Genomic DNA, 113,831 nt, shown 5'->3' on the forward strand with positions numbered 1-113,831 from the left:
GGCGGACCGGGTCAGAAAAGACAACGCCGGCATCGGTTGCCGGCGTTGGCGCATTCTACCGCAACGACCGGGCAGCGTCAGTGGTCGTGCTTGCTGCCGCCGCGGCAGGTCGGCGAGTCGGGCGCGGCGCCCTGCCCGGCCCATTCCTCGGGGGTGTAGGTGTGCAGCGCGAGGGCGTGGAACTGGCCCATCAGCTCGCCGAGGGTGGCGTAGACCTTCTGGTGCCGCTTGACCGAATTCAGCCCGGCGAACACCGGGCTGACGATCACGGCCTTGTAGTGCGTTTCCTGGCCGCGGCTGTGCATGTGGCTCTCGTCCAGCACCTGCAGGTGCTGCGGTTCGAGGCCGGCTGCCAGGGCGGACTGGATACGTTCCTGCATGCTCATGTCGCTGTTTCCGTCACTTCTTCGCCGGGGCCTTCACGCCCAGTTCCTTGTCCATGTCGGCCAGCAGCTTGTTCACCGGGTCGACCGCGGTCTGCAGCTTGGCCTGGGTCAGCTGGGCGGACTGCGCGGTCAGGCGCGGCATCTTCTGCAGCACTTTCTGGCCCAGGGGCGAGGCGTAGAAGTCGTTCAGCTGCTTGAGCTCGGACTCGGTGAAGTTGTCCGAATAGAGCTTGACCAGCTCCGGCTTGATCTTCTCCCAGCCCACCGCGCGGTCCAGCTCGGCGTTGGCCTTGGCCTGGTAGCGGTCGAGCACCGCCTTCTTGCTGTCCGGCGCCTTCGCCTGGGCGAAGTGCTGGGCGAACATCTGCTGCACCTGGGCGTAGACCGGCACCGTGAGCTTGTCGGCGTGGACCTGCTTGAGGAATTTCTCGGCCTCGGCGGACGAATCGGCCAGGGCCATGGAGCTGAAACCAACGAGGAGTGCAGCGGTGCAAATCTTGCGAAGGGCGGTCATGGGCAGTCCTTGAGTCTGTCTGGTGTGTCCCTTGGGACCCGCCATTCTGCGCCTAAGTTCTGAAAGCCCTCAAGCGGGAGCCGAGCAACGGCGTTTATGCCAGCCCAGTGGCAGAAATGACTGAAAGTTGCTGCCTACCCTTGTTCTGCCAGCGGCGAATCGGCATGCTGGGTCAGATTGTCACATGGATGTGCTCGATGACCTCCCAGGCCCGCCTCACGCTGCCTCCTGCCCTACCGATGTTGTGCGATGCGCGAGGCCACCTGGACCCGGGCGCCATCGGCTGGTCGTCGCGGCCGCTGCTGGATTGCGCCCTGCCCGGCCAGCGCGGCCGGCGCAAGCGCTGGAACCACTGGTGCCTGATCAGCCCGGGCTGGATGCTCTCGCTGACCATCGCCGACCTCGACTACCTCGGCTACGGCGCCCTCTACTTCCTCGACCTGAACACCGGCAAGGCCTATTCCCGCACCCAGATCAGCCCGCTGGGCCTGTGCTGCGAGCTGCCCGACCACCCCAACCAGAGCCACGCCTTCCGCCACGAACGCCTCAACCTGGGCTTCGACGACCAGGGCGCGCGCCTGCGCATCCATGCCGACGCCGGCGACCTAGGCGGCCTGCCGCTGTCCCTGGCGCTGGACGTGCAGCGCCCGGCGCACCTGGACTCGGTCAACCTGGTGGTGCCCATGGGCGGCAACCACTTCCACGCCTGCAGCCGGCAGATGGGCCTGCCCTTCACCGGCGCCCTGCAACTGGGCGAGGAAACCTACCAGGCCCAGGCCGGGCAGAGCTTCGCCGCGCTGGACTTCGGCCGTGGCGTGTGGCCCTTCCGCAGCTTCTGGACGCGCGCCGCCTTCGCCGCGCCCGGCGGCATCGCCGGCAACTTCGGCTCGGGCTGGACCGACCGCAGCGAACACAAGGAAAACGCCCTGTGGTTCGGCGGCGAGCTGCAGCGCCTGCGCGGCGAGGTGGACATCCGCCAGGCGCCCAACGACCCGCTCGCCCCCTGGCGCCTGAGCACCGCCGACCAGCGCGTGGACCTCGCCTTCACCCCGCTCAAGCTGCACGAGGCCTCGCCGCGCCTGGGCCTGCTCTACGCCCACACCAGCCAGTGGTTCGGCCACTACGACGGCTTCCTGCGCAGCGCCGCCGGCGAGCAGGTGCCGGTCAAGCGCGCCCTGGGCTGGATAGGCGCCACCCACGCCCGCTGGTAGGCCCGCCGACAAGCCATAGGCGCCATTGACGCAGCGCGGAACCCGAAAGCCGGCACAAGGCCTAAACTCCCTCAGATCATTCCGGGAGGACGCCTTCATGAAACGGACCGAAACCGACAGCCTGGGCCCCATCGAGGTCGACGAGCAGGCCTACTGGGGCGCGCAGACGCAGCGCTCGCTGGAGAACTTCGCCATCGGCGGGCAGCGCATGCCGCTGGCCGTGGTCTACGGCCTGACGCTGGTCAAGAAGGCCGCCGCGCGCATCAACGTGCGCCTGGGCGAGCTACCGGCGGAGATCGGCCAGCTGATCGAGCAGGCCGCCGACGAAATCCTCGCCGGCCAGCACGACGACCAGTTCCCCCTGGTGGTCTGGCAGACCGGCAGCGGCACCCAGAGCAACATGAACGTCAACGAGGTGATCGCCGGCCGCGCCAACGAGCTGGCCGGCAACGCCCGCGGCGGCAAGGCGCCGGTGCACCCCAACGACCACGTCAACCGCGCGCAGAGTTCCAACGACAGCTTCCCCACCGCCATGCACCTGGCCGCCGCCCGGGCCGTGCACCAGGAGCTGCTGCCGGCCATCGCCGAGCTGGTCGGCGGCATAGCCGCGCAGTCGGCGCGCCACGCCGACCTGGTGAAGACCGGGCGCACCCACCTGATGGACGCCACGCCCATCACCTTCGGCCAGGAACTGTCGGCCTTCGTCGCCCAGCTCGACTACGCCGAGCGCGCCATCCGCGCCGCGCTGCCGGCGGTCTACGAGCTGGCCCAGGGCGGCACCGCGGTGGGCACCGGGCTGAACGCCCCGGCGGGCTTCGCCGAGGACATCGCCGCCGAGCTGGCCGGCCTCACCGGCCTGCCCTTCGTCTCGGCGCCGAACAAGTTCGCCGCCCTCGCCGGCCACGAGCCGCTGGTGACGCTCTCCGGCGCCCTGAAGACCCTCGCCGTGGCGCTGATGAAGATCGCCAACGACCTGCGCCTGCTCGGCTCCGGCCCGCGCGCCGGCATCGCCGAGGTGCGCCTGCCGGCCAACGAGCCGGGCAGCTCGATCATGCCCGGCAAGGTCAACCCGACGCAGTGCGAGGCGCTGTCGATGCTGGCCTGCCAGGTCATGGGCAACGACGCCGCCCTGACCTTCGCCGCAAGCCAGGGCCACCTGCAGTTGAACGTGTTCAAGCCGGTGATCATCCACAACCTGCTGGAGTCCATCCGCCTGCTGGCCGACGGTTGCCGCAACTTCAACAGCCACTGCATCGCCGGCCTGCAGCCGGACGCCGAGCGCATGGCCGAGCACCTGGAGCGCGGCCTGATGCTGGTCACCGCGCTGAACACCCACATCGGCTACGACAAGGCCGCGGAGATCGCCAAGAAGGCCTACAAGGAAGGCACCTCGCTGCGCGAGGCGGCGCTGGAGCTGGGCTACCTGACCGATGCGCAGTTCGACGAATGGGTCCGCCCGCAGGACATGCTGGAGGCCGGGCAGCATGGTTGAATCCGGCAAATCCGGCGCCACGCCCCTGGAGGGCGACGGCAAGCGCATCCTGGTGATCCTCGGCACGCCCAAGGCTGACGGCTTCTGCCACGCCCTGGCCGACGCCTACCAGCACGGCGCGCGCAGCCGGGACCACGTGGTGCGCCCCCTGAAACTCGGCGAACTGCGCTTCGACCCGGTGCTGCGCGGCGGCTACGAACGCAGCCAGGACCTGGAGCCGGACCTGCTCGAAGCCCAACGCCAGGTGCACTGGGCGCAGCACCTGGCGTTCGTCTACCCGATCTGGTGGGGCGGCCTGCCGGCGCTGCTGCAGGGCTTCTTCGACCGGGTGTTCCTGCCCGGCTTCGCCTTCCGCTACCGCACCCCGCAGGACCGCGAGTGGGAACCGCTGCTGGGCGGGCGCAGCGCCGACCTGCTGGTGACCCACGACCAGACGCACTGGCGCTACCGCCTGCGCCAGGGCGCCCCGGCGCACCGCCAGATGGTGCGCTGCATCCTCGGCCCGTGCGGCATCGCCACGCGCCACCTGGAAGAGTTCAGCCCCATGCGCGGCGCCAGCGAGGAACAGCGCCAGGCCTGGCTCAAGCGCGCCGACCAGTTGGGCACGCAGGTGTGAGCACCGGGCGGGCCGACGGCCCGCCCAGCATCCCATCTCCGGGAGCCGGGGCTTTTCCAGACGTTCCCTAAAGCCCCCTCCCGCCCTCCTCGCCTAGCATCCCGGCCCTTGCCGCCATTCCGGCGGCGCATTGCCTGTCTAGGGAGGAAACATGTTCCGCAAACTGGGAGCCGAACTCGTCGGCACGTTCTGGCTGGTCTTCGGCGGCTGCGGCAGCGCCGTGCTGGCCGCGCAATTCGGCAATGTCGGCATCGGCCTGCTCGGCGTGTCGCTGGCCTTCGGCCTGACCGTGGTGACCATGGCCTACGCCGTGGGGCCGATCTCCGGCGGCCACTTCAACCCGGCGGTGAGCCTGGGGCTGTGCGTCGGCGGACGCTTCCCCGCCCAGCACTTGCTGCCCTACGTGCTGGCCCAGGTGGCCGGCGGCCTGCTGGCCGGCGCCGCGCTCTACTGCATCGCCAGCGGCGCCGCCGGCTTCGACCCGCTGAAAGGCTTCGCCGCCAACGGCTACGCCGAGCACTCGCCGGGCGGCTACAGCCTGCAGGCAGTGCTGCTGTGCGAAGTGCTGATGAGCGCGGTCTTCCTGTTCATCATCATGGGCGCCACCGACCGCGACGCCCCCGCCGGCTTCGCGCCGCTGGCCATCGGCTTGGCCCTGGCGCTGATCCACCTGGTCAGCATCCCGGTCAGCAACACCTCGGTGAACCCGGCGCGCAGCCTGGGCGTAGCGCCCTTCACCGATCCCTGGGCGCTGCAGCAGCTGTGGGCATTCTGGGTCGCGCCGCTGGCCGGCGGGGTGCTCGGCGCCCTGGCCTGGCGGGTGATTCGCGGGCGTTGAGTGATTCGCGGATGGGGTCCGCTCGTTCAGGGGAATGACGTCGGCGCGCGGGCTTTCCCCTCACCCCAGCCCTCTCCCGGAGGGAGAGGGAGCTAGTCCGTGCCGAGAGGAGGCCTGGTTTCAGCCGGCAATCCCTGTGCCAGCCGGCTAACGCCGAAACACCAACGCACTCCGAACGGTCCCCTCTCCCGGAGGGAGAGGGTTAGGGTGAGGGGGCCTGCTCGCTCGATTCCGTTCCCCCACACGCTCCATGAAGCCATGCACTTGTAGAAGCGGGCCCTGCCCGCGATTCGCGCGCAGGGCGCGCTCCTACAGGGAATGACATCGGCGCTCGGGCTTTCCCCTCACCCCAGCCCTCTCCCGGAGGGAGAGGGGGCTGGCCCGTGCCGAGAGAAGGCCTGGCTTCAGCCGGCAATCCCTGTGCCAGCCGGCTAACGCCGAAGCACCAACGCACTCCGAACGGTCCCCTCTCCCTCCGGGAGAGGGTTAGGGTGAGGGGGCCGCAGGCCTGCTCGCTCGATTCCGTTCCCCCACACGCTCCATGAAGCCATGCACTTGTAGAAGCGGGCCCTGCCCGCGATTCGCGCGCAGGGCGCGCTCCTACAGGGAATGACATCGGCGCTCGGGCTTTCCCCTCACCCCAGCCCTCTCCCGGAGGGAGAGGGGGCTGGCCCGTGCCGAGAGAAGGCCTGGCTTCAGCCGGCAATCCCTGTGCCAGCCGGCTAACGCCGAAACACCCGCGCACGCCGAACGGTCCCCTCTCCCTTCAGGGAGAGGAGGGTGCCCTGATCCACGGCCCCGCCGATCGCCCTTCCCGCATTCACGATAACGTCCCCGCACCGGCTTCATCCGCGCCTATCATTCGCGAAATTAAAGGGATGGCTCAGGACGACAGTGCCGCCCTCGCCCGCCGCGCCCGGTAGCTGCGCAGCAGCGAAGGCGCCAGCGCGGTCAGCGCCGAACCGCACACCACCAGTAGCGCCCCCAGGTAGGCCAGGCCGTCGAGGCTTTCCGGCTGCAGGTGCCCGGGCCACAGGCTGGCCGCCACGGCCACGCTGGCGATGGTCACCAGGGGCGTCAGCGCCAGGGTCGCGCTGACCCGCGAGGCTTCCCAGTGGGCCAGGGCCTCGGCGAAGGCGCCGTAGGCCACCAGGGTGTTCAGGCAGCAGGCCAGCAGCAGCCAGGCCTGCACGCCATCGAGCAGCAGCGCCTGCTGCGGATGCGCCCAGGGGCTGAGCAGCAGCGCGCAGCCCAGGTAGATCACCATCATCACCTGCAGCGAGTTCCACTGCGTGAGCAACTGCTTCTGCGCCAGGCCGTAGAAGGTCCAGACGAAGGCCGCCAGCAGGACGATGAGCACGCCCAGGGTGTAATCGCCCAGCGAGCCGAACAGCTCCCCGAGACGCTGGTTGAAGAACAGCGCGAAGCCGCCCAGCAGCACCAGCAGGCCCAGCCCCTGGCCGAGGCTGAAGCTCTCCTTGAAGACGAACAGGCTGCCGAGCAGCAGCAGGATGGGCGCGATCTGGATCACCAGTTGGGTGGTGCCCGGGGTGAGCATGCGCAGGCCGACCAGGTAGAACACGTAGTTGCCGGTCAGCCCCAGCACCGCCAGCAGCACCAGGCCGCCGCCGCGCCGGCCCAGCGGGCGGAAGCGCGGCAGCTGGCCGCGCAGCGCCAGCCAGACGAACAGCACGCCACCGGCCACCACCAGGCGGTACCAGGTGACGGTGACCGGGTCCATCACCTTCAGGACTTCCTTCAGCTTGATCGGCAGGATGCCCCAGAGCACGGCGGTGACCAGGGAGAGGAACAGGCCGAATTGCCAGCGGCCGGAGGAAACGTGCATGGAGGACAGCCCTTCGCGTGTGCGGTCAGCCATGCTAAGCCAGCGCCGGTGGCGCTCGACAGGAACAGTTCGGCGATACAACTGTACCGGTCCGGCGGCACACCCGGGCGCAGGCGCTCGGAAGCGCTACTGGCGACCTGCGAAAATCCTCTTCCCAGCTGTACCTGTCGCATTCCCGGCGCAGCGTCCTAGACTGCCCGTTCCCCATAGGAGAACCTCCATGCCGCTCAGCCTGCCCGCCCTCGAAGCCGCTGCCGCCATCGTCCACCGCAGCCTGCCGCCCACCCCGCAGATCCGCTGGCCCCTGCTGGTGGAAGCCCTGGGCTGCGAAACCTGGGTCAAGCACGAGAACCACTCGCCGGTGGGCGCCTTCAAGCTGCGCGGCGGGCTGGTCTACTTCCACCACCTGGCGGCCCAGGCGCCCTGCCCGGCCGGGGTGATCAGCGCCACCCGCGGCAACCACGGCCAGTCCATCGCCTTCGCCGCGGCGCGCCTGGGCATGCCGGCGACCATAGTCGTGCCCCACGGCAACAGCCGTGAGAAGAACGCCGCCATGCGCGCCCTGGGCGCCAACCTGATCGAGCACGGCGAAGACTTCCAGGCCTCCCGCGAATACGCCACCGCACTGGCCGAGCGCGACGGCCTGCACCTGATTCCCTCCTTCCACCCCTGGCTGGTGGCCGGCGTGGCCAGCTACAGCCTGGAGCTGCTGCGCGCCCTGCCCGGCCTGGACGTGTGCTACGTGCCGGTGGGCATGGGCTCGGGCATCTGCGGGATGATCGCCGCGCGCGACGCCCTGGGCCTGAAGACGCGTATCGTCGGCGTGGTCTCCAGCCATGCGCCGGCCTATGCGCTGTCCTTCGCCGCCGGCGAGCCGGTGTTCCATGCCACCAGCACGCAACTGGCCGACGGCATGGCCTGCACCACCCCGGAGCCGAATGCGGTGGCGATGATCCGCGCCGGCGCCGACCATTTCGTCCAGGTCAGCGATGCGGAAATCGGCGCGGCCATGCGCCTGCTGTTCACCGCCACCCACAACGTCGCCGAGGGCGCCGGCGCCGCGGCGCTGGCCGCCGCCCTGCAGGAGCGCGAGGCGCTGCGCGGGCTGAAGGTGGGCCTGGTGCTCAGCGGCGGCAACGTCGACCGCGAGGTCTACGCCCGCGAGCTGTCCGTCGGCTGACCGTCCCAGTGCGCGCCCGGCCCCTGCTCCGCCAGCCTGTCGCCGGGGTTGCGCAGCGGGCAGGTCTCCAGCGACAGGCAGCCGCAGCCGATGCAGCCGTTGAGCTGGTCGCGCAGCAGCACCAGCTTGGCGATGCGCTCGTCCAGATCGTCACGCCAGCGCGCCGACAGCCGCGCCCAGTCGGCGGCCATGGGCGAGCGCCCGCTGGGCAGGCTGGCCAGGGCCTCGGCGATCTCGTTCAGCGGGATGCCGACACGCTGCGCGACTTTGACCACCGCCACCCGGCGCAGCACGTCGCGCGGGTAACGGCGCTGGTTGCCGGCATTGCGGGTGCTGTGGATCAGCCCCTTGGCCTCGTAGAAATGCAGCGCGGACACGGCCACGCCGGCGCGCCTGGCGAGTTCGCCGACGCTCAGTTCATGGGGTACGTGCAGGGCCTGGTGTTTTTTCGGCATGGCGGGCTTGACCTCAAGTTAAGTTGAGGTTTTACCCTCGCCAGCGTCTGCCTTCAAGCCCAGGAGCCCACCCATGATCATTCCCAGCGCCTACTGCAGCACCGACGCCGACCAGCCCGAGACCCCGACGCATTTCGCCCTGCTGATCGACATCGAGGTGGCGCCGGCGCAACAGCCCGACATCGCCGAGCGCCTGGGCCGCTACCTGGAACAACTGCGCGAACTGTTCCACCAGGCCCCGGGCTACCTGGGCGCGGAACTGCGCGCCAGCGAAGACGGCCGCCACCTGCTCGGCTGCGTGCACTGGCGCAGCCGCGAGGACTGGGAAACCACCTGGGACTGCGGCGCCACGCGCAGCGAACTGTTCAGCGACAGCCTGCTGCGGCTGGGGGCCAGGAGCATTCATTTCGACAGTTTCCTGGTGGCGGAGCGGTTGGCCTGAGGGCCGTCGTCGAGGTGCTCTTCGTAGGATGGGTTGAGCCTTGGCGAAACCCATGCGGTCGTGGCGATGGGTATCGCTTCGCTCAACACCATCCTACGCTGGAATTTCCGCGGCCCATGGTCGCGAATCGCGCGCAGGGCGCGCTCCTACAGGTGGGAGCGGAGGTGGACTCCGTCCGCGATCCGGCCGCCAGGCTGGCTTCTCTCTACAGGCTCATGTGCAGCAGCGGGAACAGCCGGCCTTGTTCGTCAGTCTCGGTGCGGCCGTTCCTCGTCATCGATGACAAGAGCTCTACATCATGACTGAGACTTGAGAGGGGAATTCCTTCATCCATTGAGGAAGCGGCCGATATTTCTCCACGCTCCTTGGTTGTTCTGATGCGTGGCTCGCAAAGAATTGGAGCCACGTCATGTTCGCCCCAGCCAACCAAACGCAGTTCAGCCTGAATATCGACGGCCTCGACAGCGACCTGCAGGTGCTCGAATTCCATGGCCGCGAAGCCCTGAACCAGCCCTACCGCTTCGACATCGAGCTGGTCAGCGAACGTCCCGACCTGGACCTGGAAAGCCTGCTGCACAAGGGCGCCTACCTGGACCTGGGGCAGGGCCACGGCATCCATGGCCAGTTGCACCGGGTGGCCCAGGGCGAATCCGGCAAGCGCCTGACCCGCTACCAGGTGAGCCTGGTGCCGCGCCTGGCCTACCTCGCGCATCGGCATAACCAGCGCATTTTCCAGCAGCTGACGGTGCCGCAGATCATCGCCCGGGTGCTGGAGGAGCACGGCATCCTCGCCGACGCCTACCGCTTCCAGCTCGGCCCCACCGTCTACCCGCCGCGCGACTACTGCACCCAGTACGACGAGAGCGACCTGCACTTCGTCCAGCGCCTGTGCGAAGAGGAAGGTCTCCACTACCACTTCGAGCACAGCCCCGACGGGCACCTGCTGGTGTTCGGCGACGACCAGACGGCCTTCCCCAAGCTGGCGCCGGTGGCCTACCAGCAGGACTCCGGCCTGGTCGCCGACCTACCGGTGATCAAGCGCTTCGGCCAGCGTCTGGATACCCGTACCGCCCGCGTCAGCCGCCGCGACTACGACTTCGAGAAGCCCAGGCTGCAACTGGAAAGCACGGCGCGCAGCGACAGTCGCCCGGACCTCGAGGACTACGATTACCCCGGTCGCTTCACCGACCGCGAGCGCGGCAAGCTGCTGAGCCAGCGCAGCCTGGAAAGGCACCGCGCCGACTACCGCCAGGCCGAAGGCCGCAGCGACCAGCCGAGCCTGCGCAGCGGCCATTTCCTGCCCCTGCGCGAGCACCCGCGCGGCGAGTGGAACGACCTCTGGCTGCTCACCGAAGTGCGGCACGAAGGCAAGCAGCCGCAGGTGCTGGAAGAGTCGGTCACCAGCGACGCCCGCGACGGCAAGGACGACTTCCAGCAGGGCTACCGCAACCGCTTCCTCGCCACGCCCTGGGACGTGCCCTACCGCCCGCCGCTGGCGCATCCCAAGCCGCGCGTGCTGGGCAGCCAGACCGCCGTGGTAACGGGGCCCAAGGGCGAGGAAATCCACTGCGACCGCTACGGCAGGGTCAAGGTGCAGTTCCACTGGGACCGCGAGGGCCAGGCCGACGACAAGACCAGCTGCTGGCTGCGCGTGGCCTCCAGCTGGGCCGGCAAGCAGTACGGCGCCATCGCCATCCCGCGCATCGGCATGGAAGTGCTGGTGACCTTCCTCGAGGGCGACCCGGACCAGCCGCTGATCAGCGGCTGCCTGTACCACGCCGAGCACCTGCCGGCCTACGAGCTGCCGGCGAACAAGACCCGCAGCCTGTTCAAGACGCTCTCCAGCCCCGGCGGCGGTGGCTACAACGAACTGCGCATCGAGGACCGCAAGGGCCAGGAACAGATCTACCTGCATGCCCAGCGCGACTGGGACGAGAACATCGAGCACGACCAGAAGATCCGCGTCGGCCACGAACGCCACGACACGGTGGAGGCCAACGCCTACAGCGAGTTCAAAGCCGAGGAACACCGCACCACCCATGGCGACCGCAAGGTCGAGGTGCGCGCCGACGACCACCTGACGGTGGGCAACGACCAGCACCTGAAGCTCGGCAGTGGCCAGTTCATCGAGGCCGGCAACGAAATCCACTACTACGCCGGCGAGAAGGTGACGATCGACGCGGGCCAGGAACTGACGCTCAAGGCCGGCGGCAGCTTCGTCAAGCTCGACCCCGGCGGCGTCACCCTCAGCGGTGCCGACGTCAAGCTCAACAGTGGCGGCAGCCCCGGTGTCGGCACGGCGGCCGCTCCCCTGCTGCCCGGGCCGTTGCAACAGGCGGACCAGGACAAGCCCGGAGCCTTGCTGATCGCCGCGCAGCGCCAGGCCCTGCTGCGCAAGTTGCCGGTGTGCGCCATCTGCGCCCAGGCAGCGGGAGCGCAAGCATGAACGCCGAGGTTCGCTACCTGCCGCCGCTGCCAGCCGGCTTGCCATGGGCCGAAGGGGCCAGCTTGCTGCTGGATGGCGCCAGCCTCGCAGAGCTCCCCCAATGGCTGCGGCAATGGAGCGGGACTGCGACCTTCCAGCCCCTCTACGCCCAGACGCGATGGGACGAGCTGGTCGATATCTCCCCCTGCCTCGTCCAACTGAACGGGCCGGACGATGCATTGCTCGACGCCTTTCTGGCTCAGGGCCAGGGGGATTGGGGCTACCTGCTGTTCGGCCAGGCCCCCTGGCATGAACGGCTCGCCCATCTGCGCTGGCTGCTCAACGCACGCCATCCCCGGGGCGAGGAAATGCTCCTGCGCCTGGCCGATCCGGCGGTAGCCAATGCGCTGCTGGGGCGGGCCGTGGCCAATGGCGATACCTGCCTGTTCGGCCCATTCGAAAGCATCCTCGCCTTCGATGGCGAAACCCGCTCCTGGCTATGTCACCGTCGCCCCGCGGGGCCTGTGCCGGCTCGACAGGACGGCCCGTATCGACTTGACGACGAAGAACTGGAACGCCTGGGCGAAGTGCGCTGGCAGCGTGTCGTGGAACAACTGGATGCGCACCTGCGGCAGGCCTTCCCGCACTACGCCGCGGACTGCGACAGGTCGGCGCGCCGCGCCCATTTGCGCGGATTGGCCGAGCAGGCCCACGCCAGAGGCCTATGCAGCGAAATCGACATTGCCCGCTACGCCAATCTCTTCGGTCTGCTGGGCGAGCAAGCGCTGCAGGACTACCCGGAGATAGCCGCACTGCTCGACACGACATCCAGCCAAACGCCATCCCGGCGCCTGGAGGCTGCCGCGGACCTCGCTTACGCCATAGCCCTGCAAGCAAGGAGCGCTTCATGATCAGCAACCCCAACCGCCTGCACGGCATGAGCCATGACGACGCCCGCAACCCGATCGCCAGTTGCCCGGCGCGCCAGAACGAGCTGTACGTCGTCCCGGCGCGCTACGCCCTGGCCGAGCACCCCGCCCGCCACGCCAGCCTGCAACCGGCCGTGCGCGCCAGCAGCCACCCCATGGCCCTGCGCCGCCTGCGCGGTGGCTTCCTCTACCTCTGGCATGCGCAGGGGCCGCTGCAACGCTATGCCGTGGCCGCCGACGGGTTGCTGCAGTCACAACCGCTGACGGCCGACGAGAGCGTCCTGCTGCGCGGCAGCCAGGCCGGCTTCGCCCTGGACAAGCGCCACGATGCCTGGCTCCTGTACAGCGAAATCCCCCTCGGCGCAGATGCCTGCGCCCAACTGGCGGAGGCCGGCATCCGCCAGCGGCGCATGCGCCACGTCGCCCTGGGCGAGGTCGCCCTGCGCCTGCAGGCACCGCACTGCCCTCCGCTCGACGCAAGTGAAACGCTGCTGGCCGAACTGATGCCGGAGGTTCGTGAACGTGTTCTGGCCAAGGAGCATGCGCAGAACCACGAGGCGGACAAACGACGGACCCGGGAACTGGCCGAGCGGATGAACGCTGCCCCCACCCAGGAGAACGTGCGCGCCTATATCCACGCCATGGAGTGGTACAACGCCGGCTCGCAAGCCGCCATGCGCCACCCCCAGGCCGAGCAGGAGGACGCGCCGGGCGCCTGGAGCGCCCAGGTGTGGGAAGTGCCCGCCACCTCGGCGTGGCTGGACAGCGCACGCAGCGAGGCCGGGGAACTGCATGCGGTGCTCGCCGTACTCGACGACGACCTGGGCGTGCTGCGCGACCTCAACCACGAGCAGGAACAGCTGGAAGCCCGCCACGAAGCCTGGATGGCCGACAACAACCTGCGCCAGAACGTCGGCGGCTTCATCCGCAGCCTGGTCCGCGAGGACGGTGGCGAGTTGGCCAGCCTGCTCAATTACCGTTACCGCGAACACGATATCCAGCTCACCCCCGAACAGGGCGAGCAGTTGCTCGCCGCCCAGGCGCCCCTCAAGGCCCTGCTGGACGAAGAGACCCAGGTCAACGTCCACGAACGCCAGCGCATCGGTCACGCCGCCGCCGACGAGCGCATCGCGGATATCGCCCACCGTCGCGAACACCGCCTGGCGCCGCTGCGCGCCTTCATCCCCGCCGAACTGCAGCAGCAGGTACAGGACATCGTACGCGACTACCGCCAGGACAAGGCCAGCCAGCTCGCCGGTGGCCGGGCCAGCGCCAAGGTCGCCGAATACATCGACCTGGAACGCATGGACCGCTGGCTGGACGAGCAGGCCCCGGCGCATTTCCGCCAGGTCGAGGCCCGCCATGCCAGCCTCTATGCCGACCGCCAGGCCTTCCTGCCGCGCCACGACCTGGGCAGTTGGTTCGTCGAGCACGACAATCCGCAGCACCAGTGCTGGCTGGACGAACTGGCCGACGCCTGCCTCAGCGCCCAGTGCCATCGCCGCCAGGGCGTCGAGCAGTTCAGCGACTTCCTGCGCGCCAAGGACGGCGGCGTCTTCCGCTTGCTGTTCCTGGGCTGGAGCCCATCGCTGGAAGCGGCGGTGAACAACACCGCGCGCCTGGGCGAGCTGCAGGCGGCGCTCGCCCAGGACAACCTGAGCGCCACCCACGAGGCCCTGACCCACCTGCTCGGCGCCGCGACCGTGCAGGCGCTGCAGCGCCTGGCCAGCGACGTCGACGGCTACTGGAGCCTCACCGTGGCCCGCCTGGGCGCCGTGCTGCTGGCGCTGCAGCAGAAGGGCACCCTGCCGGGGCAATGGCTGGGCACCCTGCTGGTCACCCGCCTGGGCGCCGGCGCCCCGCTGGTCCGCACCCTGAACAACGGCGTGGCCACCTGGCGCCTGCTCGGCCAGCAGGCGCAACAGCTCGGCCAGTGGGTCAACAACACCGCCCAGGCCATCGGCCAGGGCCGCGCCGCCGGCATCCTGCAAAGCCCCGCGGTACAGAACAGCGGCGGCTTGCTGCCGCTGGCGGCGCTGCTGGTCAACGCGCTCAATGCCGAGAGCTACCTGGCGCAGGCCCATGCCCTGGAGCGGATGGATACCCAGCGCCGGGCCGAGACCATTTCGGCCACGCTCTATGCGGGAGCAGCATTGGTGGCGGTGGTGCAGAATTGGGTGATTGTTGGCTGGGGAGTACAGGAGTTCAACTTGCGGGGCGCTATTGCGCCAGCTCTGACGCTGTTTGGCGGATTTGTAGGGGGACTGTCATTCACTGCTGCTCTCGCAGAGTTCATAGCCATGCAGGAGCAATTCGAAACCGCTCAAAGCAAAATTGATCCTTGGATGGAAATCCGTCGTTTGGCAGTAACAGGCCAGATCGCCGCTTTTGGCACCCAGGCTGCCCTAGGCCTGGGATTGACCAGCATGCGCCTGCTCAACCGGATCGATACCCCAACAGCCATCCGCCGCTTCCGCCTGGGCATGGGGCCGATCAATCTGTTGCTGCTCGCATTGGGCGGAGTCTACCTTTTTGCATGGTGGCGGCAATCCACACCGCTGCAGCAGTACCTGGCCAACTGTTGCTGGTCCAAGGCTCGCGCCGGTAATACCGATCCCATTCCCGCCGAGCAGCAGCAACGGGAGTTCGACCAGTTGCTGACATTGCTCTACCAACCGCGCGTCAGCGTCGATAGCAAGCCCCAGCGAGTGCCCGGCTCCCTGGGCGACACCGTCAGCCTGGAAGCCATCCAGCGCCTGACCATCGACTTGCCGGGTGCCGAGCCGTCCAGTGTCGAACTGGAGTTGGGCCTGATCGGCAGTCCCGTACCCGACCACTTCCGCATGTTCCGCAGCAACGACCAGCCCAACCTGGATATCGGCGATCTCTGGCTGGAGCGCAGCCAATGCACCTGGATACCAGCGGACCAAGGCCAGGGCCTGCGCCTGAGCGGCACCTTCCGCCAGGCCCAGATGCGCCTCTCGCTGCGCCTGCGCTACCACAGCCCGCTGGCGGATCTGGCTGGCATCACGACCATTGGAGGAGAACAGGGCCTGGCCTATGTCCTGACGGCGGAAAATGCACCTGTCACATTGCGTCCCGGCGAGCCCACCCCGGAACTGGACCGTGCGCAAACCTACCGCCTGACTGGCGAGAACTACCTGCATCCCAAGGAAACTCGATGACACTTCCCCCCGCCGGCAGCCAGAAGAAGGGCCTGTTCTCCCGCGAGGACTACCTGGCGCCACCGGCCATTCCCACCGGCCAGCCTCCAAGGGATGTGCTTAATACCATCTGGCGTAAGAACGAGGTGTTTCTTGATATCGGCCAGTACAGCATTGGCTCGTTCGTGATGATGGCCTGGCCGATGTTCTTACTCTTTCTCTGGGGGGCACTGGCATTTAGAGAAACACTGCCTGCTTTCTCCCTCGGCATGACGATTGGTGGCTTGATTATCGTTGGGGTTCCCTCGTCTTTCGTGCTTTATAGCTTGACGCAACCTGTCCCTCCACCTACCCGCTTTAACCGCCAACGCCGCGAAGTCTGTGTACCGCAGAAAGACGGCAGCTACTGGATAGTGCCCTGGGAAACCGTGGTGGCGCAGGCCATTGCCATGGACTCGGTGGGGCGCCATGGCAAGACGACTCAAGGCATGCTGGTGGTGGGCTTCAAGAACCCGGACCCGAATGCGAAGGAAGGCGAACGGGACTGCAGCATGGGGTTCAGTTGTGGTGGTGGTACTACGGCGATGCGCCTTTGGGAATGCATGCGCAGTTATATGGAAGTCGGGCCGGAAGCTGTCCCCGACAACCTTTGGCGCCTGAACAGGAAGAAAGGAATCCTGGCCAGCTATATCGATGATGTTATCGAGGCGGGGAAAACCAAGGGCTGGCTGCGAGCGTTGCTATGGGAAGGTTTCTGCGGGTTGATTGTGTTCAACACCTTGCTGATCGACCTGATCGAGCGAAAGAAACTCTCACCCCCTCCCGACCTGACCGATCCCAATATCGTCGAATGGTCTAAACCCCTGCCACCCGAACAATGGGCCAAGCGCTCCCCCGAGTGGGACGAAGCCATTCGCCAACGTGAGGCAGAACTGGCACGAGAGGCTGCGACATGACGCCTCCCCCCGCCGGCAGCCAGAAGAAGGGCCTGTTCTCCCGCGAAGACTACCTGGCGCCACCGGCCATTCCCACTGGGCAGCCTCCAAAAGATGTGCTCAATACCATCTGGCGCAAGAACGAAGTTTTTCTCGATATCGGTCAGTACAGCATTGGCTCGTTTGTGATGATTCTATGGCCACTAGTACTGATATCCGTCTTATATCTCTATTTCTCCTGGACAGAGGGTGCAATAGATTATTTTTGGGGCTCGGCACTATTAATCTTCTTGGTAGTGGGAGTTCCCCTATTGATGCTGCTCTACAGCCTAACTAAGCCGGTCCCACCGCCCGCCCGCTTCAACCGCCAACGCCGCGAAGTCTGTGTATCGCAGAAAGACGGTAGCTACTGGATAGTGCCTTGGGAAACCGTAGTGGCGCAGGCCATTGCCATGGACTCGGTGGGGCGCCATGGCAAGACCACCCAAGGCATGCTGGTGGTGGGCTTCAAGAACCCGGACCCGAATGCGAAGGAAGGCGAACGGGATTGCAGTATGGGGTTCAGTTGTGGTGGCGGTACTACGGCGATGTGTCTGTGGGAGTGCATTCGCAGTTATATGGAGATCGGTCCCGAGGCGGTGCCTAAATGCCATTTCGAAGGAGAGAAAACCGGTAGAAGTCTACTGGGTTGGTTCTTGAGCATCATGGGCGATGCCATTCGTTCCCTATTGAAGGGAAACGTCAAGTCCGCGCTCAAGGATGTTTTCTTCACCTTCTTTCTAGGTGCTCCGCTAGGTTTTTATCTACAAGAGCGAAAGCTGATCCCCCCTCCCGACCTGACCGACCCCGCCATAGTCGAATGGTCCAAACCCCTGCCATCCGAACAATGGGCCAAACGCTCCCCTGAGTGGGACGAAGCCATTCGACAACGTGAGGCGGAGTTGGCAGGGAAGGCTGCGACGTGACCTTGCCCCCCGCCGGCAGCCAGAAGAAGGGCCTGTTCTCCCGCGAGGACTACCTGGCGCCACCGGCCATTCCCTCCGGGCAGCCTCCAAAAGATGTGCTCAATACCATCTGGCGCAAGAACGAGGTGTTTCTCGATATCGGCCAGTACAGCATTGGTTCGTTTGTGATGATAGTTTGGCCTTTAATATTGTTATTTTTCCTGATCAACGACATGCCATCTCTGGATGAGTCACAGGAAATACAAGTGCTCTATTGGTTTGGTTTCTTCTGCTTTGTTGCTTTCCCTATTCTCATATTGCTTTATGCATTGATTCAATCACCTCCTCCTCCCACCCGCTTCAACCGCCAACGCCGCGAAGTCTGTGTGCCGCAGAAAGATGGTAGCTACTGGATAGTGCCCTGGGAGACCGTAGTGGCGCAGGCCATTGCCATGGACTCGGTGGGGCGCCATGGCAAGACCACCCAAGGCATGCTGGTGGTGGGTTTCAAGAACCCGGACCCGAATGCGAAGGAAGGCGAACGGGACTGCAGCATGGGGTTCAGTTGTGGTGGCGGTACTACGGCGATGCGCCTTTGGGAATGCATGCGCAGTTATATGGAAGTCGGGCCGGAAGCTGTCTCCGACAACCTTTGGCGCCTGAACAGGAAGAAAGGAATCCTGGCCAGCTATATCGATGATGTTATCGAAGCGGGGAAAACCAAGGGCTGGCTACGGGCGTTGCTATGGGAAGGCTTCTGCGGGTTGATTGTGTTCAACACCTTGCTGATCGACCTGATCGAGCGAAAGAAACTCTCACCCCCTCCTGACCTGACTGATCCCAATATCGTCGAATGGTCCAAGCCTCTACCACCCGAACAATGGGCCAAGCGTTCCCCTGAGTGGGACGAAGCCATTCGCCACCGTGAGGTGGAGCTGGCGGGAGAGGCTGCGACCTGATCTTGTCGCTTACCTCCGATGGTTCCGCACGAAGACATCCTCCCCCATCGCTGCGATCTGCCCGTCGATCAGCGCTTCGAACGGGCGCAGCAGCGCGTCGAAGGACTGCGGTGCATCCAGCGCGTTCAACGCATGCACCACCGCCTCGATGGTCGACAGCGCGCCCTCGGCCGGTGCCTTGCGCAGGCGGTAGCGCGAGGTCAGGCCTTCGGGCAGCACCACCCGCGGCAGGGCCGCCAGGTTGGGGTTGAGGTGCAGCAGCTTGCGCGCCTTGCGCCAGGTGCCGTCGGGCACCACCAGCAGGCGTGGCCGGGAGGCCGGGCGGGCGGCCAGTTCGGCGAGGGGGATGGCGTTTTCGCCGGGGAACAGCAGCCAGGCGTCCTCACCGCTCAGGTCGAGGTCGCGGAAGTCCTCGCCCACCCGCAGTTCGGCCTTGGCCAGGCCGAGGGCCGCCAGGCGCGCGGTGTTCAGGGCGTGGCCGGTTTCGCTGGGGTGTTGCAGCAGGAGCACGCGGGTACGGTTGTCCAGGCGCGGGATCAGCACGCACAGGCAATGGCCGGCCGGGCGCAGGCAGCGTTCGCAGCGGGCGCGGCTCATGGCTTGCCCGGCTGCGTGCGCAGCAGGTCGCGGAAGTTCTGGATCAGCGGCTCGCGGGAGCGGCCGCGGCGCAGGATCAGCGAGAACGGCGCCTGGTAACCGAAGGTGGCCGGCGACAGCGCGCGCAGCCTGCCCTGCTCCACCCAGGAATGCGCGTAGTGCTCGGGCAGGTAGCCGATGTAGCCGCCGGAGAGGATCAGGATCAGCTGCGCCTCCATGCTTTCCACCGTCGCCGCGCTGTGCTTGAAGCCGTGGCGCGCCAGTTCCGCCTGGCTCCAGTAGCCGCGGCCGACCATGCGCTGCTGGGTGATCAGCTCGGCGGGGATGCGCCGGCCGTCGAACAGCGGGTGGCGGTCGCTGCAGTACAGCCAGTGCTGCTCGCGGTACAGCGGCTGGTAGACCAGGCCGTTCATGCGGCTGAAGAAGGAGCCGATGGCCAGGTCCAGGCGGTTGTCCAGCACCGCCAGTTGCAGTTCGTAGGGGCTCTGTACCTGCAGGTGCAGGTGCACCGCCGGGTGCAGGCTGCTGAACGAGCCGATGACGTCGGCCAGCGGCAGCGCCGGGTCGCTCACCGTGGAGTCGAGCACGCCGAGGTTGAGGGTGCCTCGCAGTTCGCCCTTCAAGGTCGCCGCGTAGCGCTCGAAGCCTTCCAGTTCGCCGAGGATGCGCAGGGTTTCCTGGTGGAACAGCTCGCCCTTGCTGGTCAGGCCGAAGCCGCCGCGGCCGCGGTGGCAGAGCACGATGCCCAACTGGTTCTCCAGCTGGCTCATGTAGGTGCTGATGGCCGAGGTCGACAGGTTCAGCTCCTGCTGCGCCGAGGCGAAGCCCTGGTTGCGCACCACGCAGGCGAAAATCCGCAGAAGCTTGACGTCGGGCAGGGCGCTGGCGCTCATGAAGGGCTCCGCAATTCGGGGTGAAGGGGCTCTAGTTCAGCCCTCCCTGGACTGGCAATCGGCCAGACCGTCCGTCGCCGCCCGGCCTGCAAGGCACATACGGCGGGCCCGGCGCCGCGGGGGCTGCGACAGGGCAACGCAGTCTAGCCGTGGAAATAAGTTTAGAAAACTCTGAACTGATTATTTGTAGCCAGCGATTCTTCCCACTACCGGGCATGACCAGAATCCGGCCTCAGTATCAACAAGCCTGTTTCCACGAAAACAGCGAATCCCGTGAGGCCTACCCATGGACAAGAAACTCCACCAGCCCCTGGGCGGAAACGAAATGCCGCGCTTCGGCGGCATCGCCACCATGATGCGCCTGCCGCATATCCAGGCCCCCGAACAGCTCGACGAGCTCGATGCCGCCTTCGTCGGCGTGCCCCTGGACATCGGCACCTCGCTGCGCTCCGGCACCCGTTTCGGGCCGCGCGAGATCCGCGCCGAGTCGGTGATGATCCGTCCGTACAACATGGCCACCGGCGCCGCCCCGTTCGACTCGCTGAACATCGCCGACATCGGTGACGTGGCGATCAACACCTTCAACCTGCTGGAAGCCGTGCGCATCATCGAGGAGGCCTACGACAAGATCCTCGACCACGGCATCGTCCCGCTGACCCTCGGCGGCGACCACACCATCACCCTGCCGATCCTGCGCGCCATCCACAAGAAGCACGGCAAGGTCGGCCTGGTGCACATCGACGCCCACGCCGACGTCAACGACCACATGTTCGGCGAGAAGATCGCCCACGGCACCACCTTCCGCCGCGCCGTGGAAGAAGGCCTGCTGGATTGCGACCGGGTGGTGCAGATCGGCCTGCGCGCCCAGGGCTACACCGCCGAGGACTTCAACTGGAGCCGTAAGCAGGGCTTCCGCGTGGTCCAGGCCGAGGAGTGCTGGCACCAGTCGCTGGCGCCGCTGATGGCCGAAGTGCGCGAGAAGGTCGGCGGCGGCCCGGTGTACCTGTCGTTCGACATCGATGGCATCGACCCGGCCTGGGCGCCCGGCACCGGCACCCCGGAAATCGGCGGCCTGACCACCATCCAGGCGATGGAGATCGTGCGCGGCTGCCAGGGCCTGGACATCATCGGCTGCGACCTGGTCGAGGTCTCCCCGCCCTACGACACCACCGGCAACACCTCGTTGCTCGGCGCCAACCTGCTGTACGAAATGCTCTGCATCCTCCCGGGCGTACAGCGCCGCTGAGTGACCCCAAATGCATAACGACGCCTGCGTAGCACAGGTGCTGGAGGCTGCCCGCGCGCTCGTGGCAGCCTTCGCGCGCACCGACACCGAGGCCTACTTCGCGGCCTTCAGCGAAGACGCCAGCTTCATCTTCCACAACTGGCCGCAGCCGCTGCGCACCCGCGCGGCCTACCGCGAGGTGTGGGAGAGCTGGTTGCGCGACGACGGCTTCGAGGTCCTCGACTGCCAGTCCAGCAATACCTTCGTCAGCCTGCAGGGCGAGGACGTGGCGATCTTCAGCCACGACGTCGCCACGCGGCTGCGCATCCAGGGAACGGAGAGCCTGAACCACGAACGGGAGACCATCGTCTTCCGCCGTGAACAACAACAAGGCCGCTGGCTGGCCGTCCACGAGCACCTGTCGCCTGCGCCATGAGGCGGGACTTTCCCGGGAGGAAGTCATGGATAACAAGAACAACCAACATGCAATCACCACCATCGAGACATTCGGCGTCGAGCAGATTCCGGACGCCGAGCGCAACGCCACGCCCACCGACCTGTTCCGCATGATCTTCGGCGGCGCCAACACCTTCGCCACCGCCGTGCTGGGCAGCTTCCCGGTGCTCTTCGGGCTGTCGTTCCAGGCCGGCGCCTGGGCCATCGTCCTCGGCGTGCTGGTCGGCGCGCTGATCCTCGCGCCCATGGGCCTGTTCGGCCCGATCAACGGCACCAACAACGCGGTCTCCTCCGGCGCGCACTTCGGCGTGCATGGGCGGATCGTCGGCTCCTTCCTGTCGCTGCTGACCGCCATCGCCTTCTTCTCGCTGTCGGTGTGGAGCTCGGGCGACGCCCTGGTCGGCGGCGCCAAGCGCCTGTTCGGCCTGCCGGAAACCGACCTCACCCTGGGCCTGGCCTACGGCCTGTTCGCGGTGCTGGTGCTGGTGGTGTGCATCTATGGCTTCCGCTTCATGCTGCTGGTCAACAAGATCGCCGTGTGGGCCGCCAGCCTGCTGTTCCTGCTGGGCGTGTTCGCCTTCGCCGGCCCCTTCGACGCCGGCTACGCCGGCAGCGTGCAGCTGGGCGGCGCGGGCTTCTGGGCCGCCTTCATCGGCGCCACCCTGCTGGCCATGAGCAACCCGGTGTCGTTCGGCGCCTTCCTCGGCGACTGGGCCCGCTACATCCCGCGCGAGACCTCGAAGCCGCGCATCATGCTGGCGGTGCTGCTGTCGCAGCTGGCTACGCTGATCCCGTTCTTCTTCGGCCTGGCCACCGCCACCATCGTCGCCGTGAAAGCGCCGGACTACATCGCCGCGAACAACTACGTCGGCGGCCTGCTGGCCATCTCGCCGAGCTGGTTCTTCCTGCCGGTATGCCTGATCGCCACCATCGGCGGCATGTCCACCGGCACCACCTCGCTGTACGGCACCGGCCTGGACATGTCCAGCGTGTTCCCGCGCCTGCTCAACCGCGTGCAGGCCACCCTGTTCATCGGCCTGCTGTCGATCGCCTTCATCTTCATCGGCCGCTTCGCCGCCAACCTGGTGCAGAGCGTGTCTACCTTCGCCGTGCTGATCATCACCTGCACCAGCCCCTGGATGGTGATCATGATCCTCGGCCTGATCGTGCGCCGCGGCTTCTACCACGCCGACGACCTGCAGGTGTTCACCCGTGGCCAGCAAGGCGGCGCCTACTGGTTCCACCACGGCTGGAACTGGCGCGGCATGGGCGCCTGGATTCCCAGCGCGCTGGCCGGCCTGTGCTTCGTCAACCTGCCGGGGCAGTTCGTCGGCCCGCTGGGCGAGCTGGCCGGCGGCATCGACATCAGCCTGCCGGTGACCCTGGGCCTGGCCGCCCTGCTCTACCTGACGCTGCTGCGCACCTTCCCGGAATCCGCCGGGGTGTACGGCCCGCAAGGCCCGCGCTGGGTCGGCAGCCACGACCGCCCGGTGCTCGGCATCAACGAGCCGGCGGCCTGACCCCGCGACACCCATAGTACCCGTGAGACGCCGACGGGCCGGTCGCCACCGGTCCGCCGGCCTACCGCCCGCCAGCCGCGGGCGGCAACAATGACAATTCGAGTGTGAGGAGCCGATCATGGCCTTGGATATAATCGTCGTTCTGATCTATGCCGCCGGCATGCTGGTACTGGGCTGGTACGGCATGCGCCGGGCGAAGACCCACGAGGACTTCCTGGTAGCGGGACGCAACCTGGGCCCGTCGTTCTACATGGGCACCATGGCCGCCACCGTGCTCGGCGGCGCCTCCACCGTCGGCACCGTGCGCCTGGGCTACGTCCACGGCATCTCCGGCTTCTGGCTGTGCGCCGCGCTGGGCGCCGGCATCATCGCGCTGAACCTGTTCCTGGCCAAGCCGCTGCTGAAGCTGCGCATCTTCACCGTCACCCAGGTCCTGGAGCGCCGCTACAACCCCATGGCGCGCCAGGCCAGCGCGGTGATCATGTTCGCCTACGCGCTGATGATCGGCACCGTCTCCACCCTGGCCATCGGCACCGTGATGCAGGTGCTGTTCGGCCTGCCGTTCTGGGTCTCGATCCTGCTCGGCGGTGGCGTGGTGGTGGTCTACTCGACCATCGGCGGCATGTGGTCGCTGACCCTCACCGACATCGTCCAGTTCATCATCAAGACCGTCGGCCTGATGTTCCTGCTGCTGCCGATCTGCCTGTACCGCGTGGGCGGCTGGGACGAGCTGGTGGCCAAGCTGCCGGCCAGCGCCTTCAGCTTCCACGCCATCGGCTACGACACCATCATCACCTACTTCCTGATCTACTTCTTCGGCATCCTCATCGGCCAGGACATCTGGCAGCGCGTGTTCACCGCGCGCAGCGAGGGCGTGGCCAGGTACGCCGGCACCGCCGCCGGCGTGTACTGCGTGATCTACGGCCTGGTCGGCGCGCTGATCGGCATGTGCGCCAAGGTCCTGCTGCCCGACCTGGACAACGTCAACAACGCCTTCGCCGCCATCGTCCAGGCCTCGCTGCCGGACGGTATCCGCGGCCTGGTGATCGCCGCCGCCCTGGCCGCGATGATGTCCACCGCCAGCGCCGGCCTGCTGGCCGCCTCCACCACCCTGACCGAGGACCTGCTGCCGAAGCTGCGCGGCGGCAAGACTTCCAGCCTGGGCATCAACCGCCTGTTCACCGCCCTCACCGGCGTCGTGGTGCTGGCCATCGCCCTGGTGGTGAACGACGTGATCAGCGCCCTGACCCTGGCCTACAACCTGCTGGTGGGCGGCATGCTGATCCCGCTGATCGGCGCCATCTACTGGAAGCGCGCCACCACCGCCGGCGCCATCACCAGCATGACCCTGGGCTTCGTCACCGCCCTGGCGTTCATGCTCAAGGATGGCTTCGACGCCAACACGCCGATCTACTACAGCCTGGCCGTCGGCCTGGTCAGCTTCGTCGTGGTCAGCCTGCTGTCGCGCCGCCCGCAGGCGGCCGCCAGCGTCGCCTGACGCGCACGCAGCGATGAACAAGGGCGCGGCGAGTCGATCTCCGCGCCCTCTTCGTTTGAGAATCCCCTCACCCACGAACAGAGAAGGAACTGCCATGACCACCTGCGGCGAATTCCTCGTCAAGCAACTCGAAGCCTGGGGCGTGGACACCGTCTTCGGCATCCCCGGCGTGCACACCGTCGAGCTCTACCGCGGCCTGCCAGGCAGCGCCATCCGCCACGTCACCCCGCGCCACGAGCAAGGCGCCGGCTTCATGGCCGACGGCTACGCGCGCGTCACCGGCAAGCCGGGCGTGTGCTTCATCATCACCGGCCCGGGCATGACCAACATCCTCACCGCCATGGGCCAGGCCTACGCCGACTCCATCCCGATGCTGGTGATCAGCAGCGTCAACGAGCGCTCGCGCCTGGCCCACGGCAACGGCTACCTGCACGAGCTGCCCGACCAGCGCGCCATGACCGCCGGGGTGAGCGCCTTCAGCCACACCCTGATGAGCGTCGAGGAGCTGCCGGCGGTGCTGGCCCGCGCCTTCGCCGTGTTCGACAGCGAGCGCCCGCGCCCGGTGCACATCGAGCTGCCGCTGGACATCATCACCGCCCCCGCCGAGCACATGCAGGTGCGCCCGCGCGTGCAACTGGCGCGCCCGGCCCCGGCGCGCTCGCCGCTGCACGAAGCGGCGGCCAAGCTGGCCAAGGCGCAGAAGCCGCTGCTGCTGCTCGGCGGCGGTTGCGTGGCCGCCCAGGCCGAAGCCCGCGCCCTGGCCACCGCGCTGGACGCCCCCACCGCGCTGACCGTCAACGCCAAGGGCCTGCTGCAGCCGGAGCACCCGCTGCTGGTCGGCAGCAACCAGTCGCTGGTGCCGGTGCGTGAACTGGCGCTGGAGGCCGACGTGGTCCTGGCCATCGGCACCGAGCTGGGCGAGACCGACTACGACGTGGTGTTCGACGGCAACTTCCGCATCGGCGGCGAGCTGATCCGCATCGACATCGACCCGCAGCAGCTGATGCGCAACCAGGTCCCGGGCATCGCCATCCAGGCCGACGCCCGCACCGCCATGCGCGCCCTGCTGGAACTGCTGCCGGCCCGCCAGGCCAGCGCCGACAGCCCCGGGGCCCAGCGCGCGGCCAAGGTGCGCGCGCAGCTGGCCGAGGACTTCAGCGGCTGGGCGCACTACCGCACGCTGTTCGGCAAGATTCTCGAAGCGCTGCCGGACGCCCGCTTCGTCGGCGACTCCACCCAGACCGTGTACAGCGGCAACCACCTGGTGGAACTGGACGGCGGCCGCCGCTGGTTCAACTCCGCCAGCGGCTACGGCACCCTCGGCTACGGCCTGCCGGCGGCCATCGGCGCCAAGCTCGGCGAACCGGGCCGCCCGGTGATCAGCCTGATGGGCGACGGCGGCCTGCAGTTCACCCTGCCGGAGCTGGCCAGCGCCGTGGAGGCCAGGGTGGGCATCATCGTGCTGCTGTGGAACAACCACGGCTACGGCGAGATCAAGCGCTACATGGAGCGCCGCGACATCACTCCGCTGGGTGTGGATATCTACACGCCGGACTTCCTCGCCATCGCCCGCGGCTTCGGCTGCGAAGCGGAGCGGGCGCGGGATTACGAGCACCTGCAGGCGTTGCTGCGTAACGCGCCGAGCGATCGGCCGTTGATCGTGGAAGTAATGGAGGCGGCGCCGTTCGCGCCTTGAGGCGATGGAGTGAGGTGCGGCAGCCCTCTCCCTTCAGGGAGAGGGAAAGGCCTCCCACCCGGCACCGCCCTCACAGGCATGCCACCCTGTAGGAGCGGGCCCTGCCCGCGAAATCGCGCGCAGGGCGCGCTCCTACACAAAACACAAAGACACCAGGCCCCACCATGAAAATCGTCACCCGCGACCGCTGGTTCGAAGTCCGCCACTGCTACGACGGCGTCAGCCTGATCCACGAGCCCTGGGTGCGGCCCTTCTACCGCTGCAACATGTGGCACATCCAGGGCCGCGAGCGCGACCTGCTGGTGGACAGCGGCTCCGGCCTGGTCAGCCTGCGCGAGCAGTTGCCCTGGCTCACCGAGCGGCCGCTGCTGGCGGTGGCCAGCCATACCCACTTCGACCACATCGCCGGCCACCACGAATTCCCCGAGCGCCTGTGCCACCCGGCCGAGGCCGACATCCTCGCCAGCCCCGACGGCGAGCGCACCCTGGCCACGGCCTTCGTCGGCGACGAGATGTTCGAAGCGCACCCGGACTGCCCGCTGTGCTACGCCGAGTACCGGGTGAAGGCCGCGCCGGCCACGCGCACCATCGACGAAGGCGACATGCTCGACCTGGGCGACCGCGTGCTGGAGGTGCTGCATACCCCCGGCCATTCACCGGGCGGCATCAGCCTGTGGGAAGCACGGACGCAGACGCTGTTCTCCGGCGACATCGTCTACGACGGCCCGCTGATCGAGGATGCCTACCACTCCAACCTGGACGACTACGCGCGCAGCCTGGAGCGTCTGCGCCAGCTACCAGTGCGCACCGTGCACGGCGGGCACTTCCCGAGCTTTTCCGGGGAACGCCTGCGGCAGATCATCGACGAGTGGTTCGCGGCCCACGGCTGAAATACCGCGGCCCAACGCAATCTGCCCGCATGAGCGGGCAGAAGGTGTGTCCAGCAGATGCTTCAGGAGTCAGCGTCGGCGTTGCTGTGCGTAGCGCCGTTGCTCATCGCTTGGAATGGGAATGGGTTGCAGGCGCGGAGGCTCGATGAGGCCGAGCGTGACACCCAGTTTCCATGCCAGGGTTTGCAGCCAGAGTTTCATGGGATGCCTCCTTTGCGGCGGAAGGGTCGGGCGGCCCGCTTCCGGGCCGCCCTAAGAGTAGAGTAGCCCGGCGTCCCACTCTCCGCCCGTGCCACTCACTCCTTGCAACAAAGACTACGCGTCGGCCGGCCGCGATCCGCTGACCTGGATCAAGTTCAGGCACGCTTGCCACGCAATGCCCGGCGCACCCACGCCTCGCAACTGACCAGGGAAATCCCCGCCAGCACCAGCGCCGCCCCGGCGATGAAGTTCCAGGCCAGCGGCTCGTGCAACAGCAGCACGCCGAAGGCGATGCCGAACAGCGGCGTCATGAAGGAGAACACCGCCAGGTTCGACGCCAGGTAGCGGCGCAGCAGCCAGAACCAGGCGAAATAGCTGAAGAAGGACACCACCACGCCCTGGAACAGCACGCTGCCCACGCCCAGCGCGGTGAAGCGCACGTTGCCGAACTCGCCCAGGGCCAGGGCGATGAAGGGCAGCAGCAGCGCGGCGGCGAACAGCTGGTAGAACAGCGTCAGGCTGGTCGGCGCCTCCGACAGCCGCGTACTGCGCACCACCACCGTGGTGGCGCCCCAGGAGGCCCCGGCGAGCACGCCGAAGAAATCCCCCAGCAGCATGCGGCTGTCCATGTGCCGCAGGTCGAAACCGCCGCCGAAGCACAGGGCGATGCCGCCGAAGCACACCGCGATGCCCAGCCACTGCAGCGGCCGCAGGCGCTCGCTGGGCAGCAGGAAGTGCAGGCCCAGGGCGGAGAAGATCGGCGCCGTGTAGATGAACACCGCCATGTGCGAGGCGCTGGTGTACACCAGGCCCTGGGCGATGAACAGGAACTCCATGGCGAACAGCAGCCCGGCCAGCGCGCCGCCGGCCAGGGTGCCGCCCGCGGCCTTCCAGTCGCCGCGCCAGAGCACCAGCAGGCCCACCAGCGTGGCGGCCAGCAGGTTGCGGGCGAAGGCCTGCATGATCGGCGCTATGTCGCCGGCGGCGAGCTTCACCGCCACCTGCTGCACGCCCCAGATCAGGCACAGCAGCAGCATCGCTTGCAGGGCGAAGGCGTCGGCGCCTTTGCGCGGGGGTAGCGGCGTCATATGCACCTCCGCAGTCCGGGCGAAGGAAGGGAGCAACGGCAGCAAGGCAGTTTCATGGCAAGGCTCGGCAGTGAGCGGGCACCAAGACGAGGAAACGGCGGTACCCCAAGGGTATACCGCCGATTATTCCAGTTAAGCGACGAACGGCACCAGCGCAAATCCGACACCGCCGGCCGCCAGGGCGTCAACTTACTGCCCGGTCTTGACCTTGCTCCAGGTGCGGGTGCGGATGCGCTCCAGCTTCGGCGGCAGCATCTCCACCGAGTACAGCTTGGCCTGCACCTCGGCCGGCGGGTAGACGTTGGGGTTGTCGCGCAGGTCGGCGGAAATCAGCTTGTCCGCCGCCTGGTTGGGGTTGGCGTAGGCCACGTAGTCGGAGATCGGCGCCACCACCTCCGGGCGCAGCAGGTAGTTGAGGAAGGCGTGGGCCTGCTCGACGTTCTGCGCGTCCCTGGGGATGGTCAGCACATCGAACCAGGCCGCGGTGCCCTCCTTGGGAATGCGGTATTCGATGTGGATGCCGTTGTTCGCCTCCTTGGCGCGGTTGGCCGCCTGCATGGCACCGCCGGACCAGGCCATGGCCACGCAGACGTCACCATTGGCGAGGTCGGTGACGAACTTCGAGGAGCTGAAGTAGGTGATGTACGGGCGCAGGCTGCTCAGCAGCGCCTCGGCCTTGGCATAGTCCGCGGGGTCGTGGCTGTTGGGCGACAGCCCCAGGTAATGCAGGGCCTCGGGGATCACCTCGGTAGGCGAGTCGAGGAAGGCCACGCCGCACTGCTTGAGCTTGGCGAGGTTCTCCGGCTTGAAGATCAGGTCCCAGGAATCCACCGGCGCGTCGGCGCCGAGGATGGCCTTCACCTTGTCGACGTTGTAGGCGACGCCGTTGGTGCCCCACATGTACGGCATGGCGTACTGGTTGCCCGGGTCCTTGCTCTCCAGCACCTTGAGCAGCGCCGGGTTGAGGTTCTTCCAGTTCGGCAGCTTGCTCTTGTCCAGCTTCTGGAACACGCCGGCCTTGAGGTAGTTGGGCAGGAAGCTGTCGCTGGGCACCACCAGGTCGTAGCCCGAATGCCCGGAGAGCAGCTTGGCCTCCAGCACCTCGTTGCTGTCGTAGACGTCGTACTTGGGCGCGATGCCGCTGTCCTTCTGGAAGCCCTTGAGGGTGTCCGGGCCGATGTAGTCGAACCAGTTGTAGATGCGCACCACCGGCTCGGCGCTGGCGATGCCGGCGGCGGCCAGCAGCGCGGCGCCGAGCAGGCCGCGGATGATCTTGTTGTTCTCGCGCATGAGTCGCTCCTCGAAACGGCGCGCCCTTAGAGCCTGTTTACGATCTCGCGAGCTAGAGCAGAACAAGGCGCAACGACCAACGGGAGTAACAGCCGAAGGCTGGCCCGAAGGGCGAGCGCAGCGAGTCAAAACAGGCGAGGGAGCGGAGTTTAGGCCGCTAAATGAGCATCGCTCGCCTGTTTTTAACGCAGTTATGCCGACGCGCAGCAGATCGTAGACAGGCTCTTAGCGGGCGGCGCCCTCGTAACCTTGCAGGACGTTGACTGCGTTGACGCCGATGGCCTCGACCGCGTAGCCGCCTTCCATGATGAACAGCGTCGGCAGGCCGAGGGCGGCAATGCGTTCGCCCATGCGCAGGTAGTCCGGGGAGTCCAGCTTGAACTGGGAAATGGGGTCGTCCTTGTAGGTGTCCACGCCCAGGGACACCACCACCGCGTCCGGCGCGTAGGCGGCGATCTTCCGGCAGGCGTCCTCCAGGGCGGCGGACCAGCCGTCCCAGCCGGTGCCGTGGGCCAGCGGGTAGTTGTGGTTGAAGCCCTCGCCCGCCCCTTCGCCGCGCTCGTCGGCATGGCCGAGGAAGTACGGGTACTCCACCAGCGGGTCGCCGTGGATCGAGGCGAAGAGTACGTCGCCACGGTCGTAGAACAGCTCCTGGGTGCCGTTGCCGTGGTGGTAGTCGACGTCGAGGATGGCCACGCGCTTGGCGCCCTGGTCGAGGAAGGCCTGGGCGACGACGGAGGCGTTGTTGATGAAGCAGTAGCCGCCCATGAAGTCGCTGCCGGCGTGATGGCCCGGCGGGCGGCACAGGCCGAAGGCGGTGCGCGCGCCCTGGCGCATGTGGTCCTGGGCGGTCAGCGCGACCTGGGCCGAGCTGTACACGGCCTGCCAGGTACCGGCAGTGATCGGCGCCTCGGTGTCGAAGCTGTAGTGACCCAGCTCGCCCATCAGGGCGGTGGGGATGGGGCCGTCGCGGCGCAGGCGGCGGCCCGGGAAGGTGGTGGAGACCAGGTCGCCGCTGTGGCCCTCGGCGGCCCAGCGGGCCCAGGCGCCCTTGAGGAAGGCGACGTACTTCGGATCGTGCACGCGGTGGATGGCATCCAGGCCGAAATCCTTCGGCGCGATGATCTCGCCGAGCTGCTGCGACTTCACCCGGGCCAACACGGTGTCGGCGCGGCTGGGCATTTCGAAGCAGGGCTGGAGCTTGCCATCGACCAGTTCGGACTGGCCGAAATGCAGGCGGTGATCGTCGCTGTAGACGGTCAGCATGAGTAAAACCTCTCGGCTTTGTTGTTCTTGGTGGGGGGATTCTGCCCATTCGGGCGGCCTCGGCTGAACGGTGGCGGCGGCCAAAAGGGGATAGATATGGCCAACATTTATGGCCCTTTACTACAGCGAACCTGCGTATCCCCGCCGGCTCGCTATGCTCTGGGGAATGGCTGCCGGCCCCATCGGTCGAACGGCATGCACCTGGCGAGGGAAGGAAGAAGAGATGTCGGGGGACCGCAAGATTCTGCTCCGTTGCCTATTGATCCTGAACCTGTTCTGCGCCGGCTGGGCCCTGGCCGCGCCGGCCCCGGGCCTGCCCGCCGACGAGCTGCCGACGCTGGCCGACGACGCCGGCCTGCCGACCCTGACCGAGCGCCTGGAAAGCATCCGCCAGGGCGTCTCCGAGCAGGTCGGCGACGACGAGCTGGCGCGCCTGCGCCTGGCCACCCTGGAGGTGCAGAGGATGGCGGGTGAGCGCGGCGACGAGCTGCAGGCCCGCCTCGACCGCCTGTCCGACCAGCTCAACGTGCTCGGCCCGCCGGTCGCGGGCGAGGCCGCCGCCCTGGCACTGCAGCGCACCGAGCTGAACCAGCAGAAGGCCGAACTGCAGGCCCAGGCCACCCAGGCGGCGCAGATCCTGCGTTCGGCCCAGGACCTGGCCGCGCAGATCGTCAACCTGCGCCGCAGCCTGTTCAACTCGCAGATCGCCACCCGCTCCGCGCCGCCCTTCAGCCCCGTCTTCTGGTCCACCCTGACGCGCCCCACCGACGACGACCTGGCGCGCCTGCACAACCTGGGCGACAAGCTCACCGCCGCCCTGGACGACACCTGGCATAACGCGCGCCTGCCGCTGCTGGTCTGCCTGGCCGCCGCCGCGCTGCTGTGGATACCGGGCCGGCGCCTGCTGGAAAAGTTCGCCGGCTACCTGGCCAGCCACTTCATCCCCGAGGGCCGCCTGCGCCGCAGCAGCCTGGCCCTGGCCATCGCCCTGGCCAGCGTGGTCACCTTCGGCGGCGCCGCCGCGCTGGTCCACCAGGGCCTGGACTGGAACGAGGGCCTCGACAACGGCCTGGCCAGCCTGGCCGGGCAGATGGTCACCCTGGCGGTGTTCAGCGCCTTCATCACCGGCCTGGGCCGCGCCCTGCTGATGGTCAGCCGGCCCTCCTGGCGCCTGCTGCCGATCCCGGACACTGCCGCCAGGGCGGTGGCCCACTTCCCCGGGCTGCTGGCGCTAGTGGCCATGCTGCTCGGCGCCCAGGACCGCATCAACAGCGCCATCGGCGCCAGCCTGGCGCTGACCGTAGCGGTCAACGGCCTCACCGCGCTGCTGATCGCCGTGCTCTTCGGCATCGCCCTGCTGCGCCTGCGCCGCAGCGACGAGGAGGACGAGGAACACCCGCGCCCGGCGCTGGCCGGGGTGATCCACCTCATCGCCCTGCTGGTGGTGCTGCTGATCGTCCTGGCGCTGCTCAGCGGCTACCTGTCGCTGGCCTTCTACCTGGCCACCAAGCTGCTGTGGATCAGCGCCGTGGCGGCGACCGGCTACCTGATCACGGCCTTCTTCGGCGACCTCTGCGACACCCTGCTGTCACCGCGCCAGGCCAGCGGCAAGACCCTTGCCCGCGCCCTCGGCCTGTCGTCGCAGCACCAGGCCCAGGCCGCCACCCTGCTGTCCGGGGTGGGCCGCACCCTGCTGGTGCTGATGACGCTGATGGTGATGCTCTCGCCCACCGCCAGCACCCCCGACGAACTGCTCGCCGGCGTCGAGCGCCTGGCCCAGGGCGGCCAGGCCCTGGGCAACCTGAACATCGTCCCGCAGGACATCCTGCTGGCCCTGCTCACCCTGCTCGGCGGGCTGTTCGCCCTGCGCCTGCTCAAGCGCTGGCTGGCCGAGCGGCTGCTGCCGGAAACCAGCATGGACGCCGGCATGCGCGCCTCGCTGGTGACCCTGGTCGGCTACCTCGGCTTCGTCCTGCTCGGCCTGCTGACACTCTCGGCCCTGCGCATCAACCTGACCAGCCTGACCTGGGTGGTCAGCGCCCTGTCGGTGGGCATTGGCTTCGGCCTGCAGGCCATCGTGCAGAACTTCATCAGCGGCCTGATCCTGCTCACCGAGCGCCCGGTGAAGGTCGGCGACTGGGTCAGCCTCGGCGGGGTGGAGGGCGACATCCGCCGGATCAACGTGCGCGCCACGGAAATCCAGCAGTCGGACAACTCCACGGTGATAGTGCCCAACTCGCAACTGATCACCCAGAACGTGCGCAACGTGACCATGGGCGGCGCGCTGGGCAGCGTAGGCATCAGCCTCACGCTGCCGCTGGACACCGACGTGCACAAGGTCCGCGAACTGCTGCTGGCGGCCTACGCCGAACACCCGGCCATCCTGGAAACCCCCAGGCCCTCGGTGAGCTTCACCCAGCTCACCGACCAGGGCCTGACGCTGGCGGCCAGCGGCAGCGTCAGCAGCCCGCGGGGGGTCTCCGGCGCCCGGAGCGATCTGCTGTTCACCATCTTCGGCAGGTTGCGCGAGGAAGGCATCAGCCTGGTGGCGCCAAGGAGTTTGCGGTTGGTGGGGGGTGATGGGCGGTTGGTGGAGGATTCTGCTTCGGGTGAAAAGCCAAAGCCTGAGAGCCCCTCTCCCCAGCCCTCTCCCTGAAGGGAGAGGGGGCTTGTCCGTGCCGGCAGACAGGAATGGTTTCAACCTGAACCTTCATTTCCGGCTGACGCCGAAATATCCACACTCACCGAACGGTCCCCTCTCCCTTCAGGGAGAGGGTTAGGGAGAGGGAACGGACTCAAACGACGCGGCGGAATCTCCGACGAACATCCGTTCGCGAGCAAGCTCGCTCCTACGAAAAGCCAGAGAACCCTCTCCCCAGCCCTCGGCTGCGCGCCCCGCCCTGAAGGGAGAGGGGGCCGTTCGGTGTGAAGCGAAGCGATGGCGCTCGCCAGCAACACCTGGCTATCAGGATGACGCGGGACATATAGCCGCTCAGAACCAGTCCCCTCTCCCTTCAGGGAGAGGGTTAGGGAGAGGGAACGGACTCAAACGACGTAGCGGAATCTCCGGCGAACATCCGTTCGCGAGCAAGCTCGCTCCTACGAAAAGCCAGAGAACCCTCTCCCCAGCCCTCGGCTGCGCGCCCCGCCCTGAAGGGAGAGGGGGCTTGTCCGTGCCGGCGGCTAGGACAGAGTCATCCTGCAACTCCGCTGTCTCAGGCGTGCATCGAGGTGCCGCTTCACTCCGAACGGTCCCCTCTCCCTTCAGGGAGAGGGTTAGGGAGAGGGAACGGACTCAAACGACGCCGCGGAATCTCCGGCAAACATCCGTTCGCGAGCAAGCTCGCTCCTACGAAAAGCCAGAGCGCCCTCAGCCCTTCCTCGCCAACACCGCCGCTGCCCCCTGCGCCTTGCGCGAGTACCAGAACACCCGGCTCACCCCGCGCGTCACGGCCACATAGGCCAATCGCAAACTCTCATCCTGCATCGCCTGGTCATAGCTGTTGCGGAAGAACCCGCTGTGCGCATACAGCACGTTGCGCAACGGATGGCGCTCCGGCGGCGCGCAGTCGTCGATGATGATCGCCACCTCCGCCTGCAGGCCCTTGGCGCGGTGGATGCTCATGGCCTTCACCGGCAGCTTGGCGTCGAGTTGCGCCTGGATCTGCTGCAGCGGCTCGTTGCGCCGGCTCAGCAGCATCACTGCGGTGCTCTCGCGGCTGCCGCGCTGGGCCACGTGTTCGCACTGGGCGCGGATGTCGGCCACCAGCCTGGGCAGGTCGCGGGCCAGGTCGAAGCGGGTTTCCACGCGCACGCCGTGGTCGCCCGGCTGCATCGGCTTGAAGGCGCGGCAGGTCTTGGCCTGCTTGAAGTTCACCTCGGCCAGCACCGACTCGGCATCGCGGATCACCGGCTCGATGCTGCGGTAGTTGGTCTCCAGCAGCAGCACCGTGCTCTGGCGGCTGCGGCCCTTGCTGGGGAAGTGCTTGTCGAAGTCCATGAACAGCTCCGGCGAGCTGCCGCGCCAGCCGTAGATCGACTGCCAGTCGTCGCCGATGGCCATCAGGCTCGGCGCCTTGCCGCTGCGCGCCAGGAAACGGTGCAGGGCCTGCAGCCAGAGGACGATCTGCGGCGAGATGTCCTGGAACTCGTCGATCAGCAGGTGCGTCATCGGCTCGGCCGCTTCCAGCTTCGCCTCGCCCTCGGCAAAGCGCTTGGTGAGCTGCTGGAAGGCGGCGTTGAAGGTGGTCAGGCGCTGGCGCTTGAGCAGGGCCAGGAAGAAGCTCCAGTAGATGGCCAGGGCCTCGAGGAAGATCTTCTCGCGGGTCGAGCAATCCAGCTCGGCCACCTTCAGGTCCTGGGGGCGCAGGCCGAGGCTTTCCATGAAACCGGCCTGGGTGTGGAAGACTTCCACCAGCGGCGCCTCGACGAACTCGCCGGGCAGGCGGAACGGCTGGACCGGCGCCGGGCCCGGCACTTCCTCCGGCTTCTCCAGGCCCAGCAGGCGGTGCACCTTGGCGCGGAAGGCGCCGTTGACCGCGTAGCACTCCTCGTAGGCCTCCAGCAGCAGGCGCTGCTGCGCCGGGCGCAGGCGGCCGCCGGTGAGGGGGTTGTCCGGCTCGTCGGGGTTGCGCTCCTCCAGTTGCTCGAACCAGCGCTGCTTGCCCAGCAGCTCGCGGGCCTGCACGCCCATGGCCGAGTGGAAGGTGCGCACGCATTCGCGGGCGCGGGCCATGTCGAAGGGGTACTGCCAGAAGGCGAGCACGCGCACCAGCTGTTCGCGCAGCTGCGCGCAGGAGGCGTTGGTGAAGGAGATCACCGTGACCTTGTCGGCCTCGATCCCCAGGTGGCAGAGCATGAACACCAGGCGCAGCACCAGGGTGGTGGATTTGCCCGAGCCTGCGCCGGCGAAGATGCGCGCCAGCGGCTGGCGGCAGAGGATCATCGCCCACTGCTCGTCCGACGGCGGGCTGACCACGCCGGCGCTGACCGCCTGGCGCACCCGCTCGCGCATCGCCTCGACCTGTTCCGGGCGCACCGCCAGGGCGCGCGCCGGGTAGATGCCGGCGGGGCCTTCCGCCGCAGGCTTCGCCGAAGCTTTCTCGCCCGCCTCGGCCTTGGGTTTGCGCGGCGCGCGGGGCTTGGCCGCGGCGCCGTCCTGCTTCCGCGCCGTGGCGCGCGGCTTCTTCGCCGTTGGCGCCTGGGCGGCCTCGTTCTGCTCGCGCAGGTAGGCGGTGGTGCGCGGGAAATACCGCGCCAGGGATTCGGACAACAGCAGTTTGTAGCGCCTTACGGCAGACAGCATCGGAAGGCTCCGGCCCTGGAGGATGTCGCTGAATGATAAGGGGTTTCAGTGACGATCCGACAGCGCCGGGCGCCTTGCGTTCGCCTCAGGCGCCGGTCCAGCGGCGCAACAGCACGCTGGCGTTGACGCCGCCGAAGCCGAAGCCGTTGGACAGCGCGTATTCCGTCTGCAGCGCGCGCGGCGCGCCACGCACCAGGTCGATGCCGGCGGCGGCTTCGTCCGGCTCGTCGAGGTTGAGGGTCGCCGGGGCCAACTGGTCGCGCAGGGCCAGCAGGGTGAAGATCGCCTCCAGCCCGCCGGCCGCGCCCAGCAGGTGGCCGGTGGCGGACTTGGTGGCGCTCACCGCCACCGAGCCGGTGTCGCCGAACACCGCGCGGATGGCCGCCAGCTCGCCCTTGTCGCCCACCGGCGTGGAGGTGGCGTGGGCGTTCAGGTGGCCGATCGACGCCGGGTCGATGCCGGCCTGGGCGATGGCCAGCTGCATGGCCCGGCGCGCGCCGCTGCCGTCTTCCGGGCCGGCGGTCAGGTGGTAGGCGTCGGCGCTGGTGCCGTAGCCGACCACTTCGGCCAGGGGCTGCGCGCCGCGGGCCAGGGCGTGCTCCAGCGACTCGATCACCAGCAGCCCGGCGCCCTCGCCCATGACGAAGCCGTCGCGCTGGCGGTCGAAGGGCCGCGAGGCCTGCTGCGGCCGGTCGTTGAAGCCGCTGGACAGTGCCCGCGCCGCGGCGAAGCCGCCCAGGGCAACGCGGTCGATGGAAGCCTCGGCGCCGCCGCACAGGGCGATGTCCGCCTCGCCGGCGCGGATCATCCGCGCGGCATCTCCGATGGCCTGGACGCTGGCGGCGCAGGCGGTCACCGGCGCGCCGATCGGCCCCTTGAAGCCATGGCGGATGGACACGTGGCCGGCCGCCAGGTTGACCAGGAACGACGGGATGGTGAACGGCGACAGGCGCCGCGGCCCGCGCCCGTCCGTGGTGCGCACGGCGTCGGCGATGGCGCTGAAGCCGCCGATGCCCGAGCCGATCACCGTGGCCGTGCGTGTCTGCCCGCGCTCGTCCCGTGGCGCCCAGCCGGCCTGGGCCAGGGCCTCCTCGGCGGCGGCCAGGGCGAAGAGGATGAAGCGGTGCATCTTTTTCTGCTCCTTGGCCGGCGCGGCGCGCTCGGCATCGAAGCCGGCCTCGGCGTCCACGGCGATGTCCGGCACCGGGCCGCCCACCTCGCAGGGCAGGTCGCGGACGAATTCGTCGGCCAGCCGGACGATGCCGGAGCGCCCCTGCAGCAGGCGCTGCCAGGCCTTCTCGGTGCCACATCCGAGGGGGCTGACCACCCCGGTCCCGGTTACCACGATGCGTTGTACGGCCATGATTTCACCTGCATGGGGATGGCTTTGCCATCATTGAATTACGACCAACATATAACATCCCGGGCGAGCCGACCATCCGTCGTCGCGCCCGGCGCGGCGGGGCGCGATCGACCACCCTTGCCCGGGTCCCGTATCCCTACAGAGGAGATCAGCCATGCGACTGGAAGGTTCCTGCCATTGCGGCGCCGTGACCTTCAGCCTGGAGAGCGCCCACCCCTATCCCTACCAGCGCTGCTACTGCTCGATCTGCCGCAAGACCCAGGGTGGCGGGGGCTACGCCATCAACCTCGGCGGCGACGCCGCCAGCCTCAAGGTGCGCGGGCGCAAGCACCTGCGCGTCTATCACGCCAAGCTGCGCGAGCCCGGCCAGCGCACCCGCACCAGCACCGCCGAGCGCAACTTCTGCGGCGAATGCGGCAGCGCCCTGTGGCTGTTCAGCCCGGAATGGCCGGAACTCATCCACCCCTTCGCCTCGGCCATCGACACCCCATTGCCGGTGCCGCCGGAACACACCCACCTGCTGCTGGACTCCAAGGCCCCCTGGGTGGAGGTGGAAAAGCACCCGCGCGACCTGTACTTCGACGGCTACCCGGAGGAGTCCATCGCCGACTGGCACCGGCGCCTGGGGCTGGAGCGCTAGGCCTGCAGGCGGAACACCGCGAAGGCCGGCTCGGCGCTGGTCCAGTGCTCGCGCACCAGCCAGCCGCCGCGCTCGGCCAGCGCGCGAAAGTCGTCGATGGCGTACTTGTAGGAGTTCTCCGTGTGCAGGCGCTCGCCGGCGCGGAACAGGTACTCCATGCCGGCTATGCGCACGCGCTGCTCGACGCGGCTGACCAGGTGCATCTCGATGCGGCTGTGCTCGGGATTCCAGAAGGCCAGGTGGTCGAAGCGGTCGAGCTGGAAATCGGCGTCCAGCTCACGGTTGATGCGCTGCAGCAGGTTGAGGTTGAAGCGCGCGGTCACGCCCTCGGCATCGTTGTAGGCGGCCTCCAGCACTTTCACGTCCTTGCGCAGGTCCACCCCGACGATGAAGCTCGCCCCCGGCCCCAGCAGTTCGTGGGCGCCCTGGAGGAAGGCCAGGGCCTGCTCCGGGGCGAAGTTGCCGATGGTGGAGCCGGGGAAGAAGCCCAGCCGCGGGCCGTCGGCCAGCGCCGGGGGCAGCACCTCCAGGCGGGTGAAGTCGGCGCACAGGGGCTCGACGCACAGCGCCGGGTAGTCGCGCTGCAGGCGCGCGGCGGCCTTGTCCAGGGCCGCCGGGCTGATGTCGATGGGCACGTAGCGGCGGATCTGCGGCGCCGCGTCCAGCAGCAGGCAGGTCTTCTCGCTGGCGCCGCTGCCAAACTCCACCAGGGTGCAGTCGGCCGGGATGCGCTCGGCGAGGGCCGGGGCGATGCGCTTGAGCAACGCGGTCTCGCTGCGCGTGGGGTAGTACTCGCGGGTGCGGCAGATGGCCTCGAACAGCTCGGAACCGGCGGCATCGTAGAAGTACTTGGGCGATAGTTGCCGCGGCTGCAGCGAGAAGCCCGCCTCCAGGTCCTCGGCCAGCTCGCGGGCGCGCGGGTCCAGCGCGGCCTGTTCGGGCAGGTCGCGGGCCAGGCGCAGGCCGGCGAACATCCAACGCTTCTCGGGGTGGAAGAAGTTGCGGTAGCTGGGCCGCGAATGCCCGGCCGGGGTGATGCAGGCACCGCCGCGCAGGACCATCTGGCTGACCATGAACTTGCCGTTGTACTCGCCCACCGCCCCGGCGCCGGGGCGGAAGCCGGGATACGCCGCATAGGCGCTCTGCGTCCACTGCCAGGCGGCGTCGTAGAGCTGGCGCAGGCGGCCGTCGCGGGCGGCCACTTCCCATTCCATCTCGGTGGGCAGGCGCGCGCCGGCCCAGTTGGCGTAGGCGCTGGCCTCGTAGTAGCTGACGTGCAGCACCGGCGCGTCCACGTCCAGCGGGCGCAGGCCGGCCAGGCCGAACTCGTGCCAGCCGTCGTCCTGCCGTCGCCAGTACAGCGGCGCTTCCCAGCCCTCCTCCTGCACTTTGGCCCAGCCGTCGGACAACCAGAACTCCGCGCGCCGGTAACCGCCATCCTCGATGAACGCCAGCCACTGGCCGTTGCTCACCAGCGACTCGGCGATCTCGAAGGGCGCCAGGAAGCAGCGGTGCGCCGGCGCCTCGTTGTCGAAGGCGAAACCCTGGCCGTCATGGCCAATGCCCAGCAGCCCGCCCTGGATCGCCAGGAAGCGCTGCGGCCCGCAGGCCGGGGGCGCATGTCCCTCGCCATAGGCCGGCGCCAGCGGCGACAGGCTGAACAGGTGGAGGATGTCCATCAGCAGCAGTTCCTGGTGCTGCTCCTCGTGGGCCAGGCCCAGGCGCACCAGGGCTTCCAGCTCGGCGTCGGGTTCCCCGTCCAGCAGCGCCTGCATGTGCTCGTCGACGTGCAGCCGGTAGTCGAGCACCCGGTGCAGCGGCGGCCGCGTCAGCATCCCCCGCTGCGGCCGCGGCTGACGAGCGCCCAGGGCCTCGTAGTAGGAATTGAACAGGTAGCCGAAGCTGGCGTCGAACTCGGCGTAGCCGGCCAGCCGCGGCTTGAGCAGGAAGGTCTCGAAGAACCAGGTAGTGTGGGCGATGTGCCACTTGGCCGGGCTGGCGTCGGGCATCGACTGGGCGACCGCGTCCTCGGCGCCGAGGGGGGCGATCAGTTCCTCGCTGTGCCGCCGCGCCTGGCGGTAGGCATCGAGCAGGGATGGGGCCTTGCTGGACATGGGGTGGTCCCCTTTTCCGTGGGCGGGTTCGGAACGCGGGCGGTCATTCGTTCTCGGGGCTGACCTTCTCCGGGTGGAAGGCGCCGCTGCGGCGCACTCATCGGGTTCGAGCCGCGGCCCTGGACAAAGGTTGCAACGAATTGTCGCCGGGGCCGCACCTTTTCAGGGTAGAAGCGCTCGCCGCGCCGGCCGGGAAAAACCGATGGGCGTGCCCGCTTGCCCCACCCCGCCCGGCTGGCCGATAGTCGCGCTTCGACAAGGAGGCAGCATGTTCAGCAGAAGACAGATCAACCGCGCCATGCTCCTGGCGCCCCTGGCCGGCCTGCTCGCCGGCACCGCGCGGGCGGACGGGCAATCCACGCTGGAGCGCCTGCAGCAACTGGAACGCGACAGCGGCGGGCGCCTGGGCGTGGCCGTGCTCGACACCGGCGACGGCCGCCGCTTCGGCCTGCGCGAGGACGAGCGCTTCCCGCTGTGCAGCACCTTCAAGCTGCTGCTCGCCGCCTGCGTCCTGGCCCGCGTGGACCGCGGCGAGGAGCAGTTGGCGCGGCGCATCGTCTACGGCCAGGCGGACTTGGTGGAATATTCGCCGGTCAGCGAGCGCCACGTCGGCCAGCCGGGCATGAGCGTCGCCGAACTCTGCGAGGCGGCGATCACCCTGAGCGACAACGGCGCCGCCAACCTGTTGCTGACCAGCCTGGGCGGCCCCACCGGGCTGACCGACTGGCTGCGCAGCACCGGCGACGACGTCAGCCGCCTGGACCGCAACGAGCCCACCCTCAACCAGGCCCTCCCGGGCGACCCGCGCGACACCAGCACCCCGCGGGCGATGGTCGCCACCCTGCAGCGCCTGCTGCTGGGCGACGTCCTGCAACCCGCCTCGCGCGACCAGTTGAACGCCTGGCTGGCGGCCAACAAGACCGGCGACAAACGCATCCGCGCCGGCCTGCCAACGGGTTGGAAAGTCGGCGACAAGACCGGCACCGGCGAACGCGGCACCAGCAACGACGTGGCCATCCTCCGGCCGCCGGGCCGCGCGCCGATCCTGGTGGCGGCCTACCTCACCGGCAGCCCGGCTCCGGCGGAAAAGCGCGATGCGCTGCTGGCGGAGGTTGGACGGCTGGCGGCGGGGTTGGTGTCGGACCCGGGCTGATATCGCGCTTGAATGGCCGGCGCTATCATTGCCGGCCATTCGTCAGGAGGAAATGAACATGTCCCAGGGAAGGATCCGCGCGGTAGCCCTCTGCGTCTTTCACCACCAGGGGCGAATCCTGGTCAATCAGGCCTACGATCCGGTGAAGGAACAGCATTACTACCGCCCGCTGGGCGGCGGCATCGAGTTCGGCGAAAGCAGCGTCCAGGCCGTGGCGCGGGAGATTCGCGAGGAACTGGGCCTGGAAGTGCTCGAACCGCGCCTGCTGGGCGCACTGGAAAACATCTTCACCTACGCCGGCAGGCCGGGCCACGAGATCGTCATGGTCTACGACGGCCGCTTCGCTGATGCCGAAACCTACCTGCGCACCGAACTGCCGGGCAACGAAAGCGACGGCCAGCCCTTCACCGCCGTCTGGCGCGGCATCGCCGACTTCGATGAAGGCACGCCGCTGTATCCCAATGGACTGGGGGAACTATTGCGCGCCCAGGGACTGTTCGGCGCCTGACAGCCTCGTCAAGCGCGCGTCTGGAACATCCGCTCGTCATACATGAAGTCGTAACTGTCCTCGACCCGCACCCGGCTCATCGCCGGGTGCCGCGGGTTGAGCAGGAGGTTCCACTCCAGCGGCAGTACCGCCGAGGGCACTATCAGGCCGAGCTGTTCGCCGGCCCGCAGCCAGCGGGTGCCGTAGTCCATGCTCGGGCGGTCCGCCGGCAGGCTGTTCCAGCCCTCGGGCAGGTCCCGGGGATCGGGCTTGAGGTAGAGGTCGTCGCCTTCCGGGAGCCGGAAGGCGGTGATCTTCATCGGGAAGGTCGGCCGGCCGCTGGCGTGCACGAAGGTTTCCAGGCAGCAGATGGCCGGCGTCAGGCCCAGGTAGACGACCGGTACGTCACGATGATTCCAGCGCCCGCCGAGGATGGCCGCGCCCTGGCCGCTCAGGTCGCCGGCCCGGGCCGCCTTGGCGACGCGCCAGGCCCGCATCAGGCGGCCCCGCCCCACTCCAGCGCGTGCAGCACGCGGCGTACCTGGTTGGCGCCTATCTCGGTGTCGCAGAGGCTCAGCGGCGTCTGGCCGCCAAGGGCCTGGTTGGCGCGCGCCAGCCACTGGGCCGCGGCGTCCTTGTCCTCGAACACCTGCTCTGCCAGCACGGCCACCGAGGCCAGGCGGTCGAGGCGCTCCGAGGTGACCAGGTCCAGCGCCTGGTCGGCCTTCTTCTTGCGCTCGTAGGTGGACAGGGAGATGTTGAACAGCTCGACGAAGCCGGGGCCGCTGATGCGGAAGGTATCGCGCACCGATTCGACCCAGCGCCAGCTCAAGCCGTGGCGGATGTGCTGCAGCCGCTGGGCCTCGGTGAGGCTGGCATGGTCGTGCACCAGATGCCAGAACACCGGGGACGGCGAGTCGCTGCGACGACGATCTTCCGTCTTGATGGCCAACATGCGCCCCTCAAATGATGAAAAATAAAACGTCAAATGAAGGCTACTCTCTTCTGGCGGTTTTGCCCAGCCAGAATGTCGGGAGCAGGTGGGCGCACAGCACGATGAATAAAATATTGCACACCCATCTTGAACAGAAGACTTCCTGCCTGGGCCTCATCACAAGAAAATAACGAATTCCTGCGCCATCGACTCATTGCTTGAGTCTATCGATTTGCCAATCCTCCTAAGTTCAGGCAATATAGTGTTCATTATGTTGAACATAACGATTCAAACCCTCTTCACTTCCCGCCTGGTCTCCCGCGAGCGCCACTGGACCGGCGATCTCTAGCGCCCTCCCTCGAAGTCACGTCTTTGGTGACGATGTACCCGAGCCTATCGCTCGCCCTGCGTCACCTCCCCCGTTCCGACTTTCCGCCTGGCCGCACGTGCAAACGTGGGGGTAGCGGCTTGCCCAAGGGAGGGCTCGCTCATGCGTTCCTGGATCTATCTGTTCGCCGCCATCGGTTTCGAAGTGGTCGGCACCACTTCGATGAAACTCACCACCACCCTGGCCCCGTTCTATGGCCACCTGCTGATGTACGCCATGGTCGGCCTGTCGTACTACTTCCTGTCGCTGGCCATCAAGCGCGTGCCGGTGGGCGTGGCCTACGCCCTCTGGGAGGGCATCGGCATCGTCCTCATCACCCTGGTCAGCGTCGCCTGGCTGGGCGAGAACCTGGCCCCGGAGAAGGTCCTGGGCCTGGCCGTGATGATCGCCGGCATCCTGCTGGTGAAGTCCGGCACCCGCAGCAAGCGCGAGCCGTCCGCAGAGGAGGCCGTCGCATGCTGAGCCTCGATTGGGTTCCGTTCGCCTGGCTGGGCCTGGCGATCGTGCTGGAAGTGATCGCCAACCTGCTGCTGAAGTATTCCGACGGCTTCCGCAGGCGCGCCCTGGGCGTCACCTCTATCCTCTGCGTGCTGGGCGCCTTCTCGGCCCTGGCGCAGGCGGTGAAGGACATAGAACTGTCGGTGGCCTATGCGGTGTGGGGCGGCTTCGGCATCCTCGCCACCGTGGCCATGGGCTGGGCCCTGTTCGGCCAGCGCCTGGTGTGGCGTGGCTGGCTCGGGTTGGGCTTGCTGGTGGCGGGGATGGCGCTGCTGAAGCTGGCCTGAGGAAACGAAAACGGGGCGCCGCATTGGCGCCCCGTTTTCGTTTGGGAGTGACGGATACCTGTGGGAGCGGGCCCTGCCCGCGATTTCGCGCGCAGGGCGCGCTCCTACAAGGGCACGGCGTATGGGCGACCTGTAGCGGATCTCATCCGCGAATCGCGCCGGGATGGCCGGCTATCGCGGACAAAGTCCGCGGTTGAACTACGTGCCTCACGGAAACCTGTAGGAGCAGGCCCTGCCTGCGAAATCGCGCGCAGGGCGCGCTCCTACAGGGGCACGGCGTATGGGCAACCTGTAGCGGATCTCATCCGCGAATCGCGCCGATATGTCCGGCTATCGCGGACAAGGTCCGCTCCTACGCCGCCCCACCCGCGCCATTCCCCTGTAGGAGCGCGCCCTGCGCGCGAAATCGCGGGCAGGGCCCGCTCTACACGGGAGGCATGGTATTTCACCGTAGGATGGGTTGAGCGAAGCGATACCCATCACCGTGGCAGCATGGGTTTCGCAAGCTCAACCCATCCTACGAAGAGCACCTCGGCGCGACCCGCAAGACAGGTTGACGCCGAACCACCCAGCCGTGCCGGGCGGTCACGGCTCAGGCCGGCAGCCTCTCCAGGCGCCGGCGGATCACGTCCACCAGCAGGTCCGGCTGGAACTTGGAGAGGAAGTCGTCGCAGCCCACCTTGCGCACCATGGCATCGTTGAAGCTGCCCGACAGCGAGGTGTGCAGCACCACGTAGAGCCCGGCCAGGCGCGGGTCGTTGCGGATCTCGGTGGTCAGGCGGTAGCCGTCCATCTCCGGCATCTCGGCGTCGGTGAAGACCATCAGCAGCTTCTCGTCCATGTCCTCGCCGGCGTTGGCCCAGGCCTGCAGCTGGCGCAGCGCGCGCAGGCCGTCGGTGGCCACGTGCAGCTTCAGGCCGAGCTGGCCGAGGGTGTCGCGCAGTTGGTTAACGGCGACGCTGGAGTCGTCCACCACCAGCACCTCGCGGCCGCTGGTCTGCGCCAGCAGGTCGTCGTCCAGGCGCTCGGCGGAGACGCGGGTGTTCATCGGCACGATCTCGGCCAGCACCTTCTCCACGTCGATGATTTCCACCAGGCGCTCGTCGATGCGGGTGATGGCGGTCAGGTAGTGCTGGCGCCCGGCCCCGCCGGGCGGCGGCTGCACCGCCTCCCAGTTGAGGTTGAGGATGCGCTCCACGCCACCGACCAGGAAGGCCTGCACCGAGCGGTTGTACTCGGTGACGATGATGGTGCTGCGCTCCTCGGGGCGCAGCGGGCGCATGCCGATGGCATGGGACAGGTCGATCACCGGCAGGGTCTGGCCGCGCAGGTTGATCACCCCGCAGATCATCGGGTGGCGCTGCGGGATCAGCGTCAGGCGCGGCAGTTGCAGCACCTCCTGGACCTTGAACACGTTGATCGCGAACTGCTGCCGGCCGGCCAGGCGGAACACCAGGATTTCCAGGCGGTTCTGCCCCACCAGTCGGGTGCGTTGATCGACGCTGTCGAGAATGCCGGCCATGGGGGCTCCTGAAATCGGGATGAATAGCGTGTCGCTGTATCGGCCAGAATTCCGGCGACGAAATACTGGCGCAACGCCATCATGCCTCAGAAGCCCGTTCCGGGCCAGCCCCGGTGATCAGCCGCCGAGCAGCGGCGAATCCGCCGGCAAATGCAGGCGCAGCGCTGCCGGACGCACCTCGAAACGCGCCCGGCTGGCCTGAAGGGGCTCGCCATCGAGATTGATCGCCAGGCCCTCACCCGCCTCCAGTTCGAGCCACGGCAGGCGCGCGCGGACGAACAGCTCCTGCAGCCCGCCACCGCTGCCGAGCAGGCTGCCCAGGGCGGACAGCATGTCGCCCGGCGCCGGCAATATGCTGACGTCGAGCAGGCCGTCGTCGGCCAGCGCCTGGGCGCACAGCGGATGCCCGCCGCCGGCCTGGCGGCCGTTGCCGATGCCCAGGGCGAGGAATTCGCCCTGCCAGTCGAAGCCCGGGCCGCGGAAGTGGCCTTCGGCCGAGTGCACCTCGGAGAAGCGGCTGATCCCGGTCAGCAGGTAGGCCGCGCTGCCCAGGGCTTTCTTCAGGTCTTCGGAGGTGTTGGCCGTGACCGTGGAACCGAAGCCGCCTGTGGCCATGTTGAGGAAGATGCGCCCCTCCACCTCGCCCAGGTCGATGGGCCGCGCCGCCTCCTCCAGCAGGCCCAGCGCCGCGGCCTGCTCCAGCGGGATGCCGGCGGCGCGGGCGAAGTCGTTGGCCGTGCCCAGCGGCAGCAGCGCCAGGCTGGCCTCGGCATCGGCCCGGTACAGCGCCTCGGCCACGGCCCGCGCGGTGCCGTCGCCGCCGCCGGCGACCAGCGTCGGGTAGCCGGCCGCCAGGGCCTCGCCGACCAGGCGCTCGGCATCGCCCTCCTCCCAGGTGACGCGCACGTCCAGCCGCCAGCCGGCCTCGCGGCGCGCCAGCACCGCCGCGCGCACCTCGTCGTTGGCCGCCTGCTTGCCGTGCAGGATGAGCATCGCTTCGGGTTTCGCCATGGTCCCTCTCCCCTCCTTGAAGTCCATTCACTATGGACCATCGAACCGGGGCGCGAAGTTCAGGCCGGGTAGCCGGTGATCTCGCGGATGCTCCGGTACAGCGGCTTCAGTTGCCGGTACATGCGCTGGTAGACCTCGCGGTACAGCCGCTCGTAGGTGCGCTGCGCCTGCGGGCGCGGCTGGAACACCTCACCGACGCGGGTCATGGCGGCGATGGCGGCGGCGAAGTCCGGGAACAGCCCCAGCCCCACCGCGCAGTCGATGGCCGCGCCCAGGCCGGAGGCCTCGTAGACATGCGGGCGCTCCGCCGGCAGGCCGAAGATGTCGGCGGTCAGTTGCATGGCCGCGTCGCTCTGGGAGCCGCCGCCGGCCACGCGCAGGCGCTCGATGCGGGTGCCGGAGCGCTTCTCGATGCGCTCCTTGCCCTGGCGCAGCGCATAGGCCAGGCCTTCGAGGATGGCGCGGTAGATGTGCGCGCGGGTATGCACGTCACCGAAACCGATGATCGCACCCTTGGCTTCCAGGCCGGGTTCGCGGATGCCCGGCGTCCAGTAGGGCTGCAGCATCAGGCCCATGGAGCCGGGGGGCACCTGCTCGACCAGTTCGTCGAACAGCTTCTCCGGCTCCACGCCCAGCTCGGCGGCGCGCTGCATCTCGCGCAGGCCGAACTCGCGCTTGAACCAGCTGACCATCCAGAAGCCGCGGTAGATCATGACTTCGGTGTTGAAATGGTCGGGAATCGCCGCCGGGTACGGCGGGATCAGCGGGATGGTTTCCAGGTAGCGCGCACGGGTGGTGTTGATGGTCGCGGTGGTGCCGTAGGACAGGCAGGCCACGCTGGGTTCGATGGCCCCGGCGCCGAGCACCTCGCAGGCCTTGTCGGCGCCGGCGGCGATCAGCGGCAGGCCCTCGGGGATGCCGGTGTGGCGGCTGGCCTCGGCGCTGATCGTGCCGAGCCTGGCGCCGGGCTTGAACAGCTCCGGCAATTGTTCCTGGCGCACCTTCACCGCCTGCCATTTCCAGTCCCGCGGGGCGGCCCACTTCAGGCGTTTGTAGTCGAACGGCAGGTAGGCCACGCTGCACGCCAGGGAATCGACGAAGCGCCCGCACAGGCGATGGGTGAGGAAGCCGGACAACAGCAGCACCTTGTGCGTGGCCGCGTGCAACTCCGGCTGCTGCTGAGCGACCCAGTTGACCTCGGCCTGGCTGCGGAAGTAATCCACCGCGCCCTCGGCGCCGGCCAGCTTGAACAGCCAGCCCCAGGGCCCCTTGATGCGGCCCTCGACCTCGGCGCGGCGCTGGTCCAGCCAGAGGATCGCCGGACGCAGCGGCTTGCCCTGCCCATCGACGTGGATCACGGTGCCACGCTGGGTGGTCAGCGACACGCCGCGGATCAGGCTGCGGTCGATGCCGCTCTGCGCCCAGAGCAACTGGCAGGCCTCGCCGAGCTTGGCCCAGTAATACTCCGGGTCCTGCTCGGCCCAGCCGGGCTGGCTGGAATAGTAGGCCTCCAGCTCGACCTTGCCCTTGCCCACCAGGTTGCCGGCGAGGTCGAAGAGCAGCGCGCGCACGCTCTGGGTGCCGTTGTCGATGGCCAGCAGGTAGCTCTGTTCGCTCAAGGTGCGATCCTTCTCGTCAGGGGATCTTGCCGGTGATGGGTATCGCCGCGCCGATGGCACGGGCTCCACGTAGGATGGGTTGAGCCTGCGATACCCATCACGCTTCACCCGGCAAGCTATAACAGCGCCGCCAAAGCTCCAGATAGGCGCGCTCTTCTTCATGCCAGCGCTCGTCGTCCCAGCCCAGGCGCGCCTGGCACAGCGCGCGGATGGCCGGCAGTTCGCCGGCGCCGCCGTTCTCCAGCAGCAGGCCCAGGCGCGTGCGGCGCAGCAGCAGGTCGTCCAGGTGCAGCACCAGCTCGCCTTCGGCGGCCCAGGCCAGTTCGGCCCACAGGCAGTCGCTGTCGCCCACCCGCCCGTTGCCGACTTCCGCCAGCAACCTCGCCAGTTGCGGCAGGTTGCGGCCGTGGCGGCCGGCCAGGCGCCGCCGCTGCTGCGGGCCCAGGCCGGGCAGGTCGACCTCGGGCACTGCGGCAAAAATTGCTGAGCCGCTATCCTCCAGCGTCTTGCCGAGCATGGGCGCGCAGGCCTGCAGCACTTCCAGGGCCAGCAGGCGGAAGGTGGTCAGCTTGCCGCCGGCCAGGGTCACGCAGCCGGGCTCCTGCCACAGGGCGTGCTCGCGCTTCTCGTCCGAGGGTTTCTTCCGCGCCGCGCCGCTGCTGACCACCGGGCGCACGCCGGCCCAGGTCGAACGGATGTCGGCCCGGCCGATGCACGCGGCGGGGAACTGCTGCGCGCAGGCGGCCAGCAGGTAGTCGACTTCCTCCTCGCTGATGCGGGCATCGCTGTCCAGGCCGTCGCCATGGTCCAGGTCGGTGGTGCCGACCACGCTGGCGCCCTCCCAGGGGAAGACGAACACCGGGCGCCGGTCCGCCGCGTGCATGAAGCTGAAGGCGTGGGCCACCGGCAGGCGCCAGGCCGGCAGCAGCAGGTGGCTGCCGCGCAGGGGGCGGATGTGCTCGTCGCCTTCCCTGCGGCGCAGGTCGTCGGCCCAGGCGCCGGCGGCCAGGGCCACCGCGCCGGCGCGCAAGACGAAGCGCTCGCCGCTCTCCCGGTCCTCGGCCAGCAGGCCGCTCACCCGGCCGCCTTCCCGTCTCAGTTCCAGCACGCGCAGGCCGTTGAGCGCCTCGCCGCCGTCGGCGCGGGCCTCGTCCAGCACGCGCATGACCAGGCGGGCGTCGTCCACCACCGCATCGGCGAAGCGCGTGCCGCCCAGCAGGCCGTCCTCCTTCAGCCCCGGCGCCAGGTAGCGCAGTTGCTGCAGCGGGTAATAGAGGTGGTTGCGCTTGCCGGCCAGGGCGTCGTACACGGCCAGCAGGCCGCCGAACACCTTCGGCCCGGGGAAGCCGCCGCGGTAGTGCGGCATGATGAAGCTCAACGGCTCCACCAGCCCCGACGCCTCGCCGAGCAGGCGCTGGCGCTCGCGCACCGAGTCGCGGGTCAGGCCGAACTGGCCCTTGGCGATGTAGCGCAGGCCGCCGTGGACCATCTTCGAGGAACGGCTGGAGGTGCCCCAGGCGAAGTCGCGCTGCTCCAGCAGCAGGCAGCGCCAGCCGCGCCGCGCGGCCTCACGGAGGATGCCGGCGCCGGTGATGCCGCCGCCGACCACGATCAGGTCCCAGTCGCGCCCGGCCAGTTCGGCCAGCGCCTGCCGACGCCAGGCGGCGTTCCACATGGCGTCAGTCCTGCAGCAGGGTGCCGGGGTTGAGCCGGCCCGCGGGGTCGAAATGGCCGGCCAGGGCGCGCAGGGTGGCCATGCCCAGTTCGCCCTTCTCCAGCGCCAGGTAGGGCGCGTGGTCGCGGCCCACGCCGTGCTGGTGGCTGATGGTGCCGCGGTTCTCTACGATCGTCCGGCTGGCGGCCTGCTTGAGCCGGCGCCAGCGCTCATGGGTGGCGGCATAGCTGGACGCCGGGCGGAACACGTAGGTGGTGTAGATGCTGGAGCCTTCGCCATAGACGTGGGACAGGTGGCTGAACACGTGCACCCGCTCGCCCTCCGCCGCCAGGCCGTCGCGCAGGCTGGCCTCGATGCGCTGCATCAGGTTGTCGACGTTGCTCCAGTCGGTGGCGGTCTCCAGGGTGTCCACCACGTAGCCGGCCTGCCAGAGCGTCTCGCGCAGGTAGGGCGAGCGGAAGCGGCTGGCTTCCCACTTGTGCCCCAGCAGGGTGCCGGTGAACACCCCGCCGAAGCCCTTCAGCAGGCGCCGCGCGAGCTTCAGCGAAGCGGCGTTCTGCGCGCGGCTGCCGGTGACGCCGAAGGTCAGCATGCACTTGCCCTCGCCCGCCCCGCGCCATTTCAGGTAGCGCTCCAGCCAGGCGATCTGCCCGGGATGGCCGGCCAGGGTCAGCTGGGTGCGGGTTTCCACCGCGTTGGACAGGCGCAGCATGGACAGCTGCACCCGCGCCTGGGCCAGGCTGCGGATGGCCGCCAGGCCCTGCTCCCAGGACGGCAGGAAGACCACGTAGAAGCGCTCCTGCTCGGCCAGTCGCGAGACGCGCACCTTGACCGAGGAGATGACGCCGAAGCGGCCCTCCGAGCCCAGCACCAGCTCGCGCAGGTCGGGGCCGGCGGAGGATGCCGGGAAGGTGGGGATTTCCAGCGGCCCGGCGAAGGTCTCCAGGGTGCCGCCGGCGAACAGCTGCTCGATGCGCCCGTAGCGCAGCGACTGCTGGCCGCTGGAGCGGCTGGCCACCCAGCCGCCGAGGGTCGACAGCTCCCAGGACTGCGGGAAGTGGCCGAGGGTGTAGCCACGGGCGCGCAATTGGCTTTCCACCTGCGGGCCGTTGGCGCCGGGGCCGAAGGTGGCCACCAGGCTTTCCTCGTCCAGCTCCAGCAGGCGGTTCATGTGCGCCAGGGAAACGGTCAACACCGGCTTGTCGGAGGCCGGCGGGTTGATGTGCCCGGCCACCGAGGTGCCGCCGCCGTAGGGGATCAGCAGGCAATCGGTGCGTTCGGCATAGCGCAGCAGTTCGCGGATCTGCTCGGCGCTCTGCGGGTAGGCCACGCCGTCGGGGAAGCGGCCGAACTCGCCCTCGCGCATGGCCAGCCAGTCCGGCAGGCTCTGGCCGCGGGCGTGCAACAGGCGGTCCATGGGTTCGCGCAGCAGCAGCGGGTGCTCGGCCAGGCGCGAGGCCGGCACCTTGGCCAGCACGGCGTCGAGGCTGGCATCGGGCAGCACGAGGCCGGGGCCGATCTGCTCGGCGAGAAAGGTCCGGCCCGAGCCGGGCAGTTCCATCGAAGTGCTTTCCTCACCCCAGCCATTCCAGCGTCGCATGCCTGCCGTGCTCCTGTTCCGGTCGCTCGCAATGGCTGCCTATACTAGTCGGCCACCCGGGCCTGTCACTGTCGGATCGGGCCAGCGCCAGTCGCCAATAGAGCCACCAGAACAAGAGCGCACCATGCACGCCCTCGGCTATACCTCCGTACCCGCCCTGCTCAAGTACCTGCGCCAGGCCGAGCACCTCGGCCTGGACGTCGACGCCGCCCTGCGGGCCGCCGACCTCACCCGCGCGCAGCTGGCCGACAACAGCCAGCGCCTGCCCAGCGAAGCCCACGAACGCCTGCTCGGCTATTTCTGCGAGCACGCCAATGATCCGCTGTTCGGCCTGCACGCCGCGCGTTTCGTGCAGCCGGGCTCCTGGAGCGTGCTCGGCTACATCACCATGAACTGCGCCACCCTGGGCGAGGCGATGAACCGCATCATCCCCTACGAGAAGCTGGTGGGGGACATGGGCGTGAGCCGCGTCGAACCGGGCGACGGCCACGTGCGCCTGGTCTGGAACTGCCGCCACCAGGCCGCCGACATCCGCCGCCACATGGTGGAGAACGTGCTGGCCTCCTGGCTGCTCTACGCGCGCTGGATCGCCGATTTCGAGGGCTCGCCCGAGGAAGTCTGGTTCGAGCACCCGCAGCCGGCCGGCACCGAGCTGGCCGAGTACGAGCGGCTGTTCGGCTGCCCGGTGCGCTTCGAGAAACCCTGCAGCGCCCTGTTGGTGCCGCTGCCCCTGCTGGCTTTTCCGCTACGCCAGGCCGACGCCAACCTGCTGCGCACCCTGGAAGAACACGCCCTGGCCATGATGGCCGAACTGGACGACGACGAACCGCTGCCGCTACGGGTGAAGAACGCCCTGCGCCTGCTGATGAAGGACGGCCTGCCGCGCAAGGAACGCGTCGCCGAGCGCTTCGACATGACCGTGCGCACCCTGCAGCGCCACCTGCAGCAGGCCGGCACCAGCTACCAGCAGATCCTCGACACGCTGCGCCAGGAGCTGGCCGAGCACTACCTGCTGCACAGCGACCTGCAGATCCAGGACATCGCTCAGTACCTGGGTTTCACCGAATCGCGCTCCTTCCACCGCAGCTTCAAGGGCTGGACCGGGGAGACGCCGGGGGAATACCGCCAGCGCCATCGGCCGGCGGCGGGGTGAGTAGATTCGCGGGCAAATGCCGGGAGGCACGGCATGCCCCCTGTAGGAGCAACTGTCTTGCCGGCCGCGCCGGGGTGCTCTTCGTAGGATGGGTCGAGCTTGCGAAACCCATGCGGTGGCGGTGATGGGTATCGCTTCGCTCAACCCATCCTACGGGGCCTTGTGTTTACCGGAGGTGTAGCGGGCCCTGCCCGCGATTCGCGCGCAGGGCGCGCTCCTACATGGAATGGTGCGGGTGGGGCGGCGTAGGAGCGGATCTTATCCGCGAATCGCGCCGGGGGTTCCGGCTATCGCGGACAAGGTCCGCTCCTACATTACCGGCGAGCACGGCGCAGCCGGCAAGACAGTTGCACCTACAACAGCACTTCGCTCAGGGGAATGAAGGGCACCATCTCGCCCTCTTCCAGCGTCCGCCCTTCGCGCACTTCCACTAGGCCGTCGGCCCAGGCGGCGCTGCGCAGCACGCCGGAGCTCTGGTTCGGGTAGATCAGCGCACGGCCGTTCTCCAGGCGCGCGCGCAGGTATTCGCGGCGGTTGCCGGCGTGCTTCCAGGCGAAGCCGGCGGGCACCTCGAAGCGCAGCGGCGTCACCGCGTCCACGCCCAGGCGGCGCAGCAGGTAGGGACGCGCCAGCAGGGCGAAGGTGACCAGGGTGGAGGCCGGGTTGCCCGGCAGGCCGATCACCGGCGTCCCCTGGTAGTGGCCCACGGTCAGCGGCTTGCCCGGCTTGATCGCCAGCTTCCACAGCGCCAGTTCGCCGGCCTCGCGCAGGGCCGCGCCGAGGAAATCGGCCTCGCCCACGGAGACGCCGCCGGTGGTCAGGATCAGATCGGCGCCGCCCAGCGAGCAGAGCACTTCGCGGGTCTTCGCCAGGTCGTCGGGGAGGATGCCGGCATCCCGCACCTCGCAGCCGGAACGCAGCAGCCAGGCCTTCAGCACGGCGCGGTTGCTGTTATAGATCTGCCCGGTGCGCAGCGGCTGGTCCGGCTCCACCAGCTCGTCGCCGGTGGACAGCAGCGCCACCCGCGGCTTGCGCCGCACGTTCAGCACGGCCTGGCCGAGCGAGGCGGCCAGGCCAAGCTCGATGGCGCCCAGGCGCGTGCCGGCCGGCAGCACCTGGTCGCCCTGGCGGGTCTCCTGGCCCTGCGGGCGGATGTGCTGGCCGAAGCGCAGCGCTTCGCGGAAGCGCACGCGGCCGTCCGCCAGCACCTCGACGTTTTCCTGCATCTCCACGCAATCCGCGCCATGGGGCACCGGCGCGCCGGTGAAGATGCGTGCGCAGGTGCCGGGTTGCAGCGGCTCGGGGGCGATGCCGGCGAAAATCTTCTGGCTCACCAGCAGCGGCTCGCCCTGCCAGTCGGCCAGGCGCAGCGCGTAGCCGTCCATGGCGCTGTTGTCCCAGGGCGGCAGGTCCAGGCCGGCCAGCAACGGCGCGGCCAGCACGCGGCCCTCGGCCTCGCTCAGGGGGACCTGTTCGACTTCCGAAATCGGCGCCTGCGCCGCCAGCGCCATCAGCCGCGCCAGGGCCTCCTCGACCGGCAGCAGGCCGGGCTTGTCGCAGCCGCTCATCCGCGGCTCTCGCAGGGCGCGGCCTGCTTCAGGTGCGGCACGAAGTTGCACGGGCGGTGGCGGGCGTCCAGTTGCTCGGCGAGGATGCCGTCCCAGGCGGTGCGGCAGGCGTTGGTGGAACCCGGCAGGCAGCACACCAGGGTGCCGTTGGCCAGCCCGGCCAGGGCGCGGGACTGCACGGTGGAGGTGCCGATGTCGGCCACCGAGATCTGCCGGAACAGCTCGCCGAAGCCGTCCACCAGCTTGTCCAGCAGGCAGGTGACCGCCTCCGGGGTGCTGTCGCGGCCGGTGAAGCCGGTGCCGCCGGTGACCAGCACCACCTGCACCTGCTCCTCGGCGATCCAGGCGGCGACCTGGGCGCGGATGCGATAGAGGTCGTCCTTCAGCAGCACCCGCGCGGCCAGGTTGTGCCCGGCGGCGGTGAGGCGGTCGACGAACAGCTGGCCGGAGGTGTCGGTCTCCAGCGTGCGGGTGTCGCTGACGGTGAGCACGGCGATGTTCAGCGGCACGAATTCGGGCGTGGCCAAATGGCTCATGGACGGTGTCCTTGCTTGAGAGACGGGGATGCCGGTGTTATATCACAGGCCCGTTCCGGAGACCTCGCCATGCCTGACGCCACCCTGCCGCCCTGTTCCGTCCTGCTGCTCGCCGGGGGGCGCGGCCAACGCATGGGGGGACGCGACAAGGGCCTGCTGGAATGGCGCGGGCGGCCCTTGATCAGCTACCTGCACGAACGCGTGCGCCCGCTGAGCGACGACCTGATCATCTCCTGCAACCGCAACGCCGACATCTACCGGGCCTACGCCGACCAACTGGTGCACGACGACACCCCGGACTACCCCGGCCCGCTCGCCGGCATCCGCGCCGGCCTGCAGGCCGCCCGCCACCCCTGGCTGCTGGTGCTGCCCTGCGACGCCCCGCTGTTCGACGAAGAGCTCATCGAACGCCTGCGCCAGGCCGCCGCGGCGCAACCACAGGCGCCGCACATGCTGCACGACGGCGACCATTGGGAACCGCTGTTCTGCATCCTGCCCAAGGCCCTGGCGCCGCAGCTGGAAGCCGCCTGGCAACGCGGCGAGCGCAGCCCGCGCCAGGTCCTGCTGCCCCTGGGCGCGCGTCCCGTGGCCTGCGCAAAGGGGGACCCCCGCCTGGCCAACCTGAACTCCCCCGAACTGCTGAACGGCCCGGGCTAGACAGCCGATACACTGTCTTTCGAGAATTTACCGGGAACTTTGCCACTACTCTCCCAGTCGGAAACTCCGAACAAACTTCGATTCGTACAGGAGATATACGAATGATCAATCGCGCGCTCCCAGCTTTCCTGCTCGTCCTGGGCCTTGGCGCACTCGCTGGCTGCTCCAGCCCCAGCGTCATCACCCTGAACGACGGCCGCGAGATCCAGTCCGTCGACACGCCCAAGTACGACGACGACACCGGTTTCTATGAATTCGAACAACTGGACGGCAAACGCGTACGCGTGAACAAGGACCAGGTGCGTACCGTCAAGGATCTCTGATCCCCGACCGCCAGCACCCGGGCGCCCCGCCGGACTCAGAGTCCCGCGGGGCGTCGGCTTTTTCGGGGGGCGGAAAATATTTCTGAAAAAATTTTCGCTAACCCCTTGTGCATCAAAAGTTTTTCGGTAGAATGCGCGCCATCAAACGGAGCGTAGCGCAGCTTGGTAGCGCGTCTCGTTCGGGACGAGAAGGTCGCTGGTTCGAATCCAGTCGCTCCGACCAAATCCCGAAAAACCCGCCTTAACCGGCGGGTTTTTTATTGCCTGCGATTTTTCCCGGCAGGCATTTCCCCACCCGCGAATCACGCACTGGGCGCGCGCCTACATGCTGTCCGGGAGAGCGTAGGAGCGGATTTATCCGCGATTCCGCCGGCAAGGCCGGCGTTCATGCCATCGCGGACAGAGTCCGCTCCTACACGTGCCTGGCTTCAGGCCTGCCCCGAACGGCGCATCGCCACCTGCGCCAGCGCCGCCCAATCCCGTTCGCCGTCGCCCTGGGCCACCGCCTCCAGCAGGTTGTCGCGCAGCACGCTGGCGAACGGCAGCGGCACGTGGCGGCTCTGCCCTGCCGCCAGGGCCAGGCCCACGTCCTTCAGGCCGAGCACCAGGCGGAACGCCGCCGGCTCGTAGCGCTGCTCGGCGATCAGCGCGCCGTAGTTGCGGTACACCGGCGCGTTGAACAGGGTGCTGCCCATGATCTCCAGCAACTGCGCGGGCACCACCCCGAAGCCCTTGGCCAGGGCCGAGGCCTCGCCCATGGCTTCGATGGCGCTGGCGATCATGAAGTTGCCGGCGATCTTCACCGCCGCCGCACTCAGGGGATCGTCGCCCAGCGGCCAGGTCTTCTGCCCCATCAGGTCCAGCAGCGGCTGCACTTCGGCGATGGCCTCGGCGGGCCCGGCGGCGAGGATGTTGAGCTTGCCGGCCGCGGCCACGTCGGTGCGGCCGAACACCGGCGCGGCGATGAAGGCGACGTCGCGCTGGCGATGGCGCTCGGCCAGCTCGCCCACCAGGGCCACCGACAGCGTGGCCATGCTCAGGTGGATCAGCCCCGGCCGCGCCGAGTCCAGGGCGCCGCTGTCGAGGAGCACCGCGCGGGTCGCAGTGTCGTCGGCGAGCATGGAAATCACCACGTCGGCATCGAAGGCCGCGAGCGGATCGGCCGCAGCCAGGCCGCCCAGGGCCAGCAATGGCTCCAGCGCCGCCGGCGAACGGTTCCACAGGTGCACCTGGTGGCCGCCGCGGATGAGGTTCGCGGCCATGCCGGCGCCCATGCCGCCAAGGCCGAGGAATCCGATTTTCATAGTGCTGTCTCCAACGAAAGGGTACGACAGCGCAAGACTGACACAGGGCAGCGCCAGGCGCAGAAACGTCGGAGGAAAAATCAGCAGCGCAAGAAAGCAGCTACCTGTTCGGCGTCGAACGGCCAGTTCAGCTCCGCCCCCGTGTCGCAACGACGCAGCACCGGGATGCTGAGGCCGTAGCGCTCGACCCAGTCCTCGCGGTCGGCGATGTCGACCAGTTCCACCAGCAGGCCGTGCTCGACGAAAGGCATCAGCACCGCCTCCGCCACCTCGCACAGGTGGCAGCCCAGGGTTCCGAACAGTTGGCATTCAGGGCCCATCGTCTCCTCCCCCGTCAATGGCCGGCCTGGCGCAGCAAGGTTTCCGCCACCTCGCGCGCTTCCAGGGCCTGGTCGGCCGGACCGTGCATGTGCGCCATGACCAGCACCCCTTCCAGCAAATATTGCAGCTGCCGCGCCAGCTTGCCCGGTTCGTGCACGCCGAGGTCCTCCAGTTGGCGACGGAAGAACGCTTCGACGAAGCCCTTGTGCTCGGCGGCCTGGCGGTGGATCGGGTGGCCGCGGTCATGGAACTCGGCGGCCGCGTGGATGAAGGCGCAACCGCTGAAGCCGTCCTCGTGCAGGTAGCCGTGCAGGTTATCGAAGACCGCCAGGATGGCCTCGCGCGGCGTCCGCCGCGGCGCATCGCCGAAACGCCGCAAGGTGCGCGCATGGCGTTCCTCCAGGGCGGCCATGATCAGCTCGTCCTTGGACTTGAAGTGCTTGTACAGGGTCATCTTGGCCACCCCGGACTCGGCCAGGATGCGGTCGATGCCCGTGGCGTGGTAGCCCTCGCGGTAGAACAGCTCGAGGGCGGTATTGAGCAACTGCTCGCGCTTGCTGGAAGCCTTGCTGGACGTCATGGGCACCTCCTGGGCGGTCATTATGCGCGAGGCGTCGGCGCTCTTGAACCGGCGGGCACGGGATGGCCGTATTTCGAGCTTGAACTATACAGACTTGTCTGTCTAATATTTGCCGGAGCCGTTCCCGACAACAACACCCAGCAGGAACACCGCCATGAAACTGCACGACATCCCGCTCTCCGGAAATGCCTACAAGGTCCGCCTGTTCCTCAGCCTGATCGGCCAGAACGCCGAGCTGGTCAACGTCGACCTGCGCAGCGGCGTGCACAAGCGCCCCGCCTTCCTCGCCATCAACCCGCGCGGCCAGGTGCCGGCCCTGGAGGACGGCGATTTCGGCCTGGGCGACTCCCAGGCCATCCTGGTCTACCTGGCGCGCCGCTATGCCGAGCCCTCCTGGTACCCGCTGGACGCCGAGCCCCAGGGGCGCATCGCCCATTGGCTGAGCTTCGCCGCCAACGAGATCCAGCACGGGCCGGCGCAGGCGCGGGTCATCCAACTGTTCAAGCGCCCCGGCGACCTCGGCGCAGCCCAGGCCAAGGCGCGCCAGGCCCTGGAACTGCTCGACGGGGAACTGTCGCGGCAGCCCTGGCTGGCCCGTACGGCCGGGCCGAGCATCGCCGACATCGCGGTCTACCCCTACGTCGCCCTGGCCCCCGAAGGCGGCCTGGACACCGCCGTCTACCCCCACGTGCAGGCCTGGCAGGAAAGCATCCGCGCCCTCCCCGGCTACCTCCCCCTGCCCACGCTCTGAGCCGTCGAAAAGGATGCCGACCATGCGCCTCGCCAGATGCTTCCTCGCCCTGCTGCTGGGGTTGGCCAGCCTGCCCGGCCACGCCGACGGACTGCGCTTCGCCCTGGTGCGCACCTCCGGGCTCACCACCCTCGACGCCCTGACCCTCGCCGACGGCGACTGGACGCGAAAGGTGCGCGTCAACCACACAGCGCTGCTCATCCAGCACCACGCGGCCACGCTGCTGTTCGACACCGGCCTGGGCAGCCAGGCGCAGGCGCAGTTCGCCCGGGACATGCCCTGGTGGGACAAGCCGCTGTTCCGTTTCGGCGAGGTGCATCCGGTGCGCGAGCAACTGGCCGGCAGCGGCATCCGCATCGACCGCATCTACCTGTCCCATGCCCACTGGGACCATGCCTCGGCGCTGGTGGACTTCCCCGAGGTGCCGGTATGGGCGCCCTATGCGGAGATCGACTATGCCCACATCGCCACGCCGCCGGCGGTGTTCCCCAGCCAGTTCAGCGCGGCGACGCCCTGGCGGCCCTACGTGTTCTCGCCCACGCCCTTCCTGGCCTTCGACGAGAGCCTGGACCTGTTCGGCGACGGCAGCCTGGTGCTGGTGCCCATGCCCGGCCACACGCCCGGCTCGGTCGGCCTGTTCCTGACGCTGGAGGATGGCCGCCGCTTCTTCTTCAGCGGCGACACCAGTTGGCGCCTGGAAGGCTTCAGCGGTCCGCGGCAGAAGTTCTGGGTCAGCAGCCGCCTGGTGGACCGCGACCGCAGGCAGACCCTGGCGCAGTTGGCGAAGGTCCACGAAATGCTCCTGGCACACCCGGAAATCACCGTGGTCCCGGCCCACGACGCGCAGGTACAGGACCGCCTCGGCTACTACCCGCACTGGGTGCAATGAAAGGCCCTCCTTTGGTGCAGAGCGCAGGGGGTAGGCCAATTCCAGGCAAATCAGCGGGATAACTCGGAGAACAGCGACTAAGGTCTAAGAGTCGGAAAAAGCCTGTAATGATTTAGTAGGCAGGCTGTAACAGATCGACATGCCGGCGTAGTCCAGGCATCACCGAACTGCTCAAAGCGCTCGAGGAGACAATAACAATGAGCAAGACTCCGATCGCCCGCGCCGTGGCCATGGCCACGCTGGGTTCCACCTGCATCATCCCCGCCCTGGCTCACGCCGACTTCATCTCGGACAGCAAGGCCAGCGTCGAACTGCGCAACTTCTACTTCAACCGCGATTTCCGCACCTCCACTCCGGCCCAGCAGAGCAAGGCCGAAGAGTGGGCGCAGGGCTTCATCCTGCGTTACGAGTCCGGCTACACCGAGGGCACCATTGGCGTGGGGGTAGACGCCATCGGCATGCTCGGCCTGAAGCTGGATTCCAGCGCGGACCGCACCGGCACCGGCCTGCTGCCCAAGACCGCCAGCGGCGACGCCGCCGACGACTACAGCAAGCTGGGCATGACCGCCAAGCTGCGCTACGAGAAGAACACCCTGAAGGTCGGCACCCTGATCCCGAAACTGCCGGTCATCATGCCCAACGACAGCCGCCTGCTGCCGCAGGTGTTCCTGGGTGGCGCCTTCAACTCTACCCAGCTCGACGGCCTGACCTTCGACGCCGGCCGCCTGAACCAAACCAACCTGCGTGACTCCTCCGACTACCAGGAGATGACCATCACCGGCGGCGGCAAGAAGAACATCAGCTTCCGCACCGGCACCACCACCAACGAATTCGACTTCGCCGGCGGCACCTACGCCTGGACCAAGAACTTCAGCACCGGTTACCACTACGGCCAGTTGGAGGACTTCTACAAGCAGCACTTCCTGACCGCGACCTACGTCCTGCCGATCACCGAGGGCCAGTCGCTGAAGACCGACCTGCGCTGGGCCAAGTCCAACGACGACGGCACCAGCAACGTCGACAACAAGGCGCTCAACGCCATGTTCACCTACAGCCTGGGCTACCACGCCTTCGGCCTCGGCTACCAGAAGATGAGCGGCGACACCGGCTTCGCCTACATCAACGGCACCGATCCCTACCTGGTGAACTTCGTACAGATCAACGACTTCGCCAACAAGGACGAGAAGTCCTGGCAGGCCCGCTACGACTACAACTTCGCCGGCATCGGCATCCCCGGCCTGACCTTCATGACCCGCTACGTCAAGGGCGACAACATCGACCTGATGACCACCAGCGGTGAAGGCAAGGAATGGGAACGCGATACCGACATCGCCTACGTGTTCCAGGACGGTGCGCTCAAGGGCTTCGGCGTGAAATGGCGTAACGCGACCACTCGCAGCAACTTCAGCCGGAACTCTGCTGCCGGCAATGCCGCGGACGAGAACCGTCTGATCCTCAGCTATACCATGCCACTCTGGTAGCGGACTGCCGGCGGGGGCCATGCGTAGTGGCCTTCCGGCCTGGTGCCAGTGGCCTTGGTGGTAATTTGGGCCACTCATGAAAATGCCGTTTCTCTCCCTGGGGGAAACGGCATTTTCATGTGGGCTATACGAGTTTTCTCTGTGGCGCCCAACTCATCCCCGCCATTCCCGCGAACGCGGGACGCGGCTCCATCGCGAACAGCGCTTGCGCTGGCCCGAAGGGGAATAACCCAGAGACTTCCTGCTTGGGTGTGACGCGCCGCTCCGAGTGCGCTGATGTCTCTCGTTTCGCCCCCTCGGGCGAGTCCCTTTTGTCAGTCGGTGGAAGGCCACCCCCGCAAAAAGGAACCAAAAAGGCTTGCCCCGCCATACGGGCCCGACACAGTCGGGCTACCCTCACGAATTCCCCCGCAACGGAGGCCCGCCCCGAGGGTACGTCCCTGTAGCCCGCGGGGCTCTCGCGACATCCATGTCGCATGACCTCCTGAGCGCGGGTTTCGCTCGGCCTTCTGAAGGGGCGTTTCGGAGTGCGCGGAGGTTTCTCTGGAAGTCCAAAAGCAAGAGCGAATGCGCATTTGTTTTTTCGTAGGAGCGAGCTTGCTCGCGAACTGGCTGGTGGCATCTGCGCGCCGGTTCAACTCCGCCCCTCTCCCTAACCCTCGGCTGCGCGCCCCGCCCTGAAGGGAGAGGGAACCGTTGGGCAGGGCTTGATGTTATGGCGTTAGCCGGCAGCCTCGGTGATGTCCGGCTGGAGCCAATTCTTTTCTCGGCACGGACTGCCCCCTCTCCCGCTTGCGGGAGAGGGTTGGGGAGAGGGCGCTCTTGAACCCCGACACCTGCACCAAGGCGCGCCTCAACGGATGGGTTGAGCTTGCGATACCCATCGGGCCAGGGTGATGGGTATCGCTTCGCTCAACCCATCCTACGCGGCTACGTTGAGCACGGTCGCAGGAGCGCATTCACCAGCCACTCCGGATGCCCCAGATGGCACGGACAGCATTCAATCGTGATTGATCGCTCCGATCTTGTGGATCGACAGGTCGGCGCCGTAGTACTCCTCCTCCTGGCTCAGACGAATACCCACCACCGCCTTGATCCCGCCATAGACCAACAGCCCACCGACGAAGGCGATGACCACGCCCAGCAGAGTGCCCAACACCTGGCTGACCAGGCTCACCCCTCCCAAACCGCCCAGCGCCTGCTGACCGAAGATGCCACAGGCAATACCGCCCCAGGCGCCGCACAGGCCGTGCAGCGGCCACACGCCGAGCACGTCGTCGAGCTTCCAGCGCGTCTGCGCCGCAGTGAACACCCAGACGAACAGCGCGCCGGCCACAAGGCCAGTGGCCAGGGCGCCCACCGGGTGCATCAGATCGGAACCGGCGCACACTGCTACCAGCCCGGCCAGCGGGCCGTTGTGCAGGAAGCCGGGGTCGTTGCGCCCCACCAGCAACGAGGCAATGGTGCCGCCGACCATGGCCAGCAACGAGTTCACCGCCACCAGGCCGCTGGCGTGGTCCAGGGTCTGCGCGCTCATCACGTTGAAGCCGAACCAGCCGACCACCAGGATCCAGGCGCCCAGGGCCAGGAACGGGATGTTCGAGGGCGCGAAGGCCACCAGCCGGCCCTCGCGATAGCGGCCGTTGCGCGGGCCCAGCAGCAGCACCGCGGCCAGCGCCAGCCAGCCGCCGAAGGCATGCACCACGACGGAGCCGGCGAAGTCATGGAAAGGCGCGCTGAACTTCAGCGCCAGCCAGGCCTGCAGGCCATGGTTGCCGTTCCACGCCATGCCCTCGAAAAAGGGGTAGACGAAGGCCACGATCAGCGCCGTGGCGCACAGCTGCGGGGCGAATCTGGCGCGCTCGGCGATGCCCCCGGAAATGATCGCGGGGATGGCGGCGGCGAAGGTCAGCAGGAAGAAGAACTTGACCAGCGCGTAGCCGTTCTCCGCGCTCAGCTCGCTGGCCGGCTTGAGGAAATCCACGCCGTAGGCGATCCAGTAGCCGATGAAGAAATACGCCAGGCTGGACACGGCGAAGTCCGAAAGAATCTTCGACAGCGCGTTGACCTGGTTCTTCAGGCGCACCGTGCCGACCTCGAGGAAGGCGAAGCCGGCATGCATGGCCAGCACCATCACGGCGCCCAGCAGGATGAACAGGGTATTGGAACCGTGGATCAGGGTTTCCACGGCACTGTTGAGGTTTTCCATGAATCAGGCAGCCCCGGCTCAGACCGAAAAAGCACCAAAACAGCTCATCGCCCCGGCGCTCCGCACCAGCATGAAGCGCAGGCGCACCGATAAGGTCCATCCCACTGCTCCACACAGCACACGAGGATGCGCGGGGGCACCTCTGTTTTTTTGATTTTTCTTTTGTCTTTCATATGGTTAATGGACTTTCCGGCGGTCTTCGGACGTCCCTGAACGCCCCTCTCTGGGGCACTCGCACCGGATGACGCACCATGGCGTTGCAAGCGGCATACCATGCGTGAAACGGGCGAAGCGGCGCGGACTGGTCTTCAATGAACGGGCCTGGGCCCTGCTCTGCATCGCCGCTTCGCCGGCGATTTATGGGAAACTTCCCAACGCCACGGGGCTCAGAAACCAGTGAACCCCTCGCAAACACAAGGAGCCTCACAATGCCCCGCAAGAGCACCGCGAATACCACCAAGGACGAACTGCTGGCCGAGTTCCAGGCCCTGGTGGCCGATACCGAGAAACTCCTGCAGACCTCCGCGGAACTGGCCGGCGAGGAAGCCGACGCCCTGCGCGAGCAGCTGCGCTCCGGCCTTGGCCGGGCCCGCGAACGCATCGATGCGGCGCAGAGCGCCGTGCGCGACCAGGGCCGCGCCGCGGTGGACGCCACCGAGGACTACGTCGGCGAACACCCCTGGCAGGCCGTGGGCGTGGCTGCCGGCGTCGGCTTCCTGCTCGGCCTGCTGGTCGGACGGCGCTGACCGATGAGCGACGCCACGGACGCCCCGCAACACCATGGCCCTTCCGTGCGGCGCTTCGGCGCCGCACTGCTGGGCCTGCTGCATGGCCATGTCGAACTCTTCGGCCTGGAACTGCAGGAACAGAAGAGCCGTACCCTGGCGCTGCTGCTGTTCGCCGGGCTGGCGTTGCTGTTCGCCCTGCTGCTGATACTGGGCCTGTCGCTGCTGGTGCTGGTGCTGTTCTGGGACAGCGACCGGCTAGCCGCGGTGCTCGGCCTGTGCGCCTTCTATGCACTGGGCGGCGGGCTGTGCGCCTGGCGCCTGTACCAGTTGGTGGATGACGACAGCTCGCCGTTCAGCGCCACCCTGGAAGAACTGGCCCGCGACCGGGAGCAACTGCTGCCATGAGTGAACTGCCGCAACTCTCCCCCCGCCCCTCGCGGCGGGAACTGCGCAAGGCGGTGCTGCGCCTGCGCCTGGAAGTCCAGCGCCAGCAACTGCGCCAGGAAAGCGAGAAGCTCCTGCAGCCGCTGCGCCAGGCCCGCGACCTGGGCCAGGGCGTGCGCCAGCAGTTTAGCGGCGGCGCCTCCCTGTGGGCCGCCGGCGGCGCAGCAGCCGCGGCCGCCCTGATGCTGCGTCGCAAACGCGGCCTGGTGCGTCTGCTGCGCCTGGCCGTGGTACTGGCGCCCCTGCTGCTCAAGCTGCGCCAGACGGCGGGCAAACCGGCGAAACCGACTGCGGACCAGGGCGGCTGAGCGCCCTGGCTGCATTCTTGCTAGGAGGCAATCCCGGGCCGGCGGCAACGCCTTCCTTTTCCTCCCACTAAGGATGTGTCCCTTGATCGACGGGCAACCGATCGCCTGCTTCCAGCCCTTCATCGATACCGCCACCGGCCTCATCGCCGGGGTCGAAGCCCTCGGCCGCATGCGCCAGGCCGACGGCCAGTTGCTCTCGGTGGGCCCGCTGTTCGTCGATCCGAAGATTCCCCCGGCCACCTTGCGCCGCCTCGACCGGCAGATCCGCGACGACGCCCTGGCGCGCCTGCCGGAAGCGCCGGCGGACTGGTTCCTCAGCCTGAACATCTCGCCGCGCTGGATCAGCCGGCTGCGCCCCAACCAGCCGCTGCCCAGCCTCAAGCAACTGCAACAGCACGGCGTCGACCCGCACCGGGTGGTCTTCGAGATCACCGAGCTGGGCGGCGGCAACCAGCGCCTGCCCGAGGTGGTGGCGCGCTACCGCGAGGCCGGCGCGCGCATCGCCATCGACGATTTCGGCGCCGGTTACTCCCAGCTCGACCGCGTGCTGGCGCTGCAACCGGACATCCTCAAGCTGGACATGCGCCTGTTCCAGCAGGCCGCCCGCGGCGGCCCCAGCGGCGAGGTGGTCAAGGCGCTGGCGCAGATGGCCGAGAAGACCGGCTGCTGGATCATCGCCGAAGGCGTGGAGACCGAGGCGGAACTGGACTTCGCCCTGGAATGCGGCGCGCGCTTCGTCCAGGGCTACCTGTTCGCCCGCCCGGCGCTGGACTTCCCCGCCAGCGACGCCTATCTCGACGCCTTCGGCCAGTGGCGCGACCGCTACGTGCAGCGCAAGCTGAGCGAACGCGCCCGACTGGTGCAACTGCGCCAGCAACTGGCCGAGCTGGTCGCCAACCTGCGCCCCTGGGCCGAGGGCGGCGCGCGCCTGGCCAGCCTGCCCACGCCCGACGGCTTCCCGCGCCTGCTGCGCGTCTACCAGTGCGACCGCCACGGCACGCAGATCTCGCCCAACCTGGAATGGAACGGCCTGTTCTGGAAGGAAGACCGGCGCTACGTCGGCCACAACTGGTCCTGGCGCCCCTACTTCTACCAACTGCTCGCCGAGGGCTGGGAAGAGCGCCGGCTGACGCTGTCCAACACCTACCGCGACGCCACCTCCAACCAGTACTGCATGACCGCCGGGCAGTTCATCGACCAGGGCCGCCGCCTGCTGCTGATCGACATCGACGCCGAAGGCCTGTAGGCCGCGATTGAGATTGCCGCGGGCAAGGGGTAGCGTTGGCTGCACCACGAGCAATCGGACGAGCGAATGGACTGGCATACCCTGCTCCCCCGCGAGCGCCTCGGCAAACCCGTGCACAGCAGCGCGGAACTCGGCCGCAGCGCTTTCCACAAGGACCACGACCGCATCATCTTCTCCGGCGCCTTCCGCCGCCTGGGGCGCAAGACCCAGGTCCACCCGGTGTCGAGCAACGATCACATCCACACGCGCCTGACCCACTCCCTGGAGGTCGGCTGCGTCGGCCGTTCGCTGGGCATGCGCGTCGGCGAGATGCTGCGCGGCGAACTGCCGGAATGGTGCGACCCCAGCGACCTCGGGGTGATCGTGCAGTCGGCCTGCCTGGCCCACGACATCGGCAACCCGCCCTTCGGCCATTCCGGCGAGGACGCCATCCGCCACTGGTTCCAACAGGCCGCCGCGCGGGGCTGGCTGGACGCCATGGACGCCGACGAGCGCGCCGACTTCCTCAATTTCGAGGGCAACGCCCAGGGCTTCCGGGTGCTCACCCAGTTGGAGTACCACCAGTTCGACGGCGGCATGCGCCTGACCTTCGCCACCCTGGGCAGCTACCTGAAGTACCCCTGGACCGCGCGCCACGCCGACTCCCTCGGCTACAAGAAGCACAAGTTCGGCTGCTACCAGAGCGAGCTGCCGCTGCTGGAACAGATCACCGAGAAGCTGGGCATGCCCAAGCTCGACGACGAGCGCTGGGCGCGCCACCCGCTGGTCTACCTGATGGAGGCGGCGGACGACATCTGCTACGGCCTGATCGACCTGGAAGACGGCCTGGAAATGGAATTGCTCGACTACCCCGAGGTGGAAGCCCTGCTGCTCGACCTGGTCGGCGACGACATCCCCGAGACCTACCGCCAGCTCGGCCCCAGCGATTCCCGCCGGCGGCGCCTGGCGATCCTCCGCGGCAAGGCCATCGAGCACCTGAGCAATGCCGCCGCACGAGCCTTCGTCGAGCAGAAGCAGGCCCTGCTGGACGGACGCCTGGGCGGCGACCTGGTCGAACACATGAGCGGCCCGGCCAAGCGCTGCGTGCAGCAGGCCAAGGCCCTGGCGCGGCAGAAAATCTTCCAGGACAAGCGCAAGACGCTGCACGAAATCGGCGCCTACACCACCCTGGAAATCCTCCTCAACTCCTTCTGCGGCGCGGCCCTGGAACAGCATGGCGGGCGCAGCCCGTCGTTCAAGAACCAGCGCATCCTCGACCTGCTCGGGCACAACGCACCGGATCCCGACTGGCCGCTGCACAAGGCCTTCCTGCGCGTCATCGACTTCATCGCCGGGATGACCGACAGCTACGCCACCGAAATGGCGCGGGAGATGACCGGGCGCTCCAGCCCGGTGTGAGGCCCAATGCCGTTCATTTAAGCGATGCTTTGAGTTGGCGAAGGCAGGAGCGTAGGGCGCATGACCTCCACCGCCATCCGTGCCGCCGGGATTTCCGGCGTGGCCGGTGAGCCCAATCGCGGACGGAGTCCTACGTCCGTGCCTTCCTGGAACTGTAGGAGCGGGCCCTGCCCGCGATTTCGCGCGCAGGGCGCGCTCCTACATGAGAATGGTGCGGGTGGGCGGCGTAGCGGCTCTCATCCGCGAATCGCGCCGATATGTCCGGCTATCGCGGACAGGGTCCGCTCCTACGAAGAACCCCACGGCATGGCCGGCAAGGCAGCCCCGTAGAATGGGTTGAGCCTGCGAAACCCATGCGGTGGTGGCACGGGGTGTGGTGTTTACCGGGGGTAGGAGCGGACTCCGTCCGCGATTCGGCCGGGCTCCCGGACCACGCCATGAGCCCAAATGAAAAATGCCGTTTCTCCCAGACGGAGAAACGGCATCCTTACGGCGCTAGGCCGGATCGTCCTGGGTGGCCGACTGCGCCGGGCGGATCTGGCCTTCCTCGTCCAGTCGCTTCAAGTGGCCATGCAGGCTGGCCTGCAGCGCATCCAGCGCCCTGCGCAGTTGCTCCACGGCACTGCGCAAGGTCGAGAACTCGGCGCGCTCGGTGCAGACCTTCTCCAGCTCCGCGCAACGATCATGCAGGGCCATGGCGCCCACCAGCCGCGCCGCGCCCTTGATGCGGTGGGCCAGCTCAGCCAGGCGCCGCCGGTCCTGGGCGTGCAGCAAGGGTTCGAGCTGTTCGGCGTCCGCCTCGTTGCTCGACACCAGCTCGGCCATCAGGTTGCGCGTCAGCTGGGCGTTGCCGCCGGTCATCTCCAGCAGGGCGCCGATGTCCAGGTCGCCCTCCTCCTGCGGGTGTTTTTCAGGAACCGGCTCCGGCGGCATGATCTCGCCGCGCTGAAGTTGCTCCAGCTGCTCACGCAGTTGCTCGATGCTGATTGGCTTGAACAGGCAGTCGTCCATGCCGGCCTCCTTGCAACGAACGATTTCGTCGGGCTGGGCATTGGCCGTGAAACCGAGGATGGGGGAACGCGCCGCGCCGCTCTCCCGCTCGATCTCGCGGATTCGCCGGGCCAGGCTGTAGCCGCTGAGCACCGGCATGTTGCAGTCGGTGATGATCAGGTCGAATTCGCCGGGCCGCCACATCTGCAGCGCCTCGCCGCCGTCCGTAGCCATGGCCACGGTGTGCCCGAGGTGTTCCAGCTGCTGCGCCAGCAGCAGGCGGTTGACCGGGTGATCGTCCACCACCAGTACGCGCAGCGTCCTCTGCACCACCGCACTGCGCAGGATGATCGAATCGTCTTCCGGCGCCAGGGGCTCCAGCACCTGCAGCACCAACCTGACGTGCACCTTGGTGCCCATGCCGGCCACGCTCTCCAGGCGCACCGAGCCGCCCATCATTTCCGCCAGCTTGCGGCAGATGGTCAGCCCCAGCCCCGTGCCGCCATGGTTGGTGCGCCCTTCGCGCTGCACCTGGCTGAAGGGTTCGAAGAGCTGCTTCTGGTCTTCCTCGGCGATGCCGATGCCGCTGTCCTCGACACACACCTCCAGCGCCAGCCGCTCGTTCGGCAGCGGCTCGCCCGACACCCGCACCCAGACGCTGCCCGCATCGGTGAACTTGATGGCGTTGCTCACCAGGTTGGAGAGAATCTGCTTGAAGCGCAGCGGGTCGATGAGTACGTCGCAGGCGGCCTCGGTTTCGATCTCCAGCTTCAGCAGCAGGCCCTTCTGCCGGGCCAGGCCGTCGAAGACGCGGGCCACCGATTCGATCAGTTCGCGCAGGCGCGCCCGTTCGGGCAGCAGCGTCAGGCGGCCGGACTCGATCTTGGCGACGTCGAGGATGTCGCCGATCAACAGCAGCAGCGACTTGGCCGACTCGTAGGCCACCTCGATCGGCCCCTGTTCGCCGCAACCGCCGCAGCGATTGCGCGTCAACGCCAGTTCGAGCATGCCGATCACCGCATTCATCGGCGTGCGGATTTCGTGGCTCATGGTCGCCAGGAAGGTGCTCTTCGCCCGGCTGGCTTCCTCGGCCTGCTCCTTGGCGATCTCCAGTTGCTGGAGCAGGCGCTCGCGTTCGGTAACGTCGACCCAGCCGGAAACCACGCCGCGGAGCTTGCCGGACGCGCTGTGGTAGGGCGTGAGCCAATGGTGCACCTGGCGCGTCTCGCCGTTGATCTCCAACATGCGGTCGACGGCGACCGGCTCCCCGCTGGCCATCACCTGGAGGTATTCCCGGTGCAGGCCCTCGGCCTGTTCCGCCGAGAGCCAGGTGCAGTCCGTCAGCTGCGAGCCCACCGCCAGGTCCTCCGGCAGCCCGGTGGCCTCGCGGAACGCCCTGTTGCAGGTGATCAGGCGCCCATCGGCGTCGCGCACCGAGACCGGCTGGGGAATGCCGTCGATCAGTGCGCGCTTGAACGCCAGGCGGTCCTGCAGCTCCAGCTCGGCGCGGCGGCGCGCGCGCATCCGCAGGAGCAGGTACCAGTTCCACAGCAGGATCAGCCCGAGCAGCGCCAGCCCGCCCCACAGCAGCCAGAAGAACTGCGAGCGGTAGCCTTCCCAGACGCTGTCCGGCGACGCGCCGCTGGTGGACCAGCGGCTGATGATACTGGCCATGTCTTCCGGCGAGATCGCCAGCAGGGCCTTGTTGAGGATGCTCAGCAGCTCCGGGTCGGCCCGCGAGACGCCCAGGGATATCTGCGCCGGCTCCAGGTCCAGGGTCGCGGCGATGCGCAGGTCGCGGTAGTAGCGGTTGACCAGGAAGGTGGCGGTGAGCATCGGCTGCAGCGCGGCGTCCGCCTTCCCCTCCTGCAGCAACGGCAGGGCATCGCTGTAGTTGTCCACCTCGACCAGCTTCACCCGCGGGAACTGCTCGCGCACGTAGGACACCAGCGAGCTGCCATGGGCCACCGCCACGCGCTTGCCGTTGAGGTCGGCGAGGTTGTTCAGCCGGGTGTTGTCCTTGTGCGTGAGCAGCACGAAGGAGGTACTCAGGTAAGGCCGGGTGAAGTCTACGTGCGCCTCGCGCTCGACGGTGGGCGACATGGTGGCCAGGGCATCGACCTGGCCCCGGCGCACCTGGGTGAACATGCCGGAGATCGACGAGGTCGGCACCACCTCGAACTGCAGGCCGGTACGGGTGCGGATCAGATCCAGCAGGTCCGCGACTATGCCGCGGAAATTGCCCTGGGAGTCGAAGAAGGTCAGCGGGGCCAGCGACTGGTCGATGCCCAGGCGCGGCCGCCGGTTGTGCTCCAGCCAGCGAAGCTCCTGGGGCGTGAGGTTCAGCCGGTGGTTGGAGATGGAGAACACGCCGCCCACGCTCCAGCGCCGCTGGATGGACAGGTGTTGCTGGGCGCTGATGTTCTGCAGCACTTCGTTGACGCTGTAGAGCAGCGGGCTGCCGTCCTTGCGCGCGGCGAAGGAAAAGCCGACGCCGTTGAAGTTGGCGAAGTTCAGCAGCTTGAGGTTGACCAGGTAGCCCTGGCTGATCAGGTACTGCGCGCTCAGGGCGTCGCCGACGTAGGCGTCCACCTGCCCGAGGGCGACGGATTCCAGGGCGCGGCGCAGCGAGTCGAAATGCACCACCTCGGCATCGGGGAAATGGTCGGCCAGCTCCTTCGGCGAGAAGTAGTCGCCCACCACGGCGAGCCGCCGGCCGGCCAGTTGCAGGTCGCCTTCCAGGCGCATGTCCTGCTGCCCGACGATCACCGGCTGGTTCAGGGAATACGGGCGCGACAGCAGCAGGTCCGGGATCTCGGCCTCGAAGCCGGTGGCGCGGCCGATCAGGTCGATCTCGCCATCCTGCAGCGCCTGGATGGTCTGGCGCCGGGACGGGTAGCGGCGCATCTCGATGCGGACGTTGAGCGCTTCGCTGACCAGCCCGAGGTAGTCGGCGGTGACCCCCTCCAGCTCGCTGCCGCTGACGGTGACGATCAGTGGCGCATAGTCCGGCGCGGCCACCCCCACCACCAGCGTGCGCTTCTCGCGCAGCCACTGCCAGTCCGACTCAGGCAGCTCGACCCGCGGCCTCTCGGGAAGCGCCGCGGTACGGGCCAGCAAGGCGAGTTGCGTCCAGGGCGCGGGGGCCTGGACCTCTGCGGCCCAGGCCCCCATCGCCAGCATCGCACCGAGAACGGCACCCAGCAGCGCCCTGCACTTCGAGCCCATGGCGACTGTCTCAGACCAGTGCGTTGCGCTTGGCGAACTCGATCAGGTCGACCAGCGAATGGGCATTGAGCTTCAGCAGCAGGCGCGTCTTGTAGGTACTGACGGTCTTGTTGCTGATGAACATCTGCTCGGAGATGTCCTTGTTCGAATAACCATTGGCCAGGTATTGCAATACCGACATTTCCCGGTCGGAGAGGCGCTGGATGAGTTCATGGTCATCCATGCTGCCGTTGTTCTTGCGCGCCGGGCGCACGGCCGTGCTGGGGAAATAGTTGTACCCGGCGATCACCGCATTGACCGCGCTGATCAACTCGGCCAGCCCGCCCTGCTTGCAGACGAACCCGGAGGCCCCGGCCTGCATGCAGCGCATGGCGTAGAGCGAGGCGCTCTGGCCGGTCAGCACGAGGATCTTCAGGGGCAGGTTGAACGCGGTCAGACGGCTGATGACTTCGAGCCCGTCCAGCTTGGGGATGCCGATGTCCAGCACCACCAGCTCCGGCAGCAGATCCTTCACCAGGGACAGGGCGTCCACGCCGTTGTCGGTTTCCCCGATGATGGTATGACCTTCCTTTTCCAGCAGAACGCGCATTGCCATCCGTATCACCGGATGATCATCGACGATAAGAACCTTGCTCAATTTTCAATCTCCGACAGACTTCCCAAGAGTGCGCCGTAAGATATCGTCTAGGAAATCAGTGTCGAGATTAACTGGTGCCACTTTTAACATCTTAAGTAAATTCCCATACATCAAAGTATAAATTCCTACACAAACTTGATCGACCAACTTCCGTTAACTTTCAAGCCGGACTTTTTCAACACCTCCTAATGCAATTTCCTACAACGGAAATGGAAGTTTTTTAAATAAATGGCACCCGCCAGCCGGCACACTGCGGCCGTTATCCAATTCGGTACGCGCGACCATGAACATATCGATCCCATCCAGCCTGCTGGTGCTGGAGGACCATGCATTTCTGCGCGAGGCCACCGTGCACGGCTTGCGGGTCCTCGGCTACGAGCAGGTCCTGGCCGCCGGCGACGGGGACAGCGCCATCGAACTGCTGAGGCAGAAGGGCGGAGTCGACATCTGCATCTGCGACGTGCTGCCGCCGGGCATGGACCTGCTCGGGTTCCTGCGCCTGGCGGCCCAGGAGAAGCTGCTGCGGGCGATCATCGTGGTCAGCGAGGTCCCCGCCGACCTGCGCCGGGCCATCGCCCACATCGCCACGCTGTACGGCCTGTCGGTGCTCGGCGAGCTGACCAAGCCGCTGCAGATGTCCAGCCTGCAGGCACGCCTGCGCCACTACAGCCCTGCGCCCGCCGCCGCCCCGCCGCTGCCGCGGCCGACGCCATCGGCGCTGGAGGTCTGGCAGGCCATGCGCAACCGGGAGCTCAGGGCCTACTACCAGCCCAAGGTCGACCTCGACACCCTGCAGGAGATCGGCGCCGAGGTGCTGGTGCGCTGGGACCACCCGGTCCACGGGCTGTTGCGCCCGGCCTACTTCCTCGCCGCGATCCGCCGGATGAAGCTGCTGCCCGACCTCTTCGACCTGGTCCTGGACCAGGCCCTGGATTTCGCCCGGCGCGAGCTGCGCCACGGCACCCAGCGGGCGCTGTCGATCAACATCGACCTCGAGGTGCTGCAGCAGCGCGACCTGGCCGGCCACCTGAAGGAAAAACTGCGGCAGACCGGCGTCGACCCCGCCAGCCTGACCATCGAGATCATCGAAGGGGGGCTGGCGACCACGCCCCTGGCCAGCCTGGAGAACCTCACCCGCCTGCGCCTGCTCGGCTGCAACGTCGCCATCGACGACTTCGGCACCGGCTACTCCTCGCTGCAGCGCCTTTGCGACCTGCCCTGCAACGAAATCAAGCTGGACGCCTCCTTCATCCGCGACATGCAGCACAACCCGCGCACCCACGAGTCGGTCGCCAGCACCCTGGTGCTGGCGCGCCACCTGCAGTTGCGGGTGATCGCCGAGGGCATCGAGACCTACCAGCAACTGCAGCGCATGCGCGAACTGGGCTGCCGGTTCGGCCAGGGCTTCCTGTTCGCCCGGCCGATGTCGGAGGACGCCTATCGCCACTGGACGGGCGTCGACCTGCAACCGCCGGAGGCGGAAGCCGGCTCCGCGCTGGAGTTGGAGGGCGCGCAGAACCCACCGGGCTGAACCCGGGGCGGGCGCCCACCCTCAGCCCGTTCTCAGCCAGGCTGGTGAATGGGCTGCTCCGGATACCAGGCATCCTGCAGGGGGCTGACCGAACTGCCGCTCAGCTCGCCCTGCTGCTTCAGCCAGTCCTCCACGGCCTTGCGCTGCTCCTCGGTGACCGAGCCGCGGCGCGCCAGGCACACGAAGCCGAAATCGTCGCAACCGGTATAGGCCAGGCCGTTGGCGCCGATGGCCTGCTCCACGAAGCGCTTCAGGAAGGCCTGCAGCTCCTGTTCGGGGAGCCCTTCGCGATAGTCGAGCGACAACTCGAACCCCAGTTCCTGGAATTCATCGACGCAGAGTTTCTTGCGCAGACGACGGGAACGGTTGCTGGCCATGTGGCGGATCTCCTCGATTGATGACGGCATGCGGGGCTGGGCGGGAGCCGCCCCGCACAGACTCTAGCAGCTCCGGCGCGGCGCTCCCACGCGCATCGGCTCACAAACCCCAGCGCATCCCGCAACGGCTTGCGGCATAATGCGCCGGCGCGTTGCCGCGTCACTGGCGCAATCGTCTATCGTCAGTGTCTTCTTTCGTCACCTTCGTCATGTCAATGCCCTGAACCGGGATTTCACTTCAAATATGTTCAAGTCACTGCGTGTTCTCGCCTTCGCCACCCTGCTGCCCTTCGCCCTGCCCGCCCTGGCCGCCCCGATCAAGTCCGCCCTGCCCGAACGGGTGGAGAAGGCGCTCAAGGCCAGCAAGCTAACCAACGACGCCCTGTCGCTGGTGATGATCCCCCTGGATGGCCCGGGTACGCCCACCTATTTCAACGCCGACGTCTCGGTGAACCCGGCCTCGACCATGAAGCTGTTCACCACCTATGCCGCCCTGGAGTTGCTGGGCCCCACCTACCAGTGGAAAACCGAGTTCTACACCGACGGCAAGCTGCAGGACGGCGTGCTCAACGGCAACCTCTACCTCAAGGGCGGCGGCGACCCCAAGCTGAACCTGGAAAAGCTCTGGCTGATGATGCGCGACCTGCGCGCCAACGGCGTGCTCAAGGTCAACGGCGACCTGGTGCTGGACCGCAGCTATTTCAACCAGCCGCAGCTGCCGGTGTTCAACGATGACGGCGGCGACGACAACAAGCCGTTCCTGGTCGGCCCCGACGCCGCCATGGTCAACCTCAAGAGCGTGCGCCTGGTGGTGCGCAGCGAAGGCAACCAAGCCTCGGTGATGATGGACCCGCCACTGGCCAACGTGCGCCTGGAGAACCAGATCAAGGTCAGCGGCCCGGCCAACTGCCCGGCCTGGCCGAAGCTGCGCTTCGTCCCGGAAACCCGCGCCGAGGGCACCGTGCTGGTGGCCGCCGGCGAGATTCCGCGCGGCTGCAGCGCGCAGACCTACATGTCGCTGCTCGACCATCCGGGCTACACCGCCGGCGCCATCCGCGGCATCTGGCAGGAACTGGGCGGCAGCATCAGCGGCGCCGACCGCCAGGGCACAGTGCCGAAGAACGCCACCCTGCTGGCCCGCGCGCTGTCGCCGGACACCGTGGACATCATCCGCGACATCAACAAGTACAGTAACAACACCATGGCCCGCCAGGTGTTCCTCAGCATCGGCGCGCAGAACCGCACCAGCGCGGACGCCAACGATGGCCTGGCGGCACAGCGGGTGATCCGCCAGTGGCTGGCGCGCAAGGGCATCACCGCTTCGCACCTGGTGATGGAGAACGGCTCCGGCCTGTCCCGCGACGAGCGCGTCAGCGCCCGCGAGATGGCCGCCATGCTGCAGGCCGCCTGGCACAGCCCCTACGCCGCGGAGTACATCTCCTCGCTGCCGATCGTCGGCGTCGACGGCACCATGCGCAAACGCCTGCGCCACACGCCCATGACCGGCGAGGCCCACGTCAAGACCGGCACCCTCAACACCGTCCGCGCCCTGGCCGGGTTCAGCCGCGACGCCCGCGGCAACAATTGGGTGGTGGTGGCCATCCTCAACAGCAACCGGCCGTGGGGCGCTTCGTCCATCCTCGACCAGGTGCTGCTGGACCTCTACGCCTCCACCCGCGGCCAGTGAAACCAGCCGCGGGGCCCTGGCGAATCAGCGAGCGCTGATGCGCCAGGCCCGGTGGATCTTCGGGTTGCGGGCGAAGTCCGGGTCGAGGGTCTGGGCGCTGATGTCCTCGACCTGGTAGCGCGCCGCCAGGCTCGGCTCCAGTTCGAACTTGCGGAAGTTGTTGGAGAAATACAGCACGCCGCCCTTGGCCAGACGGGTCATGGCCAGGTCGATCAGCTCGACCTGGTCGCGCTGCACGTCGAACACGCCCTCCATGCGCTTGGAGTTGGAGAAGGTCGGCGGGTCGATGAAGATCAGGTCGTACTCGCCGCGGTCCGCCCGCAGCCATTCCATGACATCGCTCTGCACCAGCTTCTGCTTGTCGGAGAAACCGTTGAGCGACAGGTTGCGCCGCGCCCAATCCAGGTAGGTCTTCGACAGGTCGACGCTGGTGGTGCTGCGCGCGCCGCCCTTGGCCGCATGCACGGTGGCTGTGGCGGTGTAGCAGAACAGGTTGAGGAAGCGCTTGCCGGCGGCCTCGCGCTGCAGGCGCAGGCGCATCGGCCGGTGGTCGAGGAATAGCCCGGTGTCCAGGTAGTCGGTGAGGTTGACCAGCAGGCGCACGCCGCCCTCCTCCACTTCCATGAAGCGGCCTTCGCTGTTCTGCCGTTCGTACTGCTTCCTGCCGGCCTGGCGCTCGCGGCGCTTGATGACGATGCGCTCGCTGGGGATGCCGAGGGCCTGCGGCAGCGCCGCCAGGGCGTCGAGCAGGCGGGCCTGGGCCTTGGCCGGGTCGATGGACTTGGGCGCGGCGTATTCCTGCACGTGCACCCAGTCGCGGTACAGGTCCACGGCCAGGGCGTACTCGGGCATGTCCGCGTCATACACGCGGTAGCATTCGATTTTCTCGCGCCTGGCCCATTTGCCCAGTTGCTTGAGATTCTTCTGCAGGCGGTTGGCGAACATCTGCCCGCCCTCGCTCAGGCGCGCCGGCTCCGCCGGAGCTTGCACGGCGCCATCCTGGCGCGCCTCGGCACCGCGCTCGCCGGTGACGAACTGGCGCGGCTCCACCTCGAACATCAGCAGCTTGCACGGCAACGCGCCGTTCCAGAAGGCGTACTGCTTGTGGCTACGGATGCCCATGCGCTTGCCCAGTTCCGGCGCCCCGGTGAAGACCGCGGCGTTCCAGCCCAGGCAGGCCTGGCGCAGGCGCTCGCCCAGGTGCTGGTAGAGGTACAGCAGGCTGGCCTCGTCGCCCAGGCGCTCGCCGTAGGGCGGGTTGCAGATCACCAGGCCGCGCTGGCCCTTGTCCGGGCGCGGTTCGAAGGTGGCCAGCTCGCCCTGGTAGACCTTCACCCACTCGCCCAGACCGGCGCGCTCGATGTTGTTGCGCGCCGGCTGGATCAGCCGCGGGTCCGCCTCGTAGCCGCGGATCCACAGCGGCGGCCGCGCCAGGCCGACGGCGGCGCGTTGCTCGGCCTCGGCCAGCAGCTTGCGCCAGAGGACCGGGACGTGGCCCAGCCACTTGTCGAAGCCCCAGTGCTCGCGCTTGAGGTTGGGGGCGATGTCGGCGGCCATCAGGCCGGCCTCGATCAGGAAGGTGCCGACGCCGCACATGGGGTCGGACAGCGCCCCGCCCTCGGCGGCCAACTGCGGCCAGCCGGCGCGGATGAGGATGGCCGCGGCGAGGTTTTCCTTCAGCGGCGCGGCGCCCTGCTGCAGGCGGTAGCCGCGCTGGTGCAGGCTGTGCCCGGAGAGGTCCAGGGACAGCACCGCCTGGCCGCGGTCCAGGTGCAGGTGGACGCGGATGTCAGGGTTGACCTTGTCCACCGTCGGCCGCCGGCCGAACTCGGCGCGCAGGTTGTCGACGATGGCGTCCTTGACCTTGAGCGCGCCGAAGTGGGTGTTGTCGATGCCCGAGCCCTTGCCGCTGAACTCCACCGCCAGGCTGCCGCCGGGGTCCAGGTGATCGCTCCAGTTGACCGCGTTCACGCCCAGGTACAGTTCCTCGGCGTTGGCCACCGGGAAGCGCGCCAGCACCAGCAGCACGCGGTTGGCCAGGCGCGACCAGAGGCACAGCCGGTAGGCCGTCTCCAGGTCGCCGCGGCCGCGCACGGCGGACACCTGCGCGCGGGCATCGCTCAGGCCCAGCGCCTGCGCCTCGTCCAGCAGCAGACCATCGAGGCCCTTGGGGCAGGTGAGGAAGAGTTCGTAGTGTTCCGACATCGCCATTCCCGGGCCGCAGCCCTTTCCAGAGGGGCCTCGGCCCCTGTTGAGCGGATGCCGCGTGAAAACGCTGGCACCCGGCCATGGTTCATTTCAAAAGGTTTCACAAAACCTGCGACCCGAGGTCGCAGGTACTTGCCCGCTCGTCGGGATGAGAGAACCTCTCAATTTCCTGGCAGTTCGCCAGGCTGCCTCGCACAAGCCCCTGAACATGCGGTTTCGGGCAATTTGCCCGACCCGCCCGGGGGAAAAACTTATGGCTTGAACCCATAAGAGTTAAGTCTTTATGACAAATTGGTTGTTCACAGGCTCGAAGCCCATGGTTTAGAACTCAGCTTAACCCGTCGCCGCAAAGGTGTCGGGCGGGGTCTGTCACGCCGGCAACAGGCCCCTTTTTGGCGGAACTGTCCGCCAGGCCTCCCCAGGGGGCCAACGGGACATAACAGTCAACAAGTGAGGGCAACACCCTATGAGAAGACTCAAGCGTGATCCGTTGGAAAGAGCCTTTATGCGCGGTTACCAGTACGGCATCAGTGGCAAGTCTCGCGATCTCTGTCCTTTCACCCATCCCACCACCCGGCAGTCCTGGCTCAATGGCTGGCGCGAGGGTCGCGGCGACAACTGGGATGGCCTCACCGGCACCGCCGGTCTTCAACGTCTGAATCAGATGCAACACGCCACCAGTTGACCAAAGGATCACACCGATTTCCCCAAGGCACGCCCCATCCGGGCGGCAGGGCGTAAGCCCAAGGGCTCCGAAAGGAGCCCTTTTTATTTGCCCGCGCGCTGCGCCTGGGCGATGGCGTCCACCGCCTCGCGGATCAGCGCCGGCCCCTTGTAGATGAAGCCCGAGTAGATCTGCACCAGGCTCGCGCCGGCGGCGATCTTCTCCGCCGCATGGGCGCCCTCGGTGATGCCGCCGGCGGCGATGATCGGCAGGCGGCCGCCCAGTTCGCCAGCCAGCACCTTGACCGTGTGAGTGCTCTTCTCGCGCACCGGCGCGCCCGACAGGCCGCCGGCCTCGTCACCGAACGGCAGCCCCTCGACGCCTTCGCGGCCCAGGGTGGTGTTGGTGGCGATCACCGCATCCATCCCCGCCTCCACCAGCGCCGCGGCGACCAGGGCGGTTTCCTCGTCGGTCATGTCCGGGGCGATCTTGATCGCCAGCGGCACGCGGCGGCCATGCTGTTCGGCCAGGTCTTCCTGGCGCTGGCGCAGGGCCTCCAGCAGTTGCTTGAGCGAGTCGCCGAACTGCAGGCTACGCAGGCCCGGGGTGTTCGGCGAACTGACGTTGACCGTGACGTAGCTGGCGTGGGCGTAGACCTTGTCCAGACAGATCAGGTAGTCGTCCACCGCGCGCTCGACCGGGGTATCGAAATTCTTGCCGATGTTGATGCCCAGCACGCCGCGGTACTTCGCGGCCTTGACCCGCTCCACCAGGTGGTCGACGCCCAGGTTGTTGAAACCCATGCGGTTGATGATCGCGGTGGCCTGCGGCAGGCGGAACAGCCGCGGCTTGGGGTTGCCCGGCTGCGGGCGCGGGGTGACGGTGCCGATCTCGACGAAGCCGAAGCCCAGCTGGGCGAAGCCGTCGATGGCGTCGCCGTTCTTGTCCAGGCCGGCGGCCAGGCCCACCGGGTTGGGGAAGTCGATGCCCATGACCTGCACCGGCAGGCTGGCCGGCTTCGGGCAGAACAGACCGTTGAGCCCCAGGCGGCCGCCGGCGCCGATCAGGTCGATGGACAGCTCATGGGAGGTTTCCGGGGACAGTTTGAACAGCAGCTCGCGGGCCAGGCTATACATGGTCGGGCATCGGTCGGCAAAATGGGGCGCTAGTATAGCCGGCCGGCCTGCCCCTAGGCGAGGCGCGGCCGCGGCGGGCCCGGCATGGCGCCCGCCCTTGAAAGGAAGGAAGCAACATTTGTCACTGCCCGGAAGCACAACCGCGACTGGCTTACCTATGCTTAGGGCTGTCGGCCGGGCATCGGGAGTTTGCCTTCGATCATGAATCCACCCCGCAACATGGCCCAGCGCCTCGCGGCCATCGCCCAGCGCCTGGGGCTCGGCAACGCCGACCTGCACAAGGTCTCGCAGCGCACCCGGTCTCTGGCCCTGAGCTTCAGCGCCCCGGCGAGCCCGCCCAGCGGCATCGGCTGGCAGTCCGGCGCGCCGCTGTACCGCCTGATCGACCTGCCGCGCGGCGCCCTGTCCGGGCCGGTGCAGGAAGACAAGGCGCGCGCCCATGCCGCACTGAAGAAACTGGTCGGCTCCCGTCTGCTGGAGCTGCACGATGTCGACCTGCGCGAGGTGGACGGCCTGTGCACCCGCGGCCCCCTGGCGAATTCGGCGCTACCCGACTTCGAAGCCGTGGCGGCCGGCGACGCCGGGCGCAAGGTGCGGATTATCAGCTACCGGGATTTCGGCAAGGCGCTCGGGCAGGCCCTGCCGGGCTTCGAGCGCGGCGTGGAGCTGCAATTGCGCCGGGCCGACTGGCATGGCCAGCGGCTGTTCCTGGAGCTGGACAACCACACCGAGGCGTTCGCCTGCGCGGTGGCCTATGCGCGCCGCCGCGGCCTGGAACTGCGCCTGCCCGGCAGGGTGCGCCAGTTCAGCCTGCAGGGCAGCGCCCTGGACGACCTGGAGCGGCGCTACCACATGCTGGCGATGCCGACCCAGGCCTGGAGCGATGCCGGGTTCATGGGCCTGCTGCTGGACACCGGCCTGCCCTATGCGCGCTTCGGCCTGTTCAACAGCGAAACGCCGGAATCCCTGCTGCTGCCCAAGGACCACCCGCAAGCCGACGAATTCGGCGCCGGCCTGCGCAGCATCGGCGCCCCGGACCTGCTGGGCTACCTGCGCGGCTGCGTCGCCTAGTCCCGCGTCTCTTCTTCGGACTCGTCGTCATCGTCGTCGGTCTCTGCGACGAGTTCGCGCCCCGGCTCATGGCGCAGGCGCTCGAGCACGTCGTGGTGGCGGTTGCGCCACTCCTCCAGGCTGAGGCTGCTGCTCTCCAGCAATGCGGGGTTCTGCTCCACCAGGTAGACCGCGGCGGACTGCGCCGAATCGGCGATCTCCCAGGCCACCGACGCCGAGTCGATGGGCCCTTCGTAGGTGATCCAGCGGGCGAAATCCGGATAGACGCTGCAGACCTTCTCGAAATCCTCGTCGCGCATGCGCTGGCGACCGAACTCGATGTTCTCCACCGTCTTGGCCTTCATGCCGACGATCTTGGCGAATTCCGGGCGTTTGAGCCCGGTCAGCTCACGCAGGCCACGTAGTCTTTCCCCAGCGGTAAAAAGGAAACGTTTCTTCACGATCTGTAATCCATTTCCGGACATTCGAAGCACCATACAAAAACACTAATATTTAGTGTATTGTCTCGAGAGAGTCATTTAGTCTCTCTCCCCTAATAGCGCAGGCCATGGTGCAGGACACCACATGAAAGTGGAAGAACCCTTCTCCCCCGCTCCCGAGGACGAAACCTATTACCTGAGCCTCGAGCGTTTCGCCGAATTGCTCGGGATGTCCGATCAGCCGGAGGTTCTGGAGGAATGGATCGCCAACGGCAAGCTGCCGACGCGGGTAATTGCAGGACATCGCCTGGTTGACCTCAGAGCATTCCTACGCTCGGACGGGAAGCCAAAGCCCTGAACACGCCGGAACTCCCACATTTATAAGCAGCCCACCGGGAACAGGTGCGCGGTCATCCGCCATGCCTGGAGAATAGCCAGGGCGTTTTTCCCTGGCAGGGGCCGCCGGAAGGACGGCGGCCGAGGGGGCATCACTCTTCCCGGCTGGCCTCGACCAGGCGTTCGTAGGCCGGCGCCGCCGGAATGCCGATTTCCAGGCACAGGGCCATGACCCTTTCCAGGTCGCAGCGGTACACCAGCACCGCCTGCAGTTCGTCGTCCAGCGGTTCGCTGAAGTCCAGCAGCACGTAGCCGCCCTTTTCCGGATAGAGCGCGCCGAGCTGCACCTGGATGCGCTTCAGCGCGGCGAGCGGCTCGGCCTTGTGCAGCTGCTTGGCCTGCAGCACGAAGTTCACGCTGGCGTCGAACGAGGCGCGGATGCCTTCGAACAGTTCCTTGTAGTCGTCGCCCTGGAACAGCACGATGTCCGGCAGGCTGCCGACCACCACCCACTCGCCCAGCGGGATGGGGAAGCTGTCGTCGTAGTTGATGTCCGGGTTGGCGGCGAGGAAGGCCTCGGGGTCGGCGTAGGCCGCGGCGGCATCCTCGGCGATCTGGCGGATTTCCTCCGCGCCCATGCAGCCGGAGCTGATCAGGGTGAGGAGTTCGACGAGCTGTTCTTTCATGGCGCGGTCCCGGGAAGTGGCGAAGGCCGCGAAGGATAGCCGGATTCGGCCCGGCTTGCTGGGCCGCCGGAACCTATTGGCGCTCCCGGGTGTCGGAAGCCGGCTCGGACGATAGCGACTATCGACCGGGATGATTTCCCAGGCCGGCGAGCCATCGCTAGCCTTTGCCCATCCCCACTCTCCATGCCCCGGGTGAACCCGCCATGTTCCGATCCCTTTCCAGCCTGGTGCTGGCCGTCCCCGTGCTGGTGGGCTGCGCCGCGCAACCGGCCGCCACCGAGCCCCAGCGGGCGTACAGCGACGCCGAGGTCAAGGCCTTCGCCCTGAAGATCCTCAGCGCCAGCAACATGGACAGCGACCTCTACGCGCGCTACCGCCGCGCCCTGACCGAGCCGCACCACGGCAACAGCGGCAGCTGAGGCCGCTCAGGGCGTCTCGACTTCCATCTCCGCCGGGTTCTCCACCCACACCAGGTTGCCATGCTCGTCGTTGTGCAGGGTCACCACCTGGGCCCCATGCAGGCGGGCCAGGGTATCGCCACTGATGTTGAAGCTGCGCGACAGCGCCTGCCGGGACAGGTCGGGCATGCGTGAGCGGCGCTCGTAGCGCGCCGCGCGAATCTGGTTGTAGCGGGCCCAGGACACCAGCAGCGCGGCGATCAAGGCGCTGCACAGCACATAGACCATCAGCGTATCGAGCGTCTGCAGGAACTGCCCGCCCCAGTCCAGGCGCGGCCCTCGCCAGCCGCTGGCGAGCAGGCTGGCGATGCCGCGCTCCATCAGCCAGACGAAGATCGCCCAGGCGCACAGGGTCAGCAGAACGTCCAGGCTCCGGGGCAGCCAGTGCTGCGGTGTCTTGATCAGGTTCATCACGAACTCCTCTTGATGCCACGGTCGGGGCTGGTCCAGCGCGCCCGGGCCTGGCGCGTCTTGAGCATGACCTTGGGGAAACTCACCAGGGTGGTCAGCAAGGTGACCAGCCAGAAGGCGAAGGGGTACCAGATCACCCAGAACAGCGAACTCGCCAGGTGGCGCTCGTAGCGCCGCTCGATCAGCAGGCTCAGGGCGAACTGCAACAGGCACACGCAGGCCAGCAGCAGCCCGGTGAAGGCCGGCGGCACTATGTTGGCGACGCGCAGGCTGGGCGGCATCTCGACCACCAGGCCGAGCGCCCAGAGCAAAATCGACAGCAGGAAGGTGAAGGCCCAGGCCGCCGACAGGCTGAACTCGATGAGCAGCGGCCACATGTAGCGGTAGCGCCAGGTCCAGATGCTGCGGATGTTCTTCAGCAGCACTTCGGCCCCGCCCTGCGCCCAGCGCAGGCGCTGCTTCCACAGACCGCGCAAGGTCTCGGGCATGAGGATCCAGCACAGCGCGCGCGGCTCGTAGAAGATCGACCAGTGATCCAGCTGCAGCTTCCAGCTGATGTCGATGTCCTCGGTGATCATGTCCGTGCTCCAGTAGTCGACCCGCGCCAGGGCCGTGCGGCGGAACGCGGCGACCACGCCGGAGACGGTGAAGACCCGCCCGTAGACGCGCTGGGTGCGCTTGATCAGGCCGATGATGGAGGAGAACTCGCCGACCTGGACGCGGCCGATCAGCGTCGAGCGCGTGCGGATGCGCGGGTTGCCGGTCACCGCGCCGACCCGCGGGTTGTCGATCAGCGGGGCCACCAGGTAGGCCGCGGCGTTGGCGTCGAGCAGCGCGTCGCCGTCGATGCACACCAGGTACTCGCTGCGCGCGGCCAGCGCGCCCATGCGCAGGGCCACGGCCTTGCCCTGGTTCTGCGCCAGGTGCAGCACGCGCAGCCGCGGCTCGCCTTCGGCCAGGGCATCGAGCACCTGCGCGGTGTTGTCGGAGGAACCGTCGTTGATGGCGATGACTTCGATGTTCGGATAGTGCTGCGCGAGGGCCGCGCCTATGGTGTCGGCGGCGTTGTCGCCCTCGTTGAAGCAGGGGATCAGGATCGACACCAGCGGCTCGCCCTCCAGTTGCGGGACGTCCTCCGGCCAGGCCCAGTGGCGCTCCCAGTGCGCCCAGAAGTAGATGCCGCCGGCCATCCACAGGGCCGACATGAACAGTGGATAGAAGAACACGAAGTTCAGCAGGATCTCGCCGGTGAGGACGATGGCTACGCCGATCGGGCCGCCGAGCAACAGCAGCAGGACCAGCAAGGCAACGATGCGATCGATCATGGCTCGGGGTACCAGGCGTTGGAGATGGCCGGACGCAGCGCCTTGAGTTCGGGCTGGTCGTTGACGAAATCGTCCGGGTAGTAACCGAAGCTGCGCACGCCCTCCCACTGCAGGCGGTGCATCCAGCGCCGCAACTGCGCGGCGTCGATGGGCGCCTCGCGCCCCTCGCGCCAGTCGCGCGCCTGCAGTTCGAAGACGCTGCGCTGCAAGGCGCCTGGGCGCTTGGCCACTTCGCGCACCAGGCGCTGCAGCCAGGCCTCGGACTGCTCCAGGGGCACGCCCTCCATCAGCGGCATGGCCATGGGCGCGGTCCAGTCGTAGGCGGCCAGGAAGTCGTCCAGGTTCTGCGCGAACCAGGCTTCGCTCTGCGGTTCGAGGATCGGCAGCGCATAGATGTTGCGCGCCGTCTGTACCTGCGGGCCACGGATGGCGCGCACGCGCTCGGCGAGCTGGCGGGTGAAGTCGATGAGGTAGCGGCTCTTGAAGCGCGTCCAGCGCTGCAGCGTCTGCGCATCGCCGCGCAGGCTGGCGATGTCGCCCGGCAGGCCGGCCGCGCGATAGGCCGCCAGCGCCTGGGGCCCGGCATCCTCGAAGTCGGAGAACAGCGCGTCGTCGTGGAACAGCAAGCCGGCGAAGGCGGCGTGCCCGGCCAGGTCCTCGTAGATCTCGCTGATCTGCCGGCGTACTTCGGGGTCGAACGGCGACAGCCGCCGGTACTGCTGCGGGTCGATCTCCAGGCGCCCGCTGTGCGGGTCCCAGCGCTGCACCCGCGGCAGCTGCGGCGACAGGTCGAAGGCCAGCACCGGCATCCAGGCGAACACTTCCACGCCGGCGCGGGTGCGCAGCTGCCAGGCGGCGCGGTTGAACAGGTCGGCGCGCATCGGCAGGTGCCGGTTGGGGAAGTACAGCGCCTTCACCGTGCCGTCGCCCAGCGGGTCGGCATAGGCCTGGAGGAACACGGTGTTGATGCGCAGGTCGGCGATGCGCTGCACCAGTTGCCCGAGGTTGGCCTCCATCTGCTGCGGGTCGGGATCGTAGACGTAGTCCAGGTCGACGTGGGCGACGCGCAGGTTGTCCTGCGCCTGGACGCGGCTGATGGCCGAGGTGAAGTGATGCAGGTCGGGGTCGCCGTTGAGCAGGAAGCGCGGCAGGTTGTCCAGGTGGTCGATGCTGCCCAGGCCATCCTCGAGGGTCAGGGCCAGGGCGTAGCCGTCGTCGCCGACCACCTGCAAGGCGGTGCCGCTGGCCGCGCCGTAGGGCCACACCCACACCCGCGGCGCCTTGCCGGTGATGCTTTGCAGGGTGCGGCTGATGCGCTTGACGTCGATGCCCACGCGGTTGCGGTATTCGGCCTCGGTTTCGTAGCGCCCGGCATTGGCCAGGTACAGGCGGTTGGCCGCTGCCGGCAGCTGACTGCCCTGCGGGTTGCCGGGGCCGCCGAAGTGCAGGGCCTCGGTGTGCGCGCCTATTTCCACCAGGCCGGACCGGGCGATTTCCGCGAGCTGCTGGCGGGTGAGGAAGCGCCGGCGCTCCACCGCCAGGCCGCCGAAGTCCACGCGCTGCTGGTCCGGGGTATCCAGCCAGACGCCCACCGGCGCCATGATCGCCGGCCAGTCGTAGGCCTTCAGGATCGGCAGCACGCGCTGGTAGAAGCTGCTGTAGCCGTCGTCGAAGCTCAGCAGCAGCGGTTTCTCCGGCAGGCTGCCGCGGCCGGCGCGGGCGGCCAGCAGCTGGTCCACGGAAATCGCCTGGAAGCCCTGCTCGTGCAGCCAGGCCAGTTGGTCCACCAGGTTGGCGGTGCGCACGGTCATGAAGGCCTGGTTGGCGTCGCGGTCGGCGATCTCGTGGTAGGCCAGGGTCAGGATGCGCCCCGACGGCCAGGGCTTCTCGTTGGCGGCAAGGGTGCGCTGCGCCGGCTCGACGAAGGGGGGCGCCTCGCTGGCGCAAGCCCCGATCAGCAGCGCCAGCCCCAACAGCAGGAAACGGTAGGTGGCTCTCATGTTCGGGTCCTAGAAGCGGTAGCTGAGGTCGAAGACCAGGCGGTAGTCCAGTTCGCGGTCGCCGTCGTAGGGGCGGCTGACGGCGGACAGGTTGAAGCCTGCGTCGAAGCGGTCGTCCAGGCTCAGGCGCTGGCCGTAGCCGAGCAGGCCGACGGCGCCGGTGCCGTGGTGCTGCTGGCTGTAGCTGCCGGCGCCGAGCTGGCCCTGCTGGGTCCAGCGCGTCTGGTAGCGGCGGTAGAGGGTGTGCTCCAGGTTCAGGCTGGGCAGCAGCAGCAGGTCCGACTTCGGGTTGAAATAGGGGACGTCCTCCGACTTGCTGTTGCGGCTGCCGGAAACCTCCAGGCCGAGGTCCGCCACCAGGTAGGGCGAGCTGTAGACACGCTGGCTGCCGGTCAGGGCGAGTTCGTGGCGCATGTTGCCGTCGCTGAAGTGCGAGGGCGAATAGGCCAGGCGCCATTCGCGCTGCTCGTTCTGGCGCCAGCGCAGGTAGCCGTCCAGGCGGTCGGAGCGGATGCCGCTGTTGAGCGCCCGCAGCGGTGTCTCGCGGGACAGGCGCGCGGCGCTCCAGCCGTACTGCCATTGGTCATCGATGTCGTGGACGCCGGACAGCCGCAGGCCCAGCTTGTCGCCGTCGCCGTAATCGTTGTGCGACACCTCCGCCTCCAGCGTGGTGTTGCGCCCGGTCCATTCGGTGCCGACGCGCTGCCAGCGGTAATGCCCGGTGCCTTCCTCGAAATCGCCGGTGGCGTAGCCGGCGCCGCCGAACAGGCGCCAGTGGTCGGCGATGGGCGGGCTGTAGAGCACGCTGTCGAAGCCCAGGTCGCGGCTGCCGTTGACCTCGCCGCCGTTGGCATGGCCGCCGTAGGCGCTGATGCGCAGCTCGGCCATGTGGTGGACCTGGCGCAGGTAGTCCAGGCGCTGGGCCTGCAACTGTTCGGGGAAGCGCTGGATGACGTCGTCGGCCAGCAGGTCCAGTTGCCGCCATTCCTGTAGCTCGCGCGCCACCATGCCCTGCTCGGTTTCCAGGGCCACGCCGCGCGGGTCGGTGCTTTCGGCGATCTTCAGCTGGTCTTCGGCGCGCCGCGGCCAACCGCGGGACAGGTAGGTGCTGGCCAGGCCGGTGCGCAGCCGCGAGTTGTCCGGCGCGCTTTCCACCAGGCTTTCATAGTCCTGCTGCGCCGCCGGCAGGTCGTTGCGGTACAGCCGGCCGTTGGCCTGCAGCAGGCGGGCCTCCAGCCAGTCGTCGTTGGGCAGGGCCACGCCCATGCCCGGCGGATGCAGCCGCATCGGTTGCTGCGCCACCAGGCCATCGCTCAGGGAGGGCACCTCGTCGAGTCGTTCGCTTTCCACCAGGGCGTAGAACAGCCCCTGGTGGTCGTCCATCCAGTCGCTGTCCTTGTCGTTCTCGCTGGCGATCACCTGGCGGTAGAGTTCCGCGGCCCGCTCCGGCTGGCGCTGGTACAGGCTGGCGCCGGCGACCCAGCGCAGGGCGTAGGGCGGCAGTTGCACGCCCTCGGCATGCAGCCGCTCGTATTCCTCGACCACCTCGGCCATGCGCGCCCGGGCATAGAGGCCGCCCAGGCGGTCGATGCGCACCCGGCGCACCTCCTGTGCCGCGGCCGGGTCGCCGGCCCATTGCGCGAGGGACTGGTCGGCCAGGGCGATGGCCCGGTCGGCGACCACGAAGCGCTCGCTGTCGCGCAGGGGCGACACTTCCGCCAGGCGCACCAGCTCGGCGACGCGGTCGGCCTGCAGGCTGCGCCGCTGCGCCGCCGACAGCACGCCGGGGTGGCGCTCGCCGAAGGCCAGCGCCTGGCGCGGCAGGCCGGCGGCCTGCAAGGCATCGACGTATTCGCTGAGCACACGGCTTTGCTGCGGGGCCAGTTGGCGGGCCTGGTCCACCTGGAACAGCGCCGCATAGGGCTCGCCCATCTGCTGGTGGACATAGGCCAGGGCCAGGCGCCGCTCGGCATCGCGCGGCGCGGCGGCGACCAGGGCCGCGGCCTTCTGCAGCGCCTCAGGACCACGCCCGGCATCCACCAGGGTCATCGCCTGGCCTTGCAGCAGGACCTGGTCGCCGGGGTAGGCGGCCAGGCCGCGACGGTAGGCCTCCAATGCCTGGGGCCAGCGCTTGAGGTTGCGATAGGCCCGCGCCACCGAGGCCCAGGCGCCGCTGGACAACCGCGCCTGGGAATGGCGCTGGTAGGTCTGCAGCACCTCCTCATCCAGCCCCGCCCAGCCGGCGATGATCAGGTGATCGTCGAGGCGCGCGGGGTCGTCGGGGGTCTGCCGCAGGCGCTGCAAGGCCGGCTGGTAATTGCCGGCGCGGGCCTCGCGCACCAGTTGGTCGTAATCCTCGGCGGCCTGGGCCCAGGCGCTGCCGAGCAGCAGCACGGCCAGGCAACCGCCCATGGGGAGCCGTCGCTGGAGAAGCTGCGAAGCGAGAAAGGACAAGGAGGTCTTGGACAGCACGAAGCAATCATCCCTAACTGCATGGAAGCCGCGCGAAAGCCGACACTCTGTCGATAACTGACGCAGCCGCCGCATGCCGGTTTATTGACATTGAGGCGAGAAGAAAAGCTTTCCGTCAGAATTTAGTCAACTGCCGTTCGCGAAAAAACGCTGACGTCCTACGACGAACCACTCATCTCGGCCAAGAAGAAGACAATAAATTGACGAATACAGCTAAAACCTGGCAGCGCGATTTTTTGACGGAGGTGCGCTACGACTTCACAGGAGAAGCCATTCGGGGGCCTTAATACCGATAAATATCGACATTTATTCTTGTTTATCGGGAAACCCGTCGATGGATGGCCAATAGCCATTGGCCATAGTCGGTTCTTCTGAAGGATCGAAAATAAAAGTAACAAGATATTTCAGAACTACCTCCTGTCCGGAAAAGGATCCTGTGGGTGGAAGGAGGAAGGCAGGGTGATGGGAAAGTGTCGGTATCAGGCTCCCTCGACGTCGCGCCATTCTTCTGAACGTTGTCGATGGGGACAGTGAGAATAACGGCGTTATTTTCTCGGCATATTCATGATTATGTTGCCGTATTAAATATACGGCCCTTCTTTTGAACTCCAGCCACTTCCTCCGAATAGTTTTCAAGTCTTGCCCAGAAAAATATCCACGCACCCATTACCCCATATATTTCGCAGGTGCCCCCATCAGAACAAGAAAGTTCTTGGTTGATCCCTGGCGAGTGTCTGGTATTTGAGGAGCATGGCCCCCGATATTCTTTGCCGCGGCTCAAGATGAGCCGTACTTGAAGCATTCAAGCTCTTATCTAAGGGATATCGGTCCAATGAAACCTTTCAAACTCCTGCTGCTGACTTCCGCCACCTGCCTGATGGCGAACCATGTGCTGGCCGCCGACGGCGTCATCAATTTCACCGGTGAAATCACTGCCGCTTCCTGCGTCGCTTCGGGGGGCGCCGGCGCTTCCGTCAGCGGTAGCAAAGGCAATCAGGTCATCGACGTGAACCTCGGCAAGGTCAGCATGGACGCCCTGGGCGGTTCCGCCGAAGCGGGCCTGGCCGCCGGCACCTCGATCAACCTGAACCTGGACTGCGGCAACACCGCCGCAGGCCTGACCACCGTCAAGTTCGGCTTCGACCCGCTGTCCGGCTCGGGCGTCGACCCGAAGAACAACAGCCTGCTGAAGACCACCGGCACCGCCAGCGGCGTGGGCATCGGCATGTTCGATGCGGACAGCCACCTGATCAATCTGTCCGCCAACGAATTCTATGCTGCCCCGCTGAACAAGACCGGAGAAGGCCAGGATGCCCAGTACAGCGCAACGCTGAACATGCGCGCCTCTTACGTGGCCAATGGCGACGAGCTCCAGCCCGGCACCGCCAACGGCACCCTGCCCTTCACCCTGACCTACGAGTGAGCCGCCGAACGGGAGCGCACAACGCTCCCGTCACCTTGCGAGTCGAACGATGAAAACCGGGTTCCTGTTTCGCACCAGCCTGCTGCTGGCGCTTTGCTCCCTTTCCGGCCTGTGCCTGGCCGGCATTCAGGTCGGCGGCACGCGGGTCGTATTCCCCGCAACCGACCATGAAGCCTCCATCCAGGTGCGCAACGAAGGCACCGAGGACATCATGATCCAATCCTGGATCGAGGCTGCGCCGGGCCAGTCGGAAAGCGACCTGCCCTTCGCCATTACCCCGTCGCTGGCGCGCCTGGGCCACAAGAAGCAGCAGATGCTGCGCATCTTCTACCAGGGCAAGGGCCTGCCGGAGGACCGCGAATCGGTGGTCTGGCTCAGCGTCCAGGAGATTCCCCAGGTCTCCAAGACCGAGAACAGCCTGCAGGTTGCCTTCCGCCAGCGCCTGAAAATCTTCTACCGGCCGAAGGGGCTGCCGGGCGCGGCCGACGAGGCCGCGAACAAGCTGAGCTGGAAAGTCCTGGAAACTGCCGACGGGCGGGTACTGCAGGCCACCAATGATTCGGCCTTCCATGTTTCATTCGGCCAGGTGAAGGTCATTGCCGGGCAGAAGGAATATCCGGTCGAGGCCGCGATGATAAGTCCGCGCAGTAGCGAAAAGATAAAGATCAAAGATCTTCCGAAAACGCTCCGAGATACCGCGGAAGTTCACTGGGAGTCCATCAACGATTATGGCGCCTTGATAAAACACAAGGCCGCGATTCAACTCTGACGCGTTTTTAAATCCTCTTCACCCCACTCCTCATGTACTTCATGGGATATCGCGCCCATGGGGCTTTCTGCGCAGAAAAATACTGTTTCGACAGGGCGCCCACTCCTTTCCAGAAAGATGAAAAACATCAGGAAGAAACCGAGCAGAAAGGACGCCAGGATGCGTTTCAACAAAGGATTCCCTTACTTGGCCGCCGTCAGCCTGCTAGGTGCGACCTCGGTATCCGCCACGCAATTCAACCCAATGTTCCTCAAGGACAAGGGTGCCCAGGTGGATCTGCGTTTCTTCGAGAAAAGCAACGGCATGCTGCCGGGGACCTACAGCGTCGACCTCTACCTGAACCAGCGCCTGGAGCGCCGCCAGGACATCGCCTTCAAGGCCGACGGGAAGGCCGAAAAAGACGATGCGCAGCCGATCCTGAGCCTCGGCCTGCTGCGCGAGATCGGTGTGGACGTGGAGCGCCTGAAGAAGGAAGGCATCGTTCCCATTGATAGCGGCGATGCCGAACCGGTCGCCCTGCCGCGCATCGAGGGGGCGTCCGTCGAGATGGACGTCTCGAAACTGGCGCTTTACCTCAGCGTGCCCCAGGCCTATATCAAGCGCCGCTCGCGCGGTTACGTCGACCCGTCACTGTGGGACGATGGCGTGACCGCGTTCTTCAGCAACTACCAGTTGAGCCTCAGCCGCAACAGCGGCTACGGCACGCGCAGCGACTATGGCTACCTGGGGCTGCGCAACGGCTTCAACCTCGGCCAGTGGCGCCTGCGTAACGAGTCGTCGATCAGCCAGAGCACCGGCGTCTCACGCAACTTCTCCAGCAATCGCACCTACCTGGAGCACGACGTCACCGCCCTCAAGGGCCGCTTCGCCATCGGCCAGCTGTACACCAGTGGCGACATCTTCGACAGCAGCCGCTTCCGCGGCGTCCAGCTCGGCTCGGACGTCGGCATGCTGCCCGACAACGAGGCCGGCTATGCGCCGGTGGTGCGTGGCATCGCCGAAAGCCACGCGACCGTGGAAGTGCGCCAGAACGGCTACGTGATCTATTCCACCAGCGTGTCCCCGGGCGCCTTCGAGATCCGCGACATCTACCCCGGCGGCTCCAACGGCGACCTGGAAATCACCGTCATCGAATCCGACGGGCGCAAGCGCAAATTCACCCAGGCCTATTCCTACCTGCCGGTGATGGTCCGCCGCGGCACCTTCCAGTACAGCCTGTCGCTGGGCAAGTACGACAACGACAGCTCGGAATCGCCGCACCTGCTGCAGGGCACGGCGGTCTATGGCGCGACCGACAACCTGACCACCTACGGCGGCATGCTCGGCGCCGACGGCTACACGGCATTCAACCTCGGCCTAGGGCTCAACACCCCCCTGGGCGGGACCTCGCTGGACGTGACTAACAGCCACTCGCGGCCCGACCACGGCAAGGCCACCAGTGGCCAGAGCGCACGCTTCCTCTACTCCAAGACACTCAACAGCACCAACACCACCTTCACCATGGTCGGCTACCGCTATTCGACAGCGGGCTACCGCACCCTGAGCGATCACATCCAGGAAATGGGTGAGGTCGACCACCAGAGCTTCGCCAGGGGCCGTCCGAAAAACCGCCTCGACCTCAACATCAACCAGACGCTGGGCAACTATGGCTCGCTCTTCCTCAGCGCCGGCGAAACCAACTACTGGGACCGCAGCGGCAACATGCAGCGCCTGCAACTGGGCTACAGCGGTAACCTCGGGGAAGTCAGCTACAGCATTTCCGCCTCGCATACCCGGAGCGCGGGAGGCTCGGCCGACACGGACAACCAGTTGTCCTTCTCGGTGAGCATCCCCTTCGGTTCGCGCCCGCACTCGCAACGCCTCTACAGCAGCTACACGAGCAGCAGCCGCGGCGACGACAGCCTGCAGGCTGGCGTCTCCGGCTACCTCGACAACGCCAGCACCCTGTCCTACTCGGCTCAGACCGGGCAGTACGGCAGCGAACACTCGAGCAGCGTCGGCCTAGCCTGGGACGCACCCTCGGCCAAGCTCGCCGGCAACTATTCGAAGTCCGGCGACTCGCGCCACCTGGACCTCACCGCCTCCGGCTCCATGGTGGCCCATAGCGGTGGCGTGACCTTCAGCCAGCCCGTGGGCGAAACCTTCGCGCTGGTGGAAGTGCCCGGGGTGAAAGGCGTGGGCATCGGCGGCTCGACCGCGCGCACGGATGGCGCCGGCTACACCGTGGAAGGCTACGTGCAGCCCTACCGCTACAACTACCTGAACCTCGACACCCAGACCCTGGGCGTCGACGTGGACGTCGACGAGACCTCGCAACGCGTGGTGCCGCGCCGCGGCGCGGTGGTCAAGGCGCGTTTCGCCGCGGCCTCCGGCCGCCGCGTGCAACTCGACCTGAGCCTGGCCGACGGCCGCAAGCTGCCCTTCGGCGCCCAGGTGTCCGACGCCAGCGGCAAGCTGCTGGCCGTGGTCGACAACCAGTCCCGCGCCCTGGTGTTCGGTCTCGAGGACCAGGGCCGGCTGACCGTCAGCTGGGCCGATGGCACCTGCTCAGCGCCCTACACGCTGCCCCGCAGGGACGCATCCCTGACCTACGACCAGGTGAAGCTCGTCTGCGGCGTTCAATCCAGCGACGGAGCAAATCCATGAAGAAAGCCGTTCTCCTTTTCTTGATCATCCTGGGCGCGCTAGGCATCGATACGGCCCACGCCGCCGGCCTCTGTTACTGGTACCCCAACAAGAATGACCAGCAGATTCGTATCAAGAACACTATGCAGCAGGACTCAGTGCATCTGAGAAGAAACGCAGCTATCGGCGAGCTGTTGTCGCCGGCTATCACTGTGTCCCTCATCCCCTATACCGGTTTAGAGGAAGTCCAATGTGCCATGAGCGTTCCTCGTGTCTATTGGCAGTATTCGGACATCGGGGAAGGGACCAAAGTGGGAGTCTTCGACGATGTGTATGAGACCAACTTGCCCGGAGTGGGTATTAAGTTCCTTTGGTACGGGCTGGGCAGAGGCGGTGAACTCGAGAACTCACCGACTTCAACAGTCGAGCTCATTAGGAGGCAGAGGCTCCTGTTGGTCCGTACAGCTCGTGAAGTGGCAGGAGGCACCCTCCAGCTGAACCACACGGTAACGTTCACAGTGAACGGCTGGACTGCCGCGGAAATCAGGCTCACCGGCCAGATCAACCTGATCAACGATGACTACTTTTCCGGCTGCACGGGCGTCAAGATGCTCAATATCCCCATGGGGCGGGTAATGGCCAGCGGGCTGGGTCAGCAGGAGGCGGCCCAGAACTTCAACTTCGACGTACTGTGCAGTGGCTTGCCTGCCGGCTCGAAGCTACCGGTCAAGGTCTATTTCGAAGGCAGCTCGGATGGCCCTGGCCGCCTGAACCTGACGCCGGGCGGCGCCCAGGGCGTGGAAATTGCGCTGACCACCGACAACCCTAGCGTAAAACTGCCTTTCACCAGTGCTGGCGCGTTGGACATGAAGTGGATCCGCAGCGAACCCAAGGGCGAGCTCTTCCGCCTGCCGATCAGGGCGCAATACGTGCGCAAGGGAAAGGAGCCGGTCGGAGGAGGCAAGGCCAACGCCGTGCTCAATTACATTCTCGAATACAACTGACCCCGTCGCGCAGGGCCAAGTCCCTGCGCCGGTTCATCGATCTCAGGCGGCGAAGCCCGAGCCCTGCAACTTCAGCCAGCTTTCCAGAAGATCCGCCCTCAAGGGTTTGGCACGCAGGTAGCCCTGGCCGGTGCGCACGCCCATTTCCACCAGGCAATGACGCTGCGACTCGGTCTCGATGCCCTCCACCACCAGTTGCATGCCCAGCTCGCCGGCCAGCGCCAGCACGTGACGGGCCACGCTGCGGTAGCGTTCGCTGTCGGCGATCTGCCGGGTGAACTCGGCGGCCAGCTTGATCTCGTCGAAGGGCAACTGGCACAGGCGCAGCAGCGAGGAATGCTGGGTGCCGAAGTCGTCGATGGACAGCCGCACGCCCAGCAGGCTGAGCTGGATGAGGTTTTCCACGCAGGTCGCACCAGCGCTGGCCAGGCCGTCTTCGGTGATCTCTAAGGTCAATTGCGACAACGGCAGGGGATGCTGCCGCAGGCGCTCGACCAGGCGCTCGATCAGGGCGGTATCGCTCGCCTGGCCCAGGCTGAGGTTGAAGGCGAACGCCAGGTCGTGGCCCTGGCGATGCAGCTCGAGCTGGCAGGCCAGGCCCTGTTCCAGCAGGTCGAACAGCAGATCGTCGAGCAACCCCTCGCGGCTCATCAGGGGGATGAAGCTGGCCGGCGCGAGCAGGCCACGGAAAGGATGCTGCCAGCGCGCCAGGACTTCCACCGCCCGCACCGCGCCGCTGCGCAGGTCGAACTTCGGCTGCACGTAGGCCTGGAACTCCCGATGCCAGAGCCCCAGGCGCAGGTCCTCGGCGCTGGGCGGTTCGGCAACGACATCGGCATCCAGCATGCCCAGCGCCGGCGAATAGTCGGCCAGCCGATCGATCAGCGGAATCCCCCGCAGTTGCGCCCAGTGGCGCATGCCACGCTCGATGGCCGGGTTGCCGGCGAGCAGCAGCAGCAGCAAGCGGAACTTGCGCCCGCGCCGCGCCTGCTGGAGGAAGGCCAGTCGCTCCGGATTCGGCTGCGCCTCGCACAGGGCGACGTCGACCGGGCCGAACTGCTGCAGCAATGCCCGGGCGTGCTGGCAGTCCCTGGCGCTGAGGATGAGCGCGTTGGGGCATTCCCGGCGCAATTGCGAGGCGTAGGCGCGGCGGCTGGTTTCGCTGCTCAGCAGCAGGGCGCTCAGTGAATGCTGGGGCATGACGGCTGGAACCTCGCTTCGAATCACCCGGAAAGCTTATGCGAGCGGTCTTCCGCACCCTCACAGACGCATCGGGGGTTCGACCGGGGCTCTTCCCGAGTCGGAACGAGACTTTTCCCGCCCGCGGGATTCAGCTCGTGCGCAACGCGCGATCGATCTCGCCCAGGGTTTCCAGCAGCGCGGTTATCGCCTCGCGCAGGTCGTCGGACAGCACGTTGGCGGCGCACAGGTCCTCGACCTCCACGCACTGTTCCAGCAGCTTCTGATGGTTCAGCAGGTAGGCAGTGCCCTTGAGCTTGTGGGCGATGCGCCTGATGGCCGGCAGGTCGCCGCCATCCAGCGCGTGGCCCATGGCCGCGCGCTCGCTTTCGTTGCTGCGCACCACCTGTTCGGCCATGGCCGCACGGATGCCGTCCATGCGCGACGGCATGCCCGCGGGTTGCGGCTGGCCTGCGCCGAACTTGGGAATCAGGCGGTTGAGCCCGGCCAGGTTGATCGGCTTGGCCAGCGCATGGTCCATGCCCGAGGCGCGGCAACGCTCCAGTTCCTCGCGCTGGGCGTCGGCGGTGAGGCCGATGATCAGGCAGGGACGAATCCCCTGCCCCTCTTCCAGGCGGCGGATGGCGCGGGTCATCTCGTGGCCGTCCATCTCCGGCATGTTGCAGTCGGTGATGACGATGTCGACCTCATGCTCGCGCCACGCGGCCAGCCCTTCCAGGCCGTTGCTGGCGGTCAGCGCCCGGTGGCCGAGGTAGCTGACCTGCTGGTACAGCAGGTACTGGCTGGGCAGGTGGTCCTCGACGATCAGCACCGTCAACGGCCCCTCGGCGGCGCCCTGCCCCTCCTCTTCGCCCGCGGCGGCCCTGGGCTGGGCAGGCTCGGCGATCACCCGGTCCAGGCTGACGCTGAAGGTCATCCGCGTGCCGACGCCCACTTCGCTGCGCACGTCCAGGGTGCCGCCCATCAGCAGGCTCAGCGACTGGCTGATCGCCAGGCCGAGGCCGGCGCCGGCGTTGGGGTCGTTCACCGCGCCATCGGCCACGAAGAACGGCCTGAACACCTGGTCCAGCTGAGCCGCCGGAATTCCCGCACCGCTATCGACGACCTCGATCACGAAGCGCAGCGCCGCCCCTGCCGGGGCCACCGCGCAACGGACGTCGACGCCGCCTCGTTCGGTGAACTTGATGGCGTTGCTCACCAGGTTGGAAAGGATCTGCTTGACCTTCAGCCCGTCGACCCACACCAGTTCGGCGGCCAGCGGGTCGATGTCCAGGCTCAGGCGCAGCTGTTTCTGCCGCGCCAGGGCCGAGAACACGTTGCCCACCGACTCCAGCAGGTCCTTCATCCGCGCAGGCTCCGGCACCAGCGCCAGCTTGCCCGACTCGATGCGCGAGATGTCCAGGATGTCGCCGATCAACGCCAGCAGACCGATGGCCGACTCGTAGGCGATGTGCACCGACTGCGCATTCAGTTCGGCGTCGTCCCTGCGCGTCAGCACCAGCTCCAGCATGCCGATGATGGCGTTGAGCGGTGTGCGGATTTCATGGCTCATGGTGGCGAGGAACACTGACTTGGCGCGGCTGGCCTTTTCCGCCGACTCCTTGGCCCGCCGCAGTTCGTCCAGCAGCAACTGGCGTTGCTCCAGGTCACGGCGCTTGCGGCGGATGCGCCCGCGCTGGACGAGGATCAGCAGAGCCGCCACCAGCAGCAGCACGCCGAGCACCTCGAAGGAGCGCTGGATGTACGAGGCCACGCCTTCCCAGTACTTGTCGTCGGTGGCCGAGTTGGCGCGCCAGCGGCCGACGATCTGCAGGTACTGGCGGGGCGTGATTTCCAGCATCGCCTTGTCGAGGATCGAGATCAGCTGTGGCTGCCCATTGGGCGCGGCGAACACGATCTGCGCCCCGGGGCCGTCGAAGATGCCGCCGATCTTCAGGCTGGTCTCGTATTTGTAGGACAGGTAGTAGCGCGCCACGTTGGCCGGCGCCAGCACGATGTCGGCGCTGCCGTCGCGCACCAGCTTGAAGGCCTCGCCCATGGTCTCGGTCTGCTTGAACGCCAGGTGCGGATAGTGGCTGGCAAGCATTTCCGGCAGCAGGTAGCCCCTGGCGATGGCCACCGTCGCCCGGCTGCCGGCATCCAGCGCGCCCTGGCCGGCATCCTGGCGCATCACGAACAGGTAGGCGCGGTGGCGACGGGCTGGGTATGCAGGTACGGCGGCTGGCGCGGGGTGATTTCCGGCAGGATGCTCAGGCTCGCTTCGCCACGGTCCAGCAAGGCGTCGGCCTCGCTCAGCGAGCTGACGCGGACGATCTTGAAGCGCATGCCGGTCTTGCGCCGGATGATGTCCAGCACATCCGAGGCGATGCCGTTGAAACGCCCGCGGCTGTTGAAGAAGGCGTAGGGCGCCAGGTCCTCGCTGACGGCCAGTTGCACGGTGTCGGCGCGCTCCAGCCAGGCCCGCTCCGACTCGCTCAGGCGGCTGCGGAAATCGTTGAGTTCGCAACCCTCGAGGTCGCCCCAGAGGTACTGCGCGTTGACGGTCTGGCAGCGCGTGAGGCCGCCGAGGGCGCGCTGGAAGATCCCCTGCAGCAGCGTATTCCCCGGCTCCAGGGCAAAGCCCACCGCCAGCTCGGGCAGCTGCGCGCTCTGGTTGATCGTCAACTGGTTGCTGAACAGCTGGCTGGACAGGTAGTGGGTGGACAGCGTGTCGCCCAGGAAGACGTCGGCATCGCCGGTGAGCACCGCGGCCATGGCCACCAGCGCCGAGGGATAGCGCTGGATGATGCCGCGCCCGCCGGCGGCGCGGTACATGTCCAGCATGACGTCGTTGGCCACGGCGATGCGCGTCTTGCCATCGGTGGTGCTGTATTCGCGCAGGTCGCCGCCCTCGGCGAACAGCGCCAGTTCGGTCAGCGCGTAGGGCGGCGTCAGCACCAGCCCACGGTGCTGCGCCATCAGCGGGGTGACGTTGCTGACCAGGTCGATGCTTCCGGCCTGCAGCGCGTCGTACATCGCGTCGCGGCTGTGAAACGGGCGCACCCGGATCGGCACGCCCAGCTCGCGCTGCAGGGCCACCAGGTAGTCGGCCATGATCCCTTCCAGTCCCTGCCGCTCGACGAAGATGCGCAGCGGCGGCAAGGGGTCGTGGAGCACGCCGACCACCAGCGTCTTCCTCTGCACGAGCCAGCCGCGCTCCTGCTCGGTGAGCCGCACCTTCAGCTCATCCAGCGACTGCCGCGCAATGGGCGTGAGGTCCTGCGCCCAGGCCCCGCCCGTGACGCCGCAGAGCACGAGCGATAGCCACACGAGGCAGCGCAGAAGGATCGGCAACGGCTTCACCGACGGCCGGTCAGATGAGGTTGTGCTGGCGGGCGATATCGGCCAGCTCCACGATCGAGGTGACGCTGAGCTTGGTCAGGATGTTGACCTTGTGGCCGCTGACGGTCTTGTTGCTCAGGCTGAGCTTGTCGGCGATCTCCCGGTTGGAGAATCCCTCCGCCAGCAGCTTGAATACCTGCAACTCGCGGTCGGTCAGGTCCTCCAGGTCGCCCACCGCGCCGTCGCCGCCGCCGGGCAGCGGCATCGCGTCCCTGGGGAAGAATACGTAGCCTTCGGCGATGGTCTCGATCGCCTTCATCAGCTTACCGATCGGCTCGCTCTTGCTGACGAACCCGCTGGCGCCCGCCTGCAGGCAGCGCGTGGCGTAGGTCTCCTTCGTCTGCGAGCTGTACACCAGCACGCGGGTGTCGAGGCGCTCCCGGGTGATGCGCTTGAGCACCGTCAGCCCATCCAGCTTCTCCAGGCCGATGTCGAGGATCACGATGTCCGGCTTCAGGGTTTCGATCATCCGCAGCGCGTCCACGCCGTCGGCCGTCTCGCCCAGCGTCTCGAAACCGACGGAGGCCAGCGCCTGGCGTATGGCCTGGCAGATCAGGGGATGGTCATCGACGATCAGTACAGTCTTGCTCATGAGTCTCGGGCAACCTGGGTGGGAGGAATGCAAGAAGCGCGAGCCATGCGGCCTGCGACGCCATGTGACGTCGTATGAGCCAGCCTGGGCACGACCGAAATTTCTCGTTTTCCGCAGCGCATTTCCTGCTATTTCGCAAGAAAGTTTGCAGGCAAGGCATCACGAAGACATCAAGCCGCTTGCCAGGAATTTTCCTGATTTTTCTCACTATGGTAGGAGACTTTTCTTGGTCGTACCTCGCCCTCCCCCGCCGAGCCCCATTCCAGACGATCCCCGGAGGAAATCGGGAAGCCTCCCGTGTTGCCCCACGCCTTCCCGCACTACGGTACTTCCCATTTACCGGGAGCCCAGGGGTGCACGAGAAAGGAAAAATCGCGGTGCTCGGAATACACCCCGGCTCGCTGCTGAACTACTGGAGCGCCCTCAACGAACTGGGGCATTACAGCGTCGTCCTCAGTGGCTCGGTGGAAGAGCTGGTGGAGCTTCTGGAGCGAGGCGAACGATTCGAACTGCTGCTCGTCGACGACCTCGGCAAGAGCCTCCATACCCGCTCGCTGGAGCTACTGGCCTGGTATGAGGCCATAGGCTCGATCATCGCGGTGGCAGACGCCAACTCGCAGGAGCGCCAGGCGCTGTTCCGCTGGGCGAGAGCGCAACGCATCCCGTTGCTGGGCGTGCTCCAGGCGCCTTTTCGGCCCAAGGAGCTGGCCAGGCTCATGAGCCTGGGCGGCGATGGCGAAACCGAGCCAAGGGAAATCTTCGGCGGAACCGGCCAATAGACCCCACCCGCCCCGTAGGAGCGGGCCCTGCCCGCGATTTCGCGCCCAGGGGGCGCTCCTACAGGAGGGTTCGGAGGTGGGCGTGGCGTGTCCGCGAACCGCGCCGATATACCCGGCTATCGCGGACAAGGTCCGCTCCTACGACGGTGCTTCTCCTGTTCCATAGGCCGCGCCGCGGGGCTCTGCCCGCGATTCGCGCGCAGGGCGCGCTCCTACATGGAAATGGCGTGGATGGGGCCGTCGTAGGATGGCGTTGAGCGAAGCGATACCCATCGCCATGGCCGCATGGGTTTCGCCAAGGCTCAACCCATGCTACGAAAAGCGGCAAGGCAGCTCCACGCCTGACGTCCGGGCAAAAAAAGCCCCGCACAAGGCGGGGCTCGGGAACAACGACCGGCTCAGCCGGCGGGCGTCAGGCAGCGACGCTCGCGCCGTGCTGGCTGCTCTGCGCCAGGTCCAGCAGTTCGCGGTTGGCCACCGCGTACATGGCGTAGTCGGTGCTGGTGGAGGCACGCAGTTCCACCAGCATGGCGCGCCAGCGCTCGGCCATTTCGCGGTGCTGGTCGATCCACAGCGCCACACGCTCGCCCATGTCCTGCGGGCCGTCCTGCATCTGCAGCACCGAGACGGTGATCGCCCGTTGCTGCCAGTCGAGGTCGTCGCGGAAGGCTTCGCGGGCCAGCGCCTGCCAGTTGTTCTCCACCGGCAGGTTGCTGATCTGCTGCAGGTACCAGGTCAGCTCCAGCTCGCTGCCGATGGCGAAGTAGGCGCGCGCCACTTCGGCCGGGTCGCGGCCGGTGACGTCCGCCGCCTCGATGATCGGCAACAGGGTGTAGAGGTGGCTGGTGCCAGCGACCATGCGCGCCAGCAGTTCCGGCACGCCGGCGTCGACGTAGGCCTGGTAGCGCGCCTGCCACAGCTCGCGGGTCGGGCCTTCGAGCAGTTCGTTGAGCTTCAGGCCCAGCGCCGCGATGCGCGGGCCGAAGTGGGCCACGTCGCGGGCGGCGTCCTGCTCGTTGCGGCGGCTGCGCAGGAACCAGCGGGTGGCGCGGCGGCCCAGGCGCATCAGTTCGTCCATCAGGGTCAGCTGGACTTCCGCCGGAACCTGGTAGTCGAGCTGCTCGATCTGGCGGAACCAGTGCGGCAGGTGGAACACGTCGCGGACGATCACGTAGGCGCCGGCGACGTTGGCCGGGGTCATGCCGGTGGACTCCTTCAGGCGCTGCACGAAGGTGATGCCCATGTGGTTGACCAGGTCGTTGGCGATCTGCGTGCTGACGATCTCGCGCTTCAGCCGGTGCCGGCGCATGGCCGTGCCGAACTTGGCCACCAGGGTCTGCGGGAAGGCCGTTTCCATGTCGCGGGTGAGGTAGTCGTCGTCCGGCACCAGCGACTTGAGCAGCGATTCCTTGAGGTCGATCTTGCTGTAGGAGATCAGCACCGACAGCTCGGCGCGGGTCAGCCCCTGGCCGGCGGCGATGCGTTCGGCCAGGGCCTCGTCGGTGGGCAGGAACTCCAGGGCGCGGTCGAGCTTGCCGCGCGCCTCCAGGTCGTTCATCAGCCGCTTGTACTCGGCGATGCGCTCGCGGGCGCGGCGTTCGGCCAGGCTCAGCGCCTGGGTCTGCTTGTAGTTGTTGCCCAGCACCAGGTCGCCGACCTGCTCGGTCATCTCGGCGAGCAGGGCGTTGCGCTGCTTGCCGGTCATATCGCCGGCGGCCACCACCTCGTTGAGCAGGATCTTGATGTTGACCTCGTGGTCGGAGCAGTCCACGCCACCGGCGTTGTCGATGAAGTCGGTGTTGCAGGCGCCGCCATTGAGGCCGAACTCGACGCGGCCCAGCTGGGTCACGCCCAGGTTGCCGCCCTCGCCCACCACCTTCACGCGCAGCTCGCGGCCGTCCACGCGCAGGGCGTCGTTGGCCTTGTCGCCGACGTCGGCGTGGCTTTCCTTGCTGGACTTGACGTAGGTGCCGATGCCGCCGTTCCACAGCAGGTCCACCGGCGCCTTGAGCAGCGCATTGATCAGCTCGGTGGGGGTCAGGCGCTCGGCCTGGATGTCGAAGCGCGCGCGCACCTCGGGGCTCAGGGTGATGCTCTTGGCGCTGCGCGGGAACACGCCGCCGCCGGCGGAGATCAGCGAGGCGTCGTAGTCCGACCAGGCCGAGCGCGGCAGGTTGAACAGGCGCTGGCGCTCGGCGAAGCTCACCGCCGGGTCCGGGTTGGGGTCGAGGAAGATGTGCAGGTGGTTGAAGGCGGCCACCAGCTGCAGCTTGTCGGACATCAGCAGGCCGTTGCCGAACACGTCGCCGGCCATGTCGCCGATGCCGATGACGGTGACGCTGTCCTTCTGCACGTCGATGCCGCGCTCGCGGAAGTGCCGCTGCACCGAGACCCAGGCGCCGCGGGCGGTGATGCCCATGCCCTTGTGGTCGTAGCCGGCCGAGCCGCCGGAGGCGAAGGCGTCGCCCAGCCAGAAGCCGTACTCGGCGGCAATGCCGTTGGCGATGTCGGAGAAGGTCGCGGTGCCCTTGTCGGCGGCCACCACCAGGTAGGGGTCGTCCTCGTCGTGGCGGACCACGTTGGCCGGCGGCACCACCTCGCCTTCCTTGAGGTTGTCGGTGATGTCCAGCAGGCCGGAGATGAAGATGCGGTAGCAGGCGATGGCCTCGGCCTGGATTTCGTCACGGCTGCCGCCCACCGGCAGGCGCCGCGGGATGAAGCCGCCCTTGGCGCCCACCGGGACGATCACCGCGTTCTTCACCTGCTGGGCCTTGACCAGGCCGAGCACTTCGGTGCGGTAGTCCTCCTCGCGGTCGGACCAGCGCAGGCCGCCGCGGGCGACCTTGCCGCCGCGCAGGTGCACGCCTTCCACCCGCGGGCAGTAGACGAAGATTTCGTACTTGGGCACCGGCTTGGGCAGCTCGGGGATCGCCCTGGGGTTGAACTTGAAGCTGAAGTAGCTCTTGTTCTGGCCGGCGGCGTCGGGCTGGTAGAAGTTGGTGCGCAGGGTGGCCTTGATCAGGTCCAGGTAGCGCCGCAGGATGCGGTCCTCGTTGAGCACCTGGACGTCGTCCAGGGCACTGAGGATCGCCTGTTCGAGCTTCTGCTGCTTGTCTTCCAGGTCCTCGGCGGTGAGCTTGCGGGCCAGGTAGAAGCGCGTCTTGAACAGCCGCACCAGTTCGCGGGCGATGTCCACGTGGGCGTTCAGCGCGCTGGCGATGTAGCCCAGGTCGAAGCCCAGGCGGATCTGCTTGAGGTAGCGGGCGTAGGCGCGCAGCAGGGCGACGTCGCGCCACGGCAGGCCGGCGGTCAGCACCAGGCGGTTGAAGGCGTCGTTCTCGGCGTCGCCGTTGACGATGTGGACGAAGGCGTCCTGGAGGGTCTCGTTGAGCTGCTGGATGTCCACGTCCAGGCCTTCGGCGTAGGTGAAGGCGAAGTCGTGGATCCAGTACTCGCGGCCGTTGGCGTGGCGCAGGCGGTAGGGGAACTCGCCGAGCACGCGCAGGCCGAGGTTCTCCAGGATCGGCAGCACGTCGGACAGCGCCAGCGGCGCGTCGGCGTGGTACAGCTTGCAGTGCAGCTGCTGTTCGCTCTGCGCCAGCGGCTGGTAGAAGCTCATCACCAGCGGGCGGGCGTCGGACAGGCTGAGCAGGTGCTGCAGGTCGACCACCGCGAAGTGCGGGGCGAAGCGCTCGCGGTAGCCGGCCGGGAAGCCCTTGGGGAAGTCCTCGAGGATGTTGGTGCCCTGCCCTTCGCCAAAGTTCTCCACCACCAGCGCGGCGTAGTCGTCCTGCCAGGAACGGCAGGCCTGGATGGCCTCTTCCTCGAGCAGCTTGGTGTCGATGTCGATGCGCGTCTTCGGGTCCACCCGCAGGATGAACTGCACGCGGGCCAGGGTCGATTCGGAGAAGAAGGTCCAGAACTCGCAGTCGCTGGCCTTCAGGCGCTCGCGCAGGACCTGCTCGATCTTGATCCGCGTCTCGGTGGAATAGATGTCGCGCGGCACGTAGGCCAGGCAGTAGGCGAAGCGGCCGTATGGGTCCTTGCGCAGGAACAGGCGGATCTTGTTGCGCTCCTGGATCTGCACGATGGCCATGGCGGTGGCGAACAGCTCGTCCACCGGAGTCTGGAACAGGTCGTCGCGCGGCAGCACTTCCAGCACCTGGGCCAGTTCCTTGCCCAGGTGGCCGTTGGCGTCGAAGCCGGAGCGGCGCTCGACCTCGGCGACCTTGCCGCGGATCGACGGGATCTGGCTGACGCTCTCGTTGTATACCGAGGAGGTGAACAGGCCCATGAAGCGGAATTCGCGCAGCACCTTGCCCTTGGCGTCGATCTCGCGGATGGACACGTAGTCCGGGTAGGCCGGGCGGTGCACGCGGCTGGGGTGCGAGGCCTTGGCGAAGGACAGCAGCAGCGGCTCGCGCAGGTAGGCCACCGCGTAGTCCTCGATGTGCAGCTCTTCCTTGCTCAGGCCGGTGCGCAGCAGCTTGGTCACGCCGAGGAAGGATTTCTCGTCGTAGTTCACCCGGCCGCCGTCGGCCTCGTCGACCACGGTGAACTCTTCGTAGCCGAGGAAGGTGAAGTGGTTGTCCAGCAGCCATTCGAGGAAGGCGCGCACCTCGGCGGTCTCCTCGGCGCGGGCCTTGGCCTTGGACTTGCCGAGCCAGGCCAGCAGTTCCTCGGCCTTGGCGCGCATGGCCGGGAAGTCGGCCACCGCCAGGCGCACCTCGCCCAGCACTTCCAGCAGGGTCTTCTCCAGGGTGCGCAGCTCGCCGACGTGGGAGGCGCGGTCGATCTCCAGGTACATCAGCGACTCATGGCGCACGTCCTTGCCCTGGCTGTTCTTCGGCAGCACTTCCAGCAGCTCGCCCTTGGCGTTGCGGCGCACGCTGACCACGGTGGTCTGCAGGGTGTGGATGCTGTAGCCGCGGCGGTTCAGCTCCATGCGCACCGAGTCGACCAGGAACGGCTGGTCCGGGTGCAGCACCTGCACGGCGGTGTGCGTGGACTGCCAGCCGTGCTTCTCGTAGTCGGGGTTGTACACGCGCACTTCCGGCTCGGCCGGGTCGAAGCGCTCCAGCAGGCGCCAGGAGGACAGGGTGCAGCCGACCAGGTCGGACAGGCGGCGCTGGGTCAATTCGTCGAGGGAGATGAGGCTGAAGAACTGTTCGGCGAACAGGGCTACTTGTGGCAGCACCTTTTCGCCGACGTGCTGCGCCAGGGCCGATTGCAGTTGCTGCTGGAAATCGGCTTTGCTGGCCGCGGTGAAGAACGCCATGGTCAATGCTCCGCTTGGCTTGTCATTGGGTGAAGCAAGGGCTTTCTCGAGCTGCGAATCGCTCCGGGAGTGGCGCCGGGCCACTGTCTTCCGATGAAGTTCAGCAGATGCTGGGCATTAATCCAGGCAGGGGAGGCATCCAGGATGGCGGCCGGACCGCCCGGTCACGATTCACTTGCGGAGCTTAACGAGACGGCGCGGCAATGGGATTACCAAGCCGCGACATATTCGTTCATGCAGGGGTAACGGGGTGTGCCGGCCGCCGGCCGGCACGCCCGTCGCGGCGGGCTCAGCGCTCCCAGTCGGGCTTCTGCAGGCGCAGGCCGTGGAGGCCGTCGTAGGCCGCGCGCTGCGGCGGCTGCCAGCCTTCGAGCAGGGCCGGCTCGACGCGGTAGATCTCCACGCCCAGCGGGCGGCAGACGCTCAACGGGTCCTGCGCCTCGGGGCCCCACATGGGCAGCGACAGGTCGCCGCCCGGGCAGGTGGACAGCGCGCAGAGCACGTCGATCTCGGCGAAGAACTCCAGGTAGTCGCCCTGCTTCGCCGGGCAGGCCTTCATGAAGTACATGTCGTCGTGGTTCAGGCCGGTGCACTGGAAGATGTTCAGCACGTCGTGCACGTCGAACTCGGTGAGGCCGTGAGGCAGCACCGCGCGGGTCAGGTTCGAGTGGCAGTGGTGGTGGAAGTCCTCGCCGGTGAGCATCTTGTTGACGTAGGGGTCGCAGCGCGTGCCCAGCAGGTCGTGCACCCGCCCGCCGTGCTCGTCGATGCCGTAGGCGGCCAGGCTATCGTCGGTGATGGTCAGCAGCGGGCGGAGGAACGGCAGGTTCGACCACAGGCGGTCGTAGGTGCTGACGTGGGCGCCCTGCAGCTGGCGGGTGCGCGCGGCCCACATGCGCTCGCGCGGGTCGTTGGCGTTCCACACGTTGAAGTCGCCGACCTGTGGGCCGACCGGGGTGGTGACGCGGAACAGGTGCCCGGCCGGCACCTTCCAGGCGCGGCCGGTGCGGATCGGCACCTCGAACTGCTCGATCAGGGTGCGCGCGCCCTTGTCCTCGCGCAGGCGGTCGTAGAACGCCTTGTCCACCTGCAGGGCGGAACCCTTGTTGGCCTGGTAGGCGGCGGGATAGTCCTTGTACATGTTCGGTGTCTCCTGGTTCAGAGGGAGTGGGGCGTGCCGAGCAGGTCCAGCAGCGCGTTTTCGGAATCCTCGAGGTAGCTGGCCATGGCCTCCGCCGCCTCGTGCTTGCGGCCGGCGCCGAGCAGGTCGTGGATGTGCCGGTCGCGGTCGATCCAGGGGCGCTGGAAGTTCTCCTCGTTGGGCGCGAGGGAGAACACCAGGCGCATCTGCGCCGCGACGTTGGCGAAGAACTCGTCGAACAGCGGGCTGCGCATCAGCCCAACGATGTGCTGGTGGAAGTGCAGGCTGTGGGTGCCGAAGGCCTGCCAGTCCTCGCGGTCCTGGGCCAGCTCGGCGGCCTCTATGGCCTCCAGCATGCGGTCGGACTGGTACTCGCGCAGCGGCTTGCTGGCGAGGATCGCCTGCAGCTCCAGGGTGCGCCGCACCAGGAAGATGTCGCGCACCTCGGCCAGGCCCAGGCGGCGCACCATCACGCCCTTGTTGCGCACGTAGGTGGCCAGGCCCTCGCGGCCGAGCTGGTGCAGGGCCTCGCGGATGGTGTTGCGCGAGGCGTTGTAGCCCTTCACCAGCTCGCTCTCGATGAGCGCCATGCCCGGCAGCAGGCGCCCGCCGATGATGTCCTCGCGCAGTTCGTTGGCGACCTGGGCCGACAGCGACAGGCCGCCGGCGTCTTTGTTTTTCATCTGCGGCCCTCCTCAGGCCAGTTGGACGTCCTTGAGGAACCGCCCCATGCGCTCGCTGCGCTGCTCCAGCAGCTCGCGCGGCGGCCCGGCCTGGACGATGCGCCCGGCCTCCATGAACACCACGCGGTCGGACAGGCGGAAGGCGAAGTTCATTTCGTGGGTGACGATGACCATGGTCATGCCCTCCTTGGCCAGTTCCTCGATCACCGCCAGCACGTCGCCGACCAGCTCCGGGTCCAGCGCCGAGGTCGGCTCGTCGAACAGCATCACCGCCGGGCACATGGCCAGCGCGCGGGCGATGGCCACGCGCTGCTGCTGGCCGCCGGAGAGCTGGTGCGGGTACTTGCCGGCGTGTTCGAGCATGCCCACCTTGTTCAGCAGCGCCAGGCTCAGCTGGCGCAGCTCGGCGCTATCGGCGTGGCCATGGTGGTGTGGGGCGAGCATGACGTTCTCCAGCACGGTCTTGTGCGGGAACAGGTTGAAGCCCTGGAACACCATGCCGACCTGGACGATGCCCTGCATGTGCACCTTGTTGCCCAGCGGCCCGCCCGGCTCGCGCGCGCCGCGCAGGAACGGCTTGCCGCAGAGAGTCACCTCGCCCTGGTCGAGCGCTTCCAGGCCGTTGAGGGTGCGGATCAGGGTGGTCTTGCCCGAACCCGAGGGGCCGATGATCGACACCACCTCGCCCCAGCGCACGTCGAGGTCGATGCCCTTGAGCACCTCCAGTTGGCCGTAGTGCTTGCGCGCCCCGCGCACCTGCAGGGCGAAGGCGCCCTGCCCGGCGCTGGCCTCGCTGCGCCGCGAAACCACCGCCGGCAGCTCGCCGACCGGCACCGGGCGCGGCTGCCGGCGGGTGACGTCGAGGTGGTTCTCCAGGCGCCGCAGCAGGTAGCTGAACACGGTGACGATGAACACGTAGTAGAAGGCCACCGCCAGCATGGTCTCCATCACCAGGAAGTTCTGCGTGTAGAGCTGCTGGCCGACCAGCAGGATCTCGCTCAGGGAGATCACCGAGACCAGCGAGGTCAGCTTGACGATGGTGATGTACTCGTTGGCCAGGGTCGGCAACGCCACGCGCAGCGCCTGGGGAATCACGATCAGCCACTGCACGCCGCGGTAGCCGATGCCCAGCGCCTTGCCGGCCTCCAGCTGGCCCTTGGCGATCGCCAGCAGGCCGCCGCGATGGATTTCCGCGATATAGGCCGTCTCGCTCAGGACCATGGCGATCAGCCCGGCGCCGTAGGGGTTGGAGAGCAGCGCGCTGGTGCCGGGGAAGACCTGCGGCAGGTTGTAGACGAAGATCAGCAGCACCAGCAGCGGCAGGCTGCGGAAGAACCAGATGTACAGCGCCGCCGCGTCGCGCAGGTAGCGCCGCGAGGATTGCCGGGCCAGGGCCACCAGGAAGCCGAGGACGATGCCCAGCAGCCAGGTTTCCAGGCTCAGCTCCACCACGGTGCCCACCGCGCGCCAGAAATCGGCGTTCCACAGCAGGCCCAGGGCATAGTGCCAATCGAAATGCATGTTCTTGCTCCGTATTGCTCGGCCGGTCGTCGGTTCAGTTGCCCAGCGCCTGGGCGACGTCCGCCGCGCTCGGTTCGGCGAGGTTGTAGCGCGCCAGCAGGGCCTGGTATTCGCCGTCCTGCTTCATGGCCTCGAAGCCCTGGCGCAGGCCGTCGAGCAGTTCGCCGTTGCCCTTGCGCACGGCCAGGCCGATGACCACCGGGTAGATCAGCTCGCGGGAGGCGATCTGCAGGCGGCCCTGCAGCTTCTCGGCGGTGATCTTGGCCACCGCGGCGTTCTCGAACTGCACGTCCACCGCCTTGGCCAGCAGGGCCTGGGCCGCTTCCGGCGAGGTGGGGAATTCCCGCGACTGGATCGCCGGCTTGCCCTGGGCCACGCAGTAGTCGCGCGAGACCTCCAGCAGCCTGGGAATCCACGAGCCGCCCTTGATCGAGGCCACGCGCTTGCCGCACAGGTCCTCGGCGCGCTGCGGGCGGAAGTCGTCGTCGCTGCGCACCATCAGCGAGGCGCCGCTCTTCAGGTAGGGCAGGAAGTCCACCTGGCGGGCGCGCTCGGGGGTGACGTAGAGCGCCGAGGCGACCACGTCGAAGCGCCGCGCGTTGACGCCCATCACCAGGTTGGCGAAGCGGGTGTCGCGGAACTCCGGCTGCAGCTTCAACTGCTTGCCCAGCGCCCTCATGAACTCCGGGTCGAAGCCGGCGGGCCGGCTCTGCTCGAGGTAGGCGTAGGGTGGGTAGGTGAGGTCCGAGCCGATGCTCAAGCGGCCCTCCTCCAGGGTGCCGGTTACCGCCGCCATGGCCGGTGCGGCCAGCGCCAGTACGCCGGGCAACGCCAGTGCCGCCAGCCAGCCCGCCTTGCCTGCAAATCGCTGTTTCATGGTGAAGCCCTCGCACGGTGATTGTTCAACAATCTTTCCGTTACGAGTAATCAAACTTGATGCCAATTAATAAGAAGGCCGACTGAAAATGGCGTTGGGAAGGAAAAAATCCGCTCTTTCGGGGGAAGTGCCGGCGCCCACATGCCCCACTACGGGGCGGGCGTTACCAAATGGAGCAGCGTGCTAGCGAAAGGCTACCCAGCGTCCCGGCGGTAACAGCGACAAACCAGGCAACGAGCAGGCTGCACGGCCTAAGGTGGCCGGTAACACGCCGGGAAACGCTCCGTTATCCGTGCCGCCTGCGGGCTGGGCCAGGCGTGGATGGCCTGGCCCAGCGCCTGCGCGGTAGCGGGCATGCAAGGGCAGCGAGGGCGCCCAGGCGGCCGAGTTTCCCCCGCAACAGGCGCCCTGGGCGCGGGACTCAGAGCTGGCCGTAGAGCAGGTCGCTGACCAGCATGCAGCCCGGCGCATGGGTGATGAACAGCTCCGGCTCGGCCTCGGCCAGCACCGCCTGCGGGGTGACGCCGCAGGCCCAGAACACCGGCAGTTCGTCGGCGGCCAGGGCCACCGGCTCGCCGTAGTCCGGCGCCTGCAGGTCGGCGATGCCGATCAGCGCCGGGTCGCCGATGTGCACCGGGGCGCCGTGGGTCAGCGGGAAACGCCCGGTGATCTGGCTGGCGCGCACCGCGTCGGCGGCCTTCAGCGGGCGCATCGACACCACCATGTGGCCGGCCAGGCGCCCGGAGGGGGTGTTGGCGATATGGGTGCGGTACATGGCCACGTTGCGCCCCTGCTCGATGTGGCGCAGGGCGATGCCTTCGTCCTGCAGCGCCTGCTCGAAGGAGAAGGAGCAGCCGATGGCGAAGGCGACGAAGTCGGCCTCCCACAGCTCGCCGATGTCGCTCGTTTCGCGGTGGGGCTGGCCGCGGCGGTACACGCGGTACAGCGGCACGTCGCTGCGCACGTCGATGTCGACGCCGAGCTTGTGCAAGCGCGGCGAGCCGGGCTCGGTGACGTCCAGCAGCGGGCAGGCGCGCGGGTTGAGCACGCAGAAGCGCAGGAACTCGTCGGCCCAGGAACGCTGCAGGATCACGATGTTGGCCTGCAGGTGGCGCTGGCCGAGGCTGCTGGTGTGCCCGGCGTAGTCGCCGCGGCGGATCAGCCGGCGCAGTTCGAGCGGGCTCAGGGAGGCGAGATCGTGGGGCTGGGCCGGGGTCATCGGCGGTCTCCTGATGGTGGGCAAGGCCCCCGTTCTAGTCGGCCGGCGCCGACGCCGTCCAACAAATAGTTTCCGCCCCCGGGCATCGGAAAAATTGATTCAGCGGCCCGCAGGCAGCAGCACGATGCGCGACTCGCCGGCGCCGGCCGCGTAGTCGGCGAGCACCGTCCGGCTCATTTCCACCACCTGCTCCACCAGCTCCAGGCCGCTGCCGCCGCGCCAGGAGGCCACCAATGGCAGCTCCGGCGGCGACGGCTCCACGTCCAGCGCCCGCAGTTCGCCGCGCTCCAGCTCCTGGACCACCAGGGCCGGCGGCAGCGCGCCTATGCCGAAGCCATCGCGCACCAGGCGCGTCATCGCCGCCACCGAGTTCACGCAGTTCAGCCGCGGCAGGCTGACGTCGCGGGCCTGAAGCATGGTGAGCAGGTCCAGGTGCGGCCGCGAATGCTTGGAGAAGGTCAGCACGCGCTCGCGGAACAGGTCCTCCAGCCCCGTGTAGTCGCGGTCGTAGGGCGAGCCCCGGGGCACCACCCAGCGCAGCGGGTAGCTGCCCAGCTCCAGATTGAGCACCGATTCGTGGCGGATGGCGTCGGTCTGGAAGATCAGGTCCAGGTAGCCCTTGCGCAACTGCTCGGCGAGGTTGATCGCGGTGTCCGCCATCAGCTCGATCTCGAGGTCCGGGAAGCGCTCCATGCCACGTGCCACCAGGGGGCTGAGCCAGGTGTGGATGACCGTGTCCATGGCGCCGATGCGGATACGCCCCTGGCCGACGCGGCCGGCGTCTATGGCCTGGCGCAGCGACTGCGCGGTGTCGAGCATGCGCTCGGCGTACTCCAGCACCTGGTGGCCCTCGGGGGTCAGGGTCACGCCGCGGGAATCGCGGACGAACAGCTTCACGCCCAGATCGCCTTCGAGCACGGCGATACGGCTGGAAATGGCGGCCTGGGTGCTGAAGAGCTTCTCGGCGGTGAGGCGGAAGCTCTTCAGGCGGGCGACCCAGACGAAGGTCTCGAGGAATTTCAGGTTCATGGCCAGTACCGGACGGGGACGCGCAAGCATAACCCCGCCCCGCCGGCGCCGCGAATTCCGCGCCAGGGGCGGGTATCGGAAATTCTTGTCACCGGCGACCGCATAAATTAGTTGGACGCATGCCCCCGCGCCTCGAAGAATCCGGGCCCAGGCGACGGCAAGATGTGGTACCGGCCGCTAGAACAATTCCAAGAACGCAAGAGCGGAGATCCCCCATGGAAAAGCAGGCGAGCCCGGCCGTCCCCCTCGACGTGAGCAGCGGCAGCTATTTCGGCTGGTACCGTGACCTGGACAAGCAGGAACGACGGACCTTCTGGAGCTGCAAGATCGGCTACGGCCTGGACGGCATGGATACCCAGATGCTCAGCTTCGTCATTCCCACGCTGATCGCCCTGTGGGGCATCGGCACCGGCGAGGCGGGCCTGATCCACACCCTCACCCTGCTGGCCTCCGCCGCCGGCGGCTGGGTTGCCGGCATTCTCTCCGACCGCATCGGCCGCGTCCTCACCCTGCAGTTGACGGTGCTGTGGTTCGCCTTCTTCACCTTCCTTTGCGGGCTGGCGCAGAACTACGAGCAGTTGCTGATCGCGCGCACCCTGATGGGCTTCGGCTTTGGCGGCGAGTGGACCGCCGGCGCGGTGCTGATCGGCGAGGTGATCCGCGCCCGCGACCGCGGTAAGGCGGTGGGCCTGGTGCAGTCCGGCTGGGCGCTGGGCTGGGGCATCACCGCCCTGCTCTACGCCCTGCTGTTCAGCGTGCTGCCGCCCGAGTACGCCTGGCGCGCGCTGTTCCTCCTCGGCCTGCTGCCGGCGCTGTTCGTGCTGTTCGTCCGGCGCCTGGTCAAGGAGCCGGAGGTCTACCAGCGCGCCAAGGCCCTGGAAAGCAACGAAAAGACCAGCTTCCACGAAATCTTCGCCCCCGGCATGCTCAGCATCACCCTGCGCGCCTCGCTGCTCACCACCGGCGCCCTGGGCGGCTACTACGCCATCACCTCCTGGCTGCCGACCTACCTGAAGACCGAACGCCATCTCAGCGTGCTCGGCACCGGCGGCTACCTGGCCATGGTCATCCTCGGCTCCTACGTCGGCTATGTGATCAGCGCCTTCCTCACCGACCTGCTGGGGCGCAAGAAGAACTTCATCCTGTTCGCGGTCGGCTCCTTCATCGTGGTGCTGCTCTACACCCAGTTGCCAATCCCCAACGCGGCCATGCTCTGGCTGGGCTTC

At 67.5% G+C, this 113,831-nt stretch carries 96 protein-coding genes and 1 tRNA gene (1 of these 97 only partly in view); 48 read left to right on the plus strand and 49 right to left on the minus strand.

Annotated features, from left to right (window positions below):
* Window positions 1-77 precede the first annotated feature (77 nt).
* Both IG194_RS04650 and IG194_RS04655 read right to left on the minus strand, forming a co-directional pair.
* Window positions 78-386 (minus strand): BolA family protein, encoded by a 309-nt coding sequence (locus IG194_RS04650; protein WP_009621576.1) that lies wholly within the window; start codon window positions 384-386, stop codon window positions 78-80.
* A 13-nt stretch (window positions 387-399) separates the two neighbouring features.
* A complete protein-coding gene (locus IG194_RS04655; protein ID WP_141679803.1) occupies window positions 400-945 on the minus strand; it encodes a DUF2059 domain-containing protein in 546 nt (181 codons plus the stop codon).
* 152 nt (window positions 946-1,097) lie between these two features.
* On the opposite strand from IG194_RS04655, the gene IG194_RS04660 reads away from it, so the two are divergent.
* The 4 genes from IG194_RS04660 (at window position 1,098) to aqpZ (ending at window position 5,057) form a co-directional block, all read left to right on the plus strand.
* Window positions 1,098-2,111 (plus strand): DUF2804 domain-containing protein, encoded by a 1,014-nt coding sequence (locus tag IG194_RS04660; protein WP_082996342.1) that lies wholly within the window; start codon window positions 1,098-1,100, stop codon window positions 2,109-2,111.
* 97 nt (window positions 2,112-2,208) lie between these two features.
* A complete protein-coding gene (locus IG194_RS04665) occupies window positions 2,209-3,603 on the plus strand; it encodes a class II fumarate hydratase (protein ID WP_009621570.1) in 1,395 nt (464 codons plus the stop codon).
* Window positions 3,596-4,219: an NAD(P)H-dependent oxidoreductase gene (locus IG194_RS04670; protein ID WP_058490634.1), complete on the plus strand. Its 624-nt coding sequence runs from the start codon at window positions 3,596-3,598 to the stop codon at window positions 4,217-4,219. The genes IG194_RS04665 and IG194_RS04670 overlap by 8 nt, the downstream gene beginning before the upstream one ends.
* A gap of 151 nt (window positions 4,220-4,370) precedes the next feature.
* Complete coding sequence (gene aqpZ / locus IG194_RS04675) at window positions 4,371-5,057, plus strand: aquaporin Z (protein WP_058490636.1); 687 nt, start codon at window positions 4,371-4,373, stop codon at window positions 5,055-5,057.
* Window positions 5,058-5,940: 883 nt separating this feature from the next.
* Here aqpZ and IG194_RS04680 read toward each other — a convergent pair.
* Window positions 5,941-6,903 (minus strand): DMT family transporter, encoded by a 963-nt coding sequence (locus tag IG194_RS04680; RefSeq protein WP_058490638.1) that lies wholly within the window; start codon window positions 6,901-6,903, stop codon window positions 5,941-5,943.
* A 220-nt stretch (window positions 6,904-7,123) separates the two neighbouring features.
* Here IG194_RS04680 and IG194_RS04685 point away from each other — a divergent pair, with 220 nt between their 5' ends.
* Window positions 7,124-8,083, plus strand: a complete 960-nt coding sequence (locus IG194_RS04685; protein WP_058490640.1) for a threonine dehydratase — start codon at window positions 7,124-7,126, stop codon at window positions 8,081-8,083.
* On the opposite strand, the gene soxR is transcribed toward IG194_RS04685, so the two are convergent.
* On the minus strand, window positions 8,056-8,538 hold the full coding sequence (soxR, locus tag IG194_RS04690; protein WP_058490642.1) for a redox-sensitive transcriptional activator SoxR: 483 nt from the start codon (window positions 8,536-8,538) through the stop codon (window positions 8,056-8,058). The genes IG194_RS04685 and soxR overlap by 28 nt on opposite strands.
* 73 nt (window positions 8,539-8,611) lie before the next feature.
* Here soxR and IG194_RS04695 point away from each other — a divergent pair, with 73 nt between their 5' ends.
* The 7 genes from IG194_RS04695 to IG194_RS04725 all read left to right on the plus strand — a co-directional run bounded on the left by IG194_RS04695 (window position 8,612) and on the right by IG194_RS04725 (window position 18,336).
* A complete protein-coding gene (locus IG194_RS04695; protein ID WP_043270869.1) occupies window positions 8,612-8,980 on the plus strand; it encodes an antibiotic biosynthesis monooxygenase family protein in 369 nt (122 codons plus the stop codon).
* 409 nt (window positions 8,981-9,389) lie between these two features.
* Window positions 9,390-11,426 carry a type VI secretion system tip protein TssI/VgrG gene (gene tssI / locus IG194_RS04700; RefSeq protein WP_192353640.1) on the plus strand — a complete coding sequence of 679 codons (2,037 nt, stop codon included), beginning with the start codon at window positions 9,390-9,392 and terminating at the stop codon, window positions 11,424-11,426.
* A complete protein-coding gene (locus IG194_RS04705; RefSeq protein WP_058490648.1) occupies window positions 11,423-12,316 on the plus strand; it encodes a DUF4123 domain-containing protein in 894 nt (297 codons plus the stop codon). The genes tssI and IG194_RS04705 overlap by 4 nt, the downstream gene beginning before the upstream one ends.
* Window positions 12,313-15,519 (plus strand): toxin VasX, encoded by a 3,207-nt coding sequence (locus tag IG194_RS04710; RefSeq protein ID WP_058490650.1) that lies wholly within the window; start codon window positions 12,313-12,315, stop codon window positions 15,517-15,519. The genes IG194_RS04705 and IG194_RS04710 overlap by 4 nt, the downstream gene beginning before the upstream one ends.
* On the plus strand, window positions 15,516-16,454 hold the full coding sequence (locus tag IG194_RS04715) for a hypothetical protein (RefSeq protein ID WP_058490652.1): 939 nt from the start codon (window positions 15,516-15,518) through the stop codon (window positions 16,452-16,454). The genes IG194_RS04710 and IG194_RS04715 overlap by 4 nt, the downstream gene beginning before the upstream one ends.
* A complete protein-coding gene (locus IG194_RS04720) occupies window positions 16,451-17,398 on the plus strand; it encodes a hypothetical protein (RefSeq protein ID WP_058490654.1) in 948 nt (315 codons plus the stop codon). The genes IG194_RS04715 and IG194_RS04720 overlap by 4 nt, the downstream gene beginning before the upstream one ends.
* On the plus strand, window positions 17,395-18,336 hold the full coding sequence (locus tag IG194_RS04725) for a hypothetical protein (RefSeq protein ID WP_058490656.1): 942 nt from the start codon (window positions 17,395-17,397) through the stop codon (window positions 18,334-18,336). Before IG194_RS04720 ends, IG194_RS04725 begins: the two co-directional genes overlap by 4 nt.
* A 9-nt stretch (window positions 18,337-18,345) precedes the next feature.
* Here the strand turns inward: IG194_RS04725 and IG194_RS04730 are convergent, their stop codons facing one another.
* Both IG194_RS04730 and IG194_RS04735 read right to left on the minus strand, forming a co-directional pair.
* The gene (locus IG194_RS04730; RefSeq protein ID WP_058490657.1) at window positions 18,346-18,933 is read right to left on the minus strand and encodes a tRNA-uridine aminocarboxypropyltransferase; all 588 of its coding nucleotides are present in this window, start codon (window positions 18,931-18,933) and stop codon (window positions 18,346-18,348) included.
* On the minus strand, window positions 18,930-19,826 hold the full coding sequence (locus IG194_RS04735; RefSeq protein WP_009623521.1) for a LysR family transcriptional regulator: 897 nt from the start codon (window positions 19,824-19,826) through the stop codon (window positions 18,930-18,932). The genes IG194_RS04730 and IG194_RS04735 overlap by 4 nt, the downstream gene beginning before the upstream one ends.
* Before the next feature lie 286 nt (window positions 19,827-20,112).
* Here IG194_RS04735 and speB point away from each other — a divergent pair, with 286 nt between their 5' ends.
* The 6 genes from speB (at window position 20,113) to IG194_RS04765 (ending at window position 27,111) form a co-directional block, all read left to right on the plus strand.
* Window positions 20,113-21,072 (plus strand): agmatinase, encoded by a 960-nt coding sequence (gene speB / locus IG194_RS04740; protein ID WP_043270882.1) that lies wholly within the window; start codon window positions 20,113-20,115, stop codon window positions 21,070-21,072.
* 10 nt (window positions 21,073-21,082) lie between these two features.
* Window positions 21,083-21,487 carry a YybH family protein gene (locus IG194_RS04745; protein WP_058490658.1) on the plus strand — a complete coding sequence of 135 codons (405 nt, stop codon included), beginning with the start codon at window positions 21,083-21,085 and terminating at the stop codon, window positions 21,485-21,487.
* Between the two features lie 25 nt (window positions 21,488-21,512).
* Window positions 21,513-23,027 (plus strand): purine-cytosine permease family protein, encoded by a 1,515-nt coding sequence (locus IG194_RS04750; protein ID WP_058490659.1) that lies wholly within the window; start codon window positions 21,513-21,515, stop codon window positions 23,025-23,027.
* A gap of 118 nt (window positions 23,028-23,145) precedes the next feature.
* Window positions 23,146-24,525 (plus strand): sodium:solute symporter, encoded by a 1,380-nt coding sequence (locus IG194_RS04755; RefSeq protein WP_058490660.1) that lies wholly within the window; start codon window positions 23,146-23,148, stop codon window positions 24,523-24,525.
* Between the two features lie 94 nt (window positions 24,526-24,619).
* A complete protein-coding gene (locus IG194_RS04760) occupies window positions 24,620-26,221 on the plus strand; it encodes a 5-guanidino-2-oxopentanoate decarboxylase (RefSeq protein ID WP_009623526.1) in 1,602 nt (533 codons plus the stop codon).
* Between the two features lie 164 nt (window positions 26,222-26,385).
* Entirely contained in the window at window positions 26,386-27,111 is a 726-nt protein-coding gene (locus tag IG194_RS04765; protein WP_058490661.1) for an MBL fold metallo-hydrolase, read from the plus strand.
* A gap of 69 nt (window positions 27,112-27,180) precedes the next feature.
* Here IG194_RS04765 and IG194_RS33020 read toward each other — a convergent pair whose 3' ends face one another.
* The 4 genes from IG194_RS33020 to IG194_RS04780 form a co-directional block, all read right to left on the minus strand.
* The gene (locus IG194_RS33020; RefSeq protein ID WP_009623528.1) at window positions 27,181-27,312 is read right to left on the minus strand and encodes a PA1414 family protein; all 132 of its coding nucleotides are present in this window, start codon (window positions 27,310-27,312) and stop codon (window positions 27,181-27,183) included.
* A 155-nt stretch (window positions 27,313-27,467) separates the two neighbouring features.
* Window positions 27,468-28,400: a DMT family transporter gene (locus IG194_RS04770; protein WP_058490663.1), complete on the minus strand. Its 933-nt coding sequence runs from the start codon at window positions 28,398-28,400 to the stop codon at window positions 27,468-27,470.
* A gap of 189 nt (window positions 28,401-28,589) precedes the next feature.
* Complete coding sequence (locus IG194_RS04775) at window positions 28,590-29,690, minus strand: extracellular solute-binding protein (RefSeq protein WP_058490665.1); 1,101 nt, start codon at window positions 29,688-29,690, stop codon at window positions 28,590-28,592.
* Window positions 29,691-29,915: 225 nt separating this feature from the next.
* Window positions 29,916-30,956 (minus strand): histone deacetylase family protein, encoded by a 1,041-nt coding sequence (locus IG194_RS04780; protein ID WP_009623534.1) that lies wholly within the window; start codon window positions 30,954-30,956, stop codon window positions 29,916-29,918.
* 223 nt (window positions 30,957-31,179) lie between these two features.
* Between IG194_RS04780 and IG194_RS04785 the strand changes: the two genes are divergently transcribed.
* Window positions 31,180-33,612, plus strand: a complete 2,433-nt coding sequence (locus IG194_RS04785) for a DUF3772 domain-containing protein (protein WP_058490666.1) — start codon at window positions 31,180-31,182, stop codon at window positions 33,610-33,612.
* Window positions 33,613-34,326: 714 nt separating this feature from the next.
* Here IG194_RS04785 and IG194_RS04790 read toward each other — a convergent pair.
* On the minus strand, window positions 34,327-36,261 hold the full coding sequence (locus tag IG194_RS04790) for a DEAD/DEAH box helicase (protein ID WP_058490667.1): 1,935 nt from the start codon (window positions 36,259-36,261) through the stop codon (window positions 34,327-34,329).
* Between the two features lie 85 nt (window positions 36,262-36,346).
* Window positions 36,347-37,624 (minus strand): beta-ketoacyl-ACP synthase II, encoded by a 1,278-nt coding sequence (gene fabF, locus IG194_RS04795; protein ID WP_058490668.1) that lies wholly within the window; start codon window positions 37,622-37,624, stop codon window positions 36,347-36,349.
* Between the two features lie 154 nt (window positions 37,625-37,778).
* On the opposite strand from fabF, the gene IG194_RS04800 reads away from it, so the two are divergent.
* The gene (locus IG194_RS04800) at window positions 37,779-38,264 is read left to right on the plus strand and encodes a GFA family protein (protein ID WP_009623540.1); all 486 of its coding nucleotides are present in this window, start codon (window positions 37,779-37,781) and stop codon (window positions 38,262-38,264) included.
* Here the strand turns inward: IG194_RS04800 and egtB are convergent.
* Complete coding sequence (egtB, locus tag IG194_RS04805; protein WP_058490673.1) at window positions 38,261-40,378, minus strand: ergothioneine biosynthesis protein EgtB; 2,118 nt, start codon at window positions 40,376-40,378, stop codon at window positions 38,261-38,263. The two genes, IG194_RS04800 and egtB, sit on opposite strands and share 4 nt — an antisense overlap.
* Window positions 40,379-40,646: 268 nt before the next feature.
* Between egtB and bla the strand changes: the two genes are divergently transcribed.
* Window positions 40,647-41,531, plus strand: coding sequence for a class A beta-lactamase (bla, locus tag IG194_RS04810; protein WP_058490675.1), 885 nt, complete (start codon window positions 40,647-40,649; stop codon window positions 41,529-41,531).
* Between the two features lie 58 nt (window positions 41,532-41,589).
* Window positions 41,590-42,039: an NUDIX hydrolase gene (locus tag IG194_RS04815; protein ID WP_058491081.1), complete on the plus strand. Its 450-nt coding sequence runs from the start codon at window positions 41,590-41,592 to the stop codon at window positions 42,037-42,039.
* 8 nt (window positions 42,040-42,047) lie between these two features.
* Here IG194_RS04815 and IG194_RS04820 read toward each other — a convergent pair whose 3' ends face one another.
* Together IG194_RS04820 and IG194_RS04825 are read right to left on the minus strand one after the other, a co-directional pair.
* Entirely contained in the window at window positions 42,048-42,515 is a 468-nt protein-coding gene (locus IG194_RS04820; protein WP_058490677.1) for an RES family NAD+ phosphorylase, read from the minus strand.
* A complete protein-coding gene (locus IG194_RS04825) occupies window positions 42,515-42,973 on the minus strand; it encodes an antitoxin Xre/MbcA/ParS toxin-binding domain-containing protein (RefSeq protein WP_058490679.1) in 459 nt (152 codons plus the stop codon). Before IG194_RS04825 ends, IG194_RS04820 begins: the two co-directional genes overlap by 1 nt.
* Window positions 42,974-43,442: 469 nt before the next feature.
* Here IG194_RS04825 and IG194_RS04830 point away from each other — a divergent pair, with 469 nt between their 5' ends.
* Together IG194_RS04830 and mdtI are read left to right on the plus strand one after the other, a co-directional pair.
* The gene (locus IG194_RS04830; RefSeq protein WP_009623553.1) at window positions 43,443-43,802 is read left to right on the plus strand and encodes a multidrug/spermidine efflux SMR transporter subunit MdtJ; all 360 of its coding nucleotides are present in this window, start codon (window positions 43,443-43,445) and stop codon (window positions 43,800-43,802) included.
* A complete protein-coding gene (gene mdtI / locus IG194_RS04835) occupies window positions 43,796-44,125 on the plus strand; it encodes a multidrug/spermidine efflux SMR transporter subunit MdtI (protein WP_009623555.1) in 330 nt (109 codons plus the stop codon). The genes IG194_RS04830 and mdtI overlap by 7 nt, the downstream gene beginning before the upstream one ends.
* A 592-nt stretch (window positions 44,126-44,717) precedes the next feature.
* Here the strand turns inward: mdtI and IG194_RS04840 are convergent.
* From IG194_RS04840 to IG194_RS04860, 5 genes are all read right to left on the minus strand, one after another.
* Window positions 44,718-45,647, minus strand: coding sequence for a chemotaxis protein CheV (locus IG194_RS04840; RefSeq protein ID WP_058490681.1), 930 nt, complete (start codon window positions 45,645-45,647; stop codon window positions 44,718-44,720).
* A gap of 117 nt (window positions 45,648-45,764) precedes the next feature.
* A complete protein-coding gene (yegS, locus tag IG194_RS04845; protein ID WP_058490683.1) occupies window positions 45,765-46,658 on the minus strand; it encodes a lipid kinase YegS in 894 nt (297 codons plus the stop codon).
* A gap of 59 nt (window positions 46,659-46,717) precedes the next feature.
* The gene (locus IG194_RS04850; RefSeq protein WP_058490685.1) at window positions 46,718-48,277 is read right to left on the minus strand and encodes an FGGY-family carbohydrate kinase; all 1,560 of its coding nucleotides are present in this window, start codon (window positions 48,275-48,277) and stop codon (window positions 46,718-46,720) included.
* 97 nt (window positions 48,278-48,374) lie between these two features.
* Window positions 48,375-49,952 carry a glycerol-3-phosphate dehydrogenase/oxidase gene (locus IG194_RS04855; protein ID WP_058490687.1) on the minus strand — a complete coding sequence of 526 codons (1,578 nt, stop codon included), beginning with the start codon at window positions 49,950-49,952 and terminating at the stop codon, window positions 48,375-48,377.
* A gap of 4 nt (window positions 49,953-49,956) precedes the next feature.
* Complete coding sequence (locus tag IG194_RS04860) at window positions 49,957-51,552, minus strand: FAD-binding oxidoreductase (RefSeq protein ID WP_058490690.1); 1,596 nt, start codon at window positions 51,550-51,552, stop codon at window positions 49,957-49,959.
* A 124-nt stretch (window positions 51,553-51,676) separates the two neighbouring features.
* Here IG194_RS04860 and IG194_RS04865 point away from each other — a divergent pair, with 124 nt between their 5' ends.
* Window positions 51,677-52,705, plus strand: coding sequence for an AraC family transcriptional regulator (locus tag IG194_RS04865; protein ID WP_043267345.1), 1,029 nt, complete (start codon window positions 51,677-51,679; stop codon window positions 52,703-52,705).
* Between the two features lie 353 nt (window positions 52,706-53,058).
* Here the strand turns inward: IG194_RS04865 and glp are convergent, their stop codons facing one another.
* Together glp and moaB are read right to left on the minus strand one after the other, a co-directional pair.
* Window positions 53,059-54,273: a gephyrin-like molybdotransferase Glp gene (glp, locus tag IG194_RS04870; RefSeq protein WP_058490692.1), complete on the minus strand. Its 1,215-nt coding sequence runs from the start codon at window positions 54,271-54,273 to the stop codon at window positions 53,059-53,061.
* Complete coding sequence (gene moaB, locus IG194_RS04875) at window positions 54,270-54,809, minus strand: molybdenum cofactor biosynthesis protein B (protein WP_009621330.1); 540 nt, start codon at window positions 54,807-54,809, stop codon at window positions 54,270-54,272. Before moaB ends, glp begins: the two co-directional genes overlap by 4 nt.
* Before the next feature lie 69 nt (window positions 54,810-54,878).
* On the opposite strand from moaB, the gene mobA reads away from it, so the two are divergent.
* The 3 genes from mobA (at window position 54,879) to IG194_RS04890 (ending at window position 56,012) form a co-directional block, all read left to right on the plus strand.
* Window positions 54,879-55,466 carry a molybdenum cofactor guanylyltransferase MobA gene (gene mobA / locus IG194_RS04880; protein WP_009621328.1) on the plus strand — a complete coding sequence of 196 codons (588 nt, stop codon included), beginning with the start codon at window positions 54,879-54,881 and terminating at the stop codon, window positions 55,464-55,466.
* Window positions 55,467-55,567: 101 nt separating this feature from the next.
* The gene (locus tag IG194_RS04885) at window positions 55,568-55,789 is read left to right on the plus strand and encodes a YgdI/YgdR family lipoprotein (RefSeq protein WP_009621327.1); all 222 of its coding nucleotides are present in this window, start codon (window positions 55,568-55,570) and stop codon (window positions 55,787-55,789) included.
* A 146-nt stretch (window positions 55,790-55,935) separates the two neighbouring features.
* A tRNA-Pro gene (locus IG194_RS04890) sits at window positions 55,936-56,012 on the plus strand.
* A gap of 205 nt (window positions 56,013-56,217) precedes the next feature.
* On the opposite strand, the gene IG194_RS04895 is transcribed toward IG194_RS04890, so the two are convergent.
* The 3 genes from IG194_RS04895 to IG194_RS04905 form a co-directional block, all read right to left on the minus strand.
* Complete coding sequence (locus IG194_RS04895; RefSeq protein WP_058490693.1) at window positions 56,218-57,093, minus strand: NAD(P)-dependent oxidoreductase; 876 nt, start codon at window positions 57,091-57,093, stop codon at window positions 56,218-56,220.
* Between the two features lie 80 nt (window positions 57,094-57,173).
* Window positions 57,174-57,413, minus strand: coding sequence for a glutaredoxin family protein (locus IG194_RS04900; protein ID WP_009621323.1), 240 nt, complete (start codon window positions 57,411-57,413; stop codon window positions 57,174-57,176).
* 14 nt (window positions 57,414-57,427) lie between these two features.
* Window positions 57,428-57,994, minus strand: coding sequence for a TetR/AcrR family transcriptional regulator (locus IG194_RS04905; protein ID WP_058491083.1), 567 nt, complete (start codon window positions 57,992-57,994; stop codon window positions 57,428-57,430).
* A gap of 154 nt (window positions 57,995-58,148) precedes the next feature.
* Between IG194_RS04905 and IG194_RS04910 the strand changes: the two genes are divergently transcribed.
* The 3 genes from IG194_RS04910 to IG194_RS04920 all read left to right on the plus strand — a co-directional run bounded on the left by IG194_RS04910 (window position 58,149) and on the right by IG194_RS04920 (window position 61,115).
* Complete coding sequence (locus IG194_RS04910) at window positions 58,149-58,745, plus strand: glutathione S-transferase family protein (RefSeq protein ID WP_058490695.1); 597 nt, start codon at window positions 58,149-58,151, stop codon at window positions 58,743-58,745.
* A 22-nt stretch (window positions 58,746-58,767) separates the two neighbouring features.
* Entirely contained in the window at window positions 58,768-59,634 is an 867-nt protein-coding gene (locus IG194_RS04915; RefSeq protein WP_141679816.1) for an MBL fold metallo-hydrolase, read from the plus strand.
* A 197-nt stretch (window positions 59,635-59,831) separates the two neighbouring features.
* Complete coding sequence (locus IG194_RS04920; RefSeq protein WP_043319069.1) at window positions 59,832-61,115, plus strand: OprD family porin; 1,284 nt, start codon at window positions 59,832-59,834, stop codon at window positions 61,113-61,115.
* A gap of 1,000 nt (window positions 61,116-62,115) precedes the next feature.
* Here IG194_RS04920 and IG194_RS04925 read toward each other — a convergent pair.
* The gene (locus tag IG194_RS04925; protein WP_058490697.1) at window positions 62,116-63,324 is read right to left on the minus strand and encodes an ammonium transporter; all 1,209 of its coding nucleotides are present in this window, start codon (window positions 63,322-63,324) and stop codon (window positions 62,116-62,118) included.
* 428 nt (window positions 63,325-63,752) lie between these two features.
* On the opposite strand from IG194_RS04925, the gene IG194_RS04930 reads away from it, so the two are divergent.
* The 5 genes from IG194_RS04930 to IG194_RS04950 all read left to right on the plus strand — a co-directional run bounded on the left by IG194_RS04930 (window position 63,753) and on the right by IG194_RS04950 (window position 67,448).
* Window positions 63,753-64,070 (plus strand): DUF883 family protein, encoded by a 318-nt coding sequence (locus tag IG194_RS04930; RefSeq protein WP_009621315.1) that lies wholly within the window; start codon window positions 63,753-63,755, stop codon window positions 64,068-64,070.
* Between the two features lie 3 nt (window positions 64,071-64,073).
* Window positions 64,074-64,457, plus strand: a complete 384-nt coding sequence (locus IG194_RS04935; RefSeq protein ID WP_009621313.1) for a phage holin family protein — start codon at window positions 64,074-64,076, stop codon at window positions 64,455-64,457.
* A complete protein-coding gene (locus IG194_RS04940) occupies window positions 64,454-64,804 on the plus strand; it encodes a hypothetical protein (RefSeq protein WP_043319073.1) in 351 nt (116 codons plus the stop codon). Before IG194_RS04935 ends, IG194_RS04940 begins: the two co-directional genes overlap by 4 nt.
* Window positions 64,805-64,886: 82 nt before the next feature.
* Complete coding sequence (locus IG194_RS04945; protein WP_058490698.1) at window positions 64,887-66,050, plus strand: EAL domain-containing protein; 1,164 nt, start codon at window positions 64,887-64,889, stop codon at window positions 66,048-66,050.
* 66 nt (window positions 66,051-66,116) lie between these two features.
* Entirely contained in the window at window positions 66,117-67,448 is a 1,332-nt protein-coding gene (locus IG194_RS04950; RefSeq protein ID WP_009621308.1) for a deoxyguanosinetriphosphate triphosphohydrolase, read from the plus strand.
* Between the two features lie 495 nt (window positions 67,449-67,943).
* Here IG194_RS04950 and IG194_RS04955 read toward each other — a convergent pair whose 3' ends face one another.
* A complete protein-coding gene (locus IG194_RS04955; RefSeq protein ID WP_058490699.1) occupies window positions 67,944-71,666 on the minus strand; it encodes a transporter substrate-binding domain-containing protein in 3,723 nt (1,240 codons plus the stop codon).
* Between the two features lie 10 nt (window positions 71,667-71,676).
* Window positions 71,677-72,303, minus strand: a complete 627-nt coding sequence (locus IG194_RS04960) for a response regulator transcription factor (protein WP_024128782.1) — start codon at window positions 72,301-72,303, stop codon at window positions 71,677-71,679.
* A gap of 283 nt (window positions 72,304-72,586) precedes the next feature.
* Here IG194_RS04960 and IG194_RS04965 point away from each other — a divergent pair, with 283 nt between their 5' ends.
* Complete coding sequence (locus IG194_RS04965) at window positions 72,587-73,834, plus strand: EAL domain-containing protein (RefSeq protein WP_009621301.1); 1,248 nt, start codon at window positions 72,587-72,589, stop codon at window positions 73,832-73,834.
* 32 nt (window positions 73,835-73,866) lie between these two features.
* On the opposite strand, the gene IG194_RS04970 is transcribed toward IG194_RS04965, so the two are convergent.
* Window positions 73,867-74,211: a YggL family protein gene (locus tag IG194_RS04970; protein ID WP_058490700.1), complete on the minus strand. Its 345-nt coding sequence runs from the start codon at window positions 74,209-74,211 to the stop codon at window positions 73,867-73,869.
* A 244-nt stretch (window positions 74,212-74,455) separates the two neighbouring features.
* Between IG194_RS04970 and dacB the strand changes: the two genes are divergently transcribed.
* Window positions 74,456-75,898 (plus strand): D-alanyl-D-alanine carboxypeptidase/D-alanyl-D-alanine-endopeptidase, encoded by a 1,443-nt coding sequence (dacB, locus tag IG194_RS04975; protein ID WP_058490702.1) that lies wholly within the window; start codon window positions 74,456-74,458, stop codon window positions 75,896-75,898.
* A 24-nt stretch (window positions 75,899-75,922) separates the two neighbouring features.
* On the opposite strand, the gene rlmKL is transcribed toward dacB, so the two are convergent.
* Window positions 75,923-78,103 (minus strand): bifunctional 23S rRNA (guanine(2069)-N(7))-methyltransferase RlmK/23S rRNA (guanine(2445)-N(2))-methyltransferase RlmL, encoded by a 2,181-nt coding sequence (rlmKL, locus tag IG194_RS04980; protein ID WP_009621294.1) that lies wholly within the window; start codon window positions 78,101-78,103, stop codon window positions 75,923-75,925.
* 469 nt (window positions 78,104-78,572) lie between these two features.
* On the opposite strand from rlmKL, the gene rmf reads away from it, so the two are divergent.
* Window positions 78,573-78,791 (plus strand): ribosome modulation factor, encoded by a 219-nt coding sequence (gene rmf / locus IG194_RS04985; protein ID WP_009621292.1) that lies wholly within the window; start codon window positions 78,573-78,575, stop codon window positions 78,789-78,791.
* Between the two features lie 83 nt (window positions 78,792-78,874).
* On the opposite strand, the gene IG194_RS04990 is transcribed toward rmf, so the two are convergent.
* Entirely contained in the window at window positions 78,875-79,906 is a 1,032-nt protein-coding gene (locus IG194_RS04990; protein ID WP_009621290.1) for a quinone-dependent dihydroorotate dehydrogenase, read from the minus strand.
* A gap of 201 nt (window positions 79,907-80,107) precedes the next feature.
* Between IG194_RS04990 and IG194_RS04995 the strand changes: the two genes are divergently transcribed.
* On the plus strand, window positions 80,108-80,977 hold the full coding sequence (locus IG194_RS04995) for a DUF6685 family protein (RefSeq protein ID WP_043267363.1): 870 nt from the start codon (window positions 80,108-80,110) through the stop codon (window positions 80,975-80,977).
* Here the strand turns inward: IG194_RS04995 and IG194_RS05000 are convergent.
* The gene (locus tag IG194_RS05000) at window positions 80,974-81,417 is read right to left on the minus strand and encodes a helix-turn-helix domain-containing protein (RefSeq protein WP_310889450.1); all 444 of its coding nucleotides are present in this window, start codon (window positions 81,415-81,417) and stop codon (window positions 80,974-80,976) included. The two genes, IG194_RS04995 and IG194_RS05000, sit on opposite strands and share 4 nt — an antisense overlap.
* Before the next feature lie 124 nt (window positions 81,418-81,541).
* Between IG194_RS05000 and IG194_RS05005 the strand changes: the two genes are divergently transcribed.
* A complete protein-coding gene (locus tag IG194_RS05005) occupies window positions 81,542-81,754 on the plus strand; it encodes a helix-turn-helix domain-containing protein (protein ID WP_058490704.1) in 213 nt (70 codons plus the stop codon).
* Between the two features lie 130 nt (window positions 81,755-81,884).
* Here the strand turns inward: IG194_RS05005 and IG194_RS05010 are convergent, their stop codons facing one another.
* Window positions 81,885-82,418 carry a hypothetical protein gene (locus IG194_RS05010; protein ID WP_058071978.1) on the minus strand — a complete coding sequence of 178 codons (534 nt, stop codon included), beginning with the start codon at window positions 82,416-82,418 and terminating at the stop codon, window positions 81,885-81,887.
* A 203-nt stretch (window positions 82,419-82,621) separates the two neighbouring features.
* Here IG194_RS05010 and IG194_RS05015 point away from each other — a divergent pair, with 203 nt between their 5' ends.
* Complete coding sequence (locus IG194_RS05015; RefSeq protein WP_043319087.1) at window positions 82,622-82,837, plus strand: hypothetical protein; 216 nt, start codon at window positions 82,622-82,624, stop codon at window positions 82,835-82,837.
* Between the two features lie 6 nt (window positions 82,838-82,843).
* On the opposite strand, the gene pgaD is transcribed toward IG194_RS05015, so the two are convergent.
* From pgaD to pgaA, 4 genes are read right to left on the minus strand one after another with little or no spacing between them, the layout of a single operon-like run.
* Window positions 82,844-83,287 carry a poly-beta-1,6-N-acetyl-D-glucosamine biosynthesis protein PgaD gene (gene pgaD, locus IG194_RS05020; RefSeq protein ID WP_009621281.1) on the minus strand — a complete coding sequence of 148 codons (444 nt, stop codon included), beginning with the start codon at window positions 83,285-83,287 and terminating at the stop codon, window positions 82,844-82,846.
* Complete coding sequence (pgaC, locus tag IG194_RS05025; protein ID WP_058490706.1) at window positions 83,287-84,612, minus strand: poly-beta-1,6-N-acetyl-D-glucosamine synthase; 1,326 nt, start codon at window positions 84,610-84,612, stop codon at window positions 83,287-83,289. Before pgaC ends, pgaD begins: the two co-directional genes overlap by 1 nt.
* On the minus strand, window positions 84,609-86,612 hold the full coding sequence (gene pgaB, locus IG194_RS05030; protein ID WP_058490709.1) for a poly-beta-1,6-N-acetyl-D-glucosamine N-deacetylase PgaB: 2,004 nt from the start codon (window positions 86,610-86,612) through the stop codon (window positions 84,609-84,611). Before pgaB ends, pgaC begins: the two co-directional genes overlap by 4 nt.
* Before the next feature lie 9 nt (window positions 86,613-86,621).
* Window positions 86,622-89,024, minus strand: coding sequence for a poly-beta-1,6 N-acetyl-D-glucosamine export porin PgaA (pgaA, locus tag IG194_RS05035; RefSeq protein WP_058490711.1), 2,403 nt, complete (start codon window positions 89,022-89,024; stop codon window positions 86,622-86,624).
* Between the two features lie 892 nt (window positions 89,025-89,916).
* Here pgaA and IG194_RS05040 point away from each other — a divergent pair.
* Together IG194_RS05040 and IG194_RS05045 are read left to right on the plus strand one after the other, a co-directional pair.
* Complete coding sequence (locus IG194_RS05040; RefSeq protein ID WP_058490713.1) at window positions 89,917-90,507, plus strand: fimbrial protein; 591 nt, start codon at window positions 89,917-89,919, stop codon at window positions 90,505-90,507.
* A gap of 49 nt (window positions 90,508-90,556) precedes the next feature.
* The gene (locus IG194_RS05045) at window positions 90,557-91,276 is read left to right on the plus strand and encodes a molecular chaperone (RefSeq protein WP_058490715.1); all 720 of its coding nucleotides are present in this window, start codon (window positions 90,557-90,559) and stop codon (window positions 91,274-91,276) included.
* On the opposite strand, the gene IG194_RS05050 is transcribed toward IG194_RS05045, so the two are convergent.
* The gene (locus tag IG194_RS05050; RefSeq protein WP_141679815.1) at window positions 91,267-91,446 is read right to left on the minus strand and encodes a hypothetical protein; all 180 of its coding nucleotides are present in this window, start codon (window positions 91,444-91,446) and stop codon (window positions 91,267-91,269) included. The genes IG194_RS05045 and IG194_RS05050 overlap by 10 nt on opposite strands.
* Here IG194_RS05050 and IG194_RS05055 point away from each other — a divergent pair.
* Together IG194_RS05055 and IG194_RS05060 are read left to right on the plus strand one after the other, a co-directional pair.
* The gene (locus tag IG194_RS05055) at window positions 91,436-93,922 is read left to right on the plus strand and encodes a fimbria/pilus outer membrane usher protein (RefSeq protein ID WP_082996351.1); all 2,487 of its coding nucleotides are present in this window, start codon (window positions 91,436-91,438) and stop codon (window positions 93,920-93,922) included. The two genes, IG194_RS05050 and IG194_RS05055, sit on opposite strands and share 11 nt — an antisense overlap.
* The gene (locus IG194_RS05060; RefSeq protein ID WP_058490719.1) at window positions 93,919-94,905 is read left to right on the plus strand and encodes a fimbrial protein; all 987 of its coding nucleotides are present in this window, start codon (window positions 93,919-93,921) and stop codon (window positions 94,903-94,905) included. The genes IG194_RS05055 and IG194_RS05060 overlap by 4 nt, the downstream gene beginning before the upstream one ends.
* A gap of 42 nt (window positions 94,906-94,947) precedes the next feature.
* Here the strand turns inward: IG194_RS05060 and IG194_RS05065 are convergent, their stop codons facing one another.
* From IG194_RS05065 to IG194_RS05075, 4 genes are all read right to left on the minus strand, one after another.
* Window positions 94,948-96,105 (minus strand): EAL domain-containing protein, encoded by a 1,158-nt coding sequence (locus IG194_RS05065; RefSeq protein ID WP_058490721.1) that lies wholly within the window; start codon window positions 96,103-96,105, stop codon window positions 94,948-94,950.
* A gap of 130 nt (window positions 96,106-96,235) precedes the next feature.
* Window positions 96,236-98,275: an ATP-binding protein gene (locus tag IG194_RS32685; protein WP_225617177.1), complete on the minus strand. Its 2,040-nt coding sequence runs from the start codon at window positions 98,273-98,275 to the stop codon at window positions 96,236-96,238.
* Window positions 98,275-99,414, minus strand: coding sequence for a transporter substrate-binding domain-containing protein (locus IG194_RS32690; protein WP_225617178.1), 1,140 nt, complete (start codon window positions 99,412-99,414; stop codon window positions 98,275-98,277). The genes IG194_RS32685 and IG194_RS32690 overlap by 1 nt, the downstream gene beginning before the upstream one ends.
* Window positions 99,415-99,457: 43 nt before the next feature.
* Window positions 99,458-100,078: a response regulator transcription factor gene (locus tag IG194_RS05075; protein WP_009621263.1), complete on the minus strand. Its 621-nt coding sequence runs from the start codon at window positions 100,076-100,078 to the stop codon at window positions 99,458-99,460.
* A 377-nt stretch (window positions 100,079-100,455) separates the two neighbouring features.
* On the opposite strand from IG194_RS05075, the gene IG194_RS05080 reads away from it, so the two are divergent.
* Entirely contained in the window at window positions 100,456-100,857 is a 402-nt protein-coding gene (locus tag IG194_RS05080) for a hypothetical protein (RefSeq protein WP_058490723.1), read from the plus strand.
* A 412-nt stretch (window positions 100,858-101,269) separates the two neighbouring features.
* Here the strand turns inward: IG194_RS05080 and IG194_RS05085 are convergent, their stop codons facing one another.
* The 7 genes from IG194_RS05085 to IG194_RS05115 form a co-directional block, all read right to left on the minus strand.
* The gene (locus IG194_RS05085) at window positions 101,270-106,135 is read right to left on the minus strand and encodes an NAD-glutamate dehydrogenase (protein ID WP_058490724.1); all 4,866 of its coding nucleotides are present in this window, start codon (window positions 106,133-106,135) and stop codon (window positions 101,270-101,272) included.
* Window positions 106,136-106,424: 289 nt separating this feature from the next.
* Window positions 106,425-107,276, minus strand: a complete 852-nt coding sequence (locus IG194_RS05090) for an urea carboxylase-associated family protein (protein WP_058490726.1) — start codon at window positions 107,274-107,276, stop codon at window positions 106,425-106,427.
* A 17-nt stretch (window positions 107,277-107,293) separates the two neighbouring features.
* Window positions 107,294-107,959, minus strand: coding sequence for a GntR family transcriptional regulator (locus tag IG194_RS05095; protein ID WP_043267379.1), 666 nt, complete (start codon window positions 107,957-107,959; stop codon window positions 107,294-107,296).
* 12 nt (window positions 107,960-107,971) lie between these two features.
* Complete coding sequence (locus tag IG194_RS33140; RefSeq protein WP_058490728.1) at window positions 107,972-109,480, minus strand: amino acid ABC transporter permease/ATP-binding protein; 1,509 nt, start codon at window positions 109,478-109,480, stop codon at window positions 107,972-107,974.
* A gap of 34 nt (window positions 109,481-109,514) precedes the next feature.
* On the minus strand, window positions 109,515-110,357 hold the full coding sequence (locus IG194_RS05105) for an ABC transporter substrate-binding protein (RefSeq protein WP_058490730.1): 843 nt from the start codon (window positions 110,355-110,357) through the stop codon (window positions 109,515-109,517).
* A gap of 421 nt (window positions 110,358-110,778) precedes the next feature.
* Window positions 110,779-111,576: a putative hydro-lyase gene (locus tag IG194_RS05110; protein ID WP_058490732.1), complete on the minus strand. Its 798-nt coding sequence runs from the start codon at window positions 111,574-111,576 to the stop codon at window positions 110,779-110,781.
* Between the two features lie 99 nt (window positions 111,577-111,675).
* On the minus strand, window positions 111,676-112,605 hold the full coding sequence (locus IG194_RS05115; protein ID WP_058490734.1) for a LysR family transcriptional regulator: 930 nt from the start codon (window positions 112,603-112,605) through the stop codon (window positions 111,676-111,678).
* A gap of 215 nt (window positions 112,606-112,820) precedes the next feature.
* Here IG194_RS05115 and IG194_RS05120 point away from each other — a divergent pair, with 215 nt between their 5' ends.
* Window positions 112,821-113,831: the 5' portion of an MFS transporter gene (locus tag IG194_RS05120; RefSeq protein ID WP_058490736.1), read on the plus strand. It continues 270 nt past the right edge of the window; 1,011 of the gene's 1,281 nt are visible here — the first part of the coding sequence; its start codon is at window positions 112,821-112,823; the stop codon falls past the right edge of the window.

This window comes from Pseudomonas sp. ADPe (assembly GCF_014843515.1).
GTDB classification, from domain to species: Bacteria; Pseudomonadota; Gammaproteobacteria; order Pseudomonadales; family Pseudomonadaceae; genus Pseudomonas; species Pseudomonas citronellolis.

Bases quoted from the DNA above. Each gene is read 5' to 3' on its own strand.
- IG194_RS04665 (WP_009621570.1), top strand. From the start codon at position 2,209: ATGAAACGGACCGAAACCGACAGCCTGGGCCCCATCGAGGTCGACGAG.
- IG194_RS04965 (WP_009621301.1), top strand. From the start codon at position 72,587: ATGAACATATCGATCCCATCCAGCCTGCTGGTGCTGGAGGACCATGCA.
- IG194_RS04815 (WP_058491081.1), top strand. From the start codon at position 41,590: ATGTCCCAGGGAAGGATCCGCGCGGTAGCCCTCTGCGTCTTTCACCAC.
- pgaB (WP_058490709.1), bottom strand. From the start codon at position 86,612: ATGAGAGCCACCTACCGTTTCCTGCTGTTGGGGCTGGCGCTGCTGATC.
- IG194_RS04785 (WP_058490666.1), top strand. From the start codon at position 31,180: ATGTCGGGGGACCGCAAGATTCTGCTCCGTTGCCTATTGATCCTGAAC.
- IG194_RS04840 (WP_058490681.1), bottom strand. From the start codon at position 45,647: ATGGCCGGCATTCTCGACAGCGTCGATCAACGCACCCGACTGGTGGGG.
- IG194_RS05045 (WP_058490715.1), top strand. From the start codon at position 90,557: ATGAAAACCGGGTTCCTGTTTCGCACCAGCCTGCTGCTGGCGCTTTGC.
- moaB (WP_009621330.1), bottom strand. From the start codon at position 54,809: ATGAGCCATTTGGCCACGCCCGAATTCGTGCCGCTGAACATCGCCGTG.
- pgaC (WP_058490706.1), bottom strand. From the start codon at position 84,612: ATGATCGATCGCATCGTTGCCTTGCTGGTCCTGCTGCTGTTGCTCGGC.
- IG194_RS04955 (WP_058490699.1), bottom strand. From the start codon at position 71,666: ATGGGCTCGAAGTGCAGGGCGCTGCTGGGTGCCGTTCTCGGTGCGATG.
- IG194_RS04900 (WP_009621323.1), bottom strand. From the start codon at position 57,413: ATGGGCCCTGAATGCCAACTGTTCGGAACCCTGGGCTGCCACCTGTGC.
- IG194_RS04770 (WP_058490663.1), bottom strand. From the start codon at position 28,400: ATGACGCCGCTACCCCCGCGCAAAGGCGCCGACGCCTTCGCCCTGCAA.
- soxR (WP_058490642.1), bottom strand. From the start codon at position 8,538: ATGCCGAAAAAACACCAGGCCCTGCACGTACCCCATGAACTGAGCGTC.
- IG194_RS04995 (WP_043267363.1), top strand. From the start codon at position 80,108: ATGAATCCACCCCGCAACATGGCCCAGCGCCTCGCGGCCATCGCCCAG.
- IG194_RS05110 (WP_058490732.1), bottom strand. From the start codon at position 111,576: ATGACCCCGGCCCAGCCCCACGATCTCGCCTCCCTGAGCCCGCTCGAA.
- IG194_RS05015 (WP_043319087.1), top strand. From the start codon at position 82,622: ATGTTCCGATCCCTTTCCAGCCTGGTGCTGGCCGTCCCCGTGCTGGTG.
- IG194_RS04920 (WP_043319069.1), top strand. From the start codon at position 59,832: ATGAGCAAGACTCCGATCGCCCGCGCCGTGGCCATGGCCACGCTGGGT.
- IG194_RS04695 (WP_043270869.1), top strand. From the start codon at position 8,612: ATGATCATTCCCAGCGCCTACTGCAGCACCGACGCCGACCAGCCCGAG.
- IG194_RS04830 (WP_009623553.1), top strand. From the start codon at position 43,443: ATGCGTTCCTGGATCTATCTGTTCGCCGCCATCGGTTTCGAAGTGGTC.
- IG194_RS04780 (WP_009623534.1), bottom strand. From the start codon at position 30,956: ATGCTGACCGTCTACAGCGACGATCACCGCCTGCATTTCGGCCAGTCC.
- fabF (WP_058490668.1), bottom strand. From the start codon at position 37,624: ATGGCCGTACAACGCATCGTGGTAACCGGGACCGGGGTGGTCAGCCCC.
- IG194_RS04915 (WP_141679816.1), top strand. From the start codon at position 58,768: ATGCGCCTCGCCAGATGCTTCCTCGCCCTGCTGCTGGGGTTGGCCAGC.
- IG194_RS04930 (WP_009621315.1), top strand. From the start codon at position 63,753: ATGCCCCGCAAGAGCACCGCGAATACCACCAAGGACGAACTGCTGGCC.
- IG194_RS05090 (WP_058490726.1), bottom strand. From the start codon at position 107,276: ATGTACAAGGACTATCCCGCCGCCTACCAGGCCAACAAGGGTTCCGCC.
- IG194_RS04855 (WP_058490687.1), bottom strand. From the start codon at position 49,952: ATGTGGAACGCCGCCTGGCGTCGGCAGGCGCTGGCCGAACTGGCCGGG.
- IG194_RS32685 (WP_225617177.1), bottom strand. From the start codon at position 98,275: ATGCGCCAGGATGCCGGCCAGGGCGCGCTGGATGCCGGCAGCCGGGCG.
- IG194_RS04820 (WP_058490677.1), bottom strand. From the start codon at position 42,515: ATGCGGGCCTGGCGCGTCGCCAAGGCGGCCCGGGCCGGCGACCTGAGC.
- IG194_RS04655 (WP_141679803.1), bottom strand. From the start codon at position 945: ATGGCGGGTCCCAAGGGACACACCAGACAGACTCAAGGACTGCCCATG.
- mdtI (WP_009623555.1), top strand. From the start codon at position 43,796: ATGCTGAGCCTCGATTGGGTTCCGTTCGCCTGGCTGGGCCTGGCGATC.
- rlmKL (WP_009621294.1), bottom strand. From the start codon at position 78,103: ATGTCGGAACACTACGAACTCTTCCTCACCTGCCCCAAGGGCCTCGAT.
- bla (WP_058490675.1), top strand. From the start codon at position 40,647: ATGTTCAGCAGAAGACAGATCAACCGCGCCATGCTCCTGGCGCCCCTG.
- IG194_RS04910 (WP_058490695.1), top strand. From the start codon at position 58,149: ATGAAACTGCACGACATCCCGCTCTCCGGAAATGCCTACAAGGTCCGC.
- IG194_RS33020 (WP_009623528.1), bottom strand. From the start codon at position 27,312: ATGAAACTCTGGCTGCAAACCCTGGCATGGAAACTGGGTGTCACGCTC.
- IG194_RS04745 (WP_058490658.1), top strand. From the start codon at position 21,083: ATGCATAACGACGCCTGCGTAGCACAGGTGCTGGAGGCTGCCCGCGCG.
- IG194_RS04990 (WP_009621290.1), bottom strand. From the start codon at position 79,906: ATGTATAGCCTGGCCCGCGAGCTGCTGTTCAAACTGTCCCCGGAAACC.
- IG194_RS04775 (WP_058490665.1), bottom strand. From the start codon at position 29,690: ATGCGCGAGAACAACAAGATCATCCGCGGCCTGCTCGGCGCCGCGCTG.
- IG194_RS33140 (WP_058490728.1), bottom strand. From the start codon at position 109,480: ATGCATTTCGATTGGCACTATGCCCTGGGCCTGCTGTGGAACGCCGAT.
- aqpZ (WP_058490636.1), top strand. From the start codon at position 4,371: ATGTTCCGCAAACTGGGAGCCGAACTCGTCGGCACGTTCTGGCTGGTC.
- IG194_RS05010 (WP_058071978.1), bottom strand. From the start codon at position 82,418: ATGAAAGAACAGCTCGTCGAACTCCTCACCCTGATCAGCTCCGGCTGC.
- egtB (WP_058490673.1), bottom strand. From the start codon at position 40,378: ATGTCCAGCAAGGCCCCATCCCTGCTCGATGCCTACCGCCAGGCGCGG.
- tssI (WP_192353640.1), top strand. From the start codon at position 9,390: ATGTTCGCCCCAGCCAACCAAACGCAGTTCAGCCTGAATATCGACGGC.
- IG194_RS04800 (WP_009623540.1), top strand. From the start codon at position 37,779: ATGCGACTGGAAGGTTCCTGCCATTGCGGCGCCGTGACCTTCAGCCTG.
- IG194_RS04865 (WP_043267345.1), top strand. From the start codon at position 51,677: ATGCACGCCCTCGGCTATACCTCCGTACCCGCCCTGCTCAAGTACCTG.
- IG194_RS04950 (WP_009621308.1), top strand. From the start codon at position 66,117: ATGGACTGGCATACCCTGCTCCCCCGCGAGCGCCTCGGCAAACCCGTG.
- IG194_RS04905 (WP_058491083.1), bottom strand. From the start codon at position 57,994: ATGACGTCCAGCAAGGCTTCCAGCAAGCGCGAGCAGTTGCTCAATACC.
- IG194_RS05105 (WP_058490730.1), bottom strand. From the start codon at position 110,357: ATGAAACAGCGATTTGCAGGCAAGGCGGGCTGGCTGGCGGCACTGGCG.
- IG194_RS04860 (WP_058490690.1), bottom strand. From the start codon at position 51,552: ATGCGACGCTGGAATGGCTGGGGTGAGGAAAGCACTTCGATGGAACTG.
- IG194_RS04705 (WP_058490648.1), top strand. From the start codon at position 11,423: ATGAACGCCGAGGTTCGCTACCTGCCGCCGCTGCCAGCCGGCTTGCCA.
- IG194_RS04685 (WP_058490640.1), top strand. From the start codon at position 7,124: ATGCCGCTCAGCCTGCCCGCCCTCGAAGCCGCTGCCGCCATCGTCCAC.
- IG194_RS04650 (WP_009621576.1), bottom strand. From the start codon at position 386: ATGAGCATGCAGGAACGTATCCAGTCCGCCCTGGCAGCCGGCCTCGAA.
- IG194_RS05060 (WP_058490719.1), top strand. From the start codon at position 93,919: ATGAAGAAAGCCGTTCTCCTTTTCTTGATCATCCTGGGCGCGCTAGGC.
- IG194_RS04760 (WP_009623526.1), top strand. From the start codon at position 24,620: ATGACCACCTGCGGCGAATTCCTCGTCAAGCAACTCGAAGCCTGGGGC.
- IG194_RS04680 (WP_058490638.1), bottom strand. From the start codon at position 6,903: ATGCACGTTTCCTCCGGCCGCTGGCAATTCGGCCTGTTCCTCTCCCTG.
- IG194_RS04935 (WP_009621313.1), top strand. From the start codon at position 64,074: ATGAGCGACGCCACGGACGCCCCGCAACACCATGGCCCTTCCGTGCGG.
- IG194_RS04755 (WP_058490660.1), top strand. From the start codon at position 23,146: ATGGCCTTGGATATAATCGTCGTTCTGATCTATGCCGCCGGCATGCTG.
- IG194_RS04720 (WP_058490654.1), top strand. From the start codon at position 16,451: ATGACGCCTCCCCCCGCCGGCAGCCAGAAGAAGGGCCTGTTCTCCCGC.
- rmf (WP_009621292.1), top strand. From the start codon at position 78,573: ATGAGAAGACTCAAGCGTGATCCGTTGGAAAGAGCCTTTATGCGCGGT.
- IG194_RS04715 (WP_058490652.1), top strand. From the start codon at position 15,516: ATGACACTTCCCCCCGCCGGCAGCCAGAAGAAGGGCCTGTTCTCCCGC.
- IG194_RS04735 (WP_009623521.1), bottom strand. From the start codon at position 19,826: ATGAGCGCCAGCGCCCTGCCCGACGTCAAGCTTCTGCGGATTTTCGCC.
- IG194_RS04885 (WP_009621327.1), top strand. From the start codon at position 55,568: ATGATCAATCGCGCGCTCCCAGCTTTCCTGCTCGTCCTGGGCCTTGGC.
- IG194_RS04970 (WP_058490700.1), bottom strand. From the start codon at position 74,211: ATGGCCAGCAACCGTTCCCGTCGTCTGCGCAAGAAACTCTGCGTCGAT.
- IG194_RS05055 (WP_082996351.1), top strand. From the start codon at position 91,436: ATGCGTTTCAACAAAGGATTCCCTTACTTGGCCGCCGTCAGCCTGCTA.
- IG194_RS04750 (WP_058490659.1), top strand. From the start codon at position 21,513: ATGGATAACAAGAACAACCAACATGCAATCACCACCATCGAGACATTC.
- IG194_RS04940 (WP_043319073.1), top strand. From the start codon at position 64,454: ATGAGTGAACTGCCGCAACTCTCCCCCCGCCCCTCGCGGCGGGAACTG.
- speB (WP_043270882.1), top strand. From the start codon at position 20,113: ATGGACAAGAAACTCCACCAGCCCCTGGGCGGAAACGAAATGCCGCGC.
- IG194_RS05115 (WP_058490734.1), bottom strand. From the start codon at position 112,605: ATGAACCTGAAATTCCTCGAGACCTTCGTCTGGGTCGCCCGCCTGAAG.
- IG194_RS05075 (WP_009621263.1), bottom strand. From the start codon at position 100,078: ATGAGCAAGACTGTACTGATCGTCGATGACCATCCCCTGATCTGCCAG.
- pgaD (WP_009621281.1), bottom strand. From the start codon at position 83,287: ATGAACCTGATCAAGACACCGCAGCACTGGCTGCCCCGGAGCCTGGAC.
- pgaA (WP_058490711.1), bottom strand. From the start codon at position 89,024: ATGGGCGGTTGCCTGGCCGTGCTGCTGCTCGGCAGCGCCTGGGCCCAG.
- IG194_RS05005 (WP_058490704.1), top strand. From the start codon at position 81,542: ATGAAAGTGGAAGAACCCTTCTCCCCCGCTCCCGAGGACGAAACCTAT.
- IG194_RS04895 (WP_058490693.1), bottom strand. From the start codon at position 57,093: ATGAAAATCGGATTCCTCGGCCTTGGCGGCATGGGCGCCGGCATGGCC.
- IG194_RS05095 (WP_043267379.1), bottom strand. From the start codon at position 107,959: ATGAAAAACAAAGACGCCGGCGGCCTGTCGCTGTCGGCCCAGGTCGCC.
- IG194_RS04660 (WP_082996342.1), top strand. From the start codon at position 1,098: ATGACCTCCCAGGCCCGCCTCACGCTGCCTCCTGCCCTACCGATGTTG.
- IG194_RS05040 (WP_058490713.1), top strand. From the start codon at position 89,917: ATGAAACCTTTCAAACTCCTGCTGCTGACTTCCGCCACCTGCCTGATG.
- yegS (WP_058490683.1), bottom strand. From the start codon at position 46,658: ATGGCGAAACCCGAAGCGATGCTCATCCTGCACGGCAAGCAGGCGGCC.
- IG194_RS05065 (WP_058490721.1), bottom strand. From the start codon at position 96,105: ATGCCCCAGCATTCACTGAGCGCCCTGCTGCTGAGCAGCGAAACCAGC.
- IG194_RS04670 (WP_058490634.1), top strand. From the start codon at position 3,596: ATGGTTGAATCCGGCAAATCCGGCGCCACGCCCCTGGAGGGCGACGGC.
- IG194_RS04730 (WP_058490657.1), bottom strand. From the start codon at position 18,933: ATGAGCCGCGCCCGCTGCGAACGCTGCCTGCGCCCGGCCGGCCATTGC.
- mobA (WP_009621328.1), top strand. From the start codon at position 54,879: ATGCCTGACGCCACCCTGCCGCCCTGTTCCGTCCTGCTGCTCGCCGGG.
- IG194_RS04825 (WP_058490679.1), bottom strand. From the start codon at position 42,973: ATGTTGGCCATCAAGACGGAAGATCGTCGTCGCAGCGACTCGCCGTCC.
- IG194_RS04765 (WP_058490661.1), top strand. From the start codon at position 26,386: ATGAAAATCGTCACCCGCGACCGCTGGTTCGAAGTCCGCCACTGCTAC.
- IG194_RS04925 (WP_058490697.1), bottom strand. From the start codon at position 63,324: ATGGAAAACCTCAACAGTGCCGTGGAAACCCTGATCCACGGTTCCAAT.
- dacB (WP_058490702.1), top strand. From the start codon at position 74,456: ATGTTCAAGTCACTGCGTGTTCTCGCCTTCGCCACCCTGCTGCCCTTC.
- IG194_RS05085 (WP_058490724.1), bottom strand. From the start codon at position 106,135: ATGGCGTTCTTCACCGCGGCCAGCAAAGCCGATTTCCAGCAGCAACTG.
- IG194_RS04790 (WP_058490667.1), bottom strand. From the start codon at position 36,261: ATGCTGTCTGCCGTAAGGCGCTACAAACTGCTGTTGTCCGAATCCCTG.
- glp (WP_058490692.1), bottom strand. From the start codon at position 54,273: ATGAGCGGCTGCGACAAGCCCGGCCTGCTGCCGGTCGAGGAGGCCCTG.
- IG194_RS04710 (WP_058490650.1), top strand. From the start codon at position 12,313: ATGATCAGCAACCCCAACCGCCTGCACGGCATGAGCCATGACGACGCC.